Genomic DNA, 115,343 nt, shown 5'->3' with positions numbered 1-115,343 from the left:
GCTGCCCGTGTCACCCCAGATATGATCGTTACCGTCGCCGCCATAAACAATGTCGTCGCCAGTCCCGGCGTTGAAAAAGTCGTTGCCTGCACCGCCATAGATCGAGTCGTTGCCAGCGCCGGTGATGATGACGCTCAGGTCGTTATCAAGGCTACCATAGACTGTGTCGTCGCCGCTGCCGGTCACGATGTCTTCGACTTCGCTAAAGGTCGCGGTATCGGTGCCGTTGGTGATCGTGCCGGACTCGGTGCCCGTGATGTTGACAGTCACGTTCTGCGTCAGACCAGAGCCATCGATGCGGTCAAAGTCAAAGCCACTGGCGTCTTCGCCGCCGACAATGGTGTCGTTGCCGAAGTCATCGCCAATGGTGAAGGTATCGGTGCCGGTGCCGCCATCAAGCGTATCGTCACCGGTACCGCCAGCCAAAATGTCATCGCCAGCTTCGCCATACAGCGTGTCATTGCCAGCGCCGCCGTCCAGCGTGTCATTGCCGTTGCCGCCATAGACTTCGTCGTCGCCATTGCCTGCGATGACAGTGTCGTTGCCGTCGCCTGCGATGATCAGGTCGTCGTTGCCGGTGTCGCCGGACAGGATGGCGTCGTTTGTATCAACGCGGTCACCGTCGGTGTCGCCGATATAGGTGTTGTCGATCAGGTCGTCGCCAGCGGTGCCGGTGACGGTGCCGTCGGACATCGGGATGCCAATAGCGTTCAGGTAGAACGGGTTGGCGGCGTCAGTGGGGGACACGCCTGACAGCAGGACGGTTTCGCCGTTCGGAAAGCTGAGCAGCGCATTGCCATTGCCGTCATCGCTGACGACGACGTCGTTGACATTGACCGGATCGCCGCCTGCGTCGTGCAGGTCGCTGACATCCAACTGGTCGCGGCCTGTGAAGCTGCCGTCAGGGTTGGTGATCGGTGCTTCGAACGCCGAGACGATATCGTTGCCGCTGCCGTCTTGCAGGACGACGGTGTCGATCGCGCCATCATCAAGGCCCAGATCAAGCGTGTCGTTGCCTGCGCCCGCGTTAATACGGTCCGCGCCAGCGCCGCTTAGGATCGTGTCGTCGCCGGTGCTGCCGGTGATGGTGTCCGCGCCGCTGCCGGTGATGACGGTTTCAATTTCGCTAAAGGTCGCGGTGTTGACGCCGTCGGTCAGGGTGCCAGCCTCTGGGCCGGACAGGGTGACGGTCAGGTTTTCGGTCAGCGCGCTGGCATCCAGCACGTCGCCTGACGTCTCGCCCGCTTCGCCGCCGGTGATGGTGTCGTTGCCGAAACCGCCGAACAGTTTGAACACGTCGTCGCCCGCGCCAAGGTCGACAACGTCGTCGCCTTCGCCGCCAAAGACCGTGTCGTTGCCAGAGCCGAGGAAGAAATTCTCGATCTGGTCGAAGGTGACGATGTTATTGTTGTCAGGATCGGCGTCCGCAAAGCTGGCGGTATCGGTCAGCGTGCCCCGCTCTGGTCCGGACAGGTCAAGGACCAGATCAGCCGTGACAGCGCTGGCGTCCAGCACGTCGCCGGTGACTTCGCCGTCTTCGCCGCCGTAGATGAAGTCATCGCTCCAGTCGTCGGCCACGACAAAGGTGTCATCGCCCGATCCGCCAAAGATATCATCCCAGCCGCCGCCGCCAACAAAGGTGTCGTTCGAACCTGCGCCGCCAAGATCGTAGATCTTATCATAGCCGTCGCCGCCATAAACGGTACTGCCGGTGGTCGATCCATTGGCGGTTTCGATGGTGTCGTCGCCGTCGCCGCCATACAGCTCGTCGCCTTCGGTGTAGACCTCGTTATCCAGGACAGAGCCGCCCCCGATAAAGTCGTCGCCCGCGCCGCCATAGATCGTGTCGGTGCCTGCGTCGCCGGATACAGTGTCGTTGCCGTCGCCTGCATAGACGGTATCATTGCCCGCGCCTGCGACGATCAGGTCGTCATTGCCTGCGGTATCTGGCAGAATCGCGTCGTTGTTATCGACTGTATCGCCGTCGCCATCTGTATAGCCTGCGCCGATAATATCGTCGCCAGCGGTGCCGCTTACTGTACCATCTGGCATCGGGATCCCCATCGCGTTCAAAAAGAATTCGTTACTTGCATCTGCGGGGCTGATGCCTTGCAGGGTCAGGCTTTCGCCGTTTGGAAAGCTAAGGACCGCATTCCCTGCGCCGTCGTCGCTGATGATGACGTCGCGCGTGTTGACCGGATCGCCGCCTGCATCAAACAGGGCGGTGACGTCCAACTGGTCGTGGCCGACAAAGCCGCCAAACCCGTCAGAGGTCGGCGCTTCGAAGCCGGACACAAGGTCGTCGCCAAAGCCGTCCTGCAGGATCAGCGTATCGACGGCGTTGTCGCCAGCGCCCACGTCGATGGTGTCGTTGCCAGCGCCTGCGTTGATGACGTCTGCGCCTGCGCCGCTGGCGATGGTTTGATCGCCCGCGCCTGCGGTGATGGTGTCATCGCCGCTGCCGGTCGCGATACGTTCGATCTGGGTGAATTTCGTGGTGCCATCGGCATTGTTCAGAACGCCTGCCTCGGTCCCGGTGAAGGTCACGGTGGTATTCGCGGTCAGGCCCGATCCATCCAGCAGATCGCCTGCGGACTCGCCGGTTTCGCCGCCGGTGACTTCGTCATCGCCCGTGCTGATGACAAAGCTGTCGTCGCCCGCGCCGCCATACAGCACGTCATTGCCGCTGCCGCCGTTCAGGGTGTCGTTGCCGGCCTCGCCGTAAATTGTATCGTTGCCAGCGCCGCCCGACAGGGTGTCGTTCCCGGTGCCGCCATAGACGCGGTCATTCCCTTCGCCAGCCAGCACCGAGTCGTTGCCTGCGCCAGCCTCGATCAGGTCGTCGTTGGCTGCATCGCCTGCAAGGATCGCATCGTTGCCATCCACGCGGTCGCCGTCGCGGTCTGTGTAGCCGGGGGCGATGACGTCATCGCCAGCGGTGCCGCTGACGGTACCGTCGGACATGGGAATACCGATGGCGGTCAAGAACTGCTCGTTCGCGGCAACCGTTGGGGATACGCCTTGCAGCACGACTGCTTCGCCATTGGGGAAGGTCAGGACCGCGTTGCCGTTGCCGTCATCGCTGACGATAACGTCGCGGGTGTTGACCGGATCGCCGATGGCGTCGTGCAGGTTGGTGACGTCCAGCTTGTCGATCGACGTGTAGGTGCCGTCTGGATTGGCGACGACGGTATCCATCGCAGTGATGGTGTCGCGGCCAGAGCCGTCGCGCAGCACCAGCACGTCGGCTGCGCCGTCGTTGCCAAGGCTGATCGTGTCATTGCCTGCGCCGCCCTCGACCCGGTCGGCGCCGGTGCCCGCGGTGATCGTGTCGTTGCCGCTGCCGCCGATGATGCTGTCGTTGCCCGCGCCGGTGTCGACGTTGATGCCGGTGGTGGCCGCGCTGGCGTTCACTGTGTCAGCGTTGGCGGTCGTCACCACACGCTCGATCTGGGAAAACGTCGCGGTAGCGCCCGTGGTGCCAAAGGTGGCGGTGCCAGCCTCTGCCCCGGTGTAGGTGACATTGACGCCAGCGGTAGCGGTTGCGTTGGTCAGGTTCAGCGTGTCGATATCGCCGTTGCCAACGTCTTCGCCGCCGATGACGATGTTCTGGTTGTGATCGTCGGCCACGTTAAACACGTCGCTGCCGGTGCCGCCGTCCAGTGTGTCAGAGCCTGCGCCCCCGGACAGCGTGTCATCGCCAGCGCCGCCCAGCAGCGTGTCGTTGCCCGCGTCGCCGAACAGGACGTCGCTTTCAACGCCGCCTTCGATGTAATCATTGCCCGCGCCGCCGAACAACGTATCGGTGCCAACGCCGCCATACAGACTGTCGTTGCCTTCACCGCCGTAGAGCGTGTCGTTGCCGTCGTCGCCGTTCATCACGTCGTTACCGATGCCGCCGGACAGGGTGTCATTGCCCGCGCCGCCCAGCAGGGAGTCGTCGCCCGCGTCGCCGTTCAGGATATCGTTGCCCGCACCGCCGTCGAGGTAATCGTTACCTTCGCCGCCATAAAGAGTGTCATTGCCGTCGCCGCCAAACAGGCGGTCTGTGCCATCATCGCCGAACAGCGTATCGTTGCCCGGATCGCCGTTCAGCACGTCATTACCAAGGCCGCCGGACAGGGTGTCATTGCCAGCGCCGCCAAACAACGTGTCGTCGCCTGCGTCGCCGCTGAGGCTGTCTTCGCCAAGGCCGCCGTCTAGGTAGTCGTTGCCGTTGCCGCCGAACAAGATGTCCTCTGCGTCGCCGCCATACAGGCTGTCGGTGCCGTCACCGCCATAAAGCGTGTCGTTGCCCGCATCGCCGTTCAGCACATCATTGCCAAGACCGCCCGTCAGCGTGTCCGCGCCGTTGCCACCGTTCAGTGTGTCGTTGCCAGCGCCGCCATCAAGCGCGTCGTTGCCTTCACCGCCATACAGGCTGTCGGTGCCGTTGCCGCCATACAGAAAATCGTTGCCGTCAGCGCCGTTCAGGATGTCGTTGCCATCGTCGCCATAAAGCGTGTCGACGCCCAAGCCGCCAGAGATGCTGTCATTGCCGCCGCCGCCAAAGATCAGGTCGTCGCCGGTGCCGCCGTCGATGGTATCGTCGCCCGCCGTTGGCACGATCGAGGTGTAGCGCATGTCGCTAATCCACAGCGCTTGCCCAACAGTGCCGGCGTTGGAATAGACGATCTGAATGCTGGCAACGGGGCCTGCAATCGTGACGCCAACTGCGCCATCCGCTGTATTTGCGCTGTCGCTGGTGGACCCTGCGGTGATCGTGCTGCCAGACACCGTATCGTTGCCGTAGGGGGTGAATGTGACCGGGACAGCGTTGCCGTTGGCGTCAAAGGCCAGCACGGTTACAACGTCTTGCCAGCCGCCTGTGTCGATGTCGTTGATCACAAACTGCACGTTCGACACAGAGTCGGACACACCGCTGGCGGGGTCTGCGGAAAAGTCGATTGTGGCCGTCACGTTGGGACCAGCGTCGCCCGTCAGATACAGCGAAGAGTTGGTGGCAAGGCCGGTCGTGCCTGCATAAGTTGTCGTGCTTGATGTCTCGATCGCGGTATTACCGCCGTCGTTCTGAAACGAGACAGAGACGTGAATATTGCCGGTGTCCTGCGTAAAGCCGTTCAGCACATTGGTGCCGGCCGCGCCTTGGCCAATCCAGCTAAGCGTTTCTGTCGTGGCGGTCGCCGTGGCGACATCGTCGCCATAGATCACGTCATTGCCGTCGCCGCCCAGAATGCTGTCGTTGCCAGCCTCGCCGTAGATGGTGTCGTCACCTGCGCCTGCGTCGATGGTGTCGTTGCTGTCGCCGCCATAGATCCGGTCGTTGCCAGCGCCCGAAGTGATGCTGTCCCGGCCTGCGCCGCCAAAGATTGTGTCGGCACCGCTGCCCGCATAAAGGGTGTCGGCACCCGCGCCGCCGTAGCCGATGTTGTTACCTTCGCCCAAGGCGATGGTGTCGCTGCCAGACCCGCCGTAAACGGTATCATTGCCGAGGCCACCGTCGATACTGTCATTGCCCGTGCCGCCAAATAGCACGTCGGTCCCGTCGCCGCCGTAGATCGAGTCGTTACCCGCGCCGCCATAGATGGTGTCGTTGCCGGTGCCGCCATAAATGAAATCGTTGCCGCCGCCTGCTGTGATGGTGTCGTTGCCTGCGCCGCCATAAACGACGTCAGCGCCTTCGGTTCCCGCCAGGCTTGTGTCGTCCCCGGCGGTACCGGAATACACTCCGACATTGGGCGCGGTGACGACCGTGACCGCTGTCAGGTTCGTTGGAAACGGGGTGTTTGGCGCGAATTGCACATTGCCGTTGGTATCGACGTAATAGGTTCCGGATACCGTGACGAGCGTATTGCTGGTTGTGGTGCGGTACTGGACCGTACCGGTCCCTAAGGTCTGCGCGATGGTAAAGTTGCTGTATGCTGTTGCCCCGTCGCCGTTGTTCAGGCGGTTATCGGTTCCAATATTTAAAACAACACCATCAGTCATCATCGTCACAATCATATAGGGGCGGGTACCCGAAAAAGTGGGCATTCGCTCGTTTCTGATCGGTAGCAATAACGGGATGGGGCGGCGGCAATTCGCCGTTCAAGTGGCCTTAGCAAGGCAGGCGGGGCCATTTTAAGGCAAACCGGTCGGATTAAGGCGCAAATGGGGCGGGGTTTGGCGAAAAGCCGCAGATTTGCCGCAAATTTTAGGACAGATTTTCGAATTTTGCCTGGGCCAAAATATCCGGTAAAACGCGTTTGAATTTAAAGAAACCGGCCGTGGCGCTGGGCCATGCCAGTTGATCAATCGGGCGCATTTGCTGGGATAGGGCGATGCCCTGCGCGGCGAGCGCCTCTTTTAATCCGGCCAGCATATCTGCCGCTGGCCCAGTGGGGACGTGGTGCATGACCACCTGTTCCAGCTGCGCAGCGCTGGCCCAATCCACCACCGTCTGCGTGTCTGTGCAGGCGGTGACGGGTCCCAAACGCCCCGCCAGCCGTGTGGTGCAATCGGTAATCGCGGCGCGGCTAAACTGCGTGACCCGGTCCGACACCAGCAGATGAGAGCGCGCGGCGCTGGCCTGCAAAGTGGCGGTTGTGACCGGCAAAAGGACGCGATCCAGCAGGGGATCGGGATACAGGGTTTCGTCTGTCAGCAGCAGGCCGCTGCGGCGCGAGGGGGCAAACGGATCGCTCACGGGGCAGGGGCGCGGGGCAGGCAAGGGCGGGCCGTCCAAGGCCGGCGCGACCTGTGCTAGGTCGCGCGGATTGAACCGACCATCGGTGTAGCGCGCAATATTTTCAGCCGTCGCCACATAGGTTTTGCCCTGCGTATGCAGCCCCCCAACCCAGCGCCACGACAATGTGTTGGACGCGGCGTCGCCGTCCAGCAGATGCCGTAAAAATAAATCCGCCCCCAGCGTCCACGGCAGCCCCAATGTGAAAATCCAGATCGAGGCGAACCACATGCGCGCGTGATTATGCAAATAGCCCGTCTGCGCCAGCTCTGCCGCCCAATGGTCGAAACAGGCGATGCCGGTCTGCCCAGTGCAGGCTTGCTCCCACCGCTGGCGCAGGCCGCTTTGGGTTTGCACATCGTTCCACGCGGCCTGTCGTTCGGCCTTGTAGGCGGTCCAAATGCCGGGGCGCAGTTCCAGCCAGCCTTTGAAATAAAGCCGCCAAGCGACCTCTGTGACAAATTTTTCCGGCAAATCCGGGCCGTGATGACGCACTGCAGCCGTGATCACCTCTGTCTCGGTCAGCAGACCGTGGCGCAGCCAAGGCGACAAGCGGCTGACGTTCGTGTGGCCGCCAGTGTCGAAATTGCGCGTGCGTGCGTAATCCCCTGCGGCGCGGGGTGCGAAATCGTCAAGCTGGGCAAGCCCAGCGGCGCGGGATGGGGCGAATTGGATCATGATTTCAAAGCTAGAGCGCAGCCGCGCCCGCGCCACTGCGACAGTTTGGCGAGGGCATTTTTTGTGTGAAATACCGGGTTTGGTAAACGAAGCGTTTACTCGCGTATGCGAAGACAAAGCCAACCGCCCTTGAAGCCCTGCGCAGGGGTGCATAGACTTAGGCGAACACGCACGGACGCGCCAACTAGACGTCCAGAACCAGAGGCATTGCTATGCAAGATCCCGTCGAAACCTACATGAACCTTGTGCCGATGGTGGTCGAACAGACCTCTCGCGGGGAACGTGCTTATGATATTTTCAGCCGTCTGCTGAAAGAACGCATCATTTTCGTGAACGGCCCCGTCCATGATGGCATGAGCCAGCTGGTCGTCGCCCAGTTGCTGCACCTTGAATCGGAAAACCCGAAGAAAGAAATCAGCATGTACATCAACTCTCCGGGCGGGTCCGTCGTCGCCGGGATGAGCATTTATGACACCATGCAGTACATCCGCCCCAAGGTGTCGACGCTGGTCTGCGGTCTTGCCGCATCCATGGGGTCGGTCATCGCTATCGGCGGCGAAAAGGGCATGCGGTTTTCCCTGCCCAACGCTGAATTTCTGGTGCACCAGCCATCCGGCGGCGCACAAGGCACGGCAGAGGATATCCTGATCCGCGCCCGCAACATCGAAGCCACGCGCGAGCGGATGTATAAACTCTATGTTAAGCATTCGGGCCAGTCGCTGGCCAAAGTGCAAAAGGCGCTGGACCGCGATAAGTGGATGACCCCCGAAGAGGCGCTGGAGTGGGGCCATATCGACGAAATCGTCACCAAGCGCGACACAGGCGAGGACGAATAAACCCGTCCTGACCGCGCCGCGCGCCAGATCGCATACACCCTGATGCGTTTTTGGCGTTGTGGCCACATCGGCGCTGTCCTAGTCTGCATGACCAAGGACAGCGCGACACCAAAACGGCCTTTGGCCAAAGGACACGAGTAATGGCAAGCACCACCGGCAGCGACAGCAAAAACACGCTATACTGCAGCTTTTGCGGCAAAAGCCAGCATGAGGTGCGCAAACTGATCGCGGGCCCCACCGTGTTCATCTGCGACGAATGCGTCGAACTTTGCATGGATATTATCCGCGAAGAAACGAAATCCGCGACTTTGAAATCCGGTGAAGGCGTGCCGACACCGCGCGACATCTGCAACGTGCTGGACGATTATGTCATCGGCCAGATGCATGCAAAACGCGTGTTGTCCGTCGCCGTCCACAACCACTATAAGCGGTTGAATAACAGCGATAAATCCGACATCGAACTGGCGAAATCCAACATCATGCTGATCGGCCCCACGGGCTGCGGCAAGACGCTGTTGGCACAGACGCTGGCGCGGATTCTGGACGTGCCGTTCACGATGGCCGACGCGACCACCCTGACCGAAGCCGGTTACGTGGGCGAAGACGTCGAAAACATCATCCTCAAGCTGTTGCAGGCGTCTGAATACAACGTGGAACGCGCGCAGCGCGGAATCGTGTATATCGACGAGGTCGATAAGATCACCCGCAAGTCCGACAACCCGTCCATCACCCGCGACGTGTCGGGCGAAGGCGTGCAGCAGGCCTTGCTGAAAATCATGGAAGGCACCGTCGCTTCTGTGCCGCCGCAGGGCGGGCGCAAACATCCGCAGCAGGAATTCCTGCAGGTCGACACGACGAACATTCTGTTCATCTGTGGCGGCGCGTTTGCCGGTCTGGACAAGATCATTGCCCAGCGTAGCAAGGGGTCCGGCATGGGCTTTGGTGCCAATGTCAAAGGCCCGGACGAGCGCGGCGTCGGCGAGATTTTCACCGAGCTGGAGCCAGAAGACCTGCTGAAATTCGGCCTGATCCCGGAATTCGTTGGGCGCCTGCCGGTCATCGCGACTCTGACCGATCTTGACGAAGACGCGCTGATCACCATCCTGACCGCGCCGAAAAACGCGCTGGTTAAGCAGTACCAGCGCCTGTTCGACATCGAGAATACCAAGCTGACCTTTACCGATGATGCGCTGAAAGCGATCGCAAAGCGTGCGATTGAACGCAAAACCGGTGCCCGCGGTCTGCGGTCCATCATGGAAGACATCCTGCTGGACACGATGTTCGACCTGCCGGGCATGGACACAGTGACCGAAGTCGTCGTCAACGAGGAAGCCGTCGGTCCCGACGCCAGCCCGCTGATGATCCACGACGACGGCAAGAAGAAAGAGAAAGAAACCGCCAGCGCGTAAGCGATGCTGGGGTTTTCGAAACGGACATGGGTGGCCCTCGCAGTTGCGGGGGCCATTTTGATGTTTCCGTACCAGTTGTTCTTTGGTGCCTTCGTTTTGGTAGCATGGGCGTGGTCCACAATATCGATGACCTGGGAAAATCCACGTTTCGCGAGCCGCTTTTTCGCCGAACTCTTGCCGGATGCGCCGGTTGTCGCGTCGATGGTAAATGGTGATGGATTCTTTGCTGGCTACGGTTGCATGTATGCCATCGTGCGGCTGGGACCAAACGCGCCTGCGACGCCACCGGAGCGGCGCGAGCCTCCCTTGGATTGGTACTACGTCTGGGACCGGGGCTGGCACCCGACACCGGCGGCGCCTGACGACCGTGTTCTCTCGATCATATCGAATTGCGCTGATGAATGGCCGGACGGACTTGCAGCGGAATTGAGGGCGGGGCTGCTGACGGATGGCAATTATTACGCCAGTGATGCGCGTGCGTGGCCCGAGAATCTGTCAGTCTATGCACCAACTGTCGGCCTAGCCGCCTACATCAGATACGGAGACTGACTTATGACCGTCACCCACATTTCTACCGGGTCGCCGTTCGAGGAAAAGATCGGCTATTCCCGCGCTGTCGTCGCGGATGGCTGGGTCTTCGTCGCAGGCACGACGGGCTATGACTACGCCAGCATGACGATGCCGATTGATGTGACGGATCAGTGCCGCAATGCGCTGGCCACCATCGCCGATGCGCTAGGGCAGGCGGGGGCGTCGCTGGATGACGTGGTGCGCGTGAATTATATCCTGCCAGACGGGGACGACTGGGAGCCATGCTGGCCGATCGTCTCGGATGCCTTTGCCCGCGCGCGCCCGGCAGCGACGATGATCCGGGCGGGCTTGCAGACGCCCGAAATGAAGATCGAAATAGAGGTCACAGCGCGCTTGCCATAAGCGGTGCCTCTGGACCTTTGTGCCCGATTGGGGCATGACAACACCTAAGCAACCGGAGACGATGATGGGCCTTGTTCAGAAAATCGCACGCGTTTTCACCTGGTGGGATGGTCAGACCTTTGCCACCCAGTTCTGGACGTGGCGCAAGGGCGAAAAAGTGGGCGAAGATGCAGAAGGTAATCTGTATTATCGCAACGCCGATGACAGCCGTCGCTGGGTGATTTTCAAAGGCGAGATCGAGGCGACCAAAATCGCGCCCGAATGGCACGGATGGCTGCACCGGACGTGGGATGAAACCCCGACCGAACGCCCGCTTGTCCATAAAGTTTGGGAGCAGCCGCATCAGGAAAACCTGACCGGCACCGCGCTGGCCTATGCACCCAAGGGATCGCTGCGCAGCGCGTCCCCTGCAGACCGCACCGATTACGAGGCATGGTCCCCGGAATGATCCGCGCCGCCCTTTTGTGCGTCTTGCTGCTGCCGGGCAGCGCGTTTGCCCAGTCGGCCTTGTCCCGCAACGGCGGTGATTTGCGCGTCTTGGACAAGGTGACAGGTCAACTGTTCGACCTGTCTGTGGGTGTTGGGCAAAACGAAAAAGTTGGTTTTTTAAACATCGTTATGAACGACTGCCGGGTCCCGTCTGACAACCCGAATGGCGACGCCTATGCGGAACTTGTCGTGACCTATCGCGACGATCCGGCGCCGGTGTTCAGCGGTTGGATGATCGCGTCTGCCCCGGCGTTGAACGCCATGGACCACCCGCGTTACGACGTGTGGGTGATGGACTGCGCCAGCTGATCCAGATCTATGGTGCCTGCGGGACCAAAATCTGCAACCTTCGTTAAGGCATTGGCAAGGCGGTCCTCGTAGGCTGCGCGCGGGATTTCGATACCGCCCAGGGACGCCAGATGCGGCGTGATGAACTGCGTATCAAACAGGGTAAAGCCCTGCTGCTGCAAACGATCTATGGCGCAGACCAGCGCCACTTTTGATGCGTCAGTGACAGTCGAAAACATGCTTTCGCCAAAGAACGCCGTTCCCACCGTGACGCCGTAGACGCCGCCGACCAAGGCGTCACCTTGCCAAACCTCGATGGAATGGGCGTCGCCCTGCGCGTGGAGCGCTTGGTATACATCATAAATTGGCGGGTTGATCCACGTTTCTGGCCGGGCGGCGCAGCCCTGCACGACCTGCGCAAAGGCCCGGTCAGCGCTGGCCGTCAGGTGGCCACGCCGCAAGGTTTTGCGCAAAGATCGAGAGATATGGAAGCTGTCCAGCGGCAGGATGCCGCGAAAGCGGGGCTGGACCCAGAACACGTCTTGCGTGTCCCGGGTCTCTGCCATGGGGAAAAGACCTTGCTGATAGGCCTGCAACAGCAGGTCTGGCGTCAGCATCCCCGTCATTTCCCTAGCCCAGGTGGGTTTCGAGCCAGTGTTCCAGCCAGTGGATGTTGTAGTTGCCGGACTGAACGTCAGGCTCTTGCAGCAAGGCATGGAACAGCGGAATCGTGGTGTCGACACCGTCGACAATCAGCTCGCCAAGTGCGCGGGCCAAGCGGGCCAGTGCTTCTGGGCGGTCGCGGCCATGCACGATCAGCTTGCCGATCAAGCTGTCGTAGTAGGGCGGGATCCGGTAGCCGTCATAAAGCGCCGAATCCATCCGCACGCCAAGCCCGCCGGGGGCGTGGTACTGCGTGATCGTGCCGGGGCAGGGGGTGAAGTTCGGCAGCTTTTCAGCGTTGATCCGCACTTCGATGCTGTGACCATTGATCTTAAGATCGTCCTGCGTGAACGACATCGGCAAGCCCGCGGCGACGCGAATCTGTTCGCGCACCAGATCGATGCCAAAGATATTCTCTGTCACCGGGTGTTCGACCTGCAAACGGGTGTTCATTTCGATGAAATAGAACTCGTCGTTTTCAAACAGGAATTCGATCGTGCCAGCGCCGATATAGTTAATCGCAGCCACGGCGTCGGCACAGACCTTACCGATGCGCGCCCGCAGTTCTGGCGTGATCGAGGGGCCGGGGGCCTCTTCGAGCACTTTTTGGTGGCGCCGCTGCAGCGAGCAATCCCGCTCGCCCAAGTGGACGGCGTTACCTTTACCATCACCAAAGACCTGAATCTCGATGTGGCGGGGCGTGGTCAGATATTTCTCGATATAGACTTCATCGTTGCCGAAAGCGGCTTTTGATTCGGCCCGGGCAGAGTGGAAGGCTTTTTCCATGTCAGCAGCGGTTTGCGCCACTTTCATGCCGCGCCCGCCGCCGCCAGCGGTGGCCTTGATGATGACCGGATAGCCGATTTCTTCGCCGACGCGCTGCGCGTCTTTGAGCGTTGGCACACCGCCGTCAGAGCCGGGCACGCAGGGCACGCCGAGCTTTTTCATTGTGTCCTTGGCGGTGATCTTGTCGCCCATCATGCGGATGTGTTCGGCTGTGGGGCCGATGAAGGTCAGACTGTGATCTTCCACGACCTGCACGAAGGCCGCGTTTTCCGACAAAAAGCCGTATCCGGGGTGGATCGCCTGCGCGCCGGTGATTTCACAGGCCGCAATGATGGACGGAAAGTTCAGATAGGATTGCGCAGAGGACGGCGGGCCGATGCAGACGGCTTCGTCGGCCATGCGCACGTGCATCGCGTCAGCGTCGGCAGTGGAGTGCACAGCGACGGATTTGACGCCCATTTCGCGGGCGGCGCGGACGACACGCAGGGCGATTTCGCCCCGGTTCGCGATCAGGATTTTGTCGAACATGACAGTAATCCTATTCAATAATCATCAAGGGAGCGCCGAATTCCACCGGACCGCCATCCTCGACCAGGATACGCTTTACGGTGCCCGCGCGGGGCGCAGGAATGTGGTTCATCGTCTTCATGGCTTCGATGATCAGAAGGGTGTCGCCTTCTTTGACCTGCGTGCCTGTCGCGACGAATGCTGCGGCACCCGGCTCTGCGGCCATGTAAACAGTGCCGACCATTGGCGATGTCACAGCGCCGGGATGCGACGCCGGATCTGCCGGCATTGATGCCGCCGGGGCTGCCATTGGGGCGCTTGTCATCGGTGCCGGAGCACCGGCGACCATAGCCTGCTGCGGCTGCGGTGCCATCTGCACGTGGCGGCTGACGCGCACGTTCAGGCTGTCGTTTTCAGCGTAGTCCCGCTTCACTTGCAGTTCGGTTAAATCGTTTGCGCGAAGCAGTTCTGCCAGTGCCTGAATAAAGCTGACGTCGCTGTCCTGAGAGGTCTTGTTGCCCATGTGTGTCCCGGTCATTGCTCTTGTTACTACCAGTTGTGCGCCGCTGACGGCCGCACGATTGGCGAACTTATAGGGCAAGTGACGCAAGGTGAAAAGCGCTTGCAGGCGATTCGCTAAGTGCAGGCCTATTCCGCGGTTTCAGAACTGTCTTTGATCGCCGCAATTTCGGCTGGGTTTACTGTGTCGTCATTGCTGCCTGCCTTTGTTTTTAGCGGGTTTGTGACCGCTTCCTCAGCATCATTATCCGCAGGAGTGGCGGCTTGTTCGTCCGTCTCTGCCTCAGGCTCTTGTGATTTGGGACCATGCGGCAACATCGTGACGCCGTAGGGTTTTAGAACCCGGTCGATGGGGCTGACGGTGTCTGCGGGGGATGACAGTTTTGCCTGCACAACGGCCGCGGTTTGTGCGCTATTGGCGGGGATGGGCAGTGGGATATTAGGCTGCGGGTTGCGCACCATTGCGGCGACGTCTGCGGTGGGGCGTACGTCTGCGCGGGCCACAGGGGGCGGGGCAGATTGGGGGGCCGCGACTGAAGAAGTTAAGATTTCCATAATGGCGCTCCTTTCAGGTCCGCCGGTTTAATATCCCCTTAATATGCTGTGGCCCGGTTACGAAGACGTAAACCGGGCCACAATTATATCGGAAATCCAAAGCGATGGTTAACGTGCGCGCTTAAATCGCCAAATATTCGGCGCGCAGTTGTTCGTTCTCTAGCACTTCTTTGGCAGAGCCGTTGAAGACCACCGAGCCAGTATCCAAAATGACGGCACGGTCCGCCAATTTGAGCGCGGCGACGGCGTTTTGTTCGACGATAACCGTCGTAATGCCCTGATCACGAATGATTTTAAGCGTCTTTGCAATTTCTTGGACGATGACAGGGGCCAGGCCCTCGTAGGGTTCGTCCAGCAGCAAAACCTTAATGTCGCGGGCAAGGGCGCGGGCGATGGCCAGCATTTGCTGCTCGCCGCCTGACAGGGTGACGCCCTCTTGCTTGCGGCGCTCTTTGAGGCGCGGAAACAGCTCGTAGATCCGCTCTAGCGACCAGCCAATCGGCGGGGCGATTTGGGCAAGTTGTAGATTCTCTTCAACGGTGAGGCCCGCGATGATGCAGCGATCTTCTGGGACGAGGGCGATTCCCGCCCCAGCGGCCTGATGGCTTTTCATCAAGTGCAGTGGCTGGTGGTCTAGCCAGATTTCGCCGTGCTTCAGCTCTGGATTGCCCAGCCGCGCGATGGTGCGCAGGGTGGACGTTTTGCCAGCGCCGTTGCGGCCAAGAAGGGCAAGGATTTCGCCCTCTCGGATATCAAAGCTGACGTTTTGAACGATGTAGCTTTCGCCGTAATACGCCTCGATTTCCCAAACGCTCAGGAAGGGGCGGTCGACGGCGGCGTTGTTTTTCTGCGGGTCAAATGGTGCGGTCATGTCATGTCCTTTGCGGATGCCAAATTTTGTTCGAAAATTTGGTTAGATCTGCGTTTCGCCCAAATAGGCTTCGCGCACCTTGGGATCGGTTTTGATCTGGTCGGGGCTGCCTTCGACAAGCGGGGTGCCCTGCGCCAGAACGGTGATGCGGTCGGCGAGCGAGAACACGACCTGCATGTCGTGTTCGATAATCGCCATCGTGATCCCGCGCTTCGTGCGGATGTCTTTGAGCAGTGCGATCGTGTTTTCCGTATCGGCGCGGGCCATGCCTGCCGTGGGCTCGTCCAGCAGCATGAGGCGCGGCTCTTGCACAAGACACATCGCCATCTCCAGCCGCCGCTTGTCGCCGCGTGACAGGCTGGATGCGATCTCATGCGCTTTGGACAGCATGTTGACCTCTTCCAGCATCGCCTCTGCCTGCGCGGTGATGGCCCGTTCGTGCCGCACGGGTTCGATGGCATGCATGCGGAATGCGCCGTCACGTTTGGCAAAGCAGGGGATCAGCACGTTTTCCATGACCGTCAGATCAGAGAAAATCTCTGGCGTCTGGAACACGCGGCTGATGCCCATCTGCGCAATCTCGAACGGTTTGCGCCCCAGCACGGATTGGCCGTCGAACATGACTGACCCCGAGTCCGGGATCAGTTTGCCGACCAGCACGTTCAGCAGGGTTGATTTGCCTGCGCCGTTCGGGCCGATGATGGCGTGGACGGTGTTTTCTGCGATGGACAGGTTCACGTCGCCCAGTGCCTGCAGACCGCCGAAGCGCTTGTTGACGCCTTTGACTTCAAGGATTCCCATAAGATCGTTTCCTTATTCTGCAGATTTCTGGCGGGCGGCATCGCGATCTGCTGCCGTGACCGTGCCGGATTTGCGGTTGAACAGTGCAGCCAGACGCTGGCCACCTTGTACAAGGCCACCGGGCAAGAAGATGACAACGACCATGAACAGCAGGCCCAGTGTCAGATGCCAGCCTTCGCCAACAAACGGGTGGACCAGCCAGATCAGGCCATTTTCAATCGGGTCGGGCAGGGCACCAAACCACTGGTGCAGCACGTTCTCGTTGATCTTGGAGACGATGTTTTCCAGATACTTGATCACGCCAGAGCCGACAATCGGGCCAATCAGGGTGCCGACACCGCCAAGGATAGCCATGACGACGATTTCGCCTGATGCGGTCCAGTACATCCGTTCTGCACCGGTCAGCGGGTCCATCGCGGCCAGCAGTCCGCCAGCTAAACCTGCATACATGCCAGAGATGATGAACGCCCAGAGCATGTAAGGCTTTGTGTTCAGGCCGGTGTAGTTCATCCGTGTCTGGTTCGATTTGATCGCCCGCAGCATCATGCCAAAGGGCGAGCGGAAGATGCGGATCGACAGATAGAAGGCGGCGATCAGCATCAGCGCGCAGAGGTAGTAGCCAACCTCGAAGGTGAAGGCCCAGCCGCCCATGTTCAAAGTGGTAGAGGAGGCCATCGGCAGACCAAAGAAGTGCGGCGCAGAAGGCGCGCCAGCACCGGCCAGGATTTGCGGGTCAGACGCGTAGACCTGCAAACCGGTTTCGCCGTTCGTCAGAGGCGTCAGCACCGAATAGGCTAGCGCATAGGACATCTGCGCAAAGGCCAGCGTCAGGATAGAGAAGTAGATGCCAGAGCGCCGCAAGCTGACGTAGCCGATGACGATGGAAAACAGGCCCGCGACGATAACGCTGAGCAGGATGGCCGGGACGATGTTGTAGGACAGCAGCTTGAACATCCAGACGGCGGCGTAGGATCCGACACCCAGAAAGGCTGCGTGACCGAAGGAGAGATAGCCCGTCAGGCCGAACAGAATGTTAAAGCCGATCACAAGGATGCCGAAGATGGCGAACCGTTGCAGCAGTGCAGGATAGCCTGCGTTGAAAGATTGCCCCAGCGACGAGCTGACGGGGAAGGGGTTCAGGATGATAGGTGCAAGCAGCGTCAGGGCGACGACGACCAGCAGCAGGGTAAAGTCTTTGCGTGTCAGACCTAACATGGATTAGTCCTCCATCACGCCGGCGCGGCCCATAAGGCCCCGGGGACGTGTCAGCAGAATGATGATGGCCACCAGATAGATGACGATTTGGTCGATGCCCGGCAGGATCGCCTTGACCTCGTTCATGGATGCAAAGCCTTGCAGGATGCCCAGCATAAAGCCCGCAAGCACAGCGCCCGGCAGCGATCCCATGCCGCCGACGACGACCACAACGAAGCTAAGTACCAGAAAGTCCATGCCCATATGATAGTTCGGCGACACAATGGGCGCGTACATGGCCCCGGCTAAACCCGCGACAGCGGCGGCAAGGCCGAACATCAGGGTAAAGCGTTTGTCGATGTCGATGCCCAACATGCCCACGGTTTCGCGGTCCGCCATACCGGCGCGGACAACCATGCCGAAGGTGGTGAACTGCAAGAAGGCAAAGACGGCAGCGATGATGATCGCGGAAAAGCCAAAGTACACAAGACGCCAGATCGGATAGACGACCGCGTTCGCCTGAAAGCCGATATAGGTCCCCAAATCGACAGAGCCGCTAAACATCGGCGGGGCAGGCGACTGGATCGGGTTCGCGCCGTAAACGGCGCGGATGATTTCCTGCAGCACGATGGCAAGGCCGAATGTCACAAGGATCTGATCCGCATGGGGGCGCTTGTAGAAGTGCTTGATCAACCCGCGCTCCATCGCCCAGCCGACGAACAGCATGACGGGGATCACAAGGATGATCGACAGCGGCACGGACCAAGCGATCAGGCTTGTCGCGCCCTCTGCGCCAAAGACCGAGGCCAGATAAGGCACCTTGGTTTGCAGCGGATTGCCAAGGAAGTCGGTCTGCGTTGGGTCAATGACCGTATGCGACAGCGACAACAGCCGCTGCATCGTCACAGCGCAGAACGCGCCGATCATGAACAGCGCGCCGTGGGCGAAGTTGACGACGCCAAGGGTGCCGAAGATCAGTGTCAGGCCCAGCGCGATCAGCGCATAGGCCGACCCCTTATCCAGACCATTTAGAATTTGTAGTACGATAGCGTCCATCGGTCCGCTCCTCTTGGGGGGCTCGGGCTGTTTCGTGCGAAAAATTGAGAATGGCGCAGCAGTGGCACCTTGGCGGGGTGGGGCAGGCGACGTGCGCCTGCCCCGAAACCTTGCGCTTATGCGCCCGGGTTACAGTCGCCCAGTGCGCCGCCGGCGAACATGGGGTGATCTTCGGCATACTCGACCTGAGCGCGCAGGGTCTCTTCCACGATTTTCAGAGTGTCGTAGCCGACCATGTTGGCGTTGCCAGATGTCGATGCGACACCTTCCATGACCAACACGTCCTTAAAGCACTGGTGATCAGAGCCGCGATACAGCGTCTGGCCATTGCCCATGCCGTCGAACTCGAAATCTTCGAGCGCTTCGACTACGGCGCAGGGGTTGAACGAACCTGCGCGTGCGACCGCATCTGCATAAAGCAGCGTCTGGACGTAGCAGGTGTGCGCGGCGTTGGACGGCGGGAAGCCGTACTTTTCACCGAACGACTTGACGAAAGCCTTGGTGCCTTCGTCCTGCAGCTGCCAGTTCCAGTTCATCGAGCCGTAGACGCCTTCGATGTTGGAACCTGCACCCTTTGCCATCAGCTCGGAATACAGCGGCACGATGATCTCGAACTGCTTGCCGTTGACCATCTTGTCCTTCAGGCCGAACTGCACAGCTTGGGTCAAAGAGTTGACCATGTCCCCGCCGTAGTGGTTCAGGACCAGAATATCTGCGCCAGAGTTCAGCACAGGCGCGATATAGGACGAGAAGTCACCAGCGCCGACGGGTGTCAGCACGTTCTGTGTGGTTTCCCAGCCCATGGCTTCGGTGGCGGCTGCCATCGATTCCTGCTGCGTCCAGCCCCATGTGTAGTCGGCGGTCAGGTGATAGGCCTTGCGGTCGGTGCCGTAGGCTTTTTCCAGAACCGGCGCGAGGGCGGCTGCGGACATGTAAGCGTTAAAGAAATGGCGGAAGCCATTGGCTTTGCGGTCCTTACCGGTCGTGTCGTTAGAGTGGGTCAGACCCGCCATAAAGATCACGCCAGCGTCTTGGCACAGGCCTTGCACAGCAACAGCCACGCCCGAGGACGAGCCGCCGTTGATCATGATGCAGCCGTCTTTTTGGATCATCGACTGCGCAGCAGCGCGGGCAACGTCGGATTTTGTCTGGGTGTCGCCGGTGACGAAGCCGACCTTTTTGCCCAGAATACCGGTGCCATCCAAGTTCTTCTGGCTAAAGGTGTTCAGCATGCCGCCGTCGCCGATACCGTTCAGGTGCTCGACGGCCAGCTCTTGTGCGCGCAGCTCGTCCAGACCTTCTTCGGCGTAGGGGCCGGTCTGGGGCACGTTAAAGCCGAATGTGACGGTGTCGCCGGTGGGTGCGTTGGTAAAGCCGGTATGGTTTTCGGCCCGCAGGTACGTTGGCAGCATCAGGCCAGCGCCTGTGACAGCCCCGGTCTTCAGCACGCCGCGGCGCGAGAAATTCGATTTGGACATGGGTATCCTCCCTCATGGTTTCTAGGCCGCCGGACCCTCCCGTCCCTTGGCCTGCACTTGACAGCGCTAATGTGATCATGACGTCACGTCCGGTTTTGCACCAACACAGCTTTCAGAAAACTTGACGAATTTGTAAACTAATGCACAAATCCGCCAAAGCGTCTGTAAAGTGGTTTTCGCGCAGGTGCAGCATTGAGCGGCAGGGAGGCGTGGTACATGGACCGGACAGGATCGCGGATCAGGGCAAGGCGGCTGGACGCCAAGATCGCGCAGCGCGATTTGGCGCAAAGCGTTGGGATCTCGGCGAGCTATCTGAACCTGATTGAACATGACCGCCGCCGCATCGGGGGTAAATTGCTGACCCAGCTCGCCGCGGCCCTTGGGTTGGACCCCGCGCTGCTTGCCGAAGGCGCTGACGCCGGACTGGTGGGCCGCATGCGCGCCGCCGCCAGCGCTGCGGATGCCGAAACGGTCGAGGCCGCGCAGACCGCCGATCTGGCCGCCCGCTATCCCGGCTGGGCGCGGCTGATTGCGGCGCAGGCCGATCAGATTGCAGCGCTGCAACAACGCGCGCAGATGCTAGAGGACCGGATTACCCACGATCCGGCGCTTGCGACGGCACTGCACGGCGTCATCTCGGCTGTGACCTCGATCCAGTCCACGGCGGCGATTTTGACGGGCGATGCCAAGGTCGACGCCGATTGGCAGGCCCGGTTTCACCGCAATATTTTCGATGACGCGACGCGGCTGGCGCAGACCTCTGCCGCGCTGATCGCCTATTTCGATGCGCCCGCGAATGCCGCGCCGGTGTCGCTGTCTCCGCTTGAAGAAATGGAGCAGGCCCTGTCGCAAACCGGCTTTTACCGCCCCGCGCAGGAACGCGGCGGGACAGCGACGGCGGATGATCCACAGCTCAGCGCCGGGGCAGCGGGGTTGCTGGCCGATTACGACGCCCGTTATCACGCGGATGCTGTGGCCTTGCCGCTGGCGACGTTTCTGCCTGCGGCAAAGGCTGCCAGCTATGATCCATTGCGGGTCTCCGCTCAAATGGGCCGCCCGCTGGCGCAGGTGATGCGGCGGCTTGCCGCGCTGCCCGCGCAGGACGATGCGCCGCCGCTGGGCCTGCTGATCTGCGATGCGGCCGGGGTCGTGCGTTTGCTCAAATCCGTGCCGGGGGCGGGGTTGTCCCGCGCTGGTTTATGTCCGCTATGGCCGATCTTTACCGCGCTGGGGCAGCCGGGGCGGGCCGTGGCGGCGCAGGCAGTGCTGCCGGGCACGCCGGATGTGCGCCTGACCTGCCACGCGATTGCCGATGTCATCCCGCACCCCGATGGCCCGCATATGCCCCCCCTGATCGAGGCGACGATGCTGCTGCGCTCCGATGACGGCCCCGCCGCCGCCGCCGCGGTCCCTGTCGGCGCAGGGTGCCGCCTGTGCCCGCGCACCAATTGCCCCGCCCGCAGAGAGCCGGCCTCTGTCTCTTTAGCCATCACTCTTTGACTCCCATTGCCGCAGGCGCGATACTCAATGTGTGCGCACCCGGGGAGGGGGACGCACAAACGTGGGGGGAGAGGGAGACCGTATGGCCAGACGAGTTCTGTTGATCGAGGATGAGCCGAATATCATCGAGGCGATCAGCTTTATCCTGTCGCGCGATGGCTTCACCGTGCACACCCACGAGGACGGCGAAACCGCGATGGACAAGGTCCGCGCCCAGCGCCCCGATATGATCATTTTGGATGTCATGCTGCCCGGCAAATCCGGCTTTGATATCTTGCGGGATTTGCGCGCAGAACCTGCCACGGCGACCCTTCCTGTCTTGATGCTGACCGCGCGCGGGCAGGCCAAGGATCGCGAATTGGCCACGCGGCTGGGGGCGGATGTGTTTATGACGAAACCCTTTTCCAACGCCGAGATTTGCGCCCAAGTCCGCGCCCTGATTGGCGAGGATTCCCCCCGCGGCGATGTGGCCCGTGACGCAACCGCCTGACCTGCTGCCCCCCGTGCCGCCGCGCTTGCCGGGCAAACCCAGCCTGTTTCTGGCGCGCGACAGCTATCGCCAACGCCGTCTGCGTGACGCAGCACGAATGCTGCCCGTGCTGGGCACGGTGATCTGGCTGCTGCCGCTGATGTGGCAACGCGCACCAGAGGAAACAGGCGGTATGGCCGCTGCCGTGGTCTTTGTTTTTGCCGGATGGACGCTGCTGATCGTGCTGACCGCGCTGATCGCCCGCAAGCTCCGGCCCGATGACGAAGCGGCTATCGATCCAGATACCGCGCCATGATGTCCTTTAATCAGCTGATCGCGATTGCGCTGGGCTATGTCGCGTTTTTGTTCTTCGTCGCCTTCGCGGCGGAACGGCGGGCCGCACGCGGGCAGGGCGGCTGGCTACGCCTGCCCATCGTCTATACCCTGTCCCTGTCGATCTACTGCACAGCTTGGACATTTTACGGTGCCGTCGGTTACGCGGCGCGATCCGGGCTCGAATTTGTGACGATCTACCTTGGCCCGACCCTTGTGGTGGTCGGCTGGTGGTGGATTTTGCGGCGATTGGTGCGGATCGGGCGGATGCAGCGGATCACGTCCATCGCCGACCTGATCTCCTCTCGATTCGGTAAGTCCACGACCCTTGGCGTGATTGTCACGATCATGGCGATCATCGCGGCGACCCCTTATATCGCGCTGCAATTGCAGTCCGTCACCCAGTCCTTCCAAGTCTTCGCCCGCGCTGGCGGTCAGGATTGGGGCGATGTGGAGCTGAACCGCGCCGCCATCTGGATCGCCATCGGGTTGTGCTTTTTCACCGTCCTTTTCGGCACCCGAAACCTAGACGCGAACGAGCGGCACCACGGCGTCGTCATCGCCATCGCGGTCGAGGCGGTCGTCAAGCTCGTCGCGCTTTTGGCCGTCGGAATCTTTGTCGTCTGGGGCCTGTCCGACGGTGCGGTCGCCATGCTGGCGGAAATCGAGGCGTCCCCGATTTCCGACTGGACCCAATCAGGCAGCCGCTGGGCCGCGTTGATTTTCCTATCAGCCGCCGCCTTCCTTTGCCTGCCACGCATGTTTCAGGTCTTGGTCGTTGAAAACGCCGACGAGCGGCATTTGCAAACCGCCAGCTGGGCCTTTCCGCTGTATCTGATGCTGATGAGCCTGTTTGTCATCCCCATCGCCGTTGTCGGCCTGCGGGTCATGCCAGTCGGGGCGAACCCGGACCTTTTCGTGCTGACACTGCCGCTCAGCCAAGGGCAGCAGGGGCTGGCGACGCTGTCATTCCTTGGCGGGTTTTCATCAGCCACGTCGATGGTGATCGTGGCCACGATTGCGCTGTCGACGATGGTTTCGAACCATATCGTCTTGCCGCTCTGGATGCGCGCAGGCGCGGCCCCCGGTGCGGTGATGTCGGGCGATGTGCGTCAAGTCGTCGTGCTGGCGCGGCGGCTGTCCATCGGCGGTGTGCTGGCGCTGGGCTATCTTTATTTCCGCCTGTCAGGCGGCGGGGCTGCACTGGCGGCAATCGGACTCGTGTCGTTTTCCGGCGTGGTGCAGGTCCTGCCTGCGATGCTGGGCGGCATCTTTTGGCGCGGGGCGACGCGGACAGGGGCGATCCTTGGGCTGACCTCTGGCTTTGCGGTCTGGATCTGGTGCCTGTTCCTGCCCAGCTTTGGCACAGACGCGGTTTTAAGCGCCTCCGTGTCGGCAAATGGCCCGTTTGGATTGGGTTGGCTGCGGCCAGAGGCACTGTTCGGCATCGCGGGCGTGGACCCGGTGCTGCACGGGCTGCTGTGGTCCTTGCTGGTGAACACGGGGCTGTTCTTTGCCGGGTCCGTCTTGTCCTTTCCCAAACCGATCGAGCGTTTGCAAGGCGCGCAATTCGTCAACGTTTTCGATCACTCGGCCAGCGGCCCCGCTTGGACCCGCTCTGCCGCCACGGCCGAAGATTTGTTGATCATGTCCCAGCGTATCCTTGGCGCGTCGCAGGCGCAGGCGATCTTTGCGCGCGCAGCGGTGCGGCAGGGGAAGTCTGATACCCTGCCGGACGTGACCCCCGCTTTTGTTGCCGCGCTGGAACGCGAACTCGCAGGTTCGGTCGGGGCGGCCACGGCCCATGCGATGATCGCGCAGCTGACGCAGGGCGCATCGGTGACGGTGGATGATCTGATCGCGCTGGCGGATGAGACGGCGCAAATCTTGGAATATTCCAACCAGTTGCAGACCAAATCCGCTGAACAAGAACGCACCGCCCGCGCCCTGCGCGAGGCGAACGCCAAGCTGATGCAGTTGTCGGTGCAAAAGGACGCGTTTCTGTCCCAGATCAGCCACGAGCTGCGCACGCCCATGACCTCGATCCGGTCGTTTTCCGATATTCTGCGCATGGGCGATATCAGCCCGCAGGATACCGCCCGCATGGCCGGCATCATCAACGCAGAGGCGCTGCGCCTGACCCGCCTGCTGGACGATTTGCTGGACCTGTCGGTGCTGGAAAACGGGCAGGTCACGCTGCATGTGCAGCGCGGCACGCTGGCGGATTTGCTGGACCGCGCCATCGGGGCTGCCGGTCTCGCCCCGCGCGCGCTGCGCATTGATCGCAGCGGGGCTGCGCAAAAGCTGTGGCTGGAAACTGATTTGGACCGGCTGAGCCAGGTCTTTATCAACCTGATTGCCAATGCGGCGAAGTATTGCAGCGCGCCGGTGCCGGAACTGCGGGTGATCAGTCACGTGGTGGACGGGCGGCAAGTGGTTGATTTCGTGGATAATGGCCGCGGGATCGCTGGGCCTGACCGGGTCGTGATTTTTGAAAAGTTCTCTCGACTTGGCGATTCGTCGCGGGCTGGGGGCGCAGGACTGGGGTTGGCGATCAGCAAAGAGATTATGATCCGGCTTGGCGGTGATGTCGCCTATGTTCCGCAGGCGGCGGGCACCTGTTTTCGCGTGACTTTGCCTGAAATTGCGCCTGCGCCCGTGAAAGAGGGCACTGCAGTGGTCGCATCTTAAGGGTGTAGAAACCTAATTGCGCGACATCTGGGTCATCCCGCTGCGCAGTGGGCCTGACCTGAAAGGATAGCAATGACAACGGCGACCGGATCCGGCGTTCTGCAGCGCATGACACAGCGGCAGCAACCGGATGCACCGGATGTCCCGCTGACCGCATCGCGGGCCGTGCGGCTGGCACTGGCGCGGGGGGCGCAGACCAGTATCGGCCTGCCGGTGACTGTGGGCAGCGTGGCCGAACAGGCCTTGCCGCTGGATGAATTGCTGGCCGAATTCACAGACGAGTTGTTATTGATATCCCTGACGCGGGATGGCGCAATTTGCGGGATTTTGGCCTGCGATGCTGGCCTTGTCGCGGCGGCGATAGAGGTGATGACAACCGGTAAGATCAGCGCAGGTGCGCCGGATACGCGCTCCATTACCAAGACCGAAGGCACACTGGTGCAGCCCTTGCTGCGGGCCCTTCTGGATGAATTAGAAGAGACGACAGCGCGCACATCTTTGGACGGCTGGACGCGGATGGTCGGGCTTGGCCCGCGCTTTACCAGTTGCCGCGCTGCAAGTTTCGACATGACCGACGGCACCTATCGATTGATGCGGATGACGCTGGATTGCGGCGGGCCGGACCGGCAGGGGGTGATGCTGCTGGCGCTGCCGTTGCAGGGTTCGGCGCTGGCCGATACGCAGGCGGCCAGCCCGGATGTCCCCATCGCCGATTGGCACAGCCTTTTGAATGATACGGTCATGACAGCCCCGGCGCGGCTGGACGCGGTGCTGCACCGGATGAAACTGCCGCTGTCGGTGATGACGGGGTTGCAAGTCGGGCAGATTTTACCGCTGCAAGGGTGCACGGTGGGCATGGTGCGGCTTGTCGATCTGAACGGGCGCACCGTGGCGCGCGGGCGGCTTGGGCAGATGGCCGGGCAGATCGCTGTGCGCATCCAAGCCTGCGCCGATATTATCCCGATGACCGAAATGGATGGCGGCGCATCAGATCCGCCGGAACGTGCCATGCGCACCCGTGCGAGCGATATAGCCGCGCCGCAGTTTATGATGGACGACGGCGACGCTGATGGCGAAGAGGAGATGGATTGGTCTGCAGCACCTTTGCCGCTGTCGCTTTAGCGGGGCAGGATCACGCAGGTCCAGCGGGTTGGACCTGCGTGCAGTGCCTTAGCCTAGACGGTCGCGCAGGCCGCTGATGTCATAGCCGCCCGTGGCCGCTGCCGCGATAATGGCGTCCGGGTCCATCTTGCCGGCTTGGCCCAAGGCCCAGACAATCGTGGACCGTGTGCCAGAGGCGCAATAGGCCAGCGTTTTGCCGCTGTCGGCGGCCTGCGCTTGCAAGGCGACCATATCGGCGTTCAGGCCTTGGTGCGTGACCGGGTTGACGACAAAGGTCAGGCCCTCCGCCTCGATCGCGGCGCGCACCGCGTCAGCCTGATGGCTTGGCGGCACTTCTGCATCGGGGCGATTGCAGATGACGGTGACAAAACCCGCCGCCTTGATCGCGCCTGCATCGGCAGGATCGATCTGAGGCGCGGAGGCGTAGGCGGGGGTGATTTGACGAATATCCATGATGCAGGATTACCGCGCCGCCGGGCCCGCGTCTAGCCGCTTGGCGATGGCGGGGGCGACAAGCATGCCCGCGATCATTGCAGCGACAAAGACGATGCCGCCCAAGCCCCCCCAAAACAGCGATGCCATGGCCGGACCGGGGCACAGACCCACCAGCGCCCAGCCCATACCGAACAGCACCGAACCGGTGACCAGCTTTGTGTCTAGCTGGGTGCCGGACTGCACCGGAAACTTTCCGCCCAGCACAGGGCGGCGACCGATTGTCCAACGCCACGCCAGCGCCATTGGCAGGATCGCCCCGCCCATGACAAAGGCCAGCGTCACGTCCCAGTCGCCAAAGAAATCAAGGAATCCCTGCACTTTAGCCGTATCTGTCATGCCTGACAGCAAAAGCCCGGTGCCAAAGATACCGCCCACAAGAAAGCTAACAAGTTTGCGCATCACAGACCTCCGACGATGCTGCGCAGGGCGGCGATGGTGACGGCCCCTGCGCCGATATAGATCAGGGTTGCGATAATCCCGCGCAGGCTGAGCCGGCTGATGCCGCAGACGCCGTGGCCGCTGGTGCACCCGTTCGCCAGCCGAGTGCCGATCCCGACAAGCACGCCTGCCACGACGATCAGCCCCATGTTGGATGTCAGGTGTGTTTGCGCGCCGCCCATGGCCAGCGCGATCACGCCCGGCACCACGATAAGGCCTGCGATCATGGCGAGCCGCTCTCCTGCGTCGCTGCGGCCACTACCGTCCACGAGGCCGCCAAGCAGGCCAGAGGCCCCCATGATCCGCCCGTTCACCAGCAGGAACAGCGCCGCCGCCCCGCCGATCAGCAAACCACCGATCAATCCCATGATCCAATCTATTGGCACAGTGTCGTTCCTTTTCCTTTTGGGCAAAGCCGTTTACCCTTGCAGGGCAGACATCGCCACTTATGCATTTGTTCCCCCGCCGCAAGCCCCGAACCAAAGGCCGAATATGACGCAAACCGACTGGGACACCGCCGACCACGCCGCTGCTGTGCTGAAACGGCTGGCCAACCCGATGCGCCTGCGTCTGCTGCTGGCGTTGCGCGGCGGGCCGCAATCGGTCAGTGTTTTGCAAGTGATGGTCGGTGCCACACAGCCCGCGGTATCGTTACAGCTGCTACGGATGCGCAATGACGGGTTGGTCAGCTGCTACCGCGACGCGGATGACGCGCGCATCATGCTCTATGCCGTGGCAGAGCCGCGCACGCTGGCGCTGCTGGACATGGCCGCAACGATTTAAGCTAGCAATACGCCGACAACGACCATCATCAGTCCCAGCATGGCTGAAAAGAACGCGGCTAGGTTTATCGGCATCTGCTTGGCGATCTGCGCGCGCAGCGCTTCGTCGTCCAAACCGGCGCGTTTGGCCCGGATCACGGCCGTCACAGAATAAAGGACGCCGCACAGGCCCAGTACGGACACGATCGCGCCAGCCCAGATAAGATAGATCATTGCCCATGCCCCCATATATTGCGCGCATCCGCTACCGTGTCAGCCAGCGCCTTGCAAGGGGCGGGGTCAGCGGCTAGGAACAAGCTCGACCCATACCGCGCAGGAGAAACCCGATGTCCGATACACCCCCCAACATCCAGACCGAGAACGTTGCCGGCGAAGAGCTGCGCCAGTTTATCGAGCGGTATGAGCGGCTTGAGGCGGAAAAGAAGGACATCGTCGAAGGCCAGAAAGAGATCATGGCTGAAGCCAAGGGTCGCGGCTATGACGTGAAAGTCCTGCGCAAGATCATTGCCATGCGCAAGCGTGACAAGGACGATCTGGACGAAGAAGAGGCCGTGCTGGAAATGTACATGGTCGCATTGGGCATGAGCTAAGCCATTTGGCTTGGCCGGGCTGCGCATCGCGCGGCCCATTTGCGCTATTGTGATTGCGGCCCGGTCCCGACGTGGGGCGGGCCTGCGCATCAGGGCATGATAAAGGTGACGTCCGGCATCTGCGCGATGCGTAGCACATCTTCGTCATAAGCCGCTGACATATCCTCGATATCCTCTGGCGTCATACCGGGCATATCGACGACTTCTTCCACCTCTTCTGCGATGGCGTATTTGTCCAAGAACGCCGCAATGATGCGCCGCTTTTGCGCATCGTTCGCGGGCGGATGCGCCTGCATGTAGTGCAAAAAGCGGCTCATGCCTTCCTTGGACATGATGGATGCGAGCAGATCAAAGCCGCCCGTGATCTGCACGTCGGGGGTCAGTCCGGCAATGTCGCGCACCAGCTCTGCCCAGATCAGCGGCGTGTCCTCGTTGCACCAGCAGGTCAGCGTCGCCTCTGGTGCGATGCTGCGGATACGGCGCACCAGATCCGACCAGCGCATGTTATGCGGATCAAACCCCTGCATGAACGCGGGAAAGCTATCCGCCTTTGACCGCCGGTAGGCGTCTGGCAAAAAGGTCACCGGATCGCGCAGCGACAGGTAAATATCCAGCTCGTCCTGCGGGAACAGTTGCAGCATGGCGCGCAGTTTGAACTCTGCTTGGCCGTAAAAGGCACCGCCATCGAAAATGCGGTTCGGGATACAGATAAAGTTCGTATTGCTCATCACCAGACGGTTCGGGTCGTCGTCTTCGACAATGGCGTCCAGCAGGATCTGCCGCGTATCGGGGGCGGGGGCTGCGCCATTCAGGTTCTGGATCGTTTCCCGGATCAGGCGGCGATAGGTGCTGGGACCGGGGGCGCTGATATCATTGGCAGCCAAAAGGTCGGCGTTTTTCAGGATCGATTTGAGCAGCAGATCTTCGTCGGTGCAATTGGCCCCGATGTGCAGCGCGATTTCCATGATGGCCCCAAGCAAATGTTCTTGTTGATCTTGGCGCGCAGCATAACGGGAAATCTGGACAGGGGAAACGCTTTCCGGTAGGCGCTGGCCTATGTCAGAGCAAAGCACTCAGGTATTGCCCGCCGCCCGCCGCAAGGCGTGGTTCGATCCGTGGTCCGCAGGGGCGGTCTTGATCGCCTGCGTCGTTTTGGCCCCGCTGGTGGCCGTCGTTTGGTTCGCCCTGACGCCGACGGACAACATCTGGCCACATCTGCTGTCGACCACATTGCCGCGCTACGTGGTGAACACCGGCCTGATGATGCTGGGCACCGGCACCTTGACCGCAGTTGTCGGCACAGCGACGGCTTGGCTGGTTGTAATGTACCGCTTTCCGGGGCGGCGCTGGCTGCAATGGGCGCTGCTGATGCCGCTGGCCGTGCCCGCCTATGTCGGTGCCTATGCGCTGGTTGATTTCCTTGACTACGCAGGTCCGGTGCAAACCGCGCTGCGCAGTACCTTCGGCTGGGCGACGTCCCGCGATTATTGGTTCCCGCAGATCCGCACGCGCGGCGCGGCGATTTTGGTCATTGGCGCCGCGCTTTATCCTTACGTCTACCTGCTGGCCCGCGCCGCGTTCCGCGAACAAGGCGGGGCAGGGTACGAGGTCGCGCGCGCCTTGGGCGCAGGGCCCTTTGCCCGCTTCTGGCGCGTGGGTCTGCCGCTGGCCCGCCCCGCCATCGCTGCGGGCGTAGCTGTCGTGATGATGGAGACCGTGAACGATTTCGGCACCGTCGATTATTTCGCCGTGCAAACGCTAACCACCGGTATTTTCTCGGTCTGGCGGCAGGGAGGTAATCTGGGCGGGGCTGCGCAGCTGGCCTGTGTGATCCTGTCGGTCATCGTGATCCTTGTCGGGTTGGAAAAGACCTCTCGTCGCCGCTCTCGCTTTGCCACATCGGCCCGCAACGTGCGTCCCGTCACGCCGGCGCAGCTGCGCGGGGCAGGGGCCGTTGCTGCGACATTGGCTTGCGTATTGCCCGTGCTGGCGGGCTTTGTGCTGCCCGTCGCTGTTCTGACGTCGCATGCGCTGACGGCAGCGCAATGGACCGCGCCGGGCTTGGCAGAGGCGTTCGGCCGCACGCTGCTGGTCTGCGGGCTGGCAGCGGTTCTGGCCGTGATCGGCGGCGTATTCATGGTCTATGGTACGCGCCTGTCAGGCCGCCGTCTGCCGCAGCTGCTGCTGCCGGTCACAGCGCTCGGCTACGCCGCGCCGGGTGCCGTGCTGGCGCTGGGCATCCTTGTGCCCTTGGCGGCCTTCGATAACGGCCTCGCCGATCTGATCCTGTCCATCACAGGCCGCGATCCCGGTTTGCTGCTGACAGGCAGCGCTGGCGTGCTGATCCTAGCTTACGTCGTGCGCTTCTTTGCGATCGCCGAAGGCACTGCTGACGCAGCCCTCGGCCGCGTCCCCGCTAGCCTGCCCATGGCTGCGCGGTCACTGGGCCGCAGCGCAGGCCAAACACTGCGCGCCGTGCACCTGCCGTTGATTCGCGCCAGCATCGGATCGGCCCTGCTGCTGACCTTTGTCGATGCGGTTAAAGAGCTGCCAGCAACCCTGATGCTGTACAATCACGACACCCTATCGACGCGCGTCTATGCGAAAGCGAGCCTTGAAAATATCGCCGAAGCCGCCCCCGCCGCGCTGGTGATCTGCGGCGTTGGCCTGCTCGCCGTCATTTTGCTGGCCCGCGCGCATAAGTAGGGTCTTGCACCCCTCCCAAAGTGACGTTATTCCGCCCTCAGTGCCCCTATAGCTCAGCTGGTAGAGCAACTGATTTGTAATCAGTAGGTCCGCGGTTCGAGTCCGTGTGGGGGCACCATTTCAACATCAAACCTTATTCGATGACATCTTACTAATCCTTATTTATAAGGGTTTAAGGATATCTCTTTGTCCAAGGCCGTCTTGTGGCGTTTGATGGGATACCCCCAGTTTGGGGATGCCTGTGGGCGTATCTGATTTAGGCCGGATAAATGACACCCTCAGTGATACCTTTATCAAACAAACAGATTCGAAACCTCGAACCGCGCGAAAATTCCTACAAGGTTTCAGCCTTCAAGGACTTGTTCGTGTTGGTGAAGGTCAACGGATCGCGGCTCCTTTAATTCAAATATTGATGGATGGGATAGAACGTCTCTATTCGGTTTGCGTGTATCCAGAGGTCAGCTTGGCTCAGGCGCGGAAAGCGAAGGAAAAAGCGCGGACGATAGTCGCGGCTGGATTGATCCGCATGAGGCCAAACACGAAGAGAAACGCATCCGATTAGATGCGCAGGGCCAAACCTTTGCCAAGATCGGTGAGGCTTTTCTTGCTAAGCAGCGCAAAGAGGCGAAGTCAGCGGTAACGCTTTAAAGACCGAATATCACCTCAAACTAGCAGGCCAAGATTTTGGCCGTAAGCCATTCACCGAAATTACGGCCCCGATGATAGGACGCTGCGCAGGGTAGAAGCCAAGGGCAACTGCCAGGCCGCTCATCGGTTAGGTGCGCGCATCGGGTCGGTGTTTCGCCCTGCGACCACAACGTGCCATTGCCCGATCAAGCGATAGCGCTGATCGAAGAGTTGAGATTGGGAAACGACAGGTGCGGTGCCAGCGACCAAAGTCTGGCCGTTCAACATGTCCACCGGACTCCGAGGCAGGACCCATCCAATCGCCCGTTCCATATGTCGGTCAAATCGTGCCTTGACGATAATCAAACCATTTATGGCCAGCCAGTGCACCTTCCGTAAACGTTTCTCACCTATTCTGCTTTGCACAATACTATTGTCTTCTTTCAGGACCGTTCATGAAAAGCGTTAAAATTAATACTGCGATTGTTGGTATCGTTGCACTGGCTCTCATCACGATGATCTTGATGGTTGCCGCAAGTACCACGCTGTTTATCGTGAACAACCAAGCGACAAAGGAACAGGCCGCCGCAGTCAGTCTTCAGCAGGCGATGGGTCAGATTGATAGGGACCTGTTGCTCGCAAGGCGATCCGAGAAAGACTTTCTGCTCCGTGCGGACGAAAAATACGTGGGTCGTCACAGCGATATCATGAATAACGTGGCGGCGAATATTCAGGATGTGCGCGCTGCGGCTCAGGTGTTGGAGGTGGCTGGTGCCGACGCGAAATTTGACCCGCTTTCGGAGGGGATAAGCGCCTATACAGCAACCTTCGCGCAACTTGTATTGGCGATGAAAACGCTCGGCCTTGATCCATCGGCGGGGTTGCAAGGAGAGCTTCGGAGCGCCGTCCATGAAGTTGAAGAGGCGCTTAAAACCATCGATAACGCGCCTCTAGAGGTTAAGATGTTGATGATGCGGCGCCATGAAAAAGATTTCATCATGCGCCGTGATCCGAAGTACCTTGATCAGTTGAATGCGCGCGTTGCCGAATTCCTCGACATGGCCCCACTCGGGATTCAGTCCGTCGATCAGCGAGCTCAGGTAACGGCGCTGCTGGAAACCTATCAGAATGCATTCGCAGCCTTTGTCGAGGTATCTCTCGAGGAAGCCGAACTGCGTAGCGCGCTCTCCGCGCGTTACGCCGCTGTCGAACCGGTCTTTGAACAGATCAATGGTTTGATCCAAGCTCGGATGGAGGCCGTAAAGGCAGACGCAGTCGAGACAGAAAGAACACTGTTGCTGGCGGCAGGTTTAGCAGTGGCGGCGCTGATCGCAGTCTTTGCAGTGGTCGGCGTAAAGCTCGCTCTATCAATCTCAAAACCTTTGCAGAAACTGGCAGAGGCTATTGGCCATTTGACGGAGGGTCGTCTGGATATTGAAGCAGTCACCTCTAGAATCACCGAAGTTGCATCGATCTCTGGCGCGCTCGAAGTTTTCAGAACAAATGCCGTCGAACGAAACGAACTCAGCCGTCAGGCTGAGGAAGCTAAGCATGCTGCACAAGAAGCGCGTGAGCAAGCTATGCAAGATGACATGGTCAGGGCCGATAAAGAGAAGCAGAAGGCTGAAATCGATCGTCAACGGTTTGTAAAAGAACGGGAAAAGGAGCAACAGATCACGGCGGAGGTCGCAGGTGTGGTTGCGGCCTATGCAAAAGGCGATTTCACGAAACGCCTCAGTGCTCGCGAAAAGGACGGGGTCTTCGCCACTCTCTGCGAGGGAATGAACCAGATTGGTTCCGCAACAGAGGCGAGTCTGGCCGACGTTAAACTTGTCCTTAAGGCATTGGCGGAAGGTGACCTTACCAAACGAATGCCAGAACATCATGAAGGTATTTTTCAGGAAATCGGCAGGACCCTGAACCAAACATCTGAAGTGCTCACCATGATTATCGAGCAGATCGCAACCAGCGGGCACGTGATTGAAGGGTCGTCTCAGGCCGTTTCAACCGCTGCCGATAGAATAGCGCGCAAGGCAGAAGTTTCCGCCGCGTCGCTGGAAGAAACGTCAGCGGCGATCGAAGAGTTGACGGCATTGGTCAAATCAACATCCTCCAGCGCAGTTGAGGCACGCCAGAAGGCGATGACCACACAGCAGGAGGCCCAATCCTGTGCCAAAATTGCGCAGAGCACCGCCAACGCCATGCAAGAGATTGAGAAGTCCTCCGGCGAGATTAGCCAAATCATAAAGGTTATCGATGACATCGCATTTCAGACAAACCTTCTTGCTTTGAACGCTGGTGTGGAAGCCGCACGCGCAGGCGATTCAGGTCGCGGGTTTGCAGTTGTTGCATCGGAGGTGCGCGCTTTGGCGCAACGGTCTTCGGACGCTGCGCGGGAAATCAATGCACTTATTGCGACCAGCGAGTCGCAAGTAAAAACCGGTGTGGAACAGGTGAACAACAGCAACGCTGCGCTGAAAAATATCCTGGTCTCTGTCGAAAGTGTCTCACAGGAGATCAGCAGCATTGCAGAAGCGACTAGCCAACAGACATCAGCGATCTCCGGAATCTCTGTCGTGGTTTCTCAACTTGACCGTGATGTGCAGACGAATGCCGCAAGCCTTGAAGAAACCACCGCTGCAAGCATGGCCCTCCGTCAGGAAGCCTCCGTTCTCGCCACCGAAGTAGCAAAGTTCGATACAGGAAAACCGAGAATTCAGAAAAATGTCGGAAACGTTGTCACGATAGGTAAAAAACCATCTGAAAAGTCGCAGAAACCTGCCCGGGTAGCGGTTGCTTCGTTGGGTGGAGGTGCGCGTGACGAAGGTTGGGATGAATTCTGATGCCAAGCGCGATGATCTACGCCGCAACTTGTTCCAGTTTTGTTTGGCAGCATTGAGGTGAGGTCTGACCTTAGGCATCTATTCTAAGGTGCCCCTTGATCGACCAGAACTGAGTGGGGATCCCGAATGCCAAGATAGGGTACGGGGGGCGGTGTCGGAACGATCATCGAAGCAATAGGTGAAAGCCGCCGGCACATCGGGCATCGGACGGGTGACATTCGCTATGGCGGGCTCTGCGCGCGCATAGTTCAAACGGACAGATCGCAAGCGCGGCTCCCGAACTGAAAGTGGCTTAGACGGGCATTCGGATCGGCACCAAAACAAGGCACGGCCACAATATACGGCTGGCCCACGCTTTGGATGCCGCGCCCGGTTGCAAGCCTCGTTATTCGCAATCATCGCCGTAGCCATGCTGCAGATCTGTGTGGGTTTCGACATCCCGGCTACGACCACAACGAAGGACAACTGCGGCTGCCGTGCGTCGAAATCTTAAGATTGATAAATGCCGGATGACTGGGTTTGGTAACAGGCCTTGCGCAATTCGGGGGCCATGGATGCATTCAACTTGCTGTCCTAATCGACCAAGGCGCGGGTGGCTTTCCAGATCGCGGGCAATTTGCTGCGCAGTGCCATGACTGCGCTGTCATTGCCCTGCTTTGCCGCTGTTTCCATCTCTTTAAGCTGAGTATGCAGCGCGGTTGCGCCAAATACGGCCGCGCTGCCGGCAAATTTGTGGCACTGCGGTGCGAGCGCGGACAGGTCATGCGACGCTGGATCATCCAGCCACAGTATAAACTGTTCAACCTCTTCGACGAAAACGCCAGACATGCGGGCATAGCCACTTTCGCCTAGAATCTCTCGGGTTTCAGCGTTGTGTTCGCTATTCAAAACTTGCGGTGCTGCGGCTTGGGGCGTGGCAGGCTGGACGGCCCCGGTATGGCGGCCCAGCACATCGGCCAAGGCGGCCTTAGTCAGCGGCTTTGTCAGGACGCCGTCCATACCATCGGCCAGAAAGTTTACCTGCTCTTCCTGCATCGCATTCGCGGTCAGGGCAATAATTGGCGTGTGCGCCGACGGACCCGTGCCGCGCCGGATCGCGCGGGTGGCGGTGCGGCCATCCATCACGGGCATGCTGATATCCATTAAGATCAGGTCAAACCGCCGCGACAGTGCTGCCGTGACGCCCGCGCGGCCATCATTTGCCTCGGTCACGCGGTGGCCACCTTTTTCCAACATGTCGCGCACGACGGTGCGGTTAATCTCGTTATCCTCGACGACCAAAACCTGCAAAGGCCGTATCGGACGCGCCGCCGGCGGGGGCAGGGCGGGCTGCCGTTGCACCGGCTGCGCCGCTGAAACGGGAAGGCGCACCCAAAATGTACTGCCGCTGCCAAGGACGCTTTCGACCCCGATTTGTCCGTTCATTGCAGAGACAAAGCGCTTGGCGATGCTAAGCCCAAGCCCAGTGCCGCCCACATCCCGGTCATAGGCCGTATTACCGGTCACGAAATCATCAAAAACCCGGCCCGCCAGATCGGCGGACATGCCAGGACCGGTGTCGCTGATGGTAAAGCCAAGCTGAATCACATCGCCGTCAGGCTGCGCGGCCACAGTCAGTGTGACGTTGCCATTGCGCGTGAATTTCACGGCGTTGCCGATCAGATTCAGCAGGACATGCTGCAGGCGGTCGGGATCAGACTTGATCCAATTCTGCGGTGCCCCGTCCCAGCCCCAGCTGAGGGTGGTTTGGTTCGCACCCGCCATGCTGGTCTGGCTGTCGATGATGTCTTGCAACAGCACAGACAAATCCATCGGTTCTGACTTGGTCGTCATTTTGCCCGCATCATAGCGCGTGATGTCGAGCACGTCAGAGATATGCCGCATCAAAAGCCGGCCAGAGGTGTCCATATTGCGCACATACCGGGACTGGCTTTGTGTCAGTTCTGTTTCGCTCATCAGTTCAAGGTTGCCCAGCAACCCGTTCAGCGGGGTGCGGATTTCGTGACTCATGGTGGCTAGAAACTCGGTCTTAAGCTTGGCCCCTGCAACTGCGGCATCGCGGGCCGCGACAAGTTCAACCTCATCAGCCACGCGCTTTGTGATGTCGCGTAGAAAGGCGATTAAAATCTCGCCTTCAGTCGTGATTGAAGAGTGGATCGCCATTTCAATTGGGAATAGTTCCCCATTTGCACGCAGCGCTTCCAGTTGCACCCGGCCTTTGCCCACTACGGCCTTTTTGCCGCCATTGCGCATCCGCTCCATGCCTGCGTAATGCACGTCGCGCAGTTTGGGCGGCACGATGACTGTTGCTAGATCTCGACCAACGACGTCTTCGGCGAAATAGCCAAAGATCGCCTCTGCTGCGGGGCTGAAGGTCAAAATGCTGCCCTGCGCATCAATGACGATGACCCCGTCCAAGGACGACGAAATGATCGCATTCATCCGCGTAGAAGTCTGATGCTGCTGATGCTCTCTTCTGGTCAGGGCGCGCAGCAATCGGTTCAGGTAAAGCACTGCAACCGCAAGCACCCCGATCAAGATCGCCAACACGGCGGCCAGTTCAATCATCGTGGCCGCGACCGCACTGCGCTGCTTGTCCGAAGCGGTGGCAAATAAATCCAGCCCGCCATTCGACAGATCCCGCACGTCGCGGCGCGTTTGTATGGATGATTGTCGCAGGTCCGGTAGGGCGGCTAGCAGTGCCGCATCATCGCCGTCGATCAGCGGCACGCTAAGGCGCAGAAAAGTCTGAACCGCATCCAAAGAGGTTTGAAAATGTTCGTCATCGCGCAGCTCTTCAAAGACCGTCGCCTGCAGCACAGTTGTGATCCGACTATAAAAGATGTCGAACCGCTGTCGCACATTTGCCAAATCAACGGGCAATTCAGCCAGAGTCTTGCTGAACTCCAGGAACTCAACCTCTGTCTGTGACAGCTGCCATTGTACGTTGTCAGAATTGGCAGAGCCCAGCAGGCGTATCTCTTTTGTGACGCTGAACGCCAAGAAGATAATCGCAGAAAAAGCCAACAGACCGGACAACACTGCAAAGGTGCGCCCGGCCTTGTTGCGTTGTTTGGACTTCATGGCCAAGTAGGTTAAATCCCGATTGGACATGATGCGTCCTGCAATCAGCTTAGCGTATCACTTCGATCCGGTCCAATTGCCAAATGCTGCGCGAGTACACAACCTCAGAGCGATAGTCCTTGTTCGAATCGTAGGGGTAAACGATCCACAGCGGACCCTTGTCTCGGACCGACATTTCTTGGCCATTCATCAGAACGGCGATGATCGGCCCGCCCTCGACAGCGTCAGATACTGGGATTTCAACAGTATAGTCGTTAATCGCGGTCGCCAATATCTTGCCTTCGGTCAAGCCCAGCAGTTCGGCAAGCGCAGCCAATGACGTTCCTTCATAGGTTTGGATGCCGTCGGACCAAATGGTTGTCGTTTCAAACGATGTCATACCAAGCGCAGCAAGCTGTTCGCGGTCAAGTTGTAGGGTGTCGCCAACATTCGTCACATCGATATCGCCCGAGACCGTCAACAGGACGTCGCCCTGCGGTGCGGCCATATCCTCTGCCAGCGCGGCGGTGGCACAGGCCAGTGCAAGGCTTGCGCCCATAGCTGTATTCAGAACCATTTTAAGCATCGCTACATCCTTTTACATCATGAGAAAACTATACCGATAGCCCGTTAGTTCCGCATGCGGTCATTGGGATAGCCGGCTATCCTTTCGGATAGGTTAACCGTGGATGACCTACGCTATCATGGCCGCTGCGCTAGATGCTGTCATCGGGCCAGACATCAGTTTCGGTATCCTTCGCCTTTAAGGCGAGACGGGTGATATGTAGAATTAGCATAAGGCTGTGCCGCCCGCCTACGCCAAATAAAGCCAAATGCAATTGGATCGCAGATAGATTTTCGCATCATATCTGGCTGTATTCTTTACGCTTCGCAAATGGGGCTGAGTTCTATTCATATGGCGTATATTCATTGCGATCGCATTTTGCGGTGAAAAACGGCGATGTCTGGTGCAGGCCATTGGGCAGGGCAGTGTCCGAACGGGTTATCGTCAGGCAATGCGATGTCTGTTAGAGGTATCTCAGGCTAGTAAAGGTATCCATAATAGTTAAAGTTGTCGAAAATTTTTGCGAAAATCGCGCCAGTAAATGGCATACTGACAGCCAAAGACATGACTAGGGATAGCGCATGAGAGTATTGATCGCCGACGACCATGACCTTTTGCGCGATACGCTGGTGATGTTTCTGCAATCCCAGGGCGGCATGGAAACCGCATCCGTCGGCACCTTTGGCGAAGCCTGCGCGCGGATCGAGGCGGACGCGCCCTATGATCTGGTGCTGCTGGACTACAACATGCCCGGCATGAACGGGCTGAACGGCTTGCGCACCGCGATTGCGATGGGGGGCGGCCAGCGTGTCGCGCTAATCTCTGGCGAGGCGACGCGCCAGATCGCCGAAGACGCGCTAGAGGCTGGCGCCGCTGGCTTTGTGCCGAAATCGCTGCCTGCCAAGTCCCTTATTAACGCCGTCAAATTCATGGCTATGGGCGAACAATACGCGCCCATCGAATTTATGACCGCTGTGGACGATGTCACCTCTAACCCATTGGCGGAAAAACTGACCGCGCGCGAATTGCAGGTCCTCAAGGGTCTGACAGAGGGTAAATCCAACAAGGAAATCGCCCGCGATCTGGATGTGCTAGAGCCGACGGTCAAGCTGCATGTCAAAACGCTGTATCGCAAAATCGGTGCTGCCAATCGCACCCAAGCGGCCATGATTGCGCGCGAAGCAGGGCTGTACTGACCCAATCGTACCCGCAAAATGGTGCAATTGCCGTCGGCGACTGGCGCAACTGCCTGAAATAGTGGCACCTGCACTTTTTATGGGCCAAATAATCGCGCAAACCGTTGCCAATCGCCGGCGCCTCTGGTGACGCTGCCCCTATGCAGCGCCGCTTGAAAATCACCATCGTTGAAAGCGACCCGGCCCGCGCCGCCTTGATCGAACAAAGCCTGCTGCGCGCGGGGGAATACGAGCTGACGACCGTCACCGATATGACCCGGCTGACCGCGTCAATCGCCGCGCACAACCCCGATATCGTGCTGATTGACCTTGATAACCCGTCGCGCGATGCGCTCGAGGCGCTGACGCTTGCCTCTGCCCCGCTGGAACGTCCCGTCGCGCTGTTTGTCGACCAAAGCGACGCCGACCTGACGCGCTTGGCGATCGAGGCAGGGGTGTCCGCCTATGTTGTCGACGGGCTGCGCGCCGACCGGCTCAAGCCGATCATCGACGCCGCCATTGCGCGGTTCAGCATGTTCCGCCAGATGCGTACTGAACTGGCCACCACCAAACGCGCGCTAGAAGAGCGCAAAGTCATCGACCGCGCCAAGGGCCTGTTGATGAAGGCCAAAGGCATCGACGAAGATGCCGCCTATAACTTGCTGCGCCGCGCCGCGATGGACCAAGGCCGCAAGGTCATCGACGTAGCAGAGGCGCTGGTGTCCACGGCGGGGCTGCTGTCGTGACCACGCATTTGCCCGTCGGCTTTCTGCCCCTGATTGACGCAGCCCCGCTGATCGTCGCCCGTGAAATGGGCTTTGACCGCGCCGAAGGCGTCACGCTTGATCTGCGCCGCGCCCATTCGTGGTCGGCGCTGCGTGATATGGTGTCTTTCGGCCAAGTCATGGCGGCGCAGATGCTTGCCCCCATGCCTGTCGCCACCGCGCTGGGCCTCAGCGGGGCAGGGGGACCGCTCGCGGCTGTGGCTGTACTGTCGACCAATGGCGAAGTGATCGGCGTCAGCCGCCGGATCGAAGAGCGCCTGCGCGCCAATGGCCACGGTTTTGATTTCCACGATGCCCGCGCCGCAGGGCTCGCCTTGATCGCCGCCGCAAATGGCCCGCTGCGTATTGGCGTGCCGTTCCCGTTTTCGATGCATGCCGAACTGCTGTATCACTGGCTGACCGCGCTGGGCCTGCCTGCGCCTGCCGGCGTTGATATCCGCACCGTGCCGCCGCCCTTGATGGCCGCCGCACTCGCCGCCGAAGAACTCGACGCCTTTTGTGTCGGAGAGCCTTGGGGCTCTATGGCGGTTGAAAACGGCTCTGGCGCTTTGCTGCTGCCCGGTGCCGCGATCTGGCCCGGTGCGCCGGAAAAGGTGCTTGGCGTGCGGGCTGATCTGGCCGATACCGCGCCAGAGCCGCTGTGCGGCCTGATCCGCGCGCTGTGGCGGGCGGGCGAATGGCTGGCCGACCCATCCCATCGCACCAGCGCCTGCGCCATGCTGTCGGGCCGCGATTATCTAGAGGTGCCGGACGAAGTCATCGACCGCGCCTTGTCCGGTCATCTGACAATCACGCCGCGCGGTGACAGCCGCAGCGTGCCCGGCTTCGTCGATTTCACCCGCTATACCCCCCAGCCGCAGCACGCGGCTTGGATCGGCACGCAGCTGGCCGCCCGCATGGGATTGGACCGCACCAGCGCCCGCGCGGCGGCTGTGGCGACCTTCCGCACCGATCTGCATAGCCAGATCGTCCACGCGATTCCCGGCTACCAGATGCGCCCCAGCGGCTTTGCCCGTTCGTTTGATGGGCAGGATTTCAGCGCCGACCTGCCAGAGTGATGCAAAAAGCGGCACTCTTATGCCGCGATGCAGAAAATCACGCTGCAGTTGCACCTAAGCCCGCATTCACTGTTGTTTCGCCGCCAAAGCGCCGCCTAACCTAAGTTCATAGGCAGACAATGGCGTCCGCCTGACCCCATTCCCAAGTCCGGGTTACCCGAGCAAAGCCGCTCGACCCTTTATGCCAATGCATGAAGTTGGTCAGCGGCTATTTTTGTTTGTCTGGGACGTCTTTCCACCGCGCTCCAGATCCATCGCAAGGAAATCGACATGAGAAAACTACTCTGCAGCCTGATGGCAACCACGATGATCGCCAGCCCGGCCTTTGCCGAAATGCTGGAGCTTGAGAAGGACGAGCTGACCTTCGGCTTTATCAAGCTGACCGACATGGCGCCGCTCGCCATCGCCTACGAGAATGGGTATTTCTTGGACGAAGGTCTGTTTGTCACGCTCGAAGCGCAGGCCAACTGGAAGGTTCTGCTCGACGGCGTTATCGGTGGTCAACTGGACGGCGCACATATGCTGGCCGGTCAACCGCTGGCAGCAACCATCGGTTACGGTACCGAAGCGCACATCATCACGCCCTTTTCCATGGACCTGAACGGCAACGGCATCACCGTGTCGAACACCGTGTGGGAGGCGATGAAGCCAAACATCCCAACGGATGCCGACGGCAAACCGCAGCACCCGATCAGCGCCTCTGCACTGGCCCCCGTCGTCGAAAGCTACAAAGCGGCTGGCAAGCCCTTCAACATGGGCATGGTGTTCCCGGTTTCCACCCACAACTACGAATTGCGTTACTGGCTGGCCGCTGGCGGTCTGAACCCCGGCCAATATACGCCCGCTGACACCACCGGCACCATCGGCGCTGATGTCATGCTGTCCGTCACCCCGCCGCCGCAGATGCCCGCTACGATGGAAGCCGGCACAATCGACGGTTACGCCGTGGGCGAGCCGTGGAACCAGCAGGCCGTCGTCAAAGGCATCGGTGTGCCGGTCATTACCGATTACGAGCTGTGGAAGAACAACCCTGAAAAAGTATTCGGCATCACCGACGCCTTTGCCGAAGAAAACCCAAATACCACGCTGGCCCTGACCAAGGCGCTGATCCGCGCGGCAATCTGGCTGGATGAAAACGACAACGCCAACCGCGCCGAAGCGGTCTCGATCCTGGCGCGCCCCGAATACGTCGGCGCTGACGCCGAGGTCATCGCGGCGTCCATGACCGGTACCTTCGAATACGAGCCCGGCGATGTGCGCGATGTGCCCGATTTCAACGTGTTCTTTCGCTACAACGCGACCTATCCGTTCTATTCCGACGCCGTTTGGTACCTGACCCAGATGCGCCGCTGGGGCCAGATCGCTGAACCCAAAGACGACGCTTGGTTCGATGAAACCGCAAAGTCCGTCTACCGTCCGGACATCTACCTTGAAGCCGCCCGCATGCTGGTCGACGAAGATCTGGCGGCAGAGGCTGACTTCCCATGGGATAGCGACGGCTACAAAGCCCCGACACCCGCCGCCGACATCATCGACGGCATCCCCTACGACGGCAAAACCCCCAACGCCTATATCGACAGCCTGCCGATTGGCCTGAAGTCCGGCGACATCGCTGGTTGATGCCACATGCCGTCCCGCCGCGCTGGCGGGACGGCACTGCCCCCTGATCCCACCCACGGAGCCACGCCATGACCGTCGTCGATCCCGATCACATCCAAGCCCAGCACCGCGAAGCCCGCCGCGCCGTCTGGTTCACCCGCATCAACAAGGCCGACGCCTGGTTTTCCGTCCTTGGCCTTGCTTGGGTGACGCCAATGCTCAAGGCGGCTGCAGGGGATAACCCCCGCGCGCAGGGCAAAGAAATCTGGCGCTTGCTGGGCGTGCCCCTGCTGTCCATCGCGATTTTCCTGATGCTGTGGTCGGCGCTGGCACCCAAGGTCGTCACGTCCCTTGGCGCGATCCCCGGCCCGGTCGCCGTCTGGCAAGAGGCAAAGGGCCTGCACGCCGACGCAGTGGTGAAATGGGAAAAAGAGGCTGTGTTCACCGACCGCCTTGACCAGCGTAACCAGCGCCTGATCGACGCGGGCCGCGGCGACGAAGTGAAAGAGATCGCATATACCGGATCGCCGACCTACTACGGGCAGATCTGGACCTCGATCAAGACGGTGTTCTTCGGCTTCCTGATCGCATCCGCCATCGCCATCCCCCTTGGCATTGCGGCGGGCCTGTCGCCCACAGCCAATGCGGCGCTGAACCCGCTGATCCAGATCTTCAAACCGGTCTCTCCCCTTGCGTGGTTGCCCATCGTCACGATGGTCGTCAGCGCGGTCTATGCCACCAACGACGGCTTTTTCTCTAAATCCTTCCTCGTGTCTGCCATCACCGTGACGCTCTGCTCGCTCTGGCCGACGCTGATCAACACGGCGCTGGGCGTGGCGTCCATTGACCGCGACCTGATTTCCGTCAGCCGCGTGCTGAAAATGGGCCCCTACGCCAAGATCACCAAACTGGTGCTGCCGTCCGCCTTGCCGCTGATCTTTACCGGATTGCGCCTGTCGCTGGGCGTGGGCTGGATGGTGCTGATCGCCGCTGAAATGCTGGCGCAGAACCCGGGCCTTGGCAAATTCGTCTGGGACGAATTCCAGAATGGATCTTCCCAATCGCTGGCGCGGATCATCGTTGCGGTGCTGACCATCGGCATCATCGGCTTCCTGCTCGACCGGGTCATGTTCGCGATGCAGTCCTTCTTTACCTTCTCAGCGCAGCGGTGATGGATATGAGCATTCTGCAATTCAAAGACGTCGGCAAAGGTTTCGGGGAAGGCACCCACCGGACCGAAATCCTGAAACACATCGACCTTGATGTGAAAGAAGGCGAATTCCTTGCCATCCTCGGGTTTTCCGGCACTGGAAAGTCCACCCTGATGAACCTGATCGCCGGGCTAGAAGCACCCGATACCGGCGATCTGACCTTTCGCGGCAAGCCCATCGACGGCCCCGGCCCAGACCGCGGCCTTGTGTTTCAAAGCTACAGCCTGATGCCGTGGCTGACCGTGCGCGGCAACATCATGCTCGCGATTGAGGCAGTCCACGGCAAGCTGCCCAAGGCAGAGCAAACCGCCAAGGCCGATCACTACATCGCCATGGTCGGGCTGCCCCACGCCGCCCACCGCTATCCGTCGGAACTGTCCGGCGGCATGCGCCAACGCGTCGCCGTGGCCCGTGCACTGGCGATGGAGCCTGACCTGCTGCTGCTGGACGAACCTTTGTCCGCCCTTGATGCGCTGACCCGCGCCAACCTTGCCGACGAAATCCTAGAGATCTGGGAGGCCGACAAGAAGACCTGCATCCTAATCACCAACGACGTGGACGAGGCGATCTTGCTGGCCGACCGCATCATCGTGCTGAACCCCGATGGCACGCTTGCCGATCCTGTCGCCGTCAACATCCCGCGCCCCCGTAACCGCGACGCGATGAACCACGATGCAGGCTTTAAAAAGCTACGCGCGCAGGTGACGCAATACCTGATGGACGTCGGTATCGCCGCCAAAGTCGCCGAAACGCGGCACTTGCCCAATGTCACCCCGATCCACCAGACCATCCCCGCCGTGGTGAAAGAGGCCCGCGAAGGCATGATCGAGGAACGCTTCCTCGACTTTTCGCAGCTGCACAAAGTCTACCCCACGCCCAAAGGCCCGCTGACGGTGGTCGAGGACTTCAACCTCAAGGTCAATCAGGGCGAGTTCATCAGCCTGATCGGCCACTCCGGCTGCGGCAAATCCACCGTGCTGACCATGGCCGCCGGCCTGAACGAGATCAGCAAAGGCGCAATCCGCCTTGATGGTCGCCACGTCGAAGGCGCGGACCCCGAACGCGCCGTTGTGTTCCAATCGCCCAACCTGTTCCCATGGCTGACCGCCAAGGAAAACGTCGCGATTGGCGTGGACAAGGTTTACCCCAAGGCGACCCAGGTCGAGCGGCAAGAGGTGGTGGAATACTACCTTGAACGTGTCGGCCTGGCCGATGCGATGGACCGCGGCGCGCATTCCATGTCGAACGGCATGAAACAACGCGTGGGCATCGCCCGCGCCTTTGCCTTGTCGCCAAAACTGCTGCTGCTGGATGAACCCTTTGGCATGCTGGACAGCCTGACCCGGTGGGAACTGCAAGAGGTCCTGATGGAAGTCTGGTCCCGCACCAAAGTCACCGCGATCTGCGTCACGCACGACGTGGACGAGGCGATCCTGCTGGCCGACCGCGTCGTCATGATGACCAACGGCCCGCAAGCCACCATCGGCAAGATCACCGACGTGAAACTGCCGCGCCCGCGCACCCGCAAGGCGCTGCTGGCCCACCCCGACTACTATGAATACCGCCAAGAAGTCCTTGATTTCCTGACGGAATACGAACACGGCGCAAAGCCTGCGCCGAAACCTGCCACCATCGCAGCGGAGTAAGCCATGACAAAGAACCTTGTCGTTATCGGGGCCGGAATGGCCTCTGGCCGGATGCTAGAGCATCTGTTCGACACGCAGCCCGGCGCGTGGAACGTGACGCTTTTCAACGCAGAGCCGCGCGGGAACTATAACCGCCTGATGCTGTCCCCCGTGCTGTCCGGCGATAAGACCTACGCCGAAATCGTCACCCATGACACGGACTGGTACGAGGGCCACGGCGTCACCTGCCGTTTTGGCGAAAAGGTCGAGCGCATCGACCGCGCGGCCCGCATCGTCCACGGCGAAAATGGCCCGGTCCCTTATGATCGCCTTGTCATCGCCACCGGCTCTAACCCCTTCATGATCCCGCTGCCCGGCCACGATCTGCCCGGCGTCATTCCCTACCGTGATCTGGAAGACACCGAACGCATGATGGGCCTGGGTGCCAAGCCCGGCGCGAAAGCCATCGTGATCGGCGGCGGCCTTTTGGGGCTAGAGGCCGCGGCAGGCATGGCCGCCCGCGGCGTCGATGTCACCGTGATCCACGTCATGGGCCACCTGATGGAACGCCAGCTGGACGAGGCGGCAGGCTATCTGCTGAAAAAAGCGCTAGAGGCAAAGGGCATCACCGTCCTGACCTCTGCCAACTCTAAAGAGATCATGGGCACGGACGGCCACGTCAGCGGACTGCTGCTGGACGACGGCACCGAACTGCCCTGTGATCTGCTTGTGATGGCTGTCGGCATCCGCCCCAATGTGGCCTTGGCCAAAGAGGCAGGGCTGGCTGTCGGTCGCGGTATCCATGTCGACGATGCGATGATCACATCAGACGAACACATCTTAGCGCTGGGCGAATGCGTCGAACATCAAGGGGCCATCTTCGGCCTTGTTGCGCCGCTGTATGACCAAGCCAAGGTTGCCGCCGACACGCTGGGCGATACCCCCGCGATTTTCACCCCCAAAGAGGTGGCGACAAAGCTAAAAGTCACAGGTTGCGATCTGTTCAGCGCCGGGGACTTTGCCGAAGGGGACGGGCGCGACGACATCGTCTTTCGCGACCCCGCGCGGGGCATCTACAAACGCCTTGTACTAGAAGGAGAGAGGCTGATCGGCGCGGTCATGTATGGCGACACCGCCGACGGTGCGTGGTTCCACGGGCTGATCAAGGACAAGACCGACGTATCGGACATGCGCGATACCCTCATCTTTGGCCCCGCTTTCCAAGGGGGTGCCCAATCGGACCCGTTGGCGGCCGTTGCAGCCTTACCGGCTGATGCAGAAATCTGCGGCTGCAACGGCGTATGCAAATCTACTATCGTTGACGCGATCAAAGGCGGCGCAACATCGCTGACCGACGTGCGCGCCCAGACCAAAGCCAGCGCATCCTGCGGCACTTGCACCGGGCTTGTCGAACAGGTCATGGCCCTGTCGCTTGGCGACGCGTTCGAAGTGCAGACCGTCAAGCCGATGTGCCCTTGCACGCCGCTGACCCACATGGACGTGCGCCGCCTGATCAAATCGCGCGGCCTGAAATCCATGGCGGCCGTGATGCAGGAATGCGGCTGGGAAACCTCTTGCGGCTGCGCGTCCTGCCGGCCTGCGCTGAATTACTACCTACTGTGCGACTGGCCGGGCGAATATCAGGACGACGACCAAAGCCGCTTTGTGAACGAACGGATGCATTCGAATATCCAAAAGGACGGCACCTATTCCGTTGTCCCGCGCATGTGGGGCGGCATCACCTCTGCGGCTGAACTGCGGGCGATTGCGGATGCGGCTGACAAATACAACGTGCAAACCGTCAAGGTCACCGGCGGCCAGCGCATCGACCTGCTGGGCGTCAAGAAACAAGACTTGCCCGACATCTGGGCCGATCTGAACGCCGCGGGCATGGTGTCCGGCCAAGCCTATGCCAAGGGGCTGCGCACGGTGAAAACCTGCGTTGGCACCGACCATTGCCGCTTTGGCACCCAAGACAGCACCGGACTTGGTATCCGCATGGAAAAGGCGCTTTGGGGGTCTTGGACGCCGGCCAAGGTGAAAATGGCCGTCTCTGGCTGTCCGCGCAATTGTTCGGAATCCACCTGCAAGGACGTGGGCGTGATCTGCGTCGACTCTGGCTATGTGCTGCACATCGGCGGCGCGGCGGGTCTGCATATTCAGGGCACTGTCGTGATGTGCACCGTCAAGACCGAGGACGAGGTGCTGGAATACACCGCTGCCGTCCTACAGCTGTACCGCGAAGAGGCCGCCTATCTGGAACGCATGTACAAATGGCTGGATAACGTCGGCCTTGACCACATCGTCGCACGGGTCGTCACGGACGCCGATAGCCGCAAGGCGCTGGCGGACCGCTTCTATTATGCCCAGCAGTTCATGCAGCAGGACCCTTGGGCCGAACGCACAAAGCCCGCATTCCGCAATCTTTGGCAGCCCCTTGCCGATCTGACACTGGAGGCCGCAGAATGACCAACTGGACCGATATTGGCGCGCTCGAAGACATCCCCGAACGCGGCGCGCGCGTGGTGAAAACCCACATCGGCTGCGTCGCCGTGTTCCGCACCATCGACAACGAGGTGTTCGCCATTGACGACGCCTGCCCACACAAGGGCGGCCCCCTGTCAGAGGGTATCGTGCACGGCAGGTCCGTCACCTGTCCGCTGCACAACATGGTGCTGCGGCTAGACACTGGATTGGCGCAAGGCGCAGACACCGGCGCGGTGAATACCTATCCCATCCGCGTCGAGGGCGGGCGCATCCTGCTCGATACCGCCAAACTGCGCCGCGCACAGGTGGCATGATGGACACCCGCCCGCAGCAACCCGGCGAAATCCGCACCACCTGCGCCTATTGCGGCGTTGGCTGCGGTGTGCTGGCGCAGCCGGACGGGGCGGGCGGAGTCGCGGTGCGCGGCGATCCCGCACATCCGGCCAACCTTGGGCGGCTGTGTTCCAAAGGCTTCGCGCTGGGCGAAACACTCTCGCTGGACGACCGCCTGCTGACGCCCCGCGTGCTGGATGTGGACACCGATTGGGACACGGCGCTTGGCCTTGTCGCGGACCGTTTCAGCCAGACCATCGCCGACCACGGCCCTGATTCTGTTGCCTTCTATGTCTCTGGCCAACTGCTGACCGAGGATTACTATGTCGCCAACAAGTTGATGAAAGGTTTCATCGGCTCGGCCAATATCGACACAAACTCGCGCCTCTGCATGGCCTCTACCGTGGCGGGGCAAAAACGCGCCTTTGGCACCGACACCGTCCCGGGCACCTACGAGGACCTTGAGCTTGCCGACCTTGTCGTGCTGGTCGGCAGCAATCTGGCGTGGTGTCATCCGGTTATTTATCAACGCCTTGCCGCCGCCAAGGCCGCAAACCCCGCGATGCGCGTGGTCGTCATCGACCCGCGCCGCACCGCAACCTGCGATCTGGCAGATATGCATCTGGCGCTGGAACCGGGCAGCGATGTCGCCTTGTTCAACCGCCTGCTTGCCGCGATTTACGAGGGCGGTGCCGTCGATGCCGCCTACCTGCGCCACGTTGATGGTTTTGACGAAACCCTGCGTGCCGCGCAGGCGCAGGACGGCCGCGTCACTGGCCTGACACCCGCGCAGATCACCGCCTTTTGCGACCTGTGGACCCGCACGGAAAAGGTCGTCACCGTCTTCTCCCAAGGGGTGAACCAGTCGTCGTCCGGCACGGATAAGGTCAACGCGATCATCAACTGCCACCTTGCCACGGGCCGGATCGGCAAGCCCGGCATGGGCCCGTTTTCCGTCACCGGCCAGCCCAACGCCATGGGCGGGCGCGAAGTGGGCGGGCTTGCCAACGCGCTGGCCTGTCATCTGGACCTAGAGGACGCGGTTCACCGCGACCTTGTGCGTAATTTCTGGGACGCCCCCGCCATGCCCGAAGGCGCAGGGCTCAAGGCCGTCGATCTGTTCGAACAGGTCCGCACTGGCCAGATCAAGGCACTGTGGATTGTCTGCACCAACCCCGCCGTGTCGATGCCCGACGCCGATATGGTCCGCGATGCGATCAAAGGCTGCGATTTCACCGTTGTCAGCGATGTAACCGCAAACACCGACACCGCGCGGCTGGCCCATGTGCTGCTGCCCGCGACGGGGTGGGGCGAAAAGGACGGCACGGTCACAAATTCTGACCGCACCATCAGCCGCCAACGCGCCCTGATGCCCGCCGCAGGGCAGGCCCGCGCCGATTGGGATATCATGTCGGACGTGGGCCGCCGCATGGGCTGGACCGATGCCTTTGCCTACACCAGCCCCGCGCAAATTTTTGACGAATACGCCGCGCTGTCCGGGCTTGCGGCTGCGATGGGGCGGGACTTTGACATCTCTGGCCTGACCGGGCTGGGGCAGGGCGGTTATGACACGCTGATGCCCACGCGTTGGCCTGTCACTATGCGCGGCCAGACGGTGCGGTTCTTTGCAGACGGCCAGTTCTATACCCCCAGCGGCCACGCTCGCATGATCCCCGTTGCCGCCCGCCCGCCGGTCGCCAAAACGGTGCCGCGCTTTCCGTTCCGGCTGAACACTGGACGTATCCGCGATCAGTGGCACACCATGACCCGCACCGCGAAATCGCCGCGCCTGAACCAGCACTTGGGCGAGCCGTTCTTGGAAATCCACCCGCATGATGCTGCCGCCTTGGGCATCGCGCCTGCAGGCCTGATCACCGTTACCAGTCTGCAAGGCCGCTGCATCCTGCGCGCGCTGATCACCGACCGGGTGCAGCCGGGCCAAGTCTTTGCCCCGATGCATTGGACCGGGGAAACCGCGCCGACGGGCCGCGTTGATGCGCTGGTCGCCAGCGTCGTTGACCCGTTGTCAGGCCAGCCCGAAAGCAAGGCCGCAGTGGTTGCACTTGCGCCCTATAACGCCGCTTGGTTCGGCTATGCGGTCAGCGCGGGCGACATGAGCCCCGCCAGCGCCTATTGGGCCCGCAGCCGCGTCGCAAACGGCTGGCGCGCCGAACTGGCCGCTGACACCGCGCCCCAGGATTGGGAGGTCGAGGCCCGCCGCCTGTTCGCCTTGCCAGACGCCCCCTGCCAGACCTTTCGCGATCCAGCGACAGGCACCGTGCGCATGGCCTTCACCGACGAAGGCCGCCTGCTGGCCGCGCTTTTCGTGTCGCGCACGCCTGTTGCCGTCTCGCGCGATCACCTAGCCGCGCAACTGGGGCAGGTGGCGCACTCACCGCTGTCAGGCCGTCCCAGCGCCGATATGCCGGACCCCGGCGCCGTGGTCTGCGCCTGCCTGAATGTCGGCGTGAATACGATCCGGGGCGTGATCGACACAGGCCAAGCCGCAACCGTGGCGCAGGTGGGCGCCTGCACCGGGGCGGGCACGAACTGCGGCTCTTGCAGACCCGAGATTGCCGTGCTTCTTGCGCAGGCAACCCGGTTGGAGGCCGCTGAATGACACTCGCCCCATATGTCGCAATCCTTGGCCGCGGGCAGGGCCGCGCCCGGTCCCTGACGCAAGACGAAGCCTTTGCCGCGATGCAGATCATCCTGCGCGGGGACGCCGCACCAGAGGCGCTGGGCGCACTGCTGATGCTGCTGCGCATGAAAGGCGAGGTCGCGGCTGAAATCGCAGGTTTCACCGCTGCCGCCCGCGCATCCCTGCCCGCATGGCAGGGACCTGCGCCCGCCGTTGACTGGCCGTCCTATGCCGCAGGGCGCACGCGCGGGCAGCCTTGGTTTCTAGCCGCGGCGCGGCTTGTGGCGCAGGCGGGCTATCCAGTTTTGCTACACGGCTGGAATTCGCACCAAGCCACTGGCGCCTCGGTGCGCGCGGCCCTTGGCGATGTCGGTATCACGCAGGTGGATTGGACGGACGCTTCTGCCGCGCTTGCCCGCGACGGCATCGCTTATGTCCCGCTGGAACAGATGCAGCCGCGCCTGATGGACCTGCTGCGCCTGCGCGACGTCTTCGGCCTGCGGTCCTGCATCAACACCGTGCTGCGCATGCTCAATCCCGCCAGCGCGTCCGTCGCCCTGCAAGGCGTGTTCCATCCGTCATACCGAGAGCTGCAGCGCGACGCTGCGCTATTGCTCAGCCAGCCCACCCTGCGCGTCCTCAAAGGGGGCGGAGGAGAGTTTGAACATCACCCCGCCAAGGACATCACCCTGCACGGTCTGACACAGGGCGCAATCTGGGAAGGCACCACTGGCGCGCCGCTGACCGGCCACCAGCGCCTGTCGGAAACCACCAGCACCCTTTCGCAGGTCTGGCACGGCGAACAGGCCGACGATTTCGCCGCTGCCATCATCACCAGCACCGCCGCGCTGGCGCTGTCTGCCGTCGGTGCCGCCAAGCCAGAGGCGTTGGCCCAAGACCTGTGGCAGTCCCGCCACCGCAGCGCCGCCGCCTGAAAGGGATAAGACAATGCACAGCTTTCCGATGTTCATCCGCACCACGAACCGCCGCATCGTCATCGCTGGTGGCGGCGAGCAGGCCGCACAAAAGGCGCGGCTGATGCTGAAAACGGACGGACAACTCGTGCTGCTGGCGCAGGACTTGGACCCAGAACTGGCAGATCTGGTCGCCACGGGCCGCGCCCTGCATGATCCATCCCCCATTACCCCCGCCAGCTTTGCGGATGCGGCGATGGTCTTTATCGGCACGGGCTGCCCCGGCATGGACGCCGCCCTGCATATGCTGGCCAAGGCAGGCGGTGCGCAGGTCAATGTCGTGGACCAGCCCAGCCTGTGCGACATCACCACCCCGTCGCTGGTAGACCGCGATCCCGTCGTCGTCGCCATCGGCACCGAAGGCACCGCCCCCGTGCTGGCCCGCCAGATCAAGACGCAGGTGGAGCAGATGCTTGACCCGCGCCTTGGCAGCTTTGCCGCGCTGGCAGGGCGGCTGCGGGGCGCGGTGGCCGCACAGATTCCGCGCAACGATCGGCGGGCGTTCTGGCGCTGGGCCTTTGGCGACACACCGTGGCAGATGCACAAAACCGGCCAAGAACGCGCCGCCGCTGACCTGCTGAAGCAGACGATCCACACCCGCGCGCTGCCCGCCAGCACCGGCCATATCGCCCTTGTCGGCGCAGGCCCCGGCGCACGCGATCTGCTGACCCTGCGTGCGGTCGAACGCCTGCAAGAGGCAGATGTTATCTTTTACGATCGCCTTGTCGATCCAGAGGTCCTAGAGCTTGCTCGCCGCGACGCCGAACGCGTGTTCGTTGGCAAGGTCGTCGGCGCGCATGCTTGGCCCCAAGACCGCATCAGCGCCCTGATCGTGGCCGAGGCCGCAAAGGGCCGCCGTGTTGTGCGCCTGAAATCCGGCGATCCCAGTATCTTTGGCCGCGCGGCCGAGGAATTGGACGCCGCACGCGCCCAAAACATCCCGGTCGAAATCGTCCCCGGCGTCACCGCCGCCAGCGCCGCCGCTGCCTTCCTTGGCCAATCGCTGACCCAGCGCGGGCAAACCGATACGCTGGTGCTGACGACGGGGCAGCATTGCGACGATCAGGCACCGGAAAACTGGGCCGCCCACGCGGTGCCCGGCACGACATTGGTGTTCTATATGGGCGTCGGGGCCGCACCCCGGATCAGCGCATCGCTGCACCAGCACGGGCTAAACCCGGGCAGCGCCGTGACCATCGCGGCTGACGTCAGCAAGGCATCGCAGCAGATCGTGCAGACGACGCTGGCTGATCTGCCAGCGGCTTTGCAACGCGCGGCGATCACCGGCAACGCCTTGGTCATGCTGCGTATTCCGCTGGACGCCGCACCGACAATCAGCGCCGCAATCCCCTTTGACACTGCGCACAAAGTCGCGGTGCAATCCTAAGGCGACACGCGCCGCGGAAATGATCCCGCGCCGTGTTGCGTTATCGTTTTAGAAAATGTTCACTCCGCCCCGAACAGGGGCCGCGACGGATTGCCGCGACGCTTGGGTTCGACGCAGCACGAAATGCTGTTCCAAGGAGGAGTGGACGACATGACGACAGGCAGATTAGCCGGAAAAACGGCGCTGATTACCGCAGCCGGGCAGGGGATCGGGCGATCCACGGCAGAACTTTTCGCGCAGGAGGGCGCGAAGGTAATTGCCACGGACGTCAACGAGGCCGCGCTGGCAGAGCTGGCGCAAATAGACGGGATTACGGCAGTAAAGCTTGACGTGACCGACGGCGAGGCCGTGAAAAAGGTCGTGCAGGACGCAGGCCCGCTGGACGTGCTGTTCAACTGCGCCGGGGTAGTGGCGCATGGCACGATTTTGGAGTGTTCGGAAAAGGACTGGAACTTTAGCTTTGATCTGAACGTCACCGCGATGTTCCGCATGATGCAGCACGCGCTGCCGGCCATGCTGGAAAACGGCGGCGGGTCGATCATCAACATGTCCTCGGTCGCGTCGTCGATGAAGGGCGTGCCGAACCGCTTTGCCTATTGCGCGTCAAAGGCCGCCGTGATCGGCATGACGAAATCCGTGGCCGCCGACTACATCCAGCAAGGCATTCGCTGCAACGCGATCTGCCCCGGCACCGTGGACAGCCCGTCCATGCACCAGCGCCTGCGCGACACCGGCGACTACGAGGCAGCCCTTGCTGCCTTTATCGGCCGTCAGCCTATGGGCCGCATCGGTAAGCCCGAGGAAATCGCAGCCCTCGCGCTTTACCTTGCTAGCGACGACAGCGCATTTACCACGGGCCAGGCGCATGCCGTCGACGGCGGCTGGTCGCTGTAATCTACGACCTGACCCCGCGGCCTAACCCCGTAGCTGGCGACCGATTTGCGGGCGCGGCGCGGGCCTGCTAAAGCAGCATCCAGCGCGCCCTGCAGCGGTGCGCGCCGGATGCTGCATGCAGGACAGGAGTATTGCGCGATGCAATATGAACCAACGCCCCAAGCCCTCACGACCAGCCGGGTGACGCAGGCCGCTCGCCTGTCCGTGGCCCCGATGATGGATTGGACGGATCGTCACTGCCGGCACTTTCATCGGCTGATGTCGCGTCATGCGCTGCTTTATACCGAAATGGTCACCGCCGCCGCCGTCGTGCACGGCGATACCGCGCGTTTGCTGGCTTACGGGCAGGACGAGCATCCCGTCGCCTTGCAGCTTGGCGGCTCTGACCCTGCACTGCTGGCGCAGGCGACGAAAATCGCAGCTGATATGGGCTATGACGAGGTGAACTTGAACTGCGGCTGCCCCTCTGACCGGGTGCAATCGGGGCGTTTTGGCGCGGTGCTGATGACCGAACCTGATCTGGTGGCCGATTGCGTCTCTGCCATGATGGCCGTCACAAAACTGCCGATCACTGTGAAATGCCGCATTGGCGTCGATGACCAAGACCCCGCGCAAGTGCTGCCCGATTTTCTGACCCGCGTCAGCGCAGCCGGCGTTGACCGCTTTACCATTCACGCCCGCAAGGCGTGGCTACAGGGGCTTAGCCCCAAGGAAAACCGCGATATCCCCCCGCTGGACTATGACCTTGTTCACGCGATGAAAGCCCAGTTTCCCGCCCTGCACCTATCGATCAACGGCGGCATTGCGGACCTTGATCTGACGGGGGAGCTACTGGACGCAGGCCTTGACGGCGTCATGATCGGCCGCGCCGCCTATCATGACCCGGCCGCGATCCTGCTGGACGCCGATGCGCGGATTTTTAATGATGGCACCCCCGGCGATGCCATCCAGATCGTCCACGCCATGCTGCCCTATATCGCCGATCACGTCGCCGCTGGCGGTAAGCTGGGGCAGGTGACGCGGCACATGCTCGGCCTGTTCCAAGGCCGCCCGGGTGCGCGACTTTGGCGCCGACACCTATCAGAGCACGCGCATAAAGATGGCGCGGGTGTGGACGTGGTGCTAGATGCGCTAAGACACGTCACGACGCTTGCTGCCTAAGGAGGGGCACACCTTGGAAAATACCACTTTGCTGATCGAAATGGGCCTGCTGTTGCTGGCCATCGGGGCCTTTGCTGGCGTGCTTGCGGGCCTTCTGGGGGTTGGCGGCGGTATTGTACTGGTGCCTGCGTTTTTCTACGCTTTCAGCGCCTTAGGCTTCGACAGCCCGCAGCTGATGCAGATGTGCCTTGCCACATCTCTTGCGACAATCATCGTGACTAGCCTGCGTTCACTTCATGCCCATAACAAAAAGGGCGCGGTCGATTGGGCGATCTTGAAAACATGGGCCATTGGCATCGTGATCGGCGCTGTGCTGGGCGTGCTTTTGGTATCCACCCTGCGCACCTTGACCCTGCAGCTGATCTTTGGCGGTCTGGCAATCATCGTCGGCCTTTACATGACCTTTGGCCGCAATCACTGGCGGCTGGGCCAGGCGATGCCAACAGGTATCGCACGCGCGGCCTTGTCACCGCTGCTGGGCTTCTTGTCGGTGCTGATGGGCATCGGCGGCGGCAGCTTTGGCGTCCCAGTCATGAGCCTTTATAACACCCCGATTCACCGCGCCGTGGCCACCGCCGCAGGCTTTGGTGTGCTGATCGCTGTGCCGTCGGTGCTGGTGCTGCTGTTCAAGCCCATCGCCGTCGCGCCGCCCTTTACCATCGGGTCGGTCAACTTTGTCGCCTTTGGCCTTGTCGTCACCATGACATTGATCACGGCGCCATGGGGTGCCGCACTGGCGCATAAGACCGATGCCGTGCGCCTAAAGCGCGTATTTGGCGTGTTTTTGGTGCTGGTTGCCCTGAACATGCTGCGCAAAGCGATCGGCGCATAAGCGACGCTACGCGAAAAGGCGCAAGGCAAAGTCACCGCACGCCTTTTTGACAGATTGCCACTTTTAAATAGGGCGCCGGACGCGTATGTCTGATGGGCCTCAACCGCCCGGCGTCGCAGGCACCGGGTTCCGCCAAGGAGAGATTACATGCTCAACAATATCGGCCTTCCCGGCCTTCTGCTGATCGCCGTCGTCGTGCTTGTCCTGTTCGGACGGGGCAAGATTTCGTCCCTGATGGGCGAAGTCGGCAAAGGCATCACCGCGTTCAAGCGCGGCGTCGATGATAGCAAAAAAGAACTGGACGACAGCTTTGCCGATGCGCGGGATGTCACGCCAGAGTCGAAAAAAGACAACGTCTAAACCCGCCTAGAGGTAACGCGTATGTTCGGCTTAGGCTGGAGCGAAATGATCCTTTTGGGGGTCGTGGCCTTGATCGTGATCGGGCCCAAAGATCTGCCGAACATGTTCCGAGAGCTCGGCCGCATGAGCGGCAAAGCCCGGGCCATGGCGTCTGAATTCCAGCGCGCCATGGAATCCGCTGCGGATGACAGCGGGGTCAAGGACATTAGCAAGTCGATCCAAGCCGCTGCAAACCCGGCGAAATTTGGTGTCGACAAGCTGAAATCTGCGGCAAGTTCGACATTCAAGCCCGGCACCGAGACAGCTAAACTGTCAGAGGAGCGTCAGGCGGCGAAAGACAAGATCTCTGCCGCCACCGCTCGCGCCGCACAGGACCGCCGTGACCGCGAAATGGCCGCCGCCGATGCTGCCGAAATGTCGGACGAGCCGGACATGGCCATGCCCGCCCCGGTGATCGAACCCGCGCCAGCGCCCAAGCCTAAAGCAAAGCCAAAAGCTGCGCCCAAGGCTAAAGCCGCTGCATCAACAACGTCTGATAAGCCCGCGAAACCGCGTGCAAAAAAGACCCCAGCAGGTGAAGCATGAGCGCTGCAGACGACCTAGATGACAGCGCAGCACCGCTGCTGGAACACCTCACGGAACTGCGCTCGCGCCTGATCAAATCGCTGCTGGCCTTTATCTTGGGCATGGTGATTTGTTTCACGGTCTGGAACCCGATCTTTGACTTCCTGACCCTGCCTTTATGCTCTGCCCTCGACGCCGAAGGGCAGGACTGCGGGCTGATCTTCATCGCGCTAGAAGAAGGCTTCTTCGTCGCGATCCAGATCTCGCTTCTGGGCGGGCTGTGCCTGTCGTTCCCCTTCATCAGCTACCAGATGTGGCGCTTCATCGCGCCGGGTCTGTACAAGTCGGAAAAGGGCGCGTTTCTGCCGTTCTTGGTGGCCTCGCCCTTCATGTTCTTCCTTGGCGCGGCCTTCGCCTATTACGTCATCACGCCGCTGGCCTTTAACTTCTTCCTCGGGTTTCAGCAGGGCAACGTGCTGCCCGACGGACCAGAGGTGTCGACGCAGGCTGCTGGATTGCTGTTCCAAGGCTCGGCCAAGGCCTACCTCAATCTGACCATCAAGTTCATCGTGGCCTTTGGCCTTTGTTTTCAGCTTCCCGTGCTGCTGACATTGATGGGCAAGGCCGGTCTGGTCAGCGCCGCTGGCCTGCGCAATACCCGTAAATATGCTGTCATCGGCATCTTGCTGATGGCCGCGCTGGCAACCCCGCCGGACGTGGTCAGCCAAGTCATTCTGTTTACCGTGATCTACGGTCTTTACGAAATTTCCATCCAACTCGTCGCCCGGTTAGAGCGGATCCGCCTGGCCGAATTGCGCGCCAACGGCACCGTCGCCGAAGACGAGGACATGTATGGCAACCCACTGAACCCAGTGGACGACGACGACACGGAGCCTAAGCCATGACCGACCCGCTGGAACGGATCGCAGCCGCCCTCGAACGGCTGCGGCCCGGCCCAGCGACGGCCCCTGATTTTAGCGCCGCAGGGGCCTTCGTCTGGCATGCGGACCCTGATGGGCTGACGCCAATCACCCGCGTGAGCCGCGTTGCCGTGGGCCTTCTGGTGGGCATCGACAGGTCCCGCGATACCTTGCTTGAAAATACCGAACGCTTTGCGCGCGGCTTGCCTGCCAATAACGCCCTTCTGTGGGGCGCGCGCGGCATGGGAAAATCGAGCCTTGTCAAAGCGATCCACGGCAAACTTCATGCGATGCATGAAAACCTAAAGATCATCGAAATCCAGCGCGAAGACCTGCCCAGCATCGGCCGCCTGCTACACCTGCTGCGCGGCACCGACCAGCGGTTCATCCTGTTCTGCGACGACCTCAGCTTTAGCCATGACGATAGCCATTACAAATCACTCAAGGCCGTGCTTGATGGCGGGATTGAAGGGCGCCCGGACAACGTGGTGCTTTATGCCACGTCGAACCGCCGCCACCTAATGCCGCGCGATATGATCGAAAATGAACGTTCGACGGCCATCAGCCCTGCTGAAGCGGTCGAGGAGAAGGTCAGCCTGTCAGATCGTTTCGGCCTCTGGCTTGGCTTCCATCCGTGCGATCAGGATCAATACCTGGCCATGATCCGGGGCTACTGCGACGCGCACGGCATCGCCATCGACGACGCGACCCTTCGGGCCGAAGCGATCGAATGGCAAGCCACACGGGGCAGCCGCTCTGGCCGCGTGGCATGGCAGTATTTTACGGATCTAGCGGGCCGCCGGGGCGTCACGCTGGGCTAACGCCCGCCGCTCACCCCTTCTTTGCCAGCACCTTTGCACGTCCACGGCAACCCAATATGCCCGGGCATTCATCTTGCCAGAAATACTCCCGCCGGAGGCGCGCCTACAAAAAGTCGTTCGGATCGACGGACTCAAGTCCGCGCCGCACTTCGAAGTGCACAAAGCTCGGATCGCCGCTTTTGACCTTACCCAATGTGCCGCCGCGCGTGACGGAATCACCTTTGGACACGCTCAGGCCTTCTAGGTTAGTATAGACCGTCAACAGATTGCCAGCGTGCTTCACCACGACGATCGCCGTGCCGCTGGTGTCGGTGGTGACGGCGGCGACAGTGCCTGCGTCAGCGGCCTTCACGGTGGTGCCGGCGCTGGCGGCGATGTCGATGCCTTCGTTCTTACCGGGCGCATAGTCGCGAATGACGCTGCCCGTCACGGGGCGGACAAATTGTGCGTTGCTGCTGGATGCGGGCGCAGGTGCTGGTGTTGGCGCGGGCGGGGCGACCGGGGCAGGGGCGATCACGGTGGCTGTGCGCGGCGGGGCCTCTTCCAGAACAGGCGCTGGCGGTGCTTCTACTGGTGCGCTGGCGGCGATGGGTGCCTCAAGCGGCAGCGGCACTGCTGCAGAGGGGGGCACGGGCGATCCGCTGCCGGTGCCCGGCGCGACCAGTGGGCCGCCGGTGACGTCAGCGGGTTGGCTGTTTTGCGGGATCAGAAGATATTGACCGTCGCGGACCTCTAGGTCGCCAGACAGGCCGTTCCAGCTGGTCAGGGTGCCAACGGGCACGTTGTATAGGCGGCTGATCGAAAATGCCGTCTCTCCTGGTTGGACCTTGTGGCGGATTGGTTCGGTCCCGCTGGTCGGCAGGGGCGCAAGGCCGCCCGTGACGACGGGGGACGCGCGGTCCAGCGCTGTGGTTGCGATGCCGCTGATGTCGATAGGGCCGGTCGTGGCTGCACCCGTCGCAGGGGACGGTTCGGTCACGCGGCCGGGCAGGGCGACGACTTCGCCTTCGCGCAGGGTCGCATCGGCGCTGACACCGTTATAGCTGGCAAGGGTCGCACTTTGCAGATCTAGCCGGGATGCGATGCTGGCGATGGTGTCACCGCGCCGGGCCACGACGACCTGATAACCGGGATAGGAAATCACGCCGCGATTGTCGGGCTGGGGGCGGCTGGGCAGATCGGCGACGGCAGGCGAGGTGTCAAAACCGCCGGCCCGGTCGCGAAAATCCAGATCCGGCAGCGCGGTGTCGCAGGCGGTCAAAATGGCCAGCGCAGAGGTTGCAAAGGCAATGCGGCGCAATCCGAAAGTGGAAGTGTATGTCATGGCTGCAGTGTCCTGTCGTAACTTGCCCGCGCGTTGGGGCCATTTGCCCCTTATCTGAGGCGTTTCAAAGGTTCTAGTCCTGACCCAACCCTTCGATCAAGGGGACAAACCGGACTGGGCGCAATTCCTCGTAGTCAAAGCCTTTTTCAAGGCGTGTGACGCGGATCAGGCTTTGAACGGTATCGGATTGGCCGACGGGCAGCACCATGATGCCGCCCACACGCAGTTGCGCCAGCAGCGGACTGGGTGGGTCTTCGGCCGCGGCGGTCAGCAGGATGCGGTCAAAGGGGGCCTGTTCGGCGAGACCATAGCTGCCGTCGGCCGTCATGGCGGTGATATTGGCGATGCCAAGAGCGTCGAACACGGACTGCGCTTCTGTTACCAAACGCTTGAAGCGGTCGATGGAATAGACGCGGCGTGCCAGCTGGCTTAGGATCGCGGCCTGATAGCCGGACCCGGTGCCGATTTCCAAAACCTTATGGCGCGGCTGCACATCCAGCGCCTGCGTCATCAGACCAACGACAGAGGGCTGGCTGATGGTTTGGCCGCAGGGGATGGGCAGCGGCATATCTTCATACGCGCGTTCGGCAAACAGGCCGCGCACAAACGCGGCGCGGTCGATTTTTTCCATGGCGTGCAGGACACGCGAGTCGGTGACGCCCTTGCTGCGCAAGGCAAAAAGAAACTGCATTTTGGTCTGTGCGTCCGTCACCCGAGCTTGCCAGAAAGCTGCGCGGTCAGCCTGTCAAACGCATCATGTGCCGTCAGATCAGCGCGCAGCGGCGTGACAGAGACGTAGTCGTCCAAGTTTGCCGCCGCATCCGTGCCATCCGCGGTGCGGACCTGTTGATCACCGCCGCGCACCCACAGGAACCGGCGGCCAGAGGGGGACACCTGCGCCTCGACCTTGTGGTGCACGCCGCGGCGCAGGCCCTGGCGGGTGAGGCGCATGCCTTTCACGTCGGCGGCGGGGATGGGGGGGAAGTTGATGTTATAAAACAGCGGGTAGTCTTCGTTGTCCCAAAACGCATCATCCATCAACTGCCGCAGCACGGCGCCGCCAGCTGAGGCGGCTTCGAATGGGTCGTCTAGTTTGACGTTCCGGGGGCCATAGAATTGCGACAGGGCGATAGACCGCACGCCTTGCAGCGCGCCTTCCATCGCGGCACCGATGGTGCCGGAATACAGCACGTTTTCGGCAGCGTTATTGCCCCGGTTTACGCCGGACAGGATCAGGTCGGGGGGGCTGTCCTTCATCACGTCATAGATCCCCGCCATCACGCAATCGGCTGGCGTGCCTTCGGCAGCAAAACGGCGCGGGCCGAATTCGGAAATCATCGTGGGATGGGTATAGCTGATGCAGTGGCCGACGCCGGATTGTTCGAACGCGGGGGCGACGGTCCAAACCTCGCCCTGCGGGCCAGCCAAATCGCGGGCCAGCGCGTCAAGCACGACAAGGCCGGGTGCGTTGATGCCGTCGTCGTTGGTAATCAAAATCCGCATGAGGGCCCCGGTTCACTGGTGCTGATAGGGTATGAGAGACGCGCCCCGGTCACAAGGCGTGGCAGGGGCGGGTCGATCTTTTAGCCATCGTTTGTGGCTTTGGGGAATCAGGCTTTGATCTGATCCAGCAGGCGCGCGGCCTCGGACTCTGGTGTCGCCAAAGCGCTGCGATCTTCGCCTGGGAAAAAGCGGGCGCGCAGGGCGGTGGGCATGGGCGCTGGCGCGATGATCGCGACCTGCGGACCCGTCTGCACCGTTTCCGCAGCCCAAGACCGGACCAGCGCCATTTGCGCGGCTTTGGTCGCGCCATAGGTGCCGTGGAACTTCGTGCCCGCGACCGTATCGTCGCAGAACACGGCGCGGCCATTGGTGCCCAGCAAAGGCGCAACATAGGACATCAGCCGCTGCGTGGCGGTGACGTTCACGTCCATGGATGACGCGAAATCCTTAGGGCCGATGTGGCTGGCAGGGGACAGCGGGGCGGCGTGGATTGCGGTATGCACCCACAGATCAACCTTGCCCCAGCGGTCATGGATGCCGCGGCACAGCTGCTGCATGGCAGCGTCCGTCGTGACGTCCATCGGGGCCAGCGTCGCTTGGCCGCCTTTGGCCTGAATGGCGTCGTCAAGCTCTTCGAGCGCGCCGACGGTGCGGGCGACGGCAACGATGTGATATTCGGGCGCAAGCGCCTTGGCGATCGCGGCCCCAAGGCCACGCGACGCACCAGTGATCAGGGCAATTTTATCAGTCATGTCGGCGTATGTGCCGCAAGGCGCGCGGTCTGTAAAGTGGCGTCAGGCGTCGCCGGGCAGGCCAAGTCGAAAGGTCTGACCCCGGTTGTCGCGCAGGGTGACTGCAGCATCATCGATGGCCAATACCGTCAGCCCGGCGGCCTTGTCGCCTGCCGCGACTTTTTGGATCGCGCCATCGCGCATCCGCAGCAAGGCACTGTCGCCTTGCGGGCCCGTGAACAGGCCAATGACGGCGATGCTATCAAGCTGAAGCTGCGCCTTGCTTTTGGCCATTTGGCCGACGTCGGTCGTAGTAGTCATAACATTGCGTATCCTGCAGTGAAGCGGCAGCGATGCGATGCGCAGCGGCAAATGAAAAGGGCCGCCCGAAGGCAGCCCTTTGTTGTGCGATTGTCCGCCAGCGGCGCAGGTCCGGTTGGCAAGGCTTAGCCGATGCGGCCGCGCCTGACGCAAATGTGTTTGCCGCGTTTACTCGGCCGCAACCTTTGTCTTAAAACCGCGTTCGATCATATCGGTCGGGGTGATGGGATATTCACCCGTGAAGCACGCATCGCAATACTGCGGCGACTTGGCGTCGCGGCCGCCAGATTGGCCAACCGCGCGGTACAAACCGTCAATCGAGATGAACTTGAGCGAGTCGACGCCCAAGTGATCGCGCATCTCATCCTCTGTCATACGGGCGGCCAGCAGCTTTTCACGCTCTGGCGTATCGACGCCATAGAAACACGGCCACTGCGTCGGCGGGGACGCGATGCGAAAGTGCACCTCTGCGGCGCCAGCCTCTAGGATCATTTCCTTGATCTTTTGGCTGGTGGTGCCGCGCACAACGCTGTCGTCCACAAGGATCACGCGCTTGCCGCGGATCAGGGCGCGGTTGACGTTCAGCTTTAGACGCACGCCCATGTTGCGGATCTGCTCTGACGGCTCGATAAATGTCCGGCCCATGTACTGGTTGCGGATGATCCCCATCGCATAGGGAATACCCGATTCCAGTGAAAAGCCGATGGCCGCAGGGGTGCCGCTGTCAGGGACGGGGCAGACCAGATCGGCATCGACGGGCGATTCTTTCGCCAACTCGCGGCCAATGGCTTCGCGGGTTTCATAGACGGACCGGCCGCCAAGGATGCTGTCTGGGCGGCTGAAATACACGTGTTCAAAGATGCAGAACCGCGATTTGGCCCGGCGGAAAGGAAAGTGCGACTGCACGCCGGTTTCAGCGCTGATCACAACCATTTCGCCCGGTTCGATTTCCCGGATCAGGTCGGCACCCACGATATCAAGCGCGCAGGTTTCCGACGCCAGCACCCAGCCATCGCCCAGTTTGCCCAGCACCAATGGGCGCACGCCCAGCGGGTCACGGCAGCCGATCAGCTTGGACCGGGTCATAGCGACAACGGAAAACGCGCCTTCGACCTTGCGCAGGGCTTCTTCCATGCGGTCGGGGATGGTGCGGCCCATGGACCGGGCCATCAGGTGGATGATGCACTCGGAATCGGACGAGCTTTGAAAGATCGAGCCGCGCTCGATCAGTTCTTTGCGCAGGGCGATGGCGTTGGTGATGTTGCCGTTGTGGGCAATCGCAGCCCCGCCCATGGAAAATTCGCCAAAGAAGGGTTGCACGTCGCGGATCGCGGTCTGGCCCTTGTGTCCGGCGGTGGAATACCGGACGTGGCCGATCCCGACTTCGCCGGGCAGCATGGCCATCATATCAGCGCTGGTAAAGTTATCGCGGACAAGGCCCATGCGGCGGGCCTGATTAAAGCCGCTTGTCTCGTCGTAGGTGACGATGCCGCCAGCCTCTTGGCCGCGATGTTGCAGCGCGTGCAGGCCAAGCGCGATAAAGTTGCTGGCCTCTGTCACGCCGACGACGCCAAAGACCCCGCATTCTTCGCGCAGCTTGTCGCTGTCCGCATCAATATCAAAGGGATGGCTTGGCAAATCCTTCGCCAAGGTGGTGTCGCGCGGGGAGGTCGCTTCTGGCACGGGGCAGCTCCGAATCCGGGGAAGTTGCGGGGGTCTTAACGCGTAAGCGGGGCCGTGTCACGAGACTGATACACACGTCGGGGTGTGCGGACGCATTTAATTGCCGCAGCGCGGCGATGTGGCGGCGCATTGGGCTGTTTGGCATGATCTGTGGCAGGGACGGAACCTGCGTCGCGATGCCGCGTTAAAGCAGGTATAACAAGTAAATCACCCGGCGCGTTTTGCCGCATTTTGAAACTAATTTCAGGGCATTGATGAAACGCGCAACCCACCTTGAAGCGATCCGTCGCAGCCTAAACGTGATCCTTTTGATCGCGGTGTTTGTGACCTGCTATTTTGCCAAGGATCTGCTGTTGCCGATCCTTTTGGGCTTTTTGATCGCCCTGACCCTGTCGCCGCTGTCGCGCGGGTTGGCGCGGATCGGCATTCCGCATTGGGCCTCGGCGGTTGTTCTGATCGGCATGATTGCAGTGGCCGTTGGCGCTGTCATCTACTTTGCATCGGGGACAATTGTTGGCTGGATGGATACGGCCGGCACCATGGGGGACGAACTGCAAACCAAGCTGAGCGGCGTCTTCCGGCAGCTTGAACACGTACGTCAGGCCGGTGAGGATGTGGCGAGCATGGCTGGCACGGACCCCGCAGTGCAAGAGGTTGTCGTCAAGCAGCCGACCTTGATCGACAGCGCAATGGATGTGATCAGCACCATCGGTGCGACCACGGCTGTGGCGCTGGTGCTGGCGGTGTTCCTGCTGTCGTCGGGCAATATGTTCTACATCAAGCTGGTGCAGTCGTTCCAGACTATGAGCGGCAAGAAACGCGCCCTGACGATGGTTTACGACATCGAGCGGCGGGTGTCGCACTATCTGCTGACCATCGCTCTGATTAACGCAGGTCTTGGGATCTGCGTCGGATCGGCGCTGACGCTGCTGGGCATGCCCTATGCCTATATTTGGGGAATCGCGGCGTTCTTGCTGAACTTCTTGCCCTATCTGGGCGCGATCACTGGCGTCTTGATGGTCGGGGCCTTATCGATCATCACCTTCGACAGCTTTGGTTATGCTTTGCTGATCCCCGCCGCCTATCTGACCCTGACGACGATTGAAGGCAACTTTGTCACCCCCACGCTGCTGGGCCGCAAGCTGGAATTGAACACCGTCGCCGTGTTCTTGACGGTCGTGCTGTGGGGGTGGCTGTGGGGCATCGCCGGCGCGCTGGTCGCGGTGCCGTTCCTTGTGGTGTTCAAGGTTGTCGCCGACAACGTCGAGGGGATGGAGATCGTCAGCAACTTCCTTGGCGCAGCGGATGAAGTTCATCATGCCGAAGAGGTTGAAACACAAACGGCGGACCCCGTTACAGGACCCGCCGCATCGTAAGCAAAAAGGTGTGCCGGATTATTCTGCCGGCGCGCCGCATTCACCAACCAACTGCTGATACTGGGCGGTGACCCAAGACAGCGTGGCTTCTGGATCGCGCTCTGCGATTTTGCCAGTGATGTTGCTGAACACAACAGCAGAGCGGCTGTTGTCCACCATGGCAACGTTCTGGCTGGACAGCACAGTCTGGTAGACAAAGAACGCAACCGCCACCAGCAGCACGCCCCGGAATACACCGAACAAAAAGCCCGCAGCTTGGTCCAGCCCGTTCAGGGCAGAGCGCTGCACGACGCTGGAAAACAGCGGCGTAAAGATCGACACGACGACCAGCGCCACAGCGAACACGGCGGCAAAGGCCGCGATGATCGACAATTCGCAGCTGTCACCGATAAAGCTGTCCAGCCCCGGGATCTGTTTGACCAGCGGCTGCACCTGCGGCGCAAAAATGAACGCCAGAACCGTGGCACCGATCCAACCTGCGATCGCCATAGCTTCGCGCATCAGACCGCGGCTATATGCCAGCAGCGCTGAAATCACGATAATACCAGCGACAACGGCGTCGATGATTGTGAAACCTTCCAATGGATGTCCCCCCGGGGTCAGCCTTGGCGTGCGCCAAAGACCTGTTCTACGAAACCAGCCAGATCCTGCATTTCACGCAGCTCTAGTCCGGCAGCCCCGGTCCCTTTCGGCAGCCGCGGCATGATCGCCGAGGTAAAACCAAGTTTTTGCGCCTCTTTCAATCTATTTTCCGTCTGAATGACGGGACGGAGCGCACCAGACAGGCTAATTTCACCAAAAATAACGGCTTCTTTGGGTAAAGCTGCGTCTTCTCGGGCACTGACAAGGGCGGCGGCGACCGCCAGATCGGCTGCAGGTTCGCTGATCCGCAGGCCGCCCGCGACGTTCAGATAGACATCAAGCCCCGTGAACGGCACGCCGCAGCGCGATTCCAAGACGGCCATAATCATCGCCAAACGCCCGCCATCCCAGCCCACAACCGACCGGCGGGGCTGGCTGTGGGGGCTGGGCGCGACCAGCGCCTGAATTTCGCACAAGACGGGGCGCGTGCCCTCGATCCCTGCGAAAACGACCGATCCCGGCGCAGGCTCGCCGCGTTCGGACAGGAACAGGGCAGAGGGGTTGCGCACCTCTGCCAGACCCTTGCCTGTCATCTCGAACACGCCAATCTCGTCTGCGGGGCCAAAGCGGTTTTTCACGCTGCGCAGGATGCGGAACTGGTGGCCGCGCTCGCCTTCGAAATACAGCACGGTGTCGACCATATGTTCGACCACGCGGGGGCCCGCGATGGCGCCTTCTTTCGTGACGTGGCCGACCATGATGACCGACATCCCGTGGGTTTTGGCAAAGGTCGTCAGCTCGTGCGCGCAGGTGCGGACTTGGCTGACGGACCCGGGGGCCGAATCGACATGGTCCGCCCACATCGTCTGAATCGAATCGATGATCGTCAGATCGGCTTTTTCCGCCTCTAGCGTGGTCAGGATGTCGCGCAGATTGGTGTCAGAGGCGAGCATGACAGGGCTCTTCTCTAACCCCAGCCGCTGTGCGCGCATCTGGACTTGCGCGTTCGATTCCTCGCCAGAGACATAGATGACCTTAAGCCCATTGCGCGCAAAGCGGGCGGCGGCCTGCAGCATAAGGGTCGATTTGCCGATCCCTGGATCGCCGCCGACCAGCAGGGCAGACGCCTTGACCAAGCCGCCGCCCAGTACGCGGTCCAGTTCGTCCACGCCCGCAAGGGTGCGGGGCGGTGCGGCCTCTTGCGTGGCAAGGTCGGTCAGCTTGAGCGTTTTGCCCCGCCGCCCGCCGATGGATGTTTTCTTGGGACCGGCGGCAAGGCCGGTATCCTCGTGAATGGTGTTCCATGCGCCGCAGGCTTCGCATTTGCCGGACCACTTACTGGTCGACGCGCCGCAGGCGGAACAGGTGAATGCAAGATCTTTGGCCATGTTCACCTTTTGGACCGGAATCGCAGCAGTTGCAACGGGGGCCGCGCGCGTCAGTGCTTTGACGCAAAGCGCTGCGTCAGACCGGACACCATGATGGACGCAAGGATGCATCCGGTGAACAGCCACAGGCCCCATGCGGTTTCGACCCGTCCGATGCCCGCGCCCTTGATGATCACCACGTACAGAGCAATCAAAAACACATCCGCCATCGCCAGTTTGCCAGCCCAGGCCAGCGCAGGCAGCAGGCGCGGGCTAAGTAAATCATGGTGCATCAGCGCCAGCCCGATGGTTTTCAGCATGGGCGCGAATAGGGCTAGCGCGGTCACGAGTAAAGCCAGCAGCGGATCGCTAGGCCACAGGCTTTGCAGGCCAGAAACGACGCTGATGTCGGACAGGCCGAACAACGGCAGCAGGCCTGCGCGCAGCAGGGGCGCGAACCATGACAGCGGGAACAGGATCAGCAGCGCCAGATTAAGGCCGCGCAGCCAGACGGGCACGGTCATTCGGCAGCCGGCTTTTGCGGCAGGGACACGATATTGGTTCCGCCGGCGCTGCGCTGCGCACGGCGCTCGACCTCTGCCTGAAGCACGGCGGCATCAAGCGATTCGTCATGTTCCAGCGCGTAGCCAAGCAGGGGCAGGGTGCTTTGCAGGCGGTCGTCCAGATAAGTCAGCTGGCTGGCGACGCGGGCTTCCTCAATCTCGACCTGTTCGGACCACGTGCGGATCTGCTCGCAGATGTGCAGGGCTTCCATGATCCGCTCTTGCTGCTCTTCTGCGGCCTGCTGGCGCTGGCGCAGAAACGCTTTGGCGCGGGCGACACGTTCGGCGGAATACACTTCGGCCAGATGACGGCTTTGCACGCTCATTTGCGCAGCGACTTCCATGACGCCGGCCTCAAGTTGCGGCAGGTCAGGGTGGTCACGCAGATAGGCAAGGCGTTCGCGTACGGCATCAAATTCAGAGCTAAGCGTGAACACCCCCGCGCGGTCGGCGGCGTGGACATCGTGATAGGCGCGCGCGACGTCATCCATACTGATGTGAAAATTGCGGTGGCTGGTTTCCAACTTCATCATGCGCATATGGGTGGGCAGGAAAAATGCCATCGCGCCCAAAATCGCAGTTAGCGCGCCTTGGATCCACGGGCCGGCATTGGGATATGCCACGCCGCCAAGCGTCGCGTCTATTTGCAGCCAGCCCGCGACGCCAAGGGCGCAGAGTACGGTGTAGAAAATGGCGCAAAACGCAAAGAACGACACGGTGAAAAGAGCGAGGCTGTGCATCAACCGCACAAGGTCGCGCAAAGTAGTGGTCATAAGCCGCCGTCCCGTCGCATAAACATGAATAAATCTATAATTTGATAGTTAGGCTATTTGCAAAGCAGGTCCATTGCTTTGGCTCTGGCCAGTTCACCCCATTGTTTCCACTGTGGAAACGAGGGGCTGGCGGACGGGCGACGCGACCGTCCTTTGCGGCGATGTGAGCGCCGCATTTTCGCCTATAGAGCGAGATCTTGTTGTTTTGCGGATTGTGCCCGCAGGCAAGTCCGGTTCAGCGTCAACAATCTAAGGTTCAGCTTTTCCGCAGTTTTTCGTGAACTGTGGCAATAAGATGGCAGAATTGCGGCATTCCGCCGATCAGGTCGGCCATAGCGCGATGGAATTACCGAATCGCGGCAGCCCTAGCCGACGTAGCGGCGCGAATAACGCGGGCTAAGGCCGGTCAACATTTCATAGCCGATCGTGCCTGCACTTTGCGCTAAGCTGTCCACCGGTTGCGCGTCACAGATAAAGGCCAGCGCGGCGGGATCCTCGTTCAGATCGGTCACGTCTACCGTGATCAAATCCATCGACACGCGGCCCACCAGCGGGCAGGGCGTGTCGCCGTGATACAGCATTGCACCGCGCGACAAGGAGCGCAGCAAGCCGTCGGCATACCCCGCAGCGATGGTCGCAAGGCGCGTCGGACGTTCCGCTTGCCACGAATTACCGTAGCCGACGACCTCGCCCGCGGTCAGGTCGCGCAACTGGATGACGGGCAGATCAAGGCGCACGACGGGGCGGGCATCCTCGAACGGCAGGCCGCCGTAAAGGCCGATGCCGGGGCGGCATTCGTCAAAGTGATAGTCCGGCCCCAGCAGGATCCCGCCCGTCGCAGCAAGGCTGCGCGGCGTGGTGATCCCGTCGGTCATTTGGTGGAAAATATCCAGCTGGTATGGGTTCATCGGGTGATCAGGCTCGTCTGCGCAGGCCAGATGCGACATGACGACAACGGGTTTGCGGCGCAGCGCGGCCTCTGCCACGGCGGCCCAGTCGTCCCATTCCAGACCAAGGCGATTCATGCCGGTGTCCAGTTGCAGGCCGAAGGAATGATCTGGCAGCGCTTCGAAATGGCGATTGATCTGGTCGATGGTGTTCAGGATCGGTGTCAGGTTCAGGTCGGCGATCATATCGGTGTCGCCGCGCATGTGCCCGGTCAGCACCCGGATCTGCGCCTTGTCGCCAACAGCGGCGCGCACGGCGGCCCCTTCTTCGGCCATGGCCACATAGAAGGTGCGCACGCCTTGCTTGGCCAGCGCCTTGGCGACGCGGTCCGCGCCGAGGCCGTAAGCGTCCGCCTTGATGACGGCGGCGGTTTCGCACGACGTCAATGCATTCAGGCTGCGCCAGTTCGCGGCAAGGGCCGCAAGGTCGATTGTCAGGTGTCCAGTGCTCATGCGGCATCTTTTGACAGGACAGGGGTGCGGCGGCAAGAGGCGGGATTTCGTGTTTTTCGCGGGGGCGGGTGCCTCCGGCGGGAGTATTTGGGGAAAAAGCGAGGAATGGGGCGATCAGTAAGGCGGATGGGGTGGAGGCCGTATGCCTCCGGCGGGAGTATTTGTGGCAAGATGATGGGGGCTGCGATTAGTCAGGAGTGGTCAGGTTGTAAGTCTGCATTTCATCCGGGGTAAGCAGGTAGATTTCGTCGGGCGGGGTGAGAAGCGCGTGGCGCATGATCAGCGGGTCGATGTCCATATCGGACAGGTATTCCATCACCTCGCCCTGGCCGCGTTGGATGTCTTCAACCGCCATAAAGGCGGGCAGGGCGGTGTTTTTGCCAAAATAGTGTTGGTGCACACCGACAAGCGCGCCGTCCTCGACGGTGCGGGTTGTGCCTGCGGCGAGCAAGTAGGGGCAGGCGGAGAGGCAGATGTCGGTGGCGGTCATGCGCGCCCCGATGCCAAGGCTGCGGATTTGGCGTCCCATGGCGAGGGCGTCTTGGACCGAGCCACCGGGGGAGTTGAGGAAGGCCTGCGTGGGCGCGGGGTCGACGGTGGTCAGAAAGTCGGCAAAGCGGGCCGCGTCGCCGGGGGCGATTTGGCCGGTCAGAGTGATGACGGGCTGGCCGTCCCAGACGGCGTCTACAAATTCCAGGCGTGACGGCATGTCTGTCGTCGTGGGAATCGGGCGCGAGCCGGGCCGGGCCGGGCGCGGGTCGATTTGTGCCGGGTCATAGCGCCGGGTTTGATCGCCGGGGCCAAGGGGCTGGGTGATATCGGGCGCGCTTGAGGGGAAGGCGAGCTGCGGCAGCACCCGCAGCATGTCCGAGCCCAGCAGGACGGCAGCGAAGACCAGTTGCAGGCCGAAGATCCAGCGCAGCATACGGCTGGCGGGCCATTTTGGCGCGGCTTGGGCCTGCTCTTTGGCTGTATGGGGCAGCGGCGGGGGCAGGTCGGTCATGAGGTGGTTGTGTCGTCTGTGGTTGCGTTGTCTGGGGCGGCGGGTTTCGGGGTGGCGACGGGTGCATCAGAGAGAGGTACGGGCGGGGTCCGAGGCTCTGACCGCGCAAGTGATGTGTCCATATCGCGGATCGCAGTGATCGCGGCGCGCAGCTCTGACAGAGTCATCGAATCCTCGACCGCGGTGCCATCGCGGCCTGTGCGGATGGCAGCTTGGGTAACCGCAAGGATGAGCACCAGCACGGCAGGCAGCAGGTCAATCGCGATCGCGCCGGCCCAACTGGGGATGAAATTGCCCGCGTAAAGGATTACCGCGTCGGCCGCGCTAATTGGTGTGTAGCTGATTTCCTGCGGCGGGGTCATCGACAGCACGTCTTGGGCCGCCGCCTGCAAGGTTTGCGCGCGTTGCTGCAGGACCGAGAGCACCGAATCAATGGTTGCTTGCTGGCCCGCGCGCGTATCGCTGTCGGAGCCGTCAAGGCTGGGGAGCACGACGGCGTCCGTCAGGTCAGTCGCCGCGCGGTTCACCAAGGGCGCAACAGAAAGCTGGCGCAGCTGGGTGATCACATTGGCAAGGCGCACGGCCTCTTCAGAGAAGGGGACAGAGCGGGCCTCCACCGGGCCCTGCTCGACGGTTAGGGCGCGCATGCGCGACAGGCTGGCGTTGCCTTCCGCGAAGGCTTGTTCGACGAGGGGCTGCTGGGCCGTGATCTGCGCCTCGAGCGCGGCAAGTTCGTCGGATTTTTGCCGCAGCAGGCGGAAGACCGCACCTTGGCCCGCAAAGCCAGAGAGCTGACCGGTGGCCTCTTGCTCGCTCAGGTCATCGAAGGATTGCCGCACGCGGGCGACGTCGCGGGCCAGCGATTGGGCTGACTGGGTAATCTCGTCGCTGCGTTCCAGTGCGGTCTGGTATTGCTGCACGGTTGTCGCAAGGTGCTGTTCCACGGCGGCAGCCCCGGCAAGGGCAGCGGCGTTCAGCCAAGACGACATGGCGACGATGGCAAGGCTGCCCAGAATCATCGACAGGCCAAGGCCGATGCGCGCGCCTGCGGTGCGCACGGCGGGGACAAGCCGCATCATATAGGACCAGAAGACGAAGATGCCGACGGAGACAGCGACGGAATAGGCCAGCGCCGCAAAGACAGAGAGCGCACCGTTGTCATCCAGCAGGGACGACACGCCAAGGTAGGTATAAATGCCAGAGGCCACGGCCAGCACGCCAAGCGCAGTGCCGGTGATGCTGTCGAGCCAGCTGACATGATCCTCTAGGTCGCGGGCATTGCGGATATTGCGGGCCTGCGTGCGGGTCAGGTGGGTGTCGTCGGTCATGGCGGCCCTTTCGGCGGTTTGATCCAAGATAGGGCCGCAGGCGGGGGTTGCAAATGACAGGGCCGTGGGCGGCCCGTGCCGGGCCGCGTGGAGGCTTTGCGCCTCCACACCTCCGCAAGGTATTTATGACCAGAAGAAGGGGGGGGCGTTAAAGCTGTTTTGAAAAGCGCGGGCCGGGGGCGCGGCGCATATACCCAAGGGATTCGTAGGCAACTTGCGCGCTGATATTTTGCGGGTCGGTCCCAATGGTGACGTAGCTGCAGTGCAATGTGCGGGCGTGCGTTTCCACGTTGGTCATCAGAGCGCGACCAACGCCTTTGCCGCGCCAATATGGCGCGACGTACAGGTGGTGTAAATCGATGCCGCGGCGAGCATGTTGCACCTGCGCCGTGGGCAGCATGAGAGCGTAGCCGATGGGCTGTGCCCCGGCCTCAGCGATCAGGCCCCAAACCCAAGGTGGCGCGGCGAATAGATCGCGGTGCAAGGCCACAGGATCGGCCTTCGTTGTCTCGTCATGGAATCTGCCAAGCGCGTCAGACATCGACGCCAGCGCGGGAACATCCGTGGGTGCAACCCCGCGAATGTTAAAACCCGACATCGCCGCCGCCGCCGTCTTGCTGCCATGGCTTCACAAGGTTGCCGAAGCGGGTGAAGCGACCCTCGAACGACAGTTCCACTGTGCCGATGGGGCCATGACGCTGCTTGCCGATCACGACTTCGGCCTTGCCGCGCAGGCGTTCCATCTCTTCTTGCCAGATCGAGATTTTGTCCATCTCGTGATCGCCGGGCTTTTCGCGTTCCTTGTAGTATTCCTCGCGGAACACGAACATCACGACGTCGGCGTCCTGCTCGATCGAGCCGGATTCGCGCAGGTCAGACAGCTGCGGGCGTTTATCTTCGCGGTTTTCCACCTGACGCGACAGCTGGGACAAGGCGATCACGGGGATCTGCAATTCCTTGGCGATCGCTTTCAGGCCCATCGTGATTTCCGAGATTTCGTTCACCCGGTTTTCCGACCGACCCGTGCCGCGCACCAGTTGAAGGTAGTCGACAACCAGCACGTCGAGGCCTTGCGTCCGCTTGAGCCGCCGCGCGCGGGCGGCCAGCTGAGAGATTGGCAAGGCGGGGGTATCGTCGATGAACAGCGGGCAGGATTCCAGCTGCTTGGCGGCATCGACAAAGCGGCGGAATTCCACCTCTGTCATGTCGCCGCGGCGGATTTGTTCGGACGGCACCTCTGCCGCCTCTGACAGGATACGCGCGGCCAGCTGTTCTGCCGACATCTCGAGGCTGTAGAAACCGACGACGCCGCCGTTGACTGCGCCTTCGGTGCCGTCATGTAGAATGCCTTTTTTATAGGCCTTCGCGATGTTGTAGGCGATGTTGGTCGCGAGCGAGGTTTTACCCATCGACGGACGACCCGCGAGGATCAAAAGGTCGGATTTGTGCAGGCCGCCGAGCTTTTTATCCAAGTCGATCAAACCGGTAGAGACACCCGCCAAGCCGCCATCGCGCTGATAGGCGGCGTTGGCGACGTTCACGGCATCAGTGACGGCGCGCAGAAAGGACTGAAAGCCGCTTTCTGCTGTGCCGCTTTCGGCAAGGGCGTAAAGCGCTTGTTCGGCCTCGACAATTTGGTCTTTGGGTTCGGACGAGACATCGACCTTTGACGCCTTGGCCGAGATACTTTGCCCAACCTGAATAAGCTGCCGCCGGATCGCCAGGTCATAGATCATCTGCGCGTAGTCTCGCGCGGCGAAAGCAGAGGTCGCGCTGGCGGCAAGGCGCACGAGGTAGGCACCGCCGCCAAGTTCGGCCAGGCCCTCGTCGTCTTCCATGTAGGATTTCAGCGTAACGGGGCTGGCGAGCGCGTTCTTGGCAAGCCGCGCGGCGGCGCAGTCAAAGATGCGCGCGTGGACCGGGTCATAGAAATGCTGCGGGCCGACGACAGAGGCGATGCGGTCGAAAATATCGTTGTTCGTCAGAATCGCGCCCAACAGCTGCTGCTCTGCCTCGATTGAATGGGGCATGGCGTCCACGGTGGCCTCGTTCGTGCCGGTCGCGTTAAAAGTGCTGATCTCGTTCATCTGATCCCTGTCCCCAATTACATGTCCGCGATGCCCCCGCACGCGTTCACTGGTCATAGACCAGCCCGCCGCCGGACCCAAATTGTATATTTTTGTGGAGAAGTCCGCCCCAAGCACCTTAGCACAAGATGTGCTATGCGGCTAGCGCGCGGCCACAATACAAGGGGCCACGCGCGGGAAAACTTTTAATTGCTCAGCGAGTTTTCGCTTGGTTTGCTTAGACCATCACGCCGGGGGCCCAGCCCGCCGGGTTGCGCAAATAGGCTTCAACCGTGTCCAAGGTTTCCTTGTCAAAGCTGCCGCGCGCGCGCGCGACTTCGAGCACATCCCACCACGTGCACAGGTGCAAAAGCTGCACGCCGTGGTCCGATAGACGCTCTTCTACGCCCTCAAAGATGCCGTAGAAAAAGATCACAGCGGTGGCAGAGCAGGTGGCCCCGGTGTCGCGGATCGCATCGACGAAGGACAGTTTAGAGCCGCCATCGGTGGTCAGATCCTCGACCAGCAAAACGCGCTGGCCTTCGGTCATCACGCCCTCAATGCGGGCATTGCGGCCGTAGCCTTTGGGCTTTTTGCGCACATAGGTCATCGGCAGGGCAAGGCGTTCGGCGACCATGGCGGCAAAAGGGATGCCTGCCGTCTCGCCGCCGGCGATGTTGTCGAATGCCTCAAAACCCACTTCGCGCATGATGGTGACGGATAGGAAATCCATCAGTGTGGCGCGGATGCGGGGGTAGGAAATCAGCTTGCGGCAATCGACGTAGGTCGGGGCCTGCTTGCCGCTGGCATGGGTAAAGGGCGTCTTGGTGTTGAAATCGACAGCCCCGATTTCCAGCAACATGCCAGCGGTCAGGCGGGCGATTTCGTCTTTTGCGGGAAAGCCGGTGGGGATCATGTCGAAAACCTTTTGTTCGGTGGGGGCGAAAAGTTTTGTGGCGCGAAGACGTCAGTGAATAGTCTTCAGGTCACACGCCAATGCAGGGGGAAGCCGGGATCAAAGACAGTGACGGGGCCATCTGCCGTGTCGATCTGAGCGGGGTAGGACACGGGGTCGCCTTTGACCAAGCGGATCGTACCCTCGTTCGGGGCCATGCGGTAAAAGGCGGGACCGTTCAAAGAGGTGAAGGCTTCCAACTGGCGGAGCGCGCCTGCGGCCTCGAACACCTCTGCCAAGCAGGACATTGTGTTGGGCGCGGTAAAGATCCCGGCGCAACCGCAAGCTTGCAATTTGCCCGCGTCGGTATGCGGGGCGGAATCCGTGCCAAGGAAAAAGCGTTTGTCGCCAGACACCGCCGCCTGCACCAGCGCAATGCGGTGGGTTTCGCGTTTCGCCACGGGCAGGCAATAGAAATGCGGTTTGATCCCGCCCGCAAGGATGTGGTTGCGGTTGATGATCAGGTGGTGGGTCGTGATCGTCGCGGCCAGATTCTTGGCCGTATCGCGCACGTAATCCACCGCGTCCTGCGTCGTGACATGCTCCATCACGATGCGCAGGTCGGGGTTCTTTTTGCGCATCGGCTTAAGGATGCGGTCGATAAACGTCGCCTCGCGGTCGAAGATATCGATGCTGCTATCCGTGACTTCGCCGTGCACACACAGGGGCAGGCCGATTTCGGCCATACGGTCCAGCACCGGGCGCACTTTATCGAAATCCTGCACGCCGCTGGCAGAGTTCGTGGTCGCGCCAGCCGGATAAAGCTTCACCGCGGCGATCAAACCGGCCGCATGGGCGGCGGCGACGTCGTCCGGGTCAGTCTCTTCGGTCAGGTAAAGCGTCATCAGCGGCACAAAATCGCTGCCCTCAGGCCGGGCGGCTAAAATGCGGTCGCGGTAAGCGCGCGCCTGATCGCCTGTGACGACAGGCGGCACCAGATTTGGCATGATGATGGCGCGGGCAAAATGCCGCGTCGTTTCCGGCAACACGGCTTGCAACATCGCACCATCACGCAGGTGCAGGTGCCAGTCGTCTGGGCGGCGCAGGGTCAGGTCTGTGATTTTTTGGTCAGGCATGAGGCGGGCATACACCCAAGGCCCGCCCCTGACCAGATCTTTGGCCCGTTATCGCTGCCCCGTTTAGGCCCGGACGGCGTCTTTTTGGTAGGCTTCAGGCAGCGGCTCGCCCATGTCTTGCAACTGTCTGATGAAAAAAGCGTCATGCCCATCGTCCAAGACGGTGTGGCAGACGACGGCTGCTAGCCGCGCATGGCCCGAATCGCGCGCTCGGCGGACCAGATTGCGCAGGTAGGGGGCAAATGTTTTACGCGCGGCCAAGGCCTGAATAAACCGCTGGGGTGTCAGCTCTCCGGCCATTGCGGCACGGATCATATCGTCCAGCCCGCCCAGCGTGTCGAACAACACATCAAGGCGCCCATTGACCCCCATCACACGCAGCATGGTGACATTAGGTTTGGTGAACAGCGCCGCATGCATTGCATCATAGCGCTGCTGCGGGTTGAACACGATATAGGTCTGCTTGGACGCGTCGACCATATCGGGGGCATAGCCATAGCGGTCGGTAAAGTTCAGCCGCCGCTGCGCGATGAACCGATTGTCCCAGCCTGCCGTGGTCGGATCAAGCGTCGCCTGCGGCCGCAGCGCCAGGACGCGCGCGCCGGGGGCGGCCACACTATAAGCGGCGGCCGCATAACCGCCCGCCTGCGCGCCAAAGAACAAGACGTCCTCGAAATCCTCAAAGAAGCCGTCGTCGATGAGCCGGTCAATATAGCGATAGACCGCGGGATCACGAAACCAGCTGTCCCCGCGGCTGATGATCGCCAAATGGGACCAGCCTTCGCGCTGGGTAAAGGCAAAGCCGCGCGGGGCGGCGTCCGCCAGTTCCTGCACCTCCTCGGCATGCTCGAAGGTAACCAGCAACTTGGGCCCTGCATCCAAAAACGTCGCCACATGATCGCGGCCCAGCGGCGTGAAGGATCCATGCTCTTCCACCAGTTCCTCTAGGGCTTCATACCATTCAGAAGCCTCCAGTCCTTTGAGCTCGGTTTTGAAGCGTAGCGCGTGATCCGTCATGTCGGCTCTCCTGTCGCGGTGCGAGGCACCTGTCGATTTTGACCTGTTTGCTAGGTTAATGCGGCAAAAATAGGGGCGCGATAAGCCCGTTTTTAGGTTTGGCGCGGCCGCCGCTTATTTCGCCAAAACATACGACCTTGGCCGTAGGCCCGCAATGCACCGCTTGACGCGGCCCCCCTGCGGTGCAGGTTGGATGGGATGGTTGCGGCCAAGGGGGGACTGGCAATGTTCGATACGATTGATGACGTGCAAACCGCACTGGCGGCGGAAAACTACATCTGCCCGCGCGCCTTGGCGACGATCGTCTTTCTGGCCCTCAAACTCGGCCGTCCGTTGTTCCTAGAGGGGGAGGCCGGCACCGGAAAAACCGAACTGGCCAAGGCGCTGTCCGCTGCGCTGGGCCGCCGCCTGATCCGCCTGCAATGCTACGAGGGCTTAGATGCCGCATCAGCAGTTTATGAATGGAACTTCGCCGAACAAATGATCGCGATCCGCACGGCAGAAGCCTCCGGCGGTACCGACCGCAACGCACTCAAGGCCGAACTCTTCACCGAAGAATACCTGATAGAGCGCCCCCTGCTACAAGCCATGCGCCCCCAACCCGGCGGCGCGCCCGTCCTGCTGATCGACGAACTTGACCGTACCGACGCCCCGTTCGAGGCGTTCTTGCTCGAAGCCCTCTCTGACTTCCAAGTCACCATACCAGAGCTTGGCACAATCAAGGCACCAACGCCCCCCATCGTGATCCTGACCTCGAACCGCACCCGAGAGGTCCACGACGCCCTCAAACGCCGGTGCCTCTATCACTGGGTCGACTATCCCGACTTCGACCGCGAACTCGACATTCTTCACGCCCGCGCACCAGAGGCGGCAGAGACCCTGTCGCGCGAGGTTGTCGCCTTCGTGCAGCGCCTGCGGACAGAAGACCTGTTCAAAAAACCCGGCGTCGCTGAAACCATCGACTGGGCCAAATGCCTGCTCGCTCTCGACGTAATCGACCTGTCCCCCGCGGTCATCGCCGATACCCTCGGTGCCATCCTTAAATACCAGGACGACATCCAAAAGATCGAAGGCTCCAAAGCCAAACAAATCCTCGACGACGCCCGCGCCGCCCTGCCGCTATGATCTTTCACCCGAATAAAAATATGTCACGGGGGTCTGGGGGTGTGAAACCCCCAGTCAAGGCCACGTGGTAGAACTTGCCGATCTGGAGCTTCCAGACAATCCCAAACTCGCCAACAACATCGCCCATTTCGCCCGTGCCTTGCGCCGGGCGGGCCTGCCCATTGGCCCCGGCCGTGTCGTCGATGCGATCCGCGCGGTGCAGGCGGTGGGTTTTAGCGAACGGCGCGATTTTTACTGGACCCTTCACGCCTGCTTCGTGTCCAAACGCGAAGAATCCGCCGTCTTCTCGCAACTCTTTCGCCTGTACTGGCGCGATCCGCGCTTTATGGAACATATGATGGCGATGATGTCGCCTATGGTGCGGGGCGTGGCCGAAGACCGCACGGCCGTGGCCGCCGAAAAACGCGCGGCAGAGGCGCTGCTCGACGGGCAAGAGCGCGATACGCCCCAGCAAGAAGAGCAGCCCGAGGACGAGATGCTGCTCGATATTGACGCCAGTCAGACCATTTCAGCGCAAGAGCGGCTTCGCACCCTCGATTTCGAACAGATGAGCCTTGCAGAAATGCACGCCGCCCGCCGGATCCTCGCCGCGCTCGCACTGCCCGTCAAACCCTTGCCATCGCGCCGCACGCAGGCGCTGCCGGGCCGCATTCCCGATTGGCGCGGCACGCAGGCCGCCGCCATGCGAAAGGGAGGAGAGATCGCCGACCTGAAAACCAAACGAAAGCGCACCCGCTATCCCAATCTGGTGGTGCTGTGCGATATCTCTGGTTCCATGTCGCAATATTCGCGCGCCGTGCTGCACTTCGTCCACGGGGTCGCCAACGCCAAGGGGCAGGATTGGGCGCAGGTTCATGCCTTCACCTTTGGCACGCGGCTAACCAATATCACCCGCCACCTGCGCACCCGCGACGTGGATGCGGCCCTGCAAGCGGCCGGGGCAGAGGCGCAGGACTGGGAAGGCGGCACCCGCATCGCCGCGTGTCTGCACGACTTCAATCGCGACTGGTCGCGCCGCGTTATGGGGCAGGGGGCGGTGGTGCTGCTGATCACTGATGGCCTTGACCGTGACCCGGACGCTGATCTGGGCCGCGAAATGCAGCGGCTGTCTCTGACCTCGCGCCAGTTGATCTGGCTGAATCCCTTGCTGCGCTGGGATGGCTTTGCGCCCAAGGCTCGCGGTATTGCTGCCATGCTGCCCCATGTCACCAGCCTGCGCGCGGGTCACAATATCGCGTCGCTCCAAGGACTTGCAGAAGCGTTGTCCCGCCCCGATGATACAGGAGAGAAAAATCGCCTGATGGCCGCCCTGCGCAATCCCGCGCCAGAGCCATCCCCCAGCCCCTTTGCCTTCACCCGCGCCACAAATTCCCAGTAAGGTCCGCCCCATGTCAGATCACCTGCTTCAAACCGCCCTTGATTGGCACCGCGCTGGCCGCGCTGTGGCGGTGGCCACCGTGGTGGAAACCTGGGGCTCTGCCCCGCGCGGGGTGGGATCGCTGCTGATCATCGACGCGGACGGCCATATGGAAGGCTCCGTCTCTGGCGGCTGCGTCGAAGGGGCCGTGATCATGGAAGCGCTGGACGCCATCCCAAGCGGCGATGCGCGCCTGCTGGATTACGGCGTCAGCGATGACGAGGCCTTTGCCGTTGGCCTTGCCTGCGGCGGGCGCATCCGCGTGTTGGTCGAACCGGTGGGCGGGGCGATGCCTGTGCACCTGCTGGAACAACTGGTCGCCGCCATCACCGCGCGCCAGCCCATCGCCTATGTCACCGCCGCGCAAGCGCAGGCCCGCAAGCTGGCCCATCCCGCCGACTTCCCGGACCGCTTCCGCCTTGACCGTTCTGGGTTCGAAGAGGACGGCCAGACCTTTATCGCGATCCACAATCCGCCCCTGCGCATGATCGTCGTGGGCGCTGTCCATATCGCGCAAGCGCTCCTGCCCATGGCCCGCGCCTGCGGCTATGACCCCGTGCTGATCGACCCGCGCGGGGCCTTTGGCTCTGCCGAACGGTTTCCGGGCGAGACGATCATAGAGGACTGGCCGGACGAGGCGATGGCAACCTTGGCACCTGACACGCGCACGGCGGTTGTGACCCTGACCCATGATCCCAAACTCGACGATCCCGCGATCATTCAGACGCTGAAATCGCGGGCGTTCTACCTTGGCTGCCTTGGCTCGACCCGCACCCACGCCAAGCGCGTTCTGCGCCTGACCGAGGCGGGTTTTGCAGAGGCTGACATCGCCCGCATCCACGCCCCCGTCGGCCTTGACCTTGGTGGCCGCGCCCCGGCAGAAATCGCCGTCAGCATCATGGCGCAGGTCATCGCGACCCTGCGCCGCGCGCAATGAGGTTCGGCCCTGTCCCTGTTGCTGGTGCGCTGGGCGCGATCCTTGCGCACCGCGAAGTCGCGGGCGATCTGGTGCTGTCCAAAGGACATGTGCTGACGGGGTCTGACCTGACGGCGCTTGCGTCAGCTGGGTATACGCAGATCACCGTGGCGCAACTGGACCCCGGCGACGTGGGCGAAGACATCGCCGCCGCCGTCTTGGCCGCGGCCTTGGTCGGGGCTGCGCCGGGCCTGCGCCTTGGCACCGCTGCGACGGGCCGCGTCAATGTGATCGCCGACACACCGGGCCTAGCGGCGCTGGACGCCGCAGCGCTGCACGCGTTGAACCGCATCAACCCTATGATCACCGTGGCGACCGTGCCGGACCTGCACCGGATGGATGCCGGCGGGTTGGTCGCGACGATCAAGATTATCGCCTACGCCGTGCCGCAAGCCGACCTTGATGCCGCGTGCGCCGCCGGGCAGGGCGCAATCGCGCTGCACCACCCGCAGATTGACCGCGTTGCACTGGTTGAGACCCGCGCAGGCCGCGATCTTGGGGACAAGGGAGAGCGGTCTTTGCGCATCCGTCTGGACCGTCTTGGCGTGGGGTTTGCCGGGCGCGACCTGGTGGACCACGACAGCGCCGCGATCGCCGCTGCGCTGGCCGCCTGCGATGCGCCGCTGATCTGCATCCTGACCGGCTCTGCCACGTCCGATCTGCATGACACCGCCCCCGAAGCGCTGCGGCAGGCTGGCGGCGAGGTGCTGCATTTCGGGATGCCCGTCGATCCTGGAAACCTGCTGTTTATCGGCGCGCTGGGCGGGCGGCCTGTGATCGGGCTGCCCGGCTGTGCGCGGTCCCCTGCGTTGAACGGCGCGGACTGGGTACTAGAGCGTTTGCTGTGCGGTGTGGCGGTGACGCCAGACGATATCGCGGCGATGGGGGTAGGCGGTTTGCTCAAAGAAATCCCCTCTCGCCCGCGGCCACGGCGGGTGACGGACTGACGCGGGTGGAGAGAGCTATTGGCGAGGTTGGAGGGGGCTCTGCCCCCGGCTGCGCCTCCCCCGAGGTATTTTTGACCAGAAGAAGGGGGAGAAGCGGCGAGGTTTGTTCTGCTGATCCGCAGTGCGCGCTTTGATGAAGGCTTAAGTGTCGGCGGAAATCCGCCATAGCCTGTGTTTGCCCCGGAACGCGGAACACCACCCGGTGGTTTCATTTGCAACACCCGGATCACCGGGTCAGTTTTTGCGGAGGACCTCCATGCGATCCATTTCACTCAAGTCCACGACCTCTCTCGTTTTGTGCCTGTCGTTGGCAACACCTACCTTTGCCCAAACGCCAGAAGCACCCTTTCCCTGCGTCACTGCCAACGGTCAGTCCGTTGATGGTGCCGACGCTTTGGCGCGGGCCATTATTGATGGTTTGACCCAAGCAGGCGGCGATGCGGCGCAGGCTGATCCGGCAGCGGGTCCGGTTTGCGGTTCTGATGCGATGGCACAGGCGACAGAGGCTGGCGGTGAAGAACTGGCTTTGGCGCAGGCGACTGCTGCTGATACGCAAGCTCCGGCCGTTGAGGAAGGCATGGCTGATACGCCTTCTGACGCGCCGGTCGAGGGTGCTGCTGATCAGGCCGCAGCCGATCAGGCGGTCGCGGACCAAGCTGCAGCGGATGAGGCTGCGGCTAATCAAGCGGCGGCGGATCAGGCGATTGCCGATGCGGCAGCAGCTGATCAAGCGGCGCAGGCAGCGGAAGAGGCTGCAGCTGACGCTGCCCCAGCACCTGAAGCCCAGCCTGCGGTCGAAGAGCCGCCCATAGCGGACGCCCCGGTTGAACCAGAGGTGAGCGAAGCGCCTGTGCCCGGCGCCGCGGAAGAGGTCGCGCCAGAAGCGATGGCCGAGCCAGCGCCAGAAGTAGAGCCAGAAGTGGCACCTGAGGCACCAGCCGTTGACCAGCAGGCGATTGATCAAGCCACGGATCAGGCCGCTGCGGACGCTGCAGCAGCCGCTGCCGCGATCGCGGCGCAGCCCGCAGAGGAGACTCCGGCAGAGCCAGAAGCACCAGCGCCGGTTGCGCCTGCTGCCGAGGCCCCAGTTGAGCCAGCGGCGCCTGCAGAGGCACCCGCTGAGCAAAGCGCGACCGTCGCCCCGACTGCTGAGACTGCAACTGCGCCAGCGGCCACTGACGGCGAGTCCACCATCGCTGCTGATACCTCTGCTGAAACGTCAACACCGCCAGCAGAGCCGGCTTTGACGCCAGAAGAGCAGGCCGCCCGCACGGCAGAGCGTGAAGCTGCGCGTCAGGGTTCTGCTGCCGCAGAAGCTGCAGCCAGCGGTGAGCAGGCTGATATGGCCGCCGATCCAGAGGTCGTGACCGAAGAGGTGACCGAAGATACCGTGCGGAGCGCGGACGAGGACTTTGACACCAAAGTCACGGCCGCCACGACCGAGGCGCCAGCCGCAACGGACGCAGCCACAACTGAAACTGCGACTGCGGACTCCAGCAAAGGCGGCTTGTCCACCTTTGAAAAGGCGCTGGCCCTTGGCCTTGGCGCTGTCGTCGTCGGCTCTATCCTGAAGAACGGCGACCAAGTGGTGTCGAACTCTGGCGACCGCGTGGTCGTGCAGCGTGACGGCGAATTGCGCGTGCTGAAAAACGACGACGTGCTGCTGCGCCAGGCCGGCTCTCAGGTTGCGTCGCGCACCTTTGACGACGGTTCGACCCTGACGACGATCACGCGCGAAGACGGTAGCGTTGTGACCACGATCCGCGCCGCTGACGGCACCGTGCTGCGCCGGTCGCTGACCCGCGTCGATGGCACCCAAGTGCAGCTGATCGACGATCTGGACCGCACCAGCGTGCCCGTCGAAGTGTCCACCCTGCCACCAGTCCCGCAAGAGGTGACAACCAATCCTGTCGCGCTGAGCGATCAGGCCGCGCTAGAAGCAGCGTTGTCCGCCAGCCTGCTGGCACAAACGGGCCGCAGCTATTCGCTGGAACAGGTCCGCGACATCCGCCAGGTCCGCGCCCTTGCGCCCCAGGTTGAACTGGCCGCGATCACCTTCGAAACCGGCTCTGCCGCGATCCAGCAAAGCCAAGCGGACGAGCTGGCAGCGCTGGGCGGTGCGATCCGTCAGATCGTCGCGCAGAACCCGTCGGCCATTTTCTTGGTCGAGGGTCACACGGACGCCGTCGGTGATGCAGGTTACAACCTGTCCCTGTCCGACCGCCGCGCCGAAACTGTCGCGCTGGCCCTGTCGCAGTACTTTCAGGTGCCGCCAGAGAACCTTGTCACCCAAGGTTATGGTGAGCAGTTCCTGAAGATCCAGACAGAGGCCGGTGAGCGGGCCAACCGCCGCGCGGCCGTGCGCAACATCTCGGAGCTGCTGACAAACGGCTAAGTTTGTTTGACGGCAAAAGAAGGGCCCGTGCAGCGATGCACGGGCCTATTTCGTTTGGGTGTCTCGCGCCGCTTGAACCACGCTTCTTGTGTTCTGGAACCGGCGAGCGGCGACCTGCTGCACCTATTTAGACGCCATGACGGCGCCCATGAAAAAGGCCCCGGAGAATCCCCCGGGGCCTGATATCGGTCTACAGTGCGATCACTTCGGCATCGGGCCAATCAGCATGACCATCTGGCGGCCTTCCATCTTGGGGAAGTTTTCCACCTTGCCGTGCTCTTTGGTGTCTTCTGCAACACGTTCCAGCAGCTGACGACCCAGTTCTTGGTGGGCCATCTCGCGGCCACGGAAGCGCAGGGTGATCTTAACCTTGTCGCCGCCTTCCAGAAACTTGAACACGTTGCGCATCTTGACTTCGTAATCATTGCTGTCCGTGTTCGGACGGAACTTGATTTCCTTGATCTCGATGATCTTTTGCTTCTTACGCGCTTCCGCTTCTTTCTTCTGGGTCTCGTACTTATATTTGCCGAAATCCATGATCTTGCAGACGGGCGGAGAGGCGTTGGGCGAAATCTCGACCAAATCCAGCCCGGCTTCTTCTGCCATCTGCAGCGCGCGCTCTGGGCTCACGACACCTACGTTCTCACCTTCAGCGCCGATCAGGCGGATATCGCCGCCACGGATGCGTTCGTTGATACGGGGGCCGGTCTCACGCACCGGGGGTGCGTTATGTGGTCTGCGTCCTATGGTCTTCATCCTTTAGTCATTTAAGGGGGTGGCCGTAACCTAATCCTCTGCGCCCTATGCTTCAAGGCGCAAAGCGGCGTGAAACGGCAAGAATGAGCTTGATTTGGTTTAGTTCACCTTGACGCAAGGCCGCGCGCCCCGCATCTGACAGGGGAATGCGGCCATTCTTGCCGCGAAACTAGAAGGATTTTGCCATGCGCGCCATCGTGATCATCGTCATTGCAGCCATTTTGGGCTTTTTCGGCTATGAATATTTCGTCAAGGGCCAAGACCCGCAGGCTGTCGTGGGCACGGATGTGCCTGATGCCGCTGCCGCAGGCGATGCATTGACCGAAGGGGCCGCTGCCGTCGGCGCTGCTGCCGAAGGCGCAGCCGCAGCAATTGGCGACGCCGCTGGCGATGCCGCCGACGCTGTGACTGGCGCAGCAGATGACACTGCAACTGCAGCGGACGAGGCTGCCGCTGACGCAGCCGAAGCCGCAAATGATGCAGCGGACGCCGCGACAGCCGCTGCTGATGAAGCTGCAACTGCGACAGGCGATGCGTTGACTGATGCCGCTGATGCTGCCGCCGATGCTGCTGATACCGCTGTGACCGAGGCCGAAACCGCTGCTGATCAAATGGAAGCCACCGCTGACGAAGCAACAACTGCCGCCGTCGCCGAGGCCGCCAGCGCTGCCGCCACCGCGCAAGACGCCGCCGCTGATGCAGCTGCCGAAGTCGAAGCCGCTGCAGGCGACGCCGCTGCAACCGCAGGCGCAATGGCGACAGAGGCGAGTGACGCCGCCGCTGCGATGATCCAAGACGCAGGCGACGCGGCCCAAGACGCGGCCACCGATGCGGCAGAAGCAATGACAGCGCCAGTTGCTGAAGCGCCAGTTGCAGAAAAAACAGTCACAGAGGCCCCCACAGATGGCGCGGCCATCGATGCCACTGTGGAAGCCGACGGCACTGTCACGCCCGGTGCCGCGCCAGAGGCGAATGCGCCGCTGGCCGATCTGCTGACCCCAGAAGGCTTTGACGCTGACGCGGTCATCGAACGGCTGAACGAGAGCGATCTGTCGATGGTGCAGAAAACCACGCTGACCGCTGCAATCAAGGGCGCGCAGAACAACCCTGAACTGCTGACCGCCACCTTGACCCGCGTGCGCGAAGCGCTGGGTCTGTAACCCGCGCATAAGCGAACCCAAAAGGGCCGCGCCATGATGGCGCGGCCCTTTTTGTTTTAAGAGATAATTCAATTGTATAGAGCTGGCCGGAGGTCGCGCTATCAAAAGCGAAAGAGACGTGCGTTACTTTCCCAAACAAAACCTAGGCGGTTCGCAATTTCACTATAGGCCATCGACGTGCGCTGGAGTCTTATGCGCCGAGACCATGATGCCAAAGGCAATCTGCGGTAATCTCCAAATCCATCAACTAAAACAAAAACGCGCTTATTTCCACGAAAGCCATATGCAATATTTTTCGCATTAAGGTCTGTGACTGGAATGTTCCAGCTATCAAGCCGTGCGACAAAGGAATTCAGGTCGGCGAGTGTTTTACGTCCCATTAAATCCCGTAGGATGACTTGTTCTAGCGTTAAGCCAAGTTTGCTACGATCTTGGCGAAACAAGCCTTCGTATACATCGGCATTTCCAATGTCGGTTTCAATCGTGCCAAAGAAATGGGGGATGGGTGCATCAAATGGATGCATTGCTAAAAGCCGCGTGTTTTTTTTGTAAACATGATGTTCACGGGATACATGGCGGTTGTTACTTCTATCAGCGATAGGCGCATTTCGCAGCAGCTTATCGGTCATTTCACCGTTATAAGAAACTTTTAAAATTTTTTTGTCGTCATTTGGGTGAATGAAAACAAGCCGTTGGTAGCCCTTTGAAATCCAATTTAGATGGGATACGGAAATCACGGGTGCGGTTTTCATCTTATAATAAACTTACGGTCAAAAAGTGGTTTGTTTAGTGTCGCCGATAGATTGCCTGCGATCTACGACATTTCAAGGCAAGCGTAACATGTTTTGGACATAAGTTAAAAGGTGCACCCCGATGGGGTGCGCCTTGGCCAGCCAGCAGGCCCAGCGCAACGAGGCCGATTGCACCCAGCATGATGGTGTCCGCAATGATCGCCATGCTCTGCCGGGACGCCGGCCAAAGGGTCGCAGTTGTCAAGCGAGGGGGCTTTTTGAAAGCGACGCGCCAAAACATCGACTGCCTGCGTTTGACGACAGCGCGGCCTACAGGGGCCAGACGATCAACAACAGCGGTATGCTGACAACGACGACGATTGCCTCGACCAGCAGTCCCAGGCGCCAATAATCGCCAAAGCGGAAACCACCGGGGCCAAGGATTAGCGTGTTGTTCTGATGGCCGATGGGCGTGAGAAAGGCGCAGGATGCGCCAATCGCCACTGCCATCAGGAAACTGTCCGGATTGACGCCAAGGGTCGCGGCGATGCCAAGGGCGATGGGGCACAGAATGGCGGCGGTGGCGGCGTTGTTCATGACGTCCGACAGGAACATGGTGGTGATCAGCACCACGGCCAGGGCTGCGATAGGGTTGCTCTGCGCAATCGTCTCGACCAAAAACCGCGCCAGCAGGTCGGCGGCCCCGGTCGTCTGCATCGCGCCCGCAACCGGGATCAGTGCGGCCAGCAACACGATGACCGGCCAGTCAATCGTCGTATAGATTTTCCGCAACGGAACCGTTCGCAACACCATCGAGGCCAGAACCCCAAGGGCAAAGGCCACGGGGGCAGCCAGCAGGCCCAACGTAACAAGGCCGATTGCACCCAGCATGATCGCGCCCGCAATGATCGCCATGCGTTTGTCGGGGATGCGCAGCTCGCGCTCTCCGAGGGGGACGCAGCCCGTATCGTTGATGAATTCGGACATCATCTCGGCCGGGCCCTGCATGAGCAGCAGATCGCCGGATTTCAGCTTTAGCTTGCGCAGCCGTGCCTGCGGCTGTTGTCCTTCACGGGACACGGCCAGCAGATTAAGCCCGTAGCGCGTGCGCAAGCGCAGGTCGCTGGCTGATTGCCCGGCGATGGTCGCACCCGGCAAAATGGCAAGCTCGCGCAGCACGATGTCCTCGTCACGCTGGTCGCTTTCATCGCTCTCGGCGGTCTTCTCGACTTTTTCAGCAGTGCGGATGGCGGCTTCTGCCATCACCTTATGCGGTGCCTTTTCGGACGCGTCGTCTGCCGGCGCGTCTTTTTCATCGGCAGCTGATTTCTGCGCCTCAAGCTGAATGCCGAAGACGGACAGCGCTTCGGCCAGTGCGTCAACATCGGCCTGCAGCACCAGCACATCGCCCGCCTTGATCCGCCGCAAGCCATGGGGCGCGGTCAGTCGGACTTCGTTTCGCACTAAGCCGATAATCTGTGCGCCGCTGTCTTCGATTTCGGCCTCGAAATCGCGCAGGGTCAGGCCGACAGCCTTGCCACCGTCAGGGACGCGGACCTCGGTCAGGTAGGTGCCAGTGTCGAAACCTGTGCCAGCGGCAGATTTGCGCGCAGGTACCAGACGCCAACCGATCAATGCGACGAAAAGAACGCCCAAGGTCGCAACCGCGATGCCGACGGGCGCAAAGTCGAACATCGCAAATTGCCCCAGCCCGGCCTCTTCGCGAAATCCCGAAACGATCAGGTTGGGGGGCGTGCCGACCAGCGTGGTCATGCCGCCCAAAATTGTGCCAAAGGCCAGCGGCATCAGGATTTGTCCCGGTGCCAGATCTAAACGGGCGGACAATTGCACGGCAATGGGCATCAAAAGCGCCATCGCGCCCACGTTGTTCATAAAGCCCGACAGCGCGGCCCCCAGCCCGATCAACGCCAGCAGGGTTGTGATCCGTCCGGCATCGCGTGGCAGAATGCTGCGCGCCAACCAATCAACCGCGCCGGTGCTGCGCAGCCCCTGACTAAGCACAAGGACACAGGCCACCGTTATGACCGCCGGATGGCCAAAGCCCGCAAAGGCCACGCCGGACGGAACAAGCCCCGCGATCACGCAGGCCAAAAGAGCCGTGAGGGCGACCACGTCGTGGCGAAACCGTCCCCATAGGAACAGTCCCATCATAGCGACGAGGATTGCGAAGATCAGGATCTGCGGCGTGGTCAGGGACATAGCTTTCAAGCGGGGTCTTCGTGCAAGACGCGTTTCTTTATCGGGTGCTGATCCGGGGGTGCCCCAGTGTCAGGACCAATTGGCTTCGCCCTTTGATACAAGCAAAATGGCCCGGGTGCCTACGCCTGACCGCGATTTAATCACGCTGACGGTCCTTCCTTTCATTTGAAAGGTCGCGGCGTGATTGCACCCGCCGCCCGGACAGGGCGACGGGTCAAAGGCGCTAGGACAGGATCATCGAAAAATATCCGCCGATCAACGCCAGAACGGTCGTGAACGCGTAGCTGACCGGATAAGGCACGGCGGCGACGGAACTGCGGGATTCTTCCATGATTGCGTTCAGGCTGGGCGTGCTATTGCGCCCACCGGCCGCCGCCCCGTCCGAGATGATCGCGTTCAGACCAAAGATCTTGATCCCGACCCAAAAAGCGACAAGCGGCGGGATCAGCGCCCCTGCAATGCCGATCAGCGCAAGCCAAAGGATCGTATCACCGCCCAAGGCCGAAATGACCTTGGGACCGACGTTGGCAGACAGCACGGCGACAAAGGCGTTCAGGCCAAAATCTTGCAGAAAGCTGCGTGCGCCCTCATTGACGGGACCGCCAAAACTAGGGTTCCGGCTGCGCAAATAGCTGACACCCACGCCCGCCATGATCACGCCAGCCGAGGTGCCGAACGCAAAGGGGATGCCCGAAATCGTGACCGAGATGATCCCGACCAGATACCCCAGCAACATCGCCAGCGCGAGGTAGAGGACCTCTGTCTTCATGGTGAAAAGGATCGCGGTGCCGCCCAGTTGCTTTGCCGCCTGCTGAATGGCGACATCAGGGCCGTTCAGACGCAGCACGTCACCGAATCGAACGTCGGTTTTGGGACCCAGCGGCAGCTCTGTGCCCGCGCGGAACAGTGCCTGCACCGTAACGCCGCCCGACAGATGCGCCCCAAAGTCGGCCAGACTTTTGCCCGAGACTTTGTGCGATCCCACATGCACATCGGCGACCTCGATGGGGACGTTGCGGGCCAGCGGATTGCTTGATTCGGGGCCGATAAGCTTGATTTCTTTGCCCATCAGATCCTCGACATCGGCGCGCACCGTGACGATGTCGTTTTCCTGCACGGCGGGATTGTCGGTCATGTCCAAAATCGTGCCGTCCCGCACGATGCGTAGGATGGGCACGGCAGGAAAGTCCTCTGCCAGTTGCGACAGAGTCCGCCCGATGAAATCCTTGTGGCTAACGGCAAAGGCGCGGACGCCGACGGATGTCATGCCCATGGTCAGCGCACCGGGGGCACCCGGCACCGGGTCTTTCGCGCCGCCGCTGAAATCTTCTTCGGCCTGCTTCGCCTCGGCGATGGCGTCATAGCCGAACATGCGCGGAAGATAGCGGATCAGCAAAATGGTCAGCACGGTCGATAGGACATAGCTGATCGCATAGGCGGCGGCCATATTGGCCCCGACCTGCTCGACCGAGGTGCCATCGGGCGGAACATAGGCACCGCTGGACAGGGCATCCTGACCGACGCCCAAGATCGCTGTGATCGTATAGCTGCCCGACATCAGACCCGTCGCATATCCCGGTGCAAGCCCGGCCATACTGGCCCCGAAAAAGCAGATGACCCAGTTCAGAATCCAGACGGTGAAACCGATCACAAGGAACGCCAAGCCGCCCTTTCGCAGCCCGGAAAAGAACTGCGGGCCGACCTTAAGCCCCAGCGCATACATGAACAAAAGCAGCATGAAGGACGACAGGATGCTGGGGATCGAATAGGTGATGTCATAGGCCGCTTGCGCGGTCATCGACAACAACACCCCGACCAGCAGCGTGCCAGCGGTTGAGCCCAGAGAGATAGTCTTGAAGCTGAATTTTCCGATCAGCGTTCCCAGCGCAAGCGACAGCAGAATGAAGGCGATGGGCTGGTTGTCCAGAAGCTGGAAAAAGCCGTGAACGCCAGCCTCTGTCACCGGCTTTATCGTATCGAACACCTGCCCGATGACCCCGCCGGACGCCGTGTCTGCGTCTTGGGCCGCCGCCGCACTGGCCGACAGGATCAGCGGCAGGCCCGCACCGCAGATGGCCCGTTTCAGGATCACCCTACGATCAGTTTTCGCATTAATCATGGTGAAATCCGGGCTTCGCGGTAGAGTTCGGAACCGGGTTTTCCTTTAGATGCGCGATGGCACGCTTGATGTCGTCCAGCAGCAGTTGCGCCAGATCGCGGCTGACCCCGTGCCGGATCAGGATGCGCTGAACGACGGTGTCCTTGCGGTTCATCGGCAGCGGATAGGACGCGATCTGCCATCCGCCCATGCGGACCCGGTCCGACAGATCATACAGCGTAAAGCCGTGATCCGCGTCCGTCAGTTTGTACGCCACGGCCGGAATGCCGCCGTGGCCGTCATAGACCATTTCGATGCAATCCATTGCCGCCATCTGTTCCCCCAGCCATTGGGCCGTGTCCGAACAGGCCTGCTGAACGGCGGTGTATCCCTCCATGCCAAGGCGCAGGAAATTGTAATATTGGGCGATAATCTCGCCGCCCGGGCGGGAAAAGTTCAGCGCAAAGGTGGGCATGTTGCCGCCAAGGTAGTCGACATAAAAGATCAGTTCTTCGGGCAGATCGTCCTGCGTCGCCCAGATCACCCAGCCCACGCCCAGCGGTGCCAGACCGTATTTGTGGCCCGACGCGTTGATCGACCGGACCCGGTCCAGTTTGAAATCCCAGACGATGTCTTTTTGAATGAACGGCGCGATAAACCCGCCAGAGGCCGCATCGACGTGAATAGGAATATCCAGCCCAAGGTCGCGCTGCATCGCATCAAGTTCAGCCGCTAAGGCCGCGACAGGCTCATAAACGCCAGTAAAGGTGACGCCCAGCGTGGCCACAACGCCAATTGTGTTTTCGTCGCAATATTTGCGCAGGTCCTCAGGCTTTAGCCCAAGCGCGTCACCTTCTAGCGGTACCTCGCGGATTTCGACGTCGAAGTAGCGCGCGAATTTCTTCCAGCAGATTTGCACGGGGCCGGTCACGATGTTGGGTTTGCTCGCGTCCTTGCCTTCGGCCTCCCGGCGCTTGCGCCATTTCCACTTGAACGCCAACCCGCCAAGCATAGCAGCCTCGCTCGACCCGGTGGTAGAGCAGCCTATCGTTTCGCGCGATCTTTCGGCATGCCAAAGGTCAGCAAGGATATGCACGCAGCGCTTTTCTATTTCGGCGGTTTGCGGGTATTCGTCCTTGTCGATCATGTTCTTGTCGATGGCGTCCGCCATCAGCGCCTTGACCTCATCCTCGACCCAAGTTGTGCAGAACGTCGCAAGGTTCTGGCGCGCATTCCCGTCTAGCAAAAGCTCGTCGCGGATCAGGGCGTAGGCCGCACGCGGTTCGGTGCGCCCGTCCGGTATCCGATACTTTGGCAGGCTGTTTTGCGATGCCTCGGTTGCGTAAATATCCAAAAGACTGGATGTGTCGGTCGAATCCACGCGGTGAATAGGCATTGAATTGCTCCTTTGAAGGGCGAAGAAACGCCAGCGCGATGATTGGACATCATGCCAGCAGATAATCCGGTGGTCCTGCGTGGGCCGTTCGTGTCCCATGCCAAGGCAGGCAATGGATTGTCGAAGCCGGCACAGGCGCCGCCGCATATTCAAGTGAGTTACGACAGGATGACTGACCCGGCCTTGATCGAGATCAGTCTTGGTTCGGACGCCCACAGCCGCTGATCCAGAAAACGCCGCCCTGACACAATGATAGCGGGGGCGGCTTGATCGAAATCAGTGTGGTCCCTGTCCGGCATGATACCGTAATCGCGTCAGGAACCGGATGCGCCAAAGTCATTGATGATGGCGGCACAACGCCGCGATCGATGCGAAACCAGATTTGCGGTCTTGGTGGGCCGCGCTGGGGCAGGGCCAAGGCCGCCTCTAAAACTTGCTGCTTTTCGATCCTATAGACCGTCTAAAAACAAGGAGTTGCGTATGGCAGCGTCATTTTCACTTACGCGTGTCACGGCATTCTGGGGACGGCTTAACGCCAGCTTTTGGTTCTTGCCCGCTGTCATGGCGGTCTTTGCCGTCGTTCTATCCTTTGTGCTGATCGAGGTGGATGTCCTGCGCGACGTCGCCCAGAACGACAATCCCGGCGCGCTTTATACGTTCGGACCCGAAGGGGCCCGCGCGATGCTGTCGGTGATCGCCAGTTCCATGATCACGGTGGCCAGCTTGATCTTTTCAATCACGATGCTGTCTTTGCAGCTGGCGTCATCCCAGTTCGGCCCGCGGACATTGGGCAACTTCATGCGGGATCGCAGCAACCAGATCGTGTTGGGGACCTTCATCGCCACGTTTCTGTATTGCCTATTCGTGCTGCGGTCCGTGCGCGGCACCGAAGGGTCCAGCTTTGTCCCGCATATTGCGGTGGCCTTTGGCGTGCTGATGGCCGCGGCAAGCGTGGCTGTTCTGCTTTACTTTATCCATCACATCGCGACGTCGATCCGCGTCGAAACACTGCTGGAAAAACTTGCCGTCGAAGGCTGCGCCGCCGTCGATCATGTCTTTCCCGAACGATTGGGTGACGGGCCGCCAGCCGATGCGGTTAAGCAGACTTTGCCCGACGATTTCGATGCGCAAAGCAAACAAATATCCGCAGATTCAGATGGGTATATCCAAAGCATCGGCGGCGACGTGCTGATGCGGATCGCTGTGAAACATGATCTTGTTCTGCGCATCGCAGCGCGCCCTGGCGCGTTCGTGACCAAAGGCACGAGTGTGATGACAGCCTATCCAAAGGCGCGGGTGTCGGACAAAATCGACGAGGATTTGCGCGGTGCGGTCGTCATTGGACGCGACCGGACATCCTATCAGGATCTGGAATTCGCCATCCGCCGCATCGTGGAATTGGCGCAACGGTCCCTGTCGCCCGGCATCAACGATCCCACGACCGCGCTTTATTGTATCGACCGGTTGGGACAAGTTTTTGAACTATTGGCAACCCGGGACATTCCGTCGCCCATGCGGTTCGACCATAAAGGCGAGCTGCGTATCCTGACCGACGTCATAAATCTGGGGGAGGTCAGCTGCCGGGCCTTCGCGTCCGTTGCACGCTATGGCATGGCCGACGCGGATGTCGTCACCCGCCTTTGTGAAACCCTTGAGATGTTAGAAAAGTCTTTCCCCCTGTCGGCGCGTGTCGCGATTGCAGGGCTGCGCGAACAGGTGGTGCGAGAAGGCCAAAAGATGTCAGTTCATGCCTTTGACCGCAAAACGCTTGCGGATTTACAGCCGGACAGCGCGCAGCCCTGACACCGGGCATGCCCGCGCGCCCTTTGGACGCGGAAACATGCCCGGCAAAGGTCTAGGCCTAAGCCGCGTCGTCCACTTCGGGGGTGTCCGTGGCTGCGCTGCCGCCTTGCGTCAAACCCCAGAAATCAGCGATGTGGCGGGTGGAAGAGATGCCAACCTCTAGCATGTATTTGCCTTCTTCCCCCAACCCCTCAACGCCATCTGCGCTGATCGGCGTGCCGTGGCCCATCGATGTGATAATAAATTCCTCGATCACCACGCGCCCGTCCGCGTCGCACCAGACCTTGCGCGGAAAGCCGTCAACGGTCTCAACACGGGTCGGCTTGTCTGCGACTTTGTGAATCTGTTGCCACTGCGCGACGATGGACGCGGCGTTGGAACTGGCGACGGTCGTATCGCTATCGCCTTGCCAGACCGAGATCGTCGGCCAAGGCCCGGCAAAGTCCGTCGCGCCTTGGACAAGCGCATCTAGGCGGCTGTCCGATGGGCTTCCGAAACCATTCATGCGCATGACCGCCTCCATCATGTTGGTCGCGCTGCCAAAGGCGATCCCTGCGATGATTGCCCCTCCGGCGAAGACCTCTGGATAAGTGGCCAGCATCACCGATGTCATGGCACCGCCCGACGACATCCCCGTGATAAAGACTCGCGACGGGTCGACGGCATGATCATCGACGACTTGGCCGATCATTTGACGAATAGACAAAGGCTCGCCTTCGCCGCGCTGGCTGTCGCCTGTCTCGAACCAGTTAAAGCTGCCGATCATGTTGTTGGTCAGTCTTTGCCCCGGAAACAGCAGCGCGATCCCGCATTCCTCGGCGAGCGTGGACCAGCCGGATCCGATATCGTAGTCATCTGGTGACTGGGTGCTGCCATGCAGCACCACCACAAGCGGTCCGTTTTTCGGGAAGTTTTTTGGCACGTAGATATCGGCACTTAGCGAACCTGGGTCAGTCCCGAAGTTTGCAAGGACGGAAAGGCGATCGCTGGTATTGGAAAATATTGACATAGAAACCTCTTTGAATGGGCGGGGATGGGCGGACTGCGCGGTGCTCACTTGGTCAGATTTTTGCGGGCCGGGCGCTGTGTGAAGGATGGCATTTCATGACGGGTGCCAAATTGCTTTGGCACCCGAACGCGGTGGTTTCCTTCAGATGCGCAGGCCAATTGTGTGGATTGTCCTGCGCAGCTTGCCCGTTCCCAGTGTCTTGCGCACCGATGCAGGTTAGCGTGGGCACTTAAAATCGGAATGAATCTGACCTTAGCGCGGCGCATCCGTAGGACGGGCCGCTTTTGCGGTCCAAAGGTATGGCCTGATCACAAAGCGCTTTGGCTTCAGGCGCTTTGTTTCGGCCATAGCAACCAAGATTTCACAAACATGAAGCGTCTTATGGGTGTTTTCACGACAAGCAGCAGGATGCCGATTGATAGCAGGCACCAGATAGCGGCCACCTCGTTAGGGTCGTTGGTCAGCAGAACGGCCAACTGTGGTCCGATCAGGAAGTGATAGATCGTGATGCGCCATGACCCGTAAAGAAGCGGCATTGCAAACGCTGCGATGAAATAAGTGGGATAAGCGGTCAAAAAAGAGGCCCAGGAATCAACCGTTATAAAGTTCAGCATGCCGTTCGTCGGCACCTCCCAAGCGATGTGCCAATTACCGGACACTGAACAAAGGCGTTCTGCGCACAGCACCTCACCCAGTGGACATAATCCTGCCCATGCGAACGGATAAAGCTGCAAAAGCATGACGATGGCCGATGCAAAACAGACTGTATAAACCGGCCACTGAATCTTGACCCGCACAGCATCTGGAATGAAATACATCGACAGCATGTTGATGAAGAAGGGCTGAAATACGATGTGCAGATAGCTAAGCAGGGTGGCGACCTGATTTGATGGCAGTGCGCATTGGTCAATCACCGAATAAGTGAAGGCCTGCAAAAGCTCCATTGACGAGAAATAGCCAAGAGCCATCCACAAAGGCGCCGGTTCTTTCTTGTATGCGGCGTAGACGGTGGTTGAAATACCAACGATTGCCAGCGCCGCCGAGGCTTCACCGCTCCAGCACATAAGACATCTCCTTCGACTTCCAGAATAATGCGACTGTCATGTGCCGCCCGTCGCATGGGGATTGCCCGGTTTTGCGGCGTCCTGCGAAGCCGTCGCTTTGTCGTCCCCGGCCGCCGTGTCGGCGCGCGTTTGCGCCTCGAGTTCGGCATTCAATTCCGCCCCCATGAGGACGATGTAGGCTGAAATCCAGAACCACATCAGCAGCACGACAACGCCGGCCAAAGTCCCAAAGCTTTGGTTGTAGTAACTGAAATTGCTGACGAAGAACGCAAAGCTGGCCGATGCCGCGATCCAGACAAGGCATCCTGCGACTGCGCCGACCGATGTCCATTTCCACTCTGGCGTCTCGCGTGACGGTGCAAAGCGATAAAGCACGCAAAGCCCGGCAATGGTCAGTGCGATCAATCCGGCCCAAAAGGCCGCCGTCAATAGGATCGCGACGGCGGGTCCCATATCCACGAAGGCCAGAATGACGGGCAGGGCCAGCGTCGCGCCAAGCCCGCAGACAAGCCCGGCAATCAACAGCAGCGTTAAAGCGGACGTGACCAACAAACGCGCGGTGAACCCGCGCGTTTCCTGTTCGTCATAAGCGATATTGAGGCCTTGCATCAGGCTGGCCATGCCCTTGGATGCGGAATAAAATGCAATCAGCAGTCCAAGGATGGCAGCAAAGCCCAAGCTGCCTTGGCGGGAATTCGCAACAGCCGTGGCCTGTCTGGTCACGATTGCGATCACGTCCTCGGGGATAAGCCCCGAAAGGCTGCTAAGTTGCGCGAGGATGCGGCTTGGCTCTATCAACAGGCCGCTGATGGCGATCGCGGCGGTGATGGCCGGAAACAGGGCCAGCAAGCCATAGAACGCCACCCCGGCAGCAAGCAGCCCGACGCGGTCCTTGGCGATTTCATCCTTGACGCGAAATGCCACGTCCTTCCAGCCCACAACCGGTATGTCTGCTGGCGTTGCGGCATCGCGGCGGCGTGTCATAGGCGGTCCTCACGTCAGAAAATAGCGCGCCCTCACGGGCCAATGGCGTAAGTGCTTCATGCTTTGGTCGTCTTAGGCTTTCGGTGCTGGGCCGATGAATTCCAGCCAGCTGACGCGCAAAACATCGCAAATACCGCCGATCTTTGAGCAATGTTAAACAGATCGGCCAATGCGCGCGCTGATCCAGATCAGTTCGCATGCGAAGTCTGCCGCTGGCCAAATGTTTGGTAACCAGCAGATTGCAGCCATCCGCTGCGTCGCAGAAAGCCTACGGAATAGAGGCGATTATGGTCAGCGACGCGACGGGACTAAACGTTCCACCGCCCGCCCGGCAGTTCGGCATAATCTGAACGAAGAAAGGCGCGCCCAATAGGACGCGCCCTTGTAAATCATCAGTCGTAAATCGTTAGCCGACGAAGGCTTTCTCGATCACGAACTCGCCCGGCTCGGAATTGGCACCCTCGTGCAGGCCAGCGGCCTCCATCAAGGCGGCGATGTCTTTGTTGAACGCAAGGCTGCCGCATACCATGGCGCGGTCGGTTTCGGGGTTCAGCGGCGGCACGCCGAGATCGGTGAACAACTCGCCGTTTTCGATCAGCGTGGTGATCCGGCCCATCTTGGCGCTCTTCTCGCGCGTGGTGGTGGGGTAGTAGCGGATCTTGGCTAGGTTCTCTTCACCCAGCAGTTCGATCATCATCTCGTCTTGCTTGATGCTTTCAATCAGGTTCGCGCCGTACGTCAGCTCTGCCACATCGCGGCAGGTATGGGTGACGATGACCTCGTCGTAGTTCTCATAGGTGTCTGGCTCGCGCAGCAGGGACGCAAATGGCGCAAAGCCGGTGCCAGTGGAAAAGAAGTAGATCCGCTTGCCGGGCAGCAGGGCGTCATGCACCAGCGTGCCAACGGGCTTGGGCTTAAGGATGATCTGATCGCCGACTTCGATGTGCTGTAGCTTGGACGTCAGCGGGCCGTCTTCGACCTTGATCGAATAGAACTCCAGCTCTTCGTCCCAGCTTGGCGAGGCAATAGAATAGGCGCGCAGCAGCGGCTTTTGCTTGCCCGTTTCGGGGTGCGGATCGCCCATCAGCCCGATCATGACGAATTCGCCAGACCGGAACCGCAGGGACGCGGGACGCGTCACGCGGAACGAAAACAGCCGGTCCGTGTAATGGGTCACGGCGGTGACGGTCTGCGCGTCGGGCAGGGCGGGGACGGCTTTTGCGGTGGCTTCGGTCACGGGGGATTGCTCTGTCATATCATTCATTCGCAGCCCTGATGGCGCCGCGCCTCTGGTTCGTCAAGAAAAGGGAAAGGGGTTAGCCGCGCATCCGCGCCTGATAATCATGGGCCTGCCAATCGGCGCGGGCCAGCCACTGCGGCTCTGGCTGACGTGCGGCCAGATCATCGCTGATCTCGACCTCGTCAAACCCGCTGCGCCGCGCCATTGCGTATTGGTCCGCAATCACATGGCCGCAGGCGCGCAGACGCCCCTGATAGCCTGCACGTCGCAGGATCGCGGCCAGCGTAAAGCCGCGCCCATCGGAAAAGCTGGGAAAGGCGATACGGATCATCGGGGCCTGCATCACCGTGCGCACAGCGTCCGGCTCTGCGTCCGATGGCACATCCACCGCGCCGGGTACTTCCAGCGCCACGTCGCCAAGGGCCACAAAGTCGCCGTCAAAGTCATCGGCGGCAAAGCCTGTATCGGTTACAATTACACTCATCTTATCGTCCTCCGGGCGCTGCGCCCCTGCATCATCTTGCTCAAAATACTCATCCGACCTTTGCCTCCGGCGCTTGTATCCGAACCATCTTGCCATTCACAAAGTGAATTCCGCATTCGGTCTTTTCCTGATTGCGCCAGCGGCCCGCGCGGGGGTCTTCACCCGGCGCAACGCGCGTAGTGCAGGGGGCGCAGCCGATGGATGGATAGCCTTGCGCGACCAGCGGATGCCGGGGCAGGCGGTTTTCGGTCATGTAGTCCTGCACGTCCTGCCGGTCCCAATGGGCTAGCGGGTTCACCTTGAGGTGATCGCCATCCGCCTCGAAGAACGGCAAGGCCGTACGTTTGCCGCCTTGGTATTGCTTGCGCCCGGTAATCCAGCCGTCAAAGGGGGCCAGCGCCCGCTGCAATGGCACGGTCTTGCGCAGTGCGCAGCAGCTATCGGGATCGGCAAGGTGCAGCAGGCCTTCGTTGTCTTGCTCAAACACCTCCTGCCGGTCCGGGTGCAAAACGTGCATGTCCTTCAGGTTCAGCCGCTCTGCGACCTCCATCTGATAGGTTAGCGTTTCGGCAAAGAGCATTTCGGTATCCAGAAAGATTACCGGCGTGTGGCGATCAATGACCGACACCAAATGCAGCAGCGCCACGGATTCCGCGCCAAAAGAGCTGACAAGCGCAAGTTGCCCGACATCAGGGTCTTTCAGCGCCCGTTCCAGCACCGCATGGGCTGAATGATGCTTATACGCACTATTCAGCGCATCGGCGCGGGCTTGCAGATCGTCACGCGGCATCACGCTTCCCTTCTTTATCGGGGTAAAGGACAGCCTTGAACGGCTCTGCCCCTAGACGGCGGTAGGCTTGCAGGAATGTCTCTTCGGGGGCATCGCGCAGGTCCATGTAGCCCAGCACCAGACGTTCAATCGCGGGGATGATTTCCTCTGCGCTGAAACCGGGACCAGCGCGTTCACCAATCGCCGCATCCTGCGTGCCGTCGCCGCCCAGCGTCACCTGATAGTTTTCAACCCCCGCACGGTCGAGGCCGAGGATGCCGATATGGCCGACGTGGTGATGCCCGCAGGCATTGATGCAGCCCGAAATCTTAATTTTCAGCGGGCCGACGTCGTGTTCCAGTTTCAGCTCGTCAAAGCGGGTGGCGATCTGCTGGGCAATCGGGATCGAACGCGCCGTCGCCAGCGCGCAATAATCCATCCCGGGGCAAGCGATGATGTCAGAAATCAGGCCGATATTCGCCGTCGCCAGTTCCACAGCGCGCAGGGCAGCATAGACCTCGACCAGATCGGCCTTGGCGATATGCGGCAGGATCACGTTCTGCTCGTGGCTGATGCGCAGCTCATTGTGACCAAAGCGTTCGGCCAGATCGGCCAGGACACGCATCTGCTCGGCGCTGGCATCGCCGGGGGTCGCGCCGTGCTTTTTCAGCGACACGCTGACGATGGTATAATCCGCGTTTTTATGCGCGGTCAGGTTTGTGTCGCACCAGCTGCGGAACGCAGGGTTTGCGGCCTTCGCGGCCTCAAAGCCGTCGGTGCCGCGCGCGGGCAGGGCGGGCGGCGCGAAGGCCGCCTTGATGTCAGCCAGCAGCACCTGATCCACGCCAGAGAACGTCGGCTTGATCCGGGCAAACCGATCTTCGACGCGGGTGCGGATATCGTCGATACCATGCTCGTGCACGGTGATCTTGATGCGCGCCTTGTACTTGTTGTCGCGGCGTCCCAGCAGGTTCCACACGGACACAATCGCCTCGCAATAGGGCAGGATATCGGCCTGCGACACGAAGGCGCTGATTTCCTTGCCGATCATCGGCGTGCGGCCAAGGCCCCCGCCGACCAGTACGCGAAAGCCGATCTCGCCGTCCTTTTCTACCAGTTGCAAGCCGATGTCATGGGCCGCGATCACAGCGCGATCCTGTTCGGCACCAGTCACGGCAATCTTGAACTTGCGCGGCAGGAACTGGAACTCGGGATGGTCGGTCGACCACTGGCGCAGCAATTCTGCATAGGGGCGCGGATCGGCGACCTCGTCCGCGGCAGCGCCGGCAAAGTGGTCGGCGGTCACGTTGCGGATTGTGTTGCCGCTGGTCTGGATCGCGTGCATTTCCACGTCGGCCAAAGCCTCTAGGATATCTGGCACATCCGGCAGCTTAGGCCAGTTGTACTGGATGTTCTGGCGCGTGGTGAAGTGGCCATAGCCTTGGTCGAACTTTTCCGCGATCATCGCCAACTGGCGCATCTGGCCGCCGTTCAGCGTGCCGTAAGGGATCGCAACCCGCAGCATATAGGCATGCAGCTGCAGATACAGACCGTTCATCAGGCGCAGCGGCTTGAATTCATCCTCGGTCAGGCTGCCGTCAATGCGGCGTTCCACTTGGCCGCGGAACTGGGCAACACGCGTGCGGACAAAAGCTTCGTCGAATTCGTTATAGCTATACATTGGTTAAGCCTCTGCCTGCTTGCCGTGGAAATAGTTGGAAGGCCCGCGCGTGCGGAACTCCTCGCGAAAGTGGGTGGGCGCGGGGCCGTTATCCGTCGCCTTGGCGTCTGCCAAATAGGCACCGGCGATTTCCGCCTGCCGCAGGTTCGCCTCGATCAGACGCAGGTCTGCATGGGCCTCATCGCTTAGCAGCTCTGCCTCGGCGATATCGCCGGTCCAGCGGTCGTCTTCGGTTAGCCAGACAGCGTCGCCGGACAGCAGGGCATTGGCCGTGACGACCTTGGGGGTAAATTGCTTCGCCATCACGCGAACTCCTCGATATTCATGTCGTTACGGGCGGCCACCGCGTCGCGGGGGGCAAGGCCCAGAAAGGTCAGGGCAGGGCCGTTCAGGCCTGCTTTGGTCAAAGTCGGCTCGAGCTGCGCCAGCGTAGTCGCCAGCACCCGCGCATCCGGGCGGGATGCGTTTTCGATCACCGTCACCGGCGTCATTGGATTGGCACCATGCATTAGCAGCCGCCCCTGAATGAACCGCGCCGCGCGCTTGCCCATATAGATCGCGGCAACCTCGCCGGGGCGGGCCAGCGCTTTCCAATCGTGATCGGCAAAGCCTTTGGTGTCGTGCCCGGTCAGAAACCGCACCGACCCGTTGCGCCCGCGCTTGGTCAGGCTTTGCCCGATCCCAGCCACAGCGGCACTGGCCGCCGTGATCCCCGGCACGATGCGCCAGCTGATGCCCGCCGCATCCAGCGCGTCTATTTCCTCATCCAAGCGGCCAAAGACCGTCGGATCGCCAGATTTAAGCCGCACAACATGGGCCCCGTTCAGGGCGTGCTGCACGATCAGCGCGTCGATGTCTTCCTGCGCCATCGCCGCGCCAAAGCCTTCTTTGCCCGCGTCGATCATCACGGCCTCGCGGCGCGCAAGCTCTAGGATCTCGCCGCTGACAAGGCGGTCGTAAATCACGACATCGGCCACATCCAGCGCCTTGCGGGCCTTCAGCGTCAGCAGCTCTGGATCGCCCGGACCTGCGCCAACCAGATCCACATGGCCCAGCTTTTCAGTTGTGGCCAAGGTCTCATCCAGCAGCGCTTCCAACGCAGGTACGACGGCGGATTCCCCTCCTTTTTCAATTGCTTGCGGGCCGATCTTATCGTAAAATGCGGACCAGAAATCCCGCCGCTTCACGCCCATCGGCAGCACATCAGCCGCCGCGCGAAAGGTCTTGCCGATCCGCGCCAAAACGCCCAGCTGCGCCGGAAGCCGCTCTTCCAGGTCACGCTTGATGCGCCGCGCTAGAACGGGGGCCGCGCCTTCGGTGCCGATGGCCACGACAACCGGATCACGGTCCACGATGGCAGGGGTGATGAACTGGCTGTCTGCCAGATTATCAACGATATTTACCCGCGCGCCGTCGCGGTGCGCCAGCGCGGCCACCCGCGCGTCCTCGACGTCATCCTCGTTCGCCGCATAAAACAAGACAGCGCACATCGCGTCACCCGGCTCCATACCGCGCGAAATCAGGTGCAAACGCCCCTCAGCGGCCCAACGATGGATTTCAGGCGCAGCCTGCGCTGCAATCACGGTCACATGCGCCGTCGTCTTTAGGATCAGGCGCAGCTTGGCCAGCGCAGCCTCACCGCCACCGGACAGAACGATGCGCCGTCCTGCGACGGCCATGAAGACGGGAAAATGATCCATGCCAAGCGCTCCTTTACTTGCCCTTGATATAGAACATTGTTCTGGTTTTTGACCACTACTGCGCGTAGATAAGGACATACGTCCCGCGCTCATGTCAAATCAGCACGCCTGTGCCAGAATAATCGGAAACGCAGTATGCCCGTTCGCATCGACGACACAGATCGAAAAATCCTCGCCGCCTTGCAACGCGATGCCAGCCGCTCGCTCGATGAAATCGCCGCCGAAGTCGGCTCTTCCAAGACGCCTGTGTGGAATCGGATCCGCAAATTGCGCGAGGCTGGCATCATCGGTCAAACCACCGTCATCCTTGATGCCGAAGCGCTGGGGTTCGAGGCGTGTTTCTTCGTCCTGATCCGCACCAGTGAACACGATGCCGACTGGCAAAAACGCTTCCTCGCCGCCCTTAAATCCCGGCCAGAGGTGCAAGAAGCGCACCGCCTTGCTGGGGATATCGACTACATCCTTAAGGTCCGCGTCGCCAACGCCCGCGCCTATGACACCTTCTACCAAGCCCTGATTTCAGAGGTGAAAGTCCACAACGTCACAGCACTACTATCGATGGAGGAAATCAAATCCACCGCCGCCTTGCCGCTATGATCCTCCCGCGGCCAGTCCGGTCTGCCCGCCTTGCGTCATCCCATCATCTTGCCGAAAATACTCCCGCCGGAGGCCGCGACACCACCCAACGCGCGGCGATCGCAGGCTTACCCGCGCCGCACCGTCAACCGCTCCAACCCATGAAAATGATAAACATCCGCGTAAACGGGCGCTTCGGCTAAGACCAGATCTGGGCAGCGCTCCCACAGGACCTCTAGCGCGATCTGCAATTCCATACGCGCCAGCGGCGCGCCGACGCAGAAATGCGCGCCGCCGCCAAAGGCGACATGTGCGGGGCCTGTGCGCTCTGGGTTGAATGCCTCTGGCGCGTCCCAGATGCTGGGGTCGCGGTTGGCGGACCCTAGCAGGCAGCCGATCTTCTCGCCGCGCTTGAACGACTGGCCTGCGATCTCGCAATCCTCCATCACCCAGCGCGTGAACATATGCAGGGGCGGATCAAGGCGCATGATCTCCTCCACCGCAGCGGCATCCGCGCGGCGCACGCCGGCCTCTAGCATCGCTTTGACGCCGTTGCCCAGCGTATGCACCGTCGCCTCGTGGCCCGCATTCAGCAGTAGAATACAGGTCGAGATCATCTCCGCCTCGTTGATTTTATCCCCGGCCGCCAGCAGGGTCGAAATCAGGTCATCGCCCGGTTCTGCACGCTTGTGGACCAGATGCGCGCGGATAAAGGCGCTGAAATCTTCCGTCGCGGCCTCGGCCTCGGCAATAATCTGGGGCGTCAGCCGCGCCTGATACATCGCGACCATGGCGTTGGACCAGCGCAGCAGATCGTCCGCCGCAGACTCTGGCACGCCCAGCAGGCGGGCGATGGTGATGACGGGCACAGGGCGAGCATAGGCGTCCAGCAGGTCAAAGTCCCCGGCGGGAAACTGGTCGACCAAAGTATGACACAGCGCCCGGATGCCATCCGCCAGCCCGGCAATCCCGCGGGACGTAAAGGACCGCAGCACCAGCCCGCGCAGGCGCATGTGATCGGCCCCTTCCAGCTCTAGCATGGAATGCGCCTCGATCCCGTCGAACGCGGCGCGGGCGGCGTCGGGGGCGGGGGCAAGCTCTTCGGGTACCTGACGCCCCAGCCGTTTGTCGCGCAGCATAGCAGAGGTCACGGCATGGCTGGTCGTGCAGATCAGATCGTAATCCGTCCACCGCACAAATGGCCCCAGCGCGCGCATTGCGTCATAGGCAGGGTAGGGGTTTTGCACGAATGCAGGCTCGGTCGGGGATTGGGTGAAGCTTTTCATATCGCGCAATATTTCCGGCTTGCTGCACTTCCGCAAGGCCCGGTTGCATCCGCACGCTGCCCTGACCCTTTTTTGCACAACCCATTCTTATGTTAGCGCTATAAGGTCACTTTGCCGCGCGATAAGCGCTTGTCACCTTCACCTTGTCGTGTAGACATAATTGACCGTTTCGGCCTTAGACCGAAAGCAAACTTCGATCTCTGGGAGGAGACACCATGACTTTTCTGAAAACCGCCGCTCTTGCTGCTGCGATGTCCGTCGCTGCCACCGCCACGCTGGCCGAAAGCCATTCCGCTGCGGGCTGCGATGACGGCGAAACCGTCGTCAAGTTTAGCCACGTCACCAACACCGACAAGCACCCCAAGGGGATCGCGGCGCAGCTGTTGATGGAACGTGTCAACGCAGAGATGGACGGCACCATGTGCATGGAGGTCTTCCCGAACTCCACCCTGTACACCGACGAGCAGGTCATCGAAGCCTTGCTGCGCGGCGACGTGCAACTGGCCGCGCCGTCCCTGTCGCTGTTCGAATCCATCACCAAAGCCTACCGCTTGTTCGACCTGCCGTTCATGTTCAAAAACATCGACGCTGTTGACGCGTTCCAAGCGTCCGAGACGGGCAAAGGCATGCTGGACATGATGCAGCGCCGCGGCCTGCAGGGTCTGGGCTACTGGCACAACGGCATGAAGCAGATTTCGGCCAACAAGCCGCTGCTAGAGCCTTCTGACGCAAACGGCCTGAAGTTCCGCGTGCAGCCGTCTGACGTGCTGGTCGCACAGATGAACGCACTGGGTGCCTCGCCGCAGCCGATGGCGTTTTCCGAAGTCTACGGTGCGCTGCAGACTGGCGTTGTCGACGGCCAGGAAAACACATGGTCCAACATCTACGGCCAGAAGTTCTTTGAAGTGCAGGACGGCGTGACCGAAACCAACCACGGCGTGCTCGACTATATGGTCGTCACCTCGATGGACTTCCTTGATGCGCTTGACCCAGCCGTGCGCGACCAGTTCCTGACCATCATGAACGAGGTCACAACAGAGCGGAACGCCGCTGTGGGTGAAGTCGACCTTGAGGCACGTCAGGCCATTCTGGACGCTGGCGGCAAGATCGTAGAGCTGACACCAGAGCAGCGTGCTGACTGGGTTGCCGTGATGAAGCCCGTCTGGGAAGAGTTCGCCGAAGAAGTCGGTCAGGACAACATCGACGCCGCTCAGGCGATCAACGACACCATGTAATCGCCTTTGCGCGGGTGGGTTCAGGCCCGCCCGCGCAACGTTGCGACACAGACGCGGCCCGGACACTCACACCAGCGTCCGGGCCGTTTGACCATCATAGCATCACGCAAAAGGGGGGATGGCGATGAGCCAGCATTATCAGGCCAAAGGCATCGTGGGGGCTGCGGTCAACGGGTTCGAAGAGGGCGTGATCGCCCTGCTTCTGGGCGCGATGACCCTGCTGACCTTCACCAACGTGGTGCTACGCTATACCGCTGGCACATGGTTCGAATATCTGACCGACGGCATCTTTTGGGGCGTCAGCCGGGTATTTCACACGCTATTCGGCACCGCTGTTGTCGATGCGGCCCCTTCGATGATTATCTGGAGCCTTGAGGTCGTCCTCGTCATGTTCGCATGGTTGGTGCTGTTCGGCATCGCCTACGGCTTTAAGGTCACGGCGCATCTGGGCGTCGATGCGGTCACGAACCTGTTGTCGCCGCGCCCGCGCAAGATCGTGGCGCTGATCGCAGGCGCGCTGTGCATCGCCTATGCGCTGCTGTTCCTCAAAGGGGCCTATGACTACTGGGCCCCCTTCGCTGATTTGCCCCCCACCGCAGGCCGCTGGTTCCCAATGGGTTTTGATACCTCAGTGCGCTCTGGCTCTTTCTTTGAAACCGACCAGATCCCCATGCCCGACTGGCTGCGGTTCCTAGAGCCTTTGATCAACTACGATGAGCGTTATTCCAAGCTGCCCCGCCTGATCCCCTACACGATGCTGCCCATCGCCGCCGTGCTGATCTTATTCCGGGTGGTCCAAGCCGTCTGGCGCGTCTGGACAGACCAAGCCGCCAGCCTGATCGTTTCCCATGAAGCCGAAGATGCCGTGGCCGAGGCCGCCCTTCTGAACAAGGACGCCTGAACCATGGAAGTTCTCCTCTTATTCGTTCTTATCATCGGGTTCCTGCTGATCGGTGTGCCGATCGCCGTATCGCTGGGCCTTGCGTCGATCCTGTTCCAGCTGTGGTTCTCTGACACCTCGCTCGGCGCGGTTGCGCAGGCGATCTTTCAGGCGATGGCCGGGCACTATACCCTGCTCGCGATCCCGTTCTTCATCCTCGCGTCCAGCTTTATGTCCACTGGGGGCGTGGCCAAACGGATCATCCGCTTTGCCATCGCCTGCGTGGGCCACCTTCAGGGCGGCCTTGCGATCGCGGGCGTGCTGGCCTGCATGATCTTCGCCGCTTTGTCCGGCTCGTCGCCGGCCACCGTGGTCGCCATCGGCTCCATCGTCATCGCAGCCATGACCAAGGCCGGTTACACCAAAGAATTCGCCGCTGGCGTGATCTGTAACGCAGGTACGCTGGGCATCCTGATCCCGCCGTCCATCGTGATGGTGGTCTATGCTTCGGCCACAGACGTCAGCGTCGGACGCATGTTCCTTGCGGGCGTGTTCCCGGGCCTGCTGGCTGGCATCATGCTGATGATCACGATCTACGTCATGGCGCGGGTCAAAAATATGCCCAAAGGCGAATGGCTTGGCTGGGGCGAAGTCACTGACAGCTTCCGCGACGCGCTTTGGGGCCTTGGCCTGATCCTGATCATCATGGGCGGCATCTATGGCCACACTTGGGTCTCGCTTGACCCGATCGGGATTTACTGGAAATCCGGCGCCTTCACCCCGACAGAGGCCGCCGCCGTCGCCGCAGTCTACGCCTTCTTCGTGGCCTCTTTCGTCTACCGCGATATGGGCCCGTTGCATGTCGGACCGGGCCAACGCCCGCTGCCGCTGTGGCGCAAGCCTGCCGCGATTGTCACGGCCTTCTTCCACCGTGACACCCGGGCGACGCTGTTCGAATCCGGCAAACTGACCGTCACGCTGATGTTCATCATCGCGAACGCGCTGATCCTCAAGCACGTGCTGACCGACGAACAAGTTCCCCAGCACATCGCCAACGCGATGCTCGGCGTCGGCCTTGGCCCGATCACCTTCTTGATCGTCGTCAACGTGATCTTGCTGATCGGCGGCCAGTTCATGGAACCGTCAGGCCTGATCGTCATCGTGGCCCCGCTGGTCTTCCCCATCGCAATTCAGCTGGGCATCGACCCGATCCACCTTGGCATCATCATGGTGGTGAACATGGAAATCGGCATGATCACACCGCCTGTCGGCTTGAACCTCTTCGTCACCTCTGGCGTAGCGAACATGCCGATGATGGCCGTGGTCCGCGCGGCCCTGCCGTTCCTTGCCGTGCTCTTCGTGTTCCTGATCATGATCACCTACATCCCGATCATCTCCACCTACCTGCCGAACTCGGTGATGGGCCCGGAAACGATAATTAAATAAACAAAGGGGGCGGCCACCATGCCCGGTGCCGCCCCTATCATCTTGCCTTAAATACTCCCGCCGGAGGCATCCCGATTTTTCGCCGAAAAATCGGAGTGGCCCCAACCGCTTCCTTTAGGCGTTTTCCAATGCCGTCACGATAGGCGAAAAGTCCGCTGCCGTCAGGCTCGCCCCGCCGACCAGCGCGCCGTCCACATCAGGGACCGAGAAGATCTCGGCCGCATTGGACCCTTTGACAGAGCCGCCGTACAAGATCCGCACGCCGCCTGCTTCGCGCATGATGTCGCGCAGGGCCGCGCGCAGGGTGCCGTGCACCTCTCCGATTTGGTCTAGCGTTGGGACATGACCGGTGCCAATGGCCCAAACCGGCTCATAAGCGATGACTGTATTGGCGGCTGTCGCGCCGGCTGGCACCGAACCTGCCAGTTGGGCGGTGACGACGGCCAGTGCCTCGCCAGCCTCGCGCTGCGCCAGAGTCTCGCCCAGGCAGATCACCGCGATCAGACCGGCCGTATGGGCGGCGGCCGCCTTGGCTGCGACGTCTGCGTCAGTCTCGCCGTGTTCGCTGCGGCGTTCGGAATGGCCGACGATCACATGGCTTGCGCCTGCATCTTTCAGCATATCTGCCGCGATATCACCGGTATGCGCGCCAGTGGCCGCTGCATGGCAATCCTGCCCGCCGATTTGCAGCGCATGGGTGCCGCGCGCCCAGGCCATTTGCGCCAGCAAGGTTGCGGGCGGGCAAAGCAGCATATCGACCAGCGGATCAGGGTGGGCATCCGTCAGCGCCTTGACCTCGCGCAGCGTGTCAGTGGTGCCATTCATCTTCCAGTTTCCGGCGGCAAGTTTACGGCGCATGATCCATCCTTTGCGTTTTGCTTGCGCTTTGGTAGCAACTGGCAACCCGGATCGAAAGGCCCAGCTATGACAAACCCGCCCATTCCACAGATCGATGCTGCGGCCTTACTGGACTCATCGCATGCAGATCACGGCAAAGCTGTCGCCGCCGCGCGGCTGGGGGCGTCTGATATCGGCTTTATGACAGTACATAACACACCGCTAAGCGCGGACCGCGTGACGCAGGTGATTGCGGCCTACCGCGCGTTTTTCGCTTTGCCAGCGGCGCAAAAGGCGCAGTGGGATATGGCTGCGACGGGATCGAACCGCGGCTGGGGCGCGCCGGGGTCAGAGCAGGTGAACCCGGACGCCAATCCCGATTACAAACAGGTCTTTGATTGCGGTCTGACCTTGCCGCCGGGCGATCCGCTGACGGCGCTGCCTGCCTATGCGCCAAACCTGTGGCCAGACACGCCGCCGGGTTTTGCCGCAGTCCTACAAGCGTATTACGTCGATGCCACCGCCTTTGCCCGCGACCTTCTGGTTGCTGTGCTGAATGCTGTGGGCGAGGATGGCGCGTTCTTTGCAGACCGCTTTACGCGCCCCATGGCCTTGCTGCGCGGCAATTATTATCCCGAACGTCCCGCTGGGGCAGGGGCCAAAGATTTCGGAATCGCAACCCATACCGACTATGGCTGCCTGACGCTTTTGACGACCGATGGCACCCCCGGACTAGAAGTGCGCCGCCGCGGTGGCGGCTGGACCGCGCTGTCAGCGCAGCCCGGCACATTCGTCATCAATTTCGGAGAGATGCTGGAAATCTGGACGACGGGACGGATCGTCGCCACCCCGCACCGCGTTGTTGGCGGATCAGAAGAGCGGATTTCCGTGCCGCTGTTCTTTAACCCCGACCACGATGCGAATGTTGCACCTGCTGGCGTGCCGCCGGTTCTGGCGATTGATCACCTGCAGCGGCGCTTTGATCAGACCTATGTGCATCTGCAGAAGGGAAGCGCCGCCCGCTAATCTGGACGCATCCGAATTTTCGACGAAAATTCGGGCCTCCGGCGGGAGTATTTTGGGCAAGGTGAATGCGTGCAGACCTCTTAGGTGGCGGAGAGGGTCTCGTCGAATTTAATCGACTCGCCGCAGCCACAGGCATCCACAACGTTGGGATTGCGGAACTTGAAGCCGCTTTCCAGCAGGGATGTTTCGTAGTCGATTTCGGTGCCAAACAGGAACATCTGTGCCATCGGCGCGATCATCACGCGGGCACCGTCCACTTCGACGACCTCGTCCATGGGATTGACGTCAGTGACGTATTCCATGGTGTATTCCATGCCAGCGCAGCCGCCCTTTTTCACGCCAACGCGCAGGCCTTGGTGGCTGTCGCGCGACATCAGCTTTGCGATTTGCGCAGCGGCTTTTGGCGTGATCGTGACGGCTTGTTTTCCGGGGATACCGAACATGGCATATCCTTTCAGGTCACTGTGAATGTAGGCACGATAGCGCCGCGCCTCAAGAGGTGCGGCGATTGAGTTACATGAAGCCCAGTTCGAGGCGGGCCTCGTCGCTCATCATGTCCATGCCCCATTGCGGCTCGAACGTCATTTCGACGTCGACATGTTTTACGCCTTCGAGCGGCTCGACCGCGTCGGCGACCCAGCCAGGCATTTCGCCGGCGACGGGGCAACCGGGGGCTGTCAGCGTCATGATGATGCGCACGGCGTTATCTTCGGCGACCTGGATCGTATAGATCAGGCCCAAGTCATAGATATTGACCGGGATTTCCGGGTCATAGACCGAACGGCACGCTTCGACGATTTTTTCGTGCAGCGGATGGTCCGTGCTAGAGGGCGCGATCAGCGGCGTGCCTTCCATTGGTGCGGTCTGGTCTGTCATGATCGGTTCCCGTCTATTCCTGACCGAACATATAGGGATTACCCGCGCAAGGGTAAAGGGCGGCGCGGAGTGAGGGATTTGGGCCTTGGTGAGGCCCGGTGTCGCAGGGCGGGATGCGGGGCGTGTCTTGCCTTGCTATCCGGGCCTTTTCATTTGACGCGGCCACGGGCAAAAGGGGGGCAATCTGCTAGGATATGCCCATGACAACCCGTTTTTCCTTTGATCTGAACGCCACCGATGGGGCGGCCCGCACCGGCGTCATGCATACGCCGCGCGGCGATATCCGCACGCCGGCCTTTATGCCCGTGGGGACAGCGGCGACGGTCAAGGCGATGATGCCCGAAAGTGTCGCTGCCACCGGGGCGGATATTCTGCTGGGCAATACCTATCACTTGATGCTGCGCCCCACGGCAGAGCGGATCGCGAACCTTGGCGGGCTGCACAAATTTATGAACTGGGACAAGCCGATCCTGACGGATTCGGGCGGCTTTCAGGTCATGTCGCTGGCTGATCTGCGCAAGCTGACCGAGAATGGCGTGACGTTTAAGTCCCATATCGACGGGTCCAAACATATGCTGTCGCCCGAGCGGTCGATGGAGATCCAAAAGCTGCTTGGCTCTGACATTGTGATGTGTTTCGACGAATGCCCGGCGCTGCCAGCGGACCGGGACCGGATCGCGGAATCGATGCGGTTGTCGATGCGGTGGGCGCAGCGGTCGCGGGATGCCTTTGGGGACCGGCCGGGCCATGCGCTGTTTGGTATCCAGCAAGGCGGGCTAGAGCAGGACTTTCGCGAGGAATCCGCTAAGGCACTGATTAACGTAGGCTTTGACGGCTACGCGGTCGGCGGCCTTGCGGTGGGCGAAGGGCAAGAGGCGATGTTCGGTTGCCTTGATTTCGCGACCGATATGCTACCGACCGACAAGCCGCGCTACCTGATGGGCGTCGGCAAACCCGACGATATCGTCGGCGCGGTCAAGCGCGGCATAGATATGATGGACTGTGTGTTGCCCAGCCGCTCTGGTCGCACGGGGCAGGGGTTCACGCGTCACGGCGTTGTGAATATGAAGAACGCGCGTCATGCCGACGATCCGCGCCCGCTGGACGAGGCTTGCACATGCCCCGCCTGCCGCAACTATTCGCGCGCCTATCTGCACCACGTGTTTAAGTCGCAAGAGATGATTAGCGGCATGCTGCTGACCTGGCACAACCTGCATTATTTCCAGCAAATCATGGGCGAAATGCGCGATGCGATCGCCGCCGGTACATTTGCCGCATGGGAGGCTGGCTTTCACGCGGGGCGTGCGCAGGGGGATATCGACCCGCTGTAACGCAGTTTGCGCAACGTCAATTCGGCAGATGTGCAGCCGCGTAGACGTTCAATGTTTATTCACCTGTTTCCCGCAGTCTGCTCTTATCAAAAGGTGCGCGCGGGACGGGCAAGGGCCCCTTTGATGAAATGTCGGCTTGCGGCCACTGGCGCGCAGGTTCAACATCGGTGGCAAATCTTGCGCTGCAGCGACGCTTGTCGCTATGGGGGCGCGAGATGTTGAAACGGGGGACACGTCCCCCCACATGAATGATACGGAAACGCCCCAAGGGTCGCCAAATCGGGACCGGGGTGTTTTGCCACTAGAAGGAATAAGAGCATGCAAGACACACTTGCCACATCCTACCCCGTCCTGCCGCTGCGCGACATCGTGGTTTTCCCCCACATGATCGTGCCGCTGTTCGTGGGCCGTGAAAAATCCGTGCGCGCCTTGGAAGAGGTGATGCGCGATGACAAGCAGATCTTGCTGTCCAGCCAGATCGACCCCGGCGAGGATGATCCCGCGCAGGACGGTATCTATAAGGCTGGCGTGCTGGCCAATGTGCTGCAGCTGCTGAAATTGCCCGATGGCACCGTAAAGGTGTTGGTCGAAGGCCGCGCACGCGTGCGGATCGTCGATTTCATCGAGAACGAGAATTTCTTTGAAGCCTCGGCCGAGTATCTGACGGAAATGCCTGGCAACGAAGACGAGATCGAGGCGCTGGTGCGCACGGTTGCGGCTGAATTCGAGCGTTACGCCAAGATCAAGAAAAACATCCCCGAAGAGGCGATGGCCGCCGTGTCGGAAACGACCGAGCCGGCCAAACTGGCTGACCTTGTCGCGGGGCATCTTGGCATCGAAGTTGCTGAAAAGCAGGGCTTGCTGGAAACGCTGTCCGTGTCAGAGCGGCTAGAGAAGGTCTATGGCCTGATGCAGGGCGAAATGTCCGTGCTGCAGGTCGAGAAAAAGATCAAGACCCGCGTCAAAACCCAGATGGAGCGCACGCAGCGCGAATACTATCTGAACGAGCAAATGAAGGCGATCCAGAAGGAACTGGGTGACGGCGAAGAAGGTGCCGGCGAAGTGGCCGAACTGGAAGCCCGCATCGAGGCGACCAAGCTGTCGAAAGAGGCCCGTGAAAAGGTCGACGCCGAGATGAGAAAGCTCAAGAACATGAGCCCGATGAGCGCCGAGGCGACCGTCGTGCGCAACTATCTTGACTGGATCTTGGCTGTGCCATGGGGCGTGAAATCGCGCACCAAGAAGAACCTAGCGCATGCGCAAAAGGTGCTGGATGACGACCACTTTGGCCTGGATAAGGTCAAGGAACGGATCGTCGAATATCTGGCCGTGCAGCAACGCTCTGCCAAGCTGAAGGGGCCGATCATGTGCCTCGTTGGCCCTCCGGGCGTGGGTAAAACCTCGCTGGGTAAGTCGGTTGCAAAGGCGACGGGGCGCGAATTCATCCGCATCAGCCTTGGCGGCGTGCGTGACGAATCCGAAATCCGCGGCCACCGCCGGACGTATATCGGGTCCATGCCCGGTAAGATCATTCAGGCGCTGAAAAAGGCGAAGACGACGAACCCGCTGATCTTGCTCGATGAAATCGACAAGATGGGGCAGGATTTCCGGGGCGACCCGGCGTCGGCGATGCTCGAGGTGCTTGATCCGGAACAGAACGCAAGCTTCGTGGACCACTACCTTGAGGTGGAATACGACCTGTCGAACGTGATGTTCCTGACCACGGCGAATAGCTACAACATGCCGGGGCCGCTGCTTGACCGGATGGAAATCATCAGCCTGTCTGGCTACACCGAAGACGAAAAGCGCGAAATCGCGCGCCAGCACCTGCTGCCTAAGGTCATGAAAAACCACGGGTTGAAGGCGAAAGAGTTCAGCGTCGACGATAGCGCGCTGACGGACATTGCGCGGTATTACACCCGCGAGGCTGGTGTACGGAACTTCGAGCGTGAGCTGGCCAAGATCGCCCGCAAGGCCGTGACCAAGATC

The 115,343-nt window shown here is 61.1% G+C and carries 102 protein-coding genes and 1 tRNA gene (2 of these 103 cut by a window edge); 49 read left to right on the top strand and 54 right to left on the bottom strand.

The genetic code is table 11. From position 1 onward, the window contains the following. Together BM131_RS01055 and BM131_RS01050 are read right to left on the bottom strand one after the other, a co-directional pair. On the bottom strand, positions 1-6,033 hold the 5' portion of the coding sequence (locus tag BM131_RS01055) for a Hint domain-containing protein (RefSeq protein WP_090184323.1). 945 nt of this gene lie to the left of the window's left edge; 6,033 of the gene's 6,978 nt are visible here — the first part of the coding sequence; the start codon lies at positions 6,031-6,033; its stop codon lies beyond the left edge, outside the window. Positions 6,034-6,193: 160 nt separating this feature from the next. After that, positions 6,194-7,402 (bottom strand): FAD-binding domain-containing protein, encoded by a 1,209-nt coding sequence (locus tag BM131_RS01050; RefSeq protein WP_090184614.1) that lies wholly within the window; start codon positions 7,400-7,402, stop codon positions 6,194-6,196. 212 nt (positions 7,403-7,614) lie between these two features. Here BM131_RS01050 and BM131_RS01045 point away from each other — a divergent pair, with 212 nt between their 5' ends. The 6 genes from BM131_RS01045 (at position 7,615) to BM131_RS01020 (ending at position 11,378) form a co-directional block, all read left to right on the top strand. Next, complete coding sequence (locus tag BM131_RS01045) at positions 7,615-8,238, top strand: ATP-dependent Clp protease proteolytic subunit (protein WP_090184319.1); 624 nt, start codon at positions 7,615-7,617, stop codon at positions 8,236-8,238. A gap of 140 nt (positions 8,239-8,378) precedes the next feature. Next, entirely contained in the window at positions 8,379-9,647 is a 1,269-nt protein-coding gene (gene clpX, locus BM131_RS01040; RefSeq protein WP_090184315.1) for an ATP-dependent Clp protease ATP-binding subunit ClpX, read from the top strand. Between the two features lie 30 nt (positions 9,648-9,677). Beyond that, positions 9,678-10,196: a hypothetical protein gene (locus BM131_RS01035; RefSeq protein WP_139222566.1), complete on the top strand. Its 519-nt coding sequence runs from the start codon at positions 9,678-9,680 to the stop codon at positions 10,194-10,196. Positions 10,197-10,199: 3 nt separating this feature from the next. Next, on the top strand, positions 10,200-10,580 hold the full coding sequence (locus BM131_RS01030; RefSeq protein ID WP_090184310.1) for a RidA family protein: 381 nt from the start codon (positions 10,200-10,202) through the stop codon (positions 10,578-10,580). 64 nt (positions 10,581-10,644) lie between these two features. Continuing rightward, positions 10,645-11,028 (top strand): NADH:ubiquinone oxidoreductase subunit NDUFA12, encoded by a 384-nt coding sequence (locus BM131_RS01025; RefSeq protein WP_090184307.1) that lies wholly within the window; start codon positions 10,645-10,647, stop codon positions 11,026-11,028. After that, positions 11,025-11,378: a DUF2155 domain-containing protein gene (locus tag BM131_RS01020; protein WP_090184305.1), complete on the top strand. Its 354-nt coding sequence runs from the start codon at positions 11,025-11,027 to the stop codon at positions 11,376-11,378. Before BM131_RS01025 ends, BM131_RS01020 begins: the two co-directional genes overlap by 4 nt. On the opposite strand, the gene aat is transcribed toward BM131_RS01020, so the two are convergent. The 9 genes from aat to BM131_RS00975 form a co-directional block, all read right to left on the bottom strand. Beyond that, a complete protein-coding gene (gene aat / locus BM131_RS01015; protein ID WP_090184302.1) occupies positions 11,345-11,983 on the bottom strand; it encodes a leucyl/phenylalanyl-tRNA--protein transferase in 639 nt (212 codons plus the stop codon). The two genes, BM131_RS01020 and aat, sit on opposite strands and share 34 nt — an antisense overlap. Positions 11,984-11,987: 4 nt before the next feature. Further along, positions 11,988-13,334 carry an acetyl-CoA carboxylase biotin carboxylase subunit gene (gene accC / locus BM131_RS01010; protein WP_090184299.1) on the bottom strand — a complete coding sequence of 449 codons (1,347 nt, stop codon included), beginning with the start codon at positions 13,332-13,334 and terminating at the stop codon, positions 11,988-11,990. Positions 13,335-13,344: 10 nt separating this feature from the next. Beyond that, a complete protein-coding gene (gene accB / locus BM131_RS01005) occupies positions 13,345-13,836 on the bottom strand; it encodes an acetyl-CoA carboxylase biotin carboxyl carrier protein (protein ID WP_090184296.1) in 492 nt (163 codons plus the stop codon). A gap of 125 nt (positions 13,837-13,961) precedes the next feature. After that, positions 13,962-14,387 (bottom strand): hypothetical protein, encoded by a 426-nt coding sequence (locus tag BM131_RS01000; protein WP_090184294.1) that lies wholly within the window; start codon positions 14,385-14,387, stop codon positions 13,962-13,964. A 121-nt stretch (positions 14,388-14,508) separates the two neighbouring features. After that, the gene (locus BM131_RS00995) at positions 14,509-15,258 is read right to left on the bottom strand and encodes an ABC transporter ATP-binding protein (RefSeq protein WP_090184291.1); all 750 of its coding nucleotides are present in this window, start codon (positions 15,256-15,258) and stop codon (positions 14,509-14,511) included. A 42-nt stretch (positions 15,259-15,300) separates the two neighbouring features. Further along, positions 15,301-16,059 (bottom strand): ABC transporter ATP-binding protein, encoded by a 759-nt coding sequence (locus tag BM131_RS00990; protein ID WP_090184289.1) that lies wholly within the window; start codon positions 16,057-16,059, stop codon positions 15,301-15,303. 12 nt (positions 16,060-16,071) lie between these two features. Next, the gene (locus BM131_RS00985) at positions 16,072-17,274 is read right to left on the bottom strand and encodes a branched-chain amino acid ABC transporter permease (RefSeq protein ID WP_090184285.1); all 1,203 of its coding nucleotides are present in this window, start codon (positions 17,272-17,274) and stop codon (positions 16,072-16,074) included. 3 nt (positions 17,275-17,277) lie between these two features. Beyond that, the gene (locus BM131_RS00980; RefSeq protein WP_090184282.1) at positions 17,278-18,309 is read right to left on the bottom strand and encodes a branched-chain amino acid ABC transporter permease; all 1,032 of its coding nucleotides are present in this window, start codon (positions 18,307-18,309) and stop codon (positions 17,278-17,280) included. Between the two features lie 116 nt (positions 18,310-18,425). Next, positions 18,426-19,787 carry a substrate-binding protein gene (locus BM131_RS00975; protein ID WP_090184279.1) on the bottom strand — a complete coding sequence of 454 codons (1,362 nt, stop codon included), beginning with the start codon at positions 19,785-19,787 and terminating at the stop codon, positions 18,426-18,428. A gap of 216 nt (positions 19,788-20,003) precedes the next feature. Here BM131_RS00975 and BM131_RS00970 point away from each other — a divergent pair, with 216 nt between their 5' ends. From BM131_RS00970 to BM131_RS00950, 5 genes are all read left to right on the top strand, one after another. Further along, positions 20,004-21,287: a helix-turn-helix domain-containing protein gene (locus BM131_RS00970; RefSeq protein ID WP_090184276.1), complete on the top strand. Its 1,284-nt coding sequence runs from the start codon at positions 20,004-20,006 to the stop codon at positions 21,285-21,287. An 82-nt stretch (positions 21,288-21,369) separates the two neighbouring features. Continuing rightward, complete coding sequence (locus BM131_RS00965) at positions 21,370-21,777, top strand: response regulator transcription factor (protein WP_090184273.1); 408 nt, start codon at positions 21,370-21,372, stop codon at positions 21,775-21,777. After that, positions 21,761-22,072, top strand: coding sequence for a hypothetical protein (locus BM131_RS00960; protein ID WP_245754093.1), 312 nt, complete (start codon positions 21,761-21,763; stop codon positions 22,070-22,072). The genes BM131_RS00965 and BM131_RS00960 overlap by 17 nt, the downstream gene beginning before the upstream one ends. Beyond that, entirely contained in the window at positions 22,069-24,780 is a 2,712-nt protein-coding gene (locus tag BM131_RS00955; protein WP_090184270.1) for an ATP-binding protein, read from the top strand. Before BM131_RS00960 ends, BM131_RS00955 begins: the two co-directional genes overlap by 4 nt. Positions 24,781-24,852: 72 nt before the next feature. After that, complete coding sequence (locus BM131_RS00950) at positions 24,853-25,902, top strand: FliM/FliN family flagellar motor switch protein (RefSeq protein ID WP_090184267.1); 1,050 nt, start codon at positions 24,853-24,855, stop codon at positions 25,900-25,902. Positions 25,903-25,950: 48 nt separating this feature from the next. On the opposite strand, the gene BM131_RS00945 is transcribed toward BM131_RS00950, so the two are convergent. The 3 genes from BM131_RS00945 to BM131_RS00935 are packed head-to-tail and all read right to left on the bottom strand — an operon-like array spanning position 25,951 to position 27,221. After that, a complete protein-coding gene (locus BM131_RS00945; protein WP_090184263.1) occupies positions 25,951-26,355 on the bottom strand; it encodes a protein tyrosine phosphatase family protein in 405 nt (134 codons plus the stop codon). 9 nt (positions 26,356-26,364) lie between these two features. Next, positions 26,365-26,796, bottom strand: coding sequence for a DUF6691 family protein (locus BM131_RS00940; RefSeq protein WP_090184260.1), 432 nt, complete (start codon positions 26,794-26,796; stop codon positions 26,365-26,367). Further along, complete coding sequence (locus BM131_RS00935) at positions 26,796-27,221, bottom strand: YeeE/YedE family protein (protein WP_090184258.1); 426 nt, start codon at positions 27,219-27,221, stop codon at positions 26,796-26,798. The genes BM131_RS00940 and BM131_RS00935 overlap by 1 nt, the downstream gene beginning before the upstream one ends. 106 nt (positions 27,222-27,327) lie before the next feature. Here BM131_RS00935 and BM131_RS00930 point away from each other — a divergent pair, with 106 nt between their 5' ends. Continuing rightward, positions 27,328-27,618 carry an ArsR/SmtB family transcription factor gene (locus BM131_RS00930; RefSeq protein WP_090184255.1) on the top strand — a complete coding sequence of 97 codons (291 nt, stop codon included), beginning with the start codon at positions 27,328-27,330 and terminating at the stop codon, positions 27,616-27,618. Here the strand turns inward: BM131_RS00930 and BM131_RS00925 are convergent. After that, complete coding sequence (locus BM131_RS00925) at positions 27,615-27,830, bottom strand: hypothetical protein (protein WP_175499115.1); 216 nt, start codon at positions 27,828-27,830, stop codon at positions 27,615-27,617. The genes BM131_RS00930 and BM131_RS00925 overlap by 4 nt on opposite strands. A 113-nt stretch (positions 27,831-27,943) precedes the next feature. Here BM131_RS00925 and BM131_RS00920 point away from each other — a divergent pair, with 113 nt between their 5' ends. After that, the gene (locus tag BM131_RS00920) at positions 27,944-28,207 is read left to right on the top strand and encodes a DUF2312 domain-containing protein (RefSeq protein ID WP_090184252.1); all 264 of its coding nucleotides are present in this window, start codon (positions 27,944-27,946) and stop codon (positions 28,205-28,207) included. Between the two features lie 89 nt (positions 28,208-28,296). On the opposite strand, the gene BM131_RS00915 is transcribed toward BM131_RS00920, so the two are convergent. Continuing rightward, positions 28,297-29,172 carry a hypothetical protein gene (locus BM131_RS00915; protein WP_090184249.1) on the bottom strand — a complete coding sequence of 292 codons (876 nt, stop codon included), beginning with the start codon at positions 29,170-29,172 and terminating at the stop codon, positions 28,297-28,299. A gap of 91 nt (positions 29,173-29,263) precedes the next feature. On the opposite strand from BM131_RS00915, the gene BM131_RS00910 reads away from it, so the two are divergent. From BM131_RS00910 to BM131_RS00900, 3 genes are all read left to right on the top strand, one after another. After that, the gene (locus BM131_RS00910; RefSeq protein ID WP_090184246.1) at positions 29,264-30,913 is read left to right on the top strand and encodes an ABC transporter permease; all 1,650 of its coding nucleotides are present in this window, start codon (positions 29,264-29,266) and stop codon (positions 30,911-30,913) included. A 42-nt stretch (positions 30,914-30,955) separates the two neighbouring features. After that, positions 30,956-31,031: transfer RNA gene (locus tag BM131_RS00905), tRNA-Thr, on the top strand. A 964-nt stretch (positions 31,032-31,995) separates the two neighbouring features. Continuing rightward, positions 31,996-34,383, top strand: a complete 2,388-nt coding sequence (locus BM131_RS00900) for a methyl-accepting chemotaxis protein (protein ID WP_090184243.1) — start codon at positions 31,996-31,998, stop codon at positions 34,381-34,383. 573 nt (positions 34,384-34,956) lie between these two features. Here BM131_RS00900 and BM131_RS00895 read toward each other — a convergent pair. Together BM131_RS00895 and BM131_RS00890 are read right to left on the bottom strand one after the other, a co-directional pair. Next, on the bottom strand, positions 34,957-37,497 hold the full coding sequence (locus tag BM131_RS00895; RefSeq protein WP_245754092.1) for a hybrid sensor histidine kinase/response regulator: 2,541 nt from the start codon (positions 37,495-37,497) through the stop codon (positions 34,957-34,959). Positions 37,498-37,516: 19 nt separating this feature from the next. After that, entirely contained in the window at positions 37,517-38,032 is a 516-nt protein-coding gene (locus tag BM131_RS00890; RefSeq protein ID WP_342713928.1) for a putative pterin-binding protein, read from the bottom strand. Between the two features lie 560 nt (positions 38,033-38,592). On the opposite strand from BM131_RS00890, the gene BM131_RS00885 reads away from it, so the two are divergent. The 18 genes from BM131_RS00885 to BM131_RS00800 all read left to right on the top strand — a co-directional run bounded on the left by BM131_RS00885 (position 38,593) and on the right by BM131_RS00800 (position 58,838). Continuing rightward, entirely contained in the window at positions 38,593-39,207 is a 615-nt protein-coding gene (locus BM131_RS00885; RefSeq protein WP_090184240.1) for a response regulator transcription factor, read from the top strand. 140 nt (positions 39,208-39,347) lie between these two features. Next, positions 39,348-39,932, top strand: coding sequence for an ANTAR domain-containing response regulator (locus BM131_RS00880; protein WP_090184236.1), 585 nt, complete (start codon positions 39,348-39,350; stop codon positions 39,930-39,932). Continuing rightward, positions 39,929-41,029, top strand: a complete 1,101-nt coding sequence (locus BM131_RS00875; RefSeq protein ID WP_090184233.1) for an ABC transporter substrate-binding protein — start codon at positions 39,929-39,931, stop codon at positions 41,027-41,029. The genes BM131_RS00880 and BM131_RS00875 overlap by 4 nt, the downstream gene beginning before the upstream one ends. Positions 41,030-41,299: 270 nt before the next feature. After that, positions 41,300-42,649 carry a CmpA/NrtA family ABC transporter substrate-binding protein gene (locus BM131_RS00870; RefSeq protein ID WP_090184230.1) on the top strand — a complete coding sequence of 450 codons (1,350 nt, stop codon included), beginning with the start codon at positions 41,300-41,302 and terminating at the stop codon, positions 42,647-42,649. Between the two features lie 68 nt (positions 42,650-42,717). After that, positions 42,718-43,800 (top strand): ABC transporter permease, encoded by a 1,083-nt coding sequence (locus BM131_RS00865; protein WP_090184228.1) that lies wholly within the window; start codon positions 42,718-42,720, stop codon positions 43,798-43,800. A gap of 5 nt (positions 43,801-43,805) precedes the next feature. After that, positions 43,806-45,485 carry an ABC transporter ATP-binding protein gene (locus tag BM131_RS00860; protein ID WP_090184599.1) on the top strand — a complete coding sequence of 560 codons (1,680 nt, stop codon included), beginning with the start codon at positions 43,806-43,808 and terminating at the stop codon, positions 45,483-45,485. 3 nt (positions 45,486-45,488) lie between these two features. Further along, the gene (gene nirB / locus BM131_RS00855; RefSeq protein WP_090184225.1) at positions 45,489-47,933 is read left to right on the top strand and encodes a nitrite reductase large subunit NirB; all 2,445 of its coding nucleotides are present in this window, start codon (positions 45,489-45,491) and stop codon (positions 47,931-47,933) included. Next, a complete protein-coding gene (nirD, locus tag BM131_RS00850; RefSeq protein ID WP_090184222.1) occupies positions 47,930-48,265 on the top strand; it encodes a nitrite reductase small subunit NirD in 336 nt (111 codons plus the stop codon). The genes nirB and nirD overlap by 4 nt, the downstream gene beginning before the upstream one ends. After that, on the top strand, positions 48,265-50,904 hold the full coding sequence (locus tag BM131_RS00845) for a nitrate reductase (protein WP_090184219.1): 2,640 nt from the start codon (positions 48,265-48,267) through the stop codon (positions 50,902-50,904). The genes nirD and BM131_RS00845 overlap by 1 nt, the downstream gene beginning before the upstream one ends. Beyond that, positions 50,901-51,860: a glycosyl transferase family protein gene (locus tag BM131_RS00840; protein WP_090184217.1), complete on the top strand. Its 960-nt coding sequence runs from the start codon at positions 50,901-50,903 to the stop codon at positions 51,858-51,860. The genes BM131_RS00845 and BM131_RS00840 overlap by 4 nt, the downstream gene beginning before the upstream one ends. A 13-nt stretch (positions 51,861-51,873) precedes the next feature. Next, on the top strand, positions 51,874-53,286 hold the full coding sequence (gene cysG, locus BM131_RS00835; protein WP_090184214.1) for a siroheme synthase CysG: 1,413 nt from the start codon (positions 51,874-51,876) through the stop codon (positions 53,284-53,286). 150 nt (positions 53,287-53,436) lie between these two features. Beyond that, positions 53,437-54,180: an SDR family oxidoreductase gene (locus BM131_RS00830; protein WP_090184212.1), complete on the top strand. Its 744-nt coding sequence runs from the start codon at positions 53,437-53,439 to the stop codon at positions 54,178-54,180. Between the two features lie 138 nt (positions 54,181-54,318). Further along, entirely contained in the window at positions 54,319-55,341 is a 1,023-nt protein-coding gene (gene dusA / locus BM131_RS00825) for a tRNA dihydrouridine(20/20a) synthase DusA (protein WP_090184209.1), read from the top strand. A 13-nt stretch (positions 55,342-55,354) separates the two neighbouring features. Then, positions 55,355-56,173 (top strand): sulfite exporter TauE/SafE family protein, encoded by an 819-nt coding sequence (locus BM131_RS00820; RefSeq protein ID WP_090184206.1) that lies wholly within the window; start codon positions 55,355-55,357, stop codon positions 56,171-56,173. 147 nt (positions 56,174-56,320) lie between these two features. Further along, positions 56,321-56,533, top strand: a complete 213-nt coding sequence (locus tag BM131_RS00815; protein WP_090184203.1) for a twin-arginine translocase TatA/TatE family subunit — start codon at positions 56,321-56,323, stop codon at positions 56,531-56,533. 21 nt (positions 56,534-56,554) lie between these two features. Further along, positions 56,555-57,118 (top strand): Sec-independent protein translocase protein TatB, encoded by a 564-nt coding sequence (gene tatB, locus BM131_RS00810; protein ID WP_090184200.1) that lies wholly within the window; start codon positions 56,555-56,557, stop codon positions 57,116-57,118. Then, positions 57,115-58,002, top strand: a complete 888-nt coding sequence (tatC, locus tag BM131_RS00805) for a twin-arginine translocase subunit TatC (protein ID WP_090184197.1) — start codon at positions 57,115-57,117, stop codon at positions 58,000-58,002. The genes tatB and tatC overlap by 4 nt, the downstream gene beginning before the upstream one ends. Next, a complete protein-coding gene (locus BM131_RS00800; RefSeq protein ID WP_090184194.1) occupies positions 57,999-58,838 on the top strand; it encodes an ATP-binding protein in 840 nt (279 codons plus the stop codon). The genes tatC and BM131_RS00800 overlap by 4 nt, the downstream gene beginning before the upstream one ends. Before the next feature lie 103 nt (positions 58,839-58,941). Here BM131_RS00800 and BM131_RS00795 read toward each other — a convergent pair whose 3' ends face one another. From BM131_RS00795 to purF, 6 genes are all read right to left on the bottom strand, one after another. Further along, positions 58,942-60,162, bottom strand: coding sequence for a peptidoglycan DD-metalloendopeptidase family protein (locus BM131_RS00795; RefSeq protein WP_090184191.1), 1,221 nt, complete (start codon positions 60,160-60,162; stop codon positions 58,942-58,944). Between the two features lie 73 nt (positions 60,163-60,235). Further along, positions 60,236-60,853 carry a protein-L-isoaspartate(D-aspartate) O-methyltransferase gene (locus BM131_RS00790; protein ID WP_090184596.1) on the bottom strand — a complete coding sequence of 206 codons (618 nt, stop codon included), beginning with the start codon at positions 60,851-60,853 and terminating at the stop codon, positions 60,236-60,238. Between the two features lie 17 nt (positions 60,854-60,870). Beyond that, positions 60,871-61,665 carry a 5'/3'-nucleotidase SurE gene (surE, locus tag BM131_RS00785; protein WP_090184188.1) on the bottom strand — a complete coding sequence of 265 codons (795 nt, stop codon included), beginning with the start codon at positions 61,663-61,665 and terminating at the stop codon, positions 60,871-60,873. A 107-nt stretch (positions 61,666-61,772) separates the two neighbouring features. Then, positions 61,773-62,417: an SDR family NAD(P)-dependent oxidoreductase gene (locus BM131_RS00780; RefSeq protein ID WP_090184184.1), complete on the bottom strand. Its 645-nt coding sequence runs from the start codon at positions 62,415-62,417 to the stop codon at positions 61,773-61,775. Between the two features lie 42 nt (positions 62,418-62,459). After that, positions 62,460-62,717, bottom strand: coding sequence for a hypothetical protein (locus tag BM131_RS19890; RefSeq protein ID WP_139222565.1), 258 nt, complete (start codon positions 62,715-62,717; stop codon positions 62,460-62,462). Positions 62,718-62,885: 168 nt separating this feature from the next. Beyond that, positions 62,886-64,367, bottom strand: a complete 1,482-nt coding sequence (purF, locus tag BM131_RS00770; protein WP_090184593.1) for an amidophosphoribosyltransferase — start codon at positions 64,365-64,367, stop codon at positions 62,886-62,888. A 287-nt stretch (positions 64,368-64,654) separates the two neighbouring features. Here purF and BM131_RS00765 point away from each other — a divergent pair, with 287 nt between their 5' ends. Then, positions 64,655-65,776, top strand: a complete 1,122-nt coding sequence (locus BM131_RS00765) for an AI-2E family transporter (RefSeq protein ID WP_090184179.1) — start codon at positions 64,655-64,657, stop codon at positions 65,774-65,776. A gap of 18 nt (positions 65,777-65,794) precedes the next feature. Here the strand turns inward: BM131_RS00765 and BM131_RS00760 are convergent, their stop codons facing one another. The 12 genes from BM131_RS00760 to BM131_RS00705 all read right to left on the bottom strand — a co-directional run bounded on the left by BM131_RS00760 (position 65,795) and on the right by BM131_RS00705 (position 77,906). After that, positions 65,795-66,358, bottom strand: coding sequence for a CvpA family protein (locus BM131_RS00760; RefSeq protein ID WP_090184177.1), 564 nt, complete (start codon positions 66,356-66,358; stop codon positions 65,795-65,797). A 17-nt stretch (positions 66,359-66,375) separates the two neighbouring features. Continuing rightward, entirely contained in the window at positions 66,376-67,746 is a 1,371-nt protein-coding gene (gene radA / locus BM131_RS00755; RefSeq protein ID WP_090184174.1) for a DNA repair protein RadA, read from the bottom strand. A 50-nt stretch (positions 67,747-67,796) separates the two neighbouring features. After that, positions 67,797-68,249, bottom strand: a complete 453-nt coding sequence (locus BM131_RS00750; RefSeq protein ID WP_090184172.1) for a paraquat-inducible protein A — start codon at positions 68,247-68,249, stop codon at positions 67,797-67,799. After that, on the bottom strand, positions 68,246-69,061 hold the full coding sequence (locus BM131_RS00745; protein ID WP_175499114.1) for a DNA repair protein: 816 nt from the start codon (positions 69,059-69,061) through the stop codon (positions 68,246-68,248). Before BM131_RS00745 ends, BM131_RS00750 begins: the two co-directional genes overlap by 4 nt. A gap of 365 nt (positions 69,062-69,426) precedes the next feature. Continuing rightward, positions 69,427-70,461 (bottom strand): alanine racemase, encoded by a 1,035-nt coding sequence (gene alr, locus BM131_RS00740; RefSeq protein ID WP_090184170.1) that lies wholly within the window; start codon positions 70,459-70,461, stop codon positions 69,427-69,429. Between the two features lie 187 nt (positions 70,462-70,648). Further along, on the bottom strand, positions 70,649-71,464 hold the full coding sequence (locus BM131_RS00735; protein WP_090184168.1) for a COG3904 family protein: 816 nt from the start codon (positions 71,462-71,464) through the stop codon (positions 70,649-70,651). Beyond that, positions 71,461-72,792 carry a hypothetical protein gene (locus tag BM131_RS00730; protein ID WP_245754091.1) on the bottom strand — a complete coding sequence of 444 codons (1,332 nt, stop codon included), beginning with the start codon at positions 72,790-72,792 and terminating at the stop codon, positions 71,461-71,463. Before BM131_RS00730 ends, BM131_RS00735 begins: the two co-directional genes overlap by 4 nt. Positions 72,793-72,940: 148 nt before the next feature. Beyond that, complete coding sequence (locus tag BM131_RS00725; protein ID WP_090184165.1) at positions 72,941-73,390, bottom strand: GNAT family N-acetyltransferase; 450 nt, start codon at positions 73,388-73,390, stop codon at positions 72,941-72,943. Then, positions 73,377-74,879, bottom strand: coding sequence for a replicative DNA helicase (locus BM131_RS00720; protein ID WP_090184162.1), 1,503 nt, complete (start codon positions 74,877-74,879; stop codon positions 73,377-73,379). The genes BM131_RS00725 and BM131_RS00720 overlap by 14 nt, the downstream gene beginning before the upstream one ends. A gap of 217 nt (positions 74,880-75,096) precedes the next feature. Further along, positions 75,097-75,774, bottom strand: a complete 678-nt coding sequence (locus tag BM131_RS00715; RefSeq protein ID WP_090184159.1) for an orotate phosphoribosyltransferase — start codon at positions 75,772-75,774, stop codon at positions 75,097-75,099. Between the two features lie 65 nt (positions 75,775-75,839). Beyond that, on the bottom strand, positions 75,840-76,889 hold the full coding sequence (gene pyrC / locus BM131_RS00710) for a dihydroorotase (RefSeq protein ID WP_090184156.1): 1,050 nt from the start codon (positions 76,887-76,889) through the stop codon (positions 75,840-75,842). A gap of 63 nt (positions 76,890-76,952) precedes the next feature. Beyond that, positions 76,953-77,906 (bottom strand): hypothetical protein, encoded by a 954-nt coding sequence (locus BM131_RS00705; RefSeq protein ID WP_090184154.1) that lies wholly within the window; start codon positions 77,904-77,906, stop codon positions 76,953-76,955. A 225-nt stretch (positions 77,907-78,131) separates the two neighbouring features. Here BM131_RS00705 and BM131_RS00700 point away from each other — a divergent pair, with 225 nt between their 5' ends. The 5 genes from BM131_RS00700 to BM131_RS00680 all read left to right on the top strand — a co-directional run bounded on the left by BM131_RS00700 (position 78,132) and on the right by BM131_RS00680 (position 84,766). Continuing rightward, a complete protein-coding gene (locus tag BM131_RS00700) occupies positions 78,132-79,031 on the top strand; it encodes an AAA family ATPase (RefSeq protein ID WP_090184590.1) in 900 nt (299 codons plus the stop codon). Positions 79,032-79,095: 64 nt separating this feature from the next. Next, positions 79,096-80,409, top strand: coding sequence for a vWA domain-containing protein (locus BM131_RS00695; protein ID WP_090184151.1), 1,314 nt, complete (start codon positions 79,096-79,098; stop codon positions 80,407-80,409). 10 nt (positions 80,410-80,419) lie between these two features. Then, positions 80,420-81,385 (top strand): XdhC family protein, encoded by a 966-nt coding sequence (locus tag BM131_RS00690; protein ID WP_090184147.1) that lies wholly within the window; start codon positions 80,420-80,422, stop codon positions 81,383-81,385. Next, positions 81,382-82,371, top strand: coding sequence for a molybdopterin-binding protein (locus BM131_RS00685; RefSeq protein WP_090184144.1), 990 nt, complete (start codon positions 81,382-81,384; stop codon positions 82,369-82,371). Before BM131_RS00690 ends, BM131_RS00685 begins: the two co-directional genes overlap by 4 nt. Positions 82,372-82,627: 256 nt before the next feature. Continuing rightward, complete coding sequence (locus BM131_RS00680; protein ID WP_139222564.1) at positions 82,628-84,766, top strand: OmpA family protein; 2,139 nt, start codon at positions 82,628-82,630, stop codon at positions 84,764-84,766. 201 nt (positions 84,767-84,967) lie between these two features. Here the strand turns inward: BM131_RS00680 and infC are convergent, their stop codons facing one another. Then, positions 84,968-85,522 carry a translation initiation factor IF-3 gene (gene infC, locus BM131_RS00675; RefSeq protein ID WP_090184138.1) on the bottom strand — a complete coding sequence of 185 codons (555 nt, stop codon included), beginning with the start codon at positions 85,520-85,522 and terminating at the stop codon, positions 84,968-84,970. A gap of 185 nt (positions 85,523-85,707) precedes the next feature. On the opposite strand from infC, the gene BM131_RS00670 reads away from it, so the two are divergent. After that, a complete protein-coding gene (locus BM131_RS00670) occupies positions 85,708-86,682 on the top strand; it encodes a hypothetical protein (protein ID WP_090184135.1) in 975 nt (324 codons plus the stop codon). A 101-nt stretch (positions 86,683-86,783) separates the two neighbouring features. On the opposite strand, the gene BM131_RS00665 is transcribed toward BM131_RS00670, so the two are convergent. The 4 genes from BM131_RS00665 to gad all read right to left on the bottom strand — a co-directional run bounded on the left by BM131_RS00665 (position 86,784) and on the right by gad (position 93,127). Continuing rightward, positions 86,784-87,434: a YrbL family protein gene (locus tag BM131_RS00665; protein ID WP_090184133.1), complete on the bottom strand. Its 651-nt coding sequence runs from the start codon at positions 87,432-87,434 to the stop codon at positions 86,784-86,786. A gap of 309 nt (positions 87,435-87,743) precedes the next feature. Then, positions 87,744-89,633 (bottom strand): SLC13 family permease, encoded by a 1,890-nt coding sequence (locus BM131_RS00660; protein ID WP_245754100.1) that lies wholly within the window; start codon positions 89,631-89,633, stop codon positions 87,744-87,746. A 223-nt stretch (positions 89,634-89,856) separates the two neighbouring features. Next, the gene (locus BM131_RS00655; RefSeq protein ID WP_090184130.1) at positions 89,857-91,752 is read right to left on the bottom strand and encodes an aspartate:alanine exchanger family transporter; all 1,896 of its coding nucleotides are present in this window, start codon (positions 91,750-91,752) and stop codon (positions 89,857-89,859) included. After that, positions 91,745-93,127: a glutamate decarboxylase gene (gene gad / locus BM131_RS00650; protein WP_090184127.1), complete on the bottom strand. Its 1,383-nt coding sequence runs from the start codon at positions 93,125-93,127 to the stop codon at positions 91,745-91,747. The genes BM131_RS00655 and gad overlap by 8 nt, the downstream gene beginning before the upstream one ends. 480 nt (positions 93,128-93,607) lie before the next feature. On the opposite strand from gad, the gene BM131_RS00645 reads away from it, so the two are divergent. Next, positions 93,608-94,930, top strand: a complete 1,323-nt coding sequence (locus BM131_RS00645; protein WP_090184124.1) for a DUF2254 domain-containing protein — start codon at positions 93,608-93,610, stop codon at positions 94,928-94,930. Between the two features lie 58 nt (positions 94,931-94,988). On the opposite strand, the gene BM131_RS00640 is transcribed toward BM131_RS00645, so the two are convergent. From BM131_RS00640 to cysG (BM131_RS00595), 9 genes are all read right to left on the bottom strand, one after another. Further along, positions 94,989-95,939: an extracellular catalytic domain type 1 short-chain-length polyhydroxyalkanoate depolymerase gene (locus tag BM131_RS00640; protein WP_090184121.1), complete on the bottom strand. Its 951-nt coding sequence runs from the start codon at positions 95,937-95,939 to the stop codon at positions 94,989-94,991. Between the two features lie 326 nt (positions 95,940-96,265). After that, the gene (locus BM131_RS00635) at positions 96,266-97,003 is read right to left on the bottom strand and encodes a DUF5765 domain-containing protein (RefSeq protein ID WP_175499113.1); all 738 of its coding nucleotides are present in this window, start codon (positions 97,001-97,003) and stop codon (positions 96,266-96,268) included. 36 nt (positions 97,004-97,039) lie between these two features. Further along, positions 97,040-97,987, bottom strand: a complete 948-nt coding sequence (locus BM131_RS00630) for a YihY/virulence factor BrkB family protein (protein WP_090184119.1) — start codon at positions 97,985-97,987, stop codon at positions 97,040-97,042. A 406-nt stretch (positions 97,988-98,393) separates the two neighbouring features. Further along, on the bottom strand, positions 98,394-99,242 hold the full coding sequence (locus BM131_RS00620; protein WP_090184581.1) for a ferredoxin--NADP reductase: 849 nt from the start codon (positions 99,240-99,242) through the stop codon (positions 98,394-98,396). Between the two features lie 61 nt (positions 99,243-99,303). After that, positions 99,304-99,711 (bottom strand): DUF934 domain-containing protein, encoded by a 408-nt coding sequence (locus BM131_RS00615; RefSeq protein WP_090184113.1) that lies wholly within the window; start codon positions 99,709-99,711, stop codon positions 99,304-99,306. A 49-nt stretch (positions 99,712-99,760) separates the two neighbouring features. Then, positions 99,761-100,501, bottom strand: coding sequence for a phosphoadenylyl-sulfate reductase (locus BM131_RS00610; RefSeq protein ID WP_090184110.1), 741 nt, complete (start codon positions 100,499-100,501; stop codon positions 99,761-99,763). After that, entirely contained in the window at positions 100,491-102,161 is a 1,671-nt protein-coding gene (locus tag BM131_RS00605; protein WP_090184107.1) for a nitrite/sulfite reductase, read from the bottom strand. The genes BM131_RS00610 and BM131_RS00605 overlap by 11 nt, the downstream gene beginning before the upstream one ends. A gap of 3 nt (positions 102,162-102,164) precedes the next feature. Further along, positions 102,165-102,464: a DUF2849 domain-containing protein gene (locus tag BM131_RS00600; protein WP_090184104.1), complete on the bottom strand. Its 300-nt coding sequence runs from the start codon at positions 102,462-102,464 to the stop codon at positions 102,165-102,167. Continuing rightward, entirely contained in the window at positions 102,464-103,861 is a 1,398-nt protein-coding gene (cysG, locus tag BM131_RS00595) for a siroheme synthase CysG (RefSeq protein WP_090184101.1), read from the bottom strand. The genes BM131_RS00600 and cysG (BM131_RS00595) overlap by 1 nt, the downstream gene beginning before the upstream one ends. 135 nt (positions 103,862-103,996) lie before the next feature. On the opposite strand from cysG (BM131_RS00595), the gene BM131_RS00590 reads away from it, so the two are divergent. Then, positions 103,997-104,458 carry an Lrp/AsnC family transcriptional regulator gene (locus BM131_RS00590; RefSeq protein WP_090184098.1) on the top strand — a complete coding sequence of 154 codons (462 nt, stop codon included), beginning with the start codon at positions 103,997-103,999 and terminating at the stop codon, positions 104,456-104,458. 107 nt (positions 104,459-104,565) lie between these two features. Here BM131_RS00590 and BM131_RS00585 read toward each other — a convergent pair whose 3' ends face one another. Further along, positions 104,566-105,723 (bottom strand): cytochrome P450, encoded by a 1,158-nt coding sequence (locus BM131_RS00585; protein ID WP_090184096.1) that lies wholly within the window; start codon positions 105,721-105,723, stop codon positions 104,566-104,568. Between the two features lie 215 nt (positions 105,724-105,938). Here BM131_RS00585 and BM131_RS00580 point away from each other — a divergent pair, with 215 nt between their 5' ends. The 3 genes from BM131_RS00580 (at position 105,939) to BM131_RS00570 (ending at position 109,284) form a co-directional block, all read left to right on the top strand. Next, positions 105,939-106,958, top strand: coding sequence for a DctP family TRAP transporter solute-binding subunit (locus BM131_RS00580; RefSeq protein WP_090184093.1), 1,020 nt, complete (start codon positions 105,939-105,941; stop codon positions 106,956-106,958). A gap of 124 nt (positions 106,959-107,082) precedes the next feature. Then, entirely contained in the window at positions 107,083-107,859 is a 777-nt protein-coding gene (locus BM131_RS00575; protein ID WP_090184090.1) for a TRAP transporter small permease, read from the top strand. 3 nt (positions 107,860-107,862) lie between these two features. Continuing rightward, on the top strand, positions 107,863-109,284 hold the full coding sequence (locus BM131_RS00570) for a TRAP transporter large permease (RefSeq protein ID WP_090184089.1): 1,422 nt from the start codon (positions 107,863-107,865) through the stop codon (positions 109,282-109,284). A gap of 114 nt (positions 109,285-109,398) precedes the next feature. Here the strand turns inward: BM131_RS00570 and tpiA are convergent, their stop codons facing one another. Then, positions 109,399-110,142 carry a triose-phosphate isomerase gene (gene tpiA / locus BM131_RS00565; protein WP_090184086.1) on the bottom strand — a complete coding sequence of 248 codons (744 nt, stop codon included), beginning with the start codon at positions 110,140-110,142 and terminating at the stop codon, positions 109,399-109,401. 66 nt (positions 110,143-110,208) lie between these two features. Between tpiA and BM131_RS00560 the strand changes: the two genes are divergently transcribed. Then, on the top strand, positions 110,209-111,147 hold the full coding sequence (locus tag BM131_RS00560) for an isopenicillin N synthase family dioxygenase (RefSeq protein ID WP_090184084.1): 939 nt from the start codon (positions 110,209-110,211) through the stop codon (positions 111,145-111,147). An 80-nt stretch (positions 111,148-111,227) separates the two neighbouring features. On the opposite strand, the gene BM131_RS00555 is transcribed toward BM131_RS00560, so the two are convergent. Both BM131_RS00555 and BM131_RS00550 read right to left on the bottom strand, forming a co-directional pair. Beyond that, complete coding sequence (locus BM131_RS00555) at positions 111,228-111,590, bottom strand: HesB/IscA family protein (protein ID WP_090184082.1); 363 nt, start codon at positions 111,588-111,590, stop codon at positions 111,228-111,230. 70 nt (positions 111,591-111,660) lie between these two features. Continuing rightward, the gene (locus BM131_RS00550; protein ID WP_090184079.1) at positions 111,661-112,023 is read right to left on the bottom strand and encodes an SUF system Fe-S cluster assembly protein; all 363 of its coding nucleotides are present in this window, start codon (positions 112,021-112,023) and stop codon (positions 111,661-111,663) included. A 200-nt stretch (positions 112,024-112,223) separates the two neighbouring features. On the opposite strand from BM131_RS00550, the gene tgt reads away from it, so the two are divergent. Further along, positions 112,224-113,354 (top strand): tRNA guanosine(34) transglycosylase Tgt, encoded by a 1,131-nt coding sequence (tgt, locus tag BM131_RS00545; RefSeq protein ID WP_090184578.1) that lies wholly within the window; start codon positions 112,224-112,226, stop codon positions 113,352-113,354. A 318-nt stretch (positions 113,355-113,672) separates the two neighbouring features. Further along, positions 113,673-115,343: the 5' portion of an endopeptidase La gene (lon, locus tag BM131_RS00540; protein WP_090184076.1), read on the top strand. The gene runs 738 nt beyond the window's last position; the window shows 1,671 of its 2,409 coding nt (coding positions 1-1,671); it begins with the start codon at positions 113,673-113,675; the stop codon falls past the right edge of the window.

The sequence above is a fragment of the Loktanella salsilacus genome, from assembly GCF_900114485.1.
In the GTDB taxonomy this organism is placed as follows: domain Bacteria; phylum Pseudomonadota; class Alphaproteobacteria; order Rhodobacterales; family Rhodobacteraceae; genus Loktanella; species Loktanella salsilacus.
The sequence above is the reverse complement of the archived record's forward strand: the minus strand, read 5'-3'. Positions and strand labels throughout refer to the sequence as shown.

Coding starts and splice junctions, on each gene's coding strand:
- BM131_RS01050 (WP_090184614.1), bottom strand. CDS start 7,402: ATGATCCAATTCGCCCCATCCCGCGCCGCTGGGCTTGCCCAGCTTGAC.
- BM131_RS01045 (WP_090184319.1), top strand. CDS start 7,615: ATGCAAGATCCCGTCGAAACCTACATGAACCTTGTGCCGATGGTGGTC.
- clpX (WP_090184315.1), top strand. CDS start 8,379: ATGGCAAGCACCACCGGCAGCGACAGCAAAAACACGCTATACTGCAGC.
- BM131_RS01030 (WP_090184310.1), top strand. CDS start 10,200: ATGACCGTCACCCACATTTCTACCGGGTCGCCGTTCGAGGAAAAGATC.
- BM131_RS01025 (WP_090184307.1), top strand. CDS start 10,645: ATGGGCCTTGTTCAGAAAATCGCACGCGTTTTCACCTGGTGGGATGGT.
- BM131_RS01020 (WP_090184305.1), top strand. CDS start 11,025: ATGATCCGCGCCGCCCTTTTGTGCGTCTTGCTGCTGCCGGGCAGCGCG.
- aat (WP_090184302.1), bottom strand. CDS start 11,983: ATGACGGGGATGCTGACGCCAGACCTGCTGTTGCAGGCCTATCAGCAA.
- accC (WP_090184299.1), bottom strand. CDS start 13,334: ATGTTCGACAAAATCCTGATCGCGAACCGGGGCGAAATCGCCCTGCGT.
- accB (WP_090184296.1), bottom strand. CDS start 13,836: ATGGGCAACAAGACCTCTCAGGACAGCGACGTCAGCTTTATTCAGGCA.
- BM131_RS01000 (WP_090184294.1), bottom strand. CDS start 14,387: ATGGAAATCTTAACTTCTTCAGTCGCGGCCCCCCAATCTGCCCCGCCC.
- BM131_RS00995 (WP_090184291.1), bottom strand. CDS start 15,258: ATGACCGCACCATTTGACCCGCAGAAAAACAACGCCGCCGTCGACCGC.
- BM131_RS00990 (WP_090184289.1), bottom strand. CDS start 16,059: ATGGGAATCCTTGAAGTCAAAGGCGTCAACAAGCGCTTCGGCGGTCTG.
- BM131_RS00985 (WP_090184285.1), bottom strand. CDS start 17,274: ATGTTAGGTCTGACACGCAAAGACTTTACCCTGCTGCTGGTCGTCGTC.
- BM131_RS00980 (WP_090184282.1), bottom strand. CDS start 18,309: ATGGACGCTATCGTACTACAAATTCTAAATGGTCTGGATAAGGGGTCG.
- BM131_RS00975 (WP_090184279.1), bottom strand. CDS start 19,787: ATGTCCAAATCGAATTTCTCGCGCCGCGGCGTGCTGAAGACCGGGGCT.
- BM131_RS00970 (WP_090184276.1), top strand. CDS start 20,004: ATGGACCGGACAGGATCGCGGATCAGGGCAAGGCGGCTGGACGCCAAG.
- BM131_RS00965 (WP_090184273.1), top strand. CDS start 21,370: ATGGCCAGACGAGTTCTGTTGATCGAGGATGAGCCGAATATCATCGAG.
- BM131_RS00955 (WP_090184270.1), top strand. CDS start 22,069: ATGATGTCCTTTAATCAGCTGATCGCGATTGCGCTGGGCTATGTCGCG.
- BM131_RS00950 (WP_090184267.1), top strand. CDS start 24,853: ATGACAACGGCGACCGGATCCGGCGTTCTGCAGCGCATGACACAGCGG.
- BM131_RS00945 (WP_090184263.1), bottom strand. CDS start 26,355: ATGGATATTCGTCAAATCACCCCCGCCTACGCCTCCGCGCCTCAGATC.
- BM131_RS00940 (WP_090184260.1), bottom strand. CDS start 26,796: ATGCGCAAACTTGTTAGCTTTCTTGTGGGCGGTATCTTTGGCACCGGG.
- BM131_RS00930 (WP_090184255.1), top strand. CDS start 27,328: ATGACGCAAACCGACTGGGACACCGCCGACCACGCCGCTGCTGTGCTG.
- BM131_RS00925 (WP_175499115.1), bottom strand. CDS start 27,830: ATGATCTATCTTATCTGGGCTGGCGCGATCGTGTCCGTACTGGGCCTG.
- BM131_RS00920 (WP_090184252.1), top strand. CDS start 27,944: ATGTCCGATACACCCCCCAACATCCAGACCGAGAACGTTGCCGGCGAA.
- BM131_RS00915 (WP_090184249.1), bottom strand. CDS start 29,172: ATGGAAATCGCGCTGCACATCGGGGCCAATTGCACCGACGAAGATCTG.
- BM131_RS00910 (WP_090184246.1), top strand. CDS start 29,264: ATGTCAGAGCAAAGCACTCAGGTATTGCCCGCCGCCCGCCGCAAGGCG.
- BM131_RS00900 (WP_090184243.1), top strand. CDS start 31,996: ATGAAAAGCGTTAAAATTAATACTGCGATTGTTGGTATCGTTGCACTG.
- BM131_RS00895 (WP_245754092.1), bottom strand. CDS start 37,497: ATGTCCAATCGGGATTTAACCTACTTGGCCATGAAGTCCAAACAACGC.
- BM131_RS00890 (WP_342713928.1), bottom strand. CDS start 38,032: ATGCTTAAAATGGTTCTGAATACAGCTATGGGCGCAAGCCTTGCACTG.
- BM131_RS00885 (WP_090184240.1), top strand. CDS start 38,593: ATGAGAGTATTGATCGCCGACGACCATGACCTTTTGCGCGATACGCTG.
- BM131_RS00880 (WP_090184236.1), top strand. CDS start 39,348: ATGCAGCGCCGCTTGAAAATCACCATCGTTGAAAGCGACCCGGCCCGC.
- BM131_RS00870 (WP_090184230.1), top strand. CDS start 41,300: ATGAGAAAACTACTCTGCAGCCTGATGGCAACCACGATGATCGCCAGC.
- BM131_RS00865 (WP_090184228.1), top strand. CDS start 42,718: ATGACCGTCGTCGATCCCGATCACATCCAAGCCCAGCACCGCGAAGCC.
- BM131_RS00860 (WP_090184599.1), top strand. CDS start 43,806: ATGAGCATTCTGCAATTCAAAGACGTCGGCAAAGGTTTCGGGGAAGGC.
- nirB (WP_090184225.1), top strand. CDS start 45,489: ATGACAAAGAACCTTGTCGTTATCGGGGCCGGAATGGCCTCTGGCCGG.
- nirD (WP_090184222.1), top strand. CDS start 47,930: ATGACCAACTGGACCGATATTGGCGCGCTCGAAGACATCCCCGAACGC.
- BM131_RS00845 (WP_090184219.1), top strand. CDS start 48,265: ATGGACACCCGCCCGCAGCAACCCGGCGAAATCCGCACCACCTGCGCC.
- BM131_RS00840 (WP_090184217.1), top strand. CDS start 50,901: ATGACACTCGCCCCATATGTCGCAATCCTTGGCCGCGGGCAGGGCCGC.
- cysG (WP_090184214.1), top strand. CDS start 51,874: ATGCACAGCTTTCCGATGTTCATCCGCACCACGAACCGCCGCATCGTC.
- BM131_RS00830 (WP_090184212.1), top strand. CDS start 53,437: ATGACGACAGGCAGATTAGCCGGAAAAACGGCGCTGATTACCGCAGCC.
- dusA (WP_090184209.1), top strand. CDS start 54,319: ATGCAATATGAACCAACGCCCCAAGCCCTCACGACCAGCCGGGTGACG.
- BM131_RS00815 (WP_090184203.1), top strand. CDS start 56,321: ATGCTCAACAATATCGGCCTTCCCGGCCTTCTGCTGATCGCCGTCGTC.
- tatB (WP_090184200.1), top strand. CDS start 56,555: ATGTTCGGCTTAGGCTGGAGCGAAATGATCCTTTTGGGGGTCGTGGCC.
- tatC (WP_090184197.1), top strand. CDS start 57,115: ATGAGCGCTGCAGACGACCTAGATGACAGCGCAGCACCGCTGCTGGAA.
- BM131_RS00800 (WP_090184194.1), top strand. CDS start 57,999: ATGACCGACCCGCTGGAACGGATCGCAGCCGCCCTCGAACGGCTGCGG.
- BM131_RS00795 (WP_090184191.1), bottom strand. CDS start 60,162: ATGACATACACTTCCACTTTCGGATTGCGCCGCATTGCCTTTGCAACC.
- BM131_RS00790 (WP_090184596.1), bottom strand. CDS start 60,853: ATGCAGTTTCTTTTTGCCTTGCGCAGCAAGGGCGTCACCGACTCGCGT.
- surE (WP_090184188.1), bottom strand. CDS start 61,665: ATGCGGATTTTGATTACCAACGACGACGGCATCAACGCACCCGGCCTT.
- BM131_RS00780 (WP_090184184.1), bottom strand. CDS start 62,417: ATGACTGATAAAATTGCCCTGATCACTGGTGCGTCGCGTGGCCTTGGG.
- BM131_RS19890 (WP_139222565.1), bottom strand. CDS start 62,717: ATGACTACTACGACCGACGTCGGCCAAATGGCCAAAAGCAAGGCGCAG.
- BM131_RS00765 (WP_090184179.1), top strand. CDS start 64,655: ATGAAACGCGCAACCCACCTTGAAGCGATCCGTCGCAGCCTAAACGTG.
- radA (WP_090184174.1), bottom strand. CDS start 67,746: ATGGCCAAAGATCTTGCATTCACCTGTTCCGCCTGCGGCGCGTCGACC.
- BM131_RS00750 (WP_090184172.1), bottom strand. CDS start 68,249: ATGACCGTGCCCGTCTGGCTGCGCGGCCTTAATCTGGCGCTGCTGATC.
- BM131_RS00745 (WP_175499114.1), bottom strand. CDS start 69,061: ATGACCACTACTTTGCGCGACCTTGTGCGGTTGATGCACAGCCTCGCT.
- alr (WP_090184170.1), bottom strand. CDS start 70,461: ATGAGCACTGGACACCTGACAATCGACCTTGCGGCCCTTGCCGCGAAC.
- BM131_RS00735 (WP_090184168.1), bottom strand. CDS start 71,464: ATGACCGACCTGCCCCCGCCGCTGCCCCATACAGCCAAAGAGCAGGCC.
- BM131_RS00730 (WP_245754091.1), bottom strand. CDS start 72,792: ATGACCGACGACACCCACCTGACCCGCACGCAGGCCCGCAATATCCGC.
- BM131_RS00725 (WP_090184165.1), bottom strand. CDS start 73,390: ATGTCGGGTTTTAACATTCGCGGGGTTGCACCCACGGATGTTCCCGCG.
- BM131_RS00720 (WP_090184162.1), bottom strand. CDS start 74,879: ATGAACGAGATCAGCACTTTTAACGCGACCGGCACGAACGAGGCCACC.
- BM131_RS00715 (WP_090184159.1), bottom strand. CDS start 75,774: ATGATCCCCACCGGCTTTCCCGCAAAAGACGAAATCGCCCGCCTGACC.
- pyrC (WP_090184156.1), bottom strand. CDS start 76,889: ATGCCTGACCAAAAAATCACAGACCTGACCCTGCGCCGCCCAGACGAC.
- BM131_RS00705 (WP_090184154.1), bottom strand. CDS start 77,906: ATGACGGATCACGCGCTACGCTTCAAAACCGAGCTCAAAGGACTGGAG.
- BM131_RS00700 (WP_090184590.1), top strand. CDS start 78,132: ATGTTCGATACGATTGATGACGTGCAAACCGCACTGGCGGCGGAAAAC.
- BM131_RS00690 (WP_090184147.1), top strand. CDS start 80,420: ATGTCAGATCACCTGCTTCAAACCGCCCTTGATTGGCACCGCGCTGGC.
- BM131_RS00685 (WP_090184144.1), top strand. CDS start 81,382: ATGAGGTTCGGCCCTGTCCCTGTTGCTGGTGCGCTGGGCGCGATCCTT.
- BM131_RS00680 (WP_139222564.1), top strand. CDS start 82,628: ATGCGATCCATTTCACTCAAGTCCACGACCTCTCTCGTTTTGTGCCTG.
- infC (WP_090184138.1), bottom strand. CDS start 85,522: ATGAAGACCATAGGACGCAGACCACATAACGCACCCCCGGTGCGTGAG.
- BM131_RS00670 (WP_090184135.1), top strand. CDS start 85,708: ATGCGCGCCATCGTGATCATCGTCATTGCAGCCATTTTGGGCTTTTTC.
- BM131_RS00665 (WP_090184133.1), bottom strand. CDS start 87,434: ATGAAAACCGCACCCGTGATTTCCGTATCCCATCTAAATTGGATTTCA.
- BM131_RS00660 (WP_245754100.1), bottom strand. CDS start 89,633: ATGTCCCTGACCACGCCGCAGATCCTGATCTTCGCAATCCTCGTCGCT.
- BM131_RS00655 (WP_090184130.1), bottom strand. CDS start 91,752: ATGATTAATGCGAAAACTGATCGTAGGGTGATCCTGAAACGGGCCATC.
- gad (WP_090184127.1), bottom strand. CDS start 93,127: ATGCCTATTCACCGCGTGGATTCGACCGACACATCCAGTCTTTTGGAT.
- BM131_RS00645 (WP_090184124.1), top strand. CDS start 93,608: ATGGCAGCGTCATTTTCACTTACGCGTGTCACGGCATTCTGGGGACGG.
- BM131_RS00640 (WP_090184121.1), bottom strand. CDS start 95,939: ATGTCAATATTTTCCAATACCAGCGATCGCCTTTCCGTCCTTGCAAAC.
- BM131_RS00635 (WP_175499113.1), bottom strand. CDS start 97,003: ATGTGCTGGAGCGGTGAAGCCTCGGCGGCGCTGGCAATCGTTGGTATT.
- BM131_RS00630 (WP_090184119.1), bottom strand. CDS start 97,987: ATGACACGCCGCCGCGATGCCGCAACGCCAGCAGACATACCGGTTGTG.
- BM131_RS00620 (WP_090184581.1), bottom strand. CDS start 99,242: ATGACAGAGCAATCCCCCGTGACCGAAGCCACCGCAAAAGCCGTCCCC.
- BM131_RS00615 (WP_090184113.1), bottom strand. CDS start 99,711: ATGAGTGTAATTGTAACCGATACAGGCTTTGCCGCCGATGACTTTGAC.
- BM131_RS00610 (WP_090184110.1), bottom strand. CDS start 100,501: ATGCCGCGTGACGATCTGCAAGCCCGCGCCGATGCGCTGAATAGTGCG.
- BM131_RS00605 (WP_090184107.1), bottom strand. CDS start 102,161: ATGTATAGCTATAACGAATTCGACGAAGCTTTTGTCCGCACGCGTGTT.
- BM131_RS00600 (WP_090184104.1), bottom strand. CDS start 102,464: ATGGCGAAGCAATTTACCCCCAAGGTCGTCACGGCCAATGCCCTGCTG.
- cysG (WP_090184101.1), bottom strand. CDS start 103,861: ATGGATCATTTTCCCGTCTTCATGGCCGTCGCAGGACGGCGCATCGTT.
- BM131_RS00590 (WP_090184098.1), top strand. CDS start 103,997: ATGCCCGTTCGCATCGACGACACAGATCGAAAAATCCTCGCCGCCTTG.
- BM131_RS00585 (WP_090184096.1), bottom strand. CDS start 105,723: ATGAAAAGCTTCACCCAATCCCCGACCGAGCCTGCATTCGTGCAAAAC.
- BM131_RS00580 (WP_090184093.1), top strand. CDS start 105,939: ATGACTTTTCTGAAAACCGCCGCTCTTGCTGCTGCGATGTCCGTCGCT.
- BM131_RS00575 (WP_090184090.1), top strand. CDS start 107,083: ATGAGCCAGCATTATCAGGCCAAAGGCATCGTGGGGGCTGCGGTCAAC.
- BM131_RS00570 (WP_090184089.1), top strand. CDS start 107,863: ATGGAAGTTCTCCTCTTATTCGTTCTTATCATCGGGTTCCTGCTGATC.
- tpiA (WP_090184086.1), bottom strand. CDS start 110,142: ATGCGCCGTAAACTTGCCGCCGGAAACTGGAAGATGAATGGCACCACT.
- BM131_RS00560 (WP_090184084.1), top strand. CDS start 110,209: ATGACAAACCCGCCCATTCCACAGATCGATGCTGCGGCCTTACTGGAC.
- BM131_RS00555 (WP_090184082.1), bottom strand. CDS start 111,590: ATGTTCGGTATCCCCGGAAAACAAGCCGTCACGATCACGCCAAAAGCC.
- BM131_RS00550 (WP_090184079.1), bottom strand. CDS start 112,023: ATGACAGACCAGACCGCACCAATGGAAGGCACGCCGCTGATCGCGCCC.
- tgt (WP_090184578.1), top strand. CDS start 112,224: ATGACAACCCGTTTTTCCTTTGATCTGAACGCCACCGATGGGGCGGCC.